Below are 115,343 nucleotides of genomic sequence, written 5' to 3' on the forward strand. Positions count from 1 at the left end.
AACAGCAGCACATGCGCGACATACAACCGGGGGATGATGATCTCGCCGGGGAAATCACCACCGAACATCAACCAATGCATCCATGTACCGATGATCGGGATGCCGATCGTGATGCCGGAGAACGCGGCCCGCAGGCCGGTGCCCGACAGCAGGTCGTCGGGCAGCGAATAGCCGAAGAATCCCTCGAACATCGCCAAGATCAGCAACAGCGAACCGATCACCCAGTTCGCTTCCCGTGGTTTGCGGAAGGCGCCGGTGAAGAAGATCCGCAGCAAGTGCACGATGATCGACGCCGCGAACAGCAACGCCGCCCAGTGATGCACCTGACGCACGAACAGCCCGCCACGCACCTCGAAGGAAATGTTCAACGTCGTCTCGTACGCCCGTGACATCGTCACGCCACGCAACGGTTGGTATGCCCCGTCGTAGACGACCTCACTCATCGACGGATCGAAGAACAACGTCAGATACACACCCGACAACAACAAGATCACAAAGCTGTACAACGCGATCTCGCCCAGCAGGAACGACCAATGCGTCGGAAACACCTTGTTGATCGACCGATTCACGAACGCAGCGGCACGATACCGCTCATCCGCCTCGTCGGCTTGCGCAGCGATTTTCGGGGCCAGGTCCACCATGGTCGATATTCCGCTCTCGTGAGAGTGGTATGCCTTGCAACTACTACAGACTGTAGCAGCGGTGGATTGTGGACGCGATGGGCTGTTCGGCGCGCCTACGCTCGAGAACACGCCTGTCCAATATGTCCGATACACAGCAGGCTCGGTATCGTGCTGATTGTGAGCGTGATGGCAGCGCAGGACGCCACCCTGTATTGGTTGTCCAAACGCATCCGTAACGACGTGTTCGTGTTGTACTGCTTCACCGACCTCGGCCGCCCGACCGAGGAACTGCGTGCCATGGTTGCGCAGCGCAGCGCCGGTATCGCCGACCTAAGGGTCCGGCTTCGTGAGTTGCCCTGGGACCTCGACTATCCGCAATGGCGCCCATGCGAATTCATTGCCGAGCAATTCCTGGAACATCGGTTGGCCGAACCCACGTGGTTGCGGGTGCTGGATGCGCTGGGTGGACTGCTCGGTAGCGGCGTCGACGCCACCGTGCGCCCCTGGCGTGTGCACGTGTTCCGCGGAATCGTCGACGCACCGGGACCAGGAAGTGGGGCCGCCGTCGTTGCGGTGCTCCAACTGTCGCATGCATTGGCCGATGGGCAGCGAGCCTCGCAGATCGGGCGTGCCTTGTTCTCCACCGAATCGACCGACAGTGCGACGACGCCACCGCCGGCGCGGGCCGGAGTGGCATCCAATGGGGTCCTGATCGGCTCGGTGACGGGACTGCTGGGTATGCCGATTCGGCTGGTGTCGACCGTGGCGCGCGGGTATCGAGCTTTTCGGGCGCGCCAGCGGCTGATGTCGCTGACCGAGTCGGGCCGGGTGCCCCCCGCTGGACCCGGTTTTGTGCCCTCTTGTGTCAATAGACAAGTAGAGAAACGCATCTCGCGACGAGAGGTGCGGATGCTGGTATTCGAAGCCGAACAGTTGCGGGTGCCCGACCGTACCGTCACAGTGGTGCTCCTGACCGCAGTGTCATCGGCGCTGTCGCGCTATACGGCCGGCCGGGGTGAGCCGGTCGAGCGCCTCGGCGCCCAAGTGCCCATGGCCTTGCCCGAACCGCCCACCACGCGTGGGACCGGTCCACGCAACAACTATCGAAGCCTGAGTATCGATTTGTTCGTCGCGGAACCAGATCTGCGACGACGAGCCGGGAAGATCGCCGCAGAACTCGCCGCTCGCCGCTCCCGCGCGCGCCACCCCCTACTGTCGATGGAGGATCGCGTCACAGCGGCCATCCCCGCTGTCATCCTGCGCCGTGACGTCGAACGCTATCCGATCGATAGTGTTCCCGACTCGATTGCGGGCCATACCGTCGTCTCCAGTGTCGACCGCGGCCGCGCCGACCTTGCTTTCGGCGGCGGCTCTGTCCGGTTCTCCAGTGGTTTCCCCGCGCTCGGCGCGGTCATGCACCTCACCCACGGCGTACACGGCCTCGGCGATACCATCGTCGTGTCGCTGCATGCCGACCAGGCGGTCGTTCCCGACCTCGATGAATACGCGCAGCACCTGCGCGATGCGATTGCCGACACCATCGAAGCTCTCACCTCGGCAGGCATGTGACGTGGGCGCCGTTCGGCCTATGTGACGGCCGTGGCGTGCGACGGGGCCGGTTGGGCCGTGGAGCGTTGAAGTTCCTGGGTGATCTTGATATCCAATTCGGCTCGGGCCGCGGTGACCACCGTGCGTTCTTCCTCGACGGTGTTCTCGATCGCCCTGGCCCACAGAGCCTGAATATCGGTGATCTCTTCCACCGTTGCCTCACCGTCGAGTTCGATCCCCCGTCGCTGCACCGTGATGTTCAGCGCCGCGGTGAGTGTGCGCATCAGGTCCTCGCACCGGTTGGGAATCTTGCGGTGGGATACGACCCGCAGGCTGCTGATCGAGTCTTGTGATCGTGTGATGGTTCGGCGTATCTCTTCGGCAATGTGGTCCACCTCGTCGGCATGCCATCGCTCACAGTGCAACAACTGCTGTCGGACTGTGCCGGAGATCGCCAACACGGCAGACACCGCGGCGAGCACGGACTCGCGGCGCCACTGCTCGTGCTCGTGGCGCTGTGTCGCCGCTAAGGCCAACTCCGTGGTGTGCCGTGCAGCATCGAGAGTTACGCGATTCCGCTCGTCCGCTGCGTCGACCGCGGCGCGATTCGTTCGGTTGTTGATCAGTATGCCGATCAATGCCACAACGCCAACGACGAAGGAACCGAGGAGTGGAAGCCACTGAGTCACCGGGAGATCATCGCATCGCCGGCGGAGGCGGCACACCCTTCGAGAGGCACTCGACGAATAGTGACTCACAGGCGAATAGCTTCTACTGTCGCAGCTGCGATGGATTCCCCGTTCGGCGGAACGAGCGGGCCACCCGATACGTCCAAACGGGCATGAACATTGCCGACTTCATCGTTGCCCGGCTCGAAGAAGACGAGAACGCCGCGCAGGCGATCGACCCCGACCACCGCGACTGGTCCTACGACCAGAACTCCCGGGCAATCCGCACGGCGGTCCCCGGCCTCGTCGCCGAAGTCGGCGACGACAACACCCACGCCGCGGGCCACCACGTCGCACGACACGACCCGGCCCGCATTCTGCGCGCCGCGTACGCCCGCCGTTACATGCTCGCCCTGGCCGAGGTGTGCGCCCGCGGCAACCCGAACGATCGCATGTTGCGCTGCCTCGCGGCGCCATGGAGTGACCACCCGGACTTCCAGCGGGAATGGGAGATCTAGTGCCTCAGGGCATGGCGCGTTGGGTACAGCGGCGCACACGCCCAGCTGCGGGGATGATCGGTACGTGCACCCTGTCCAGGTATAAGACGAGAAGGGCGCCCCTACCGTGCGGCGCCGGGCATCGGCCCTGTCCATCAGTCGCACGACCCATCGGCCGAACTCACAGCGCACGTCCTGGAATCCACAGCGCTTTGGACGTATAGCCACCTCGGGTGAAGGCACGGCAAGACCCCAACACATGCCAGGGACCTTTCACGCGCGCTGACCGGGCCGCGTATTCGGCGATTGACTTGTCGATCAGAGAACGGTTTCGCCTCCTCTGGTTTCGCTTCGCCAGGCCTCTGCGGCGACTGTGTCGACGACCGATAGCGGGGCCACGTCGATCGGGTCGCCTATCGTGCCGAGTGCGGCCTGCACATGGGCGTCGAGCTCAGCGAGTGTGGGTGTAGATGCCTTTACTGGCCAAGCGGTCCCGAACCCGTCGACCGCCCACCACGAGCCATCGTCGCGTTGCAGCCAGGCCACCACCACCACCCCGTCGTCGTGGCCGTCACCAGTCGTGGTGGTCACGGGAGGTTCTTCGAGTTGCGCGGGTCCGGCACGATGTGACCGGCCTCGACCAACACATCGTGCGCGGCCCGCTTACGGGCACAGATATCGATCGGACACGAGACATGTCGCTGCATGGCGCAATGCGCACCCTCCACGGTTGGCGGCCGGTCGGGACGCTCGTGCGGCCACGCGTACGGCAGTACCGATCGGTCGAGTAGTGCATCGTCGAGGTCGATGCGTGCGCGGTCTTCATCGGTCACAGCAACCCCCGACCTCGACTCTTGCCCGGCGACGTTCAGCAGTGATCCGGGTCTGGATTTCGGAGACACTGAGCTCGTGGCGATGCCTGCGGGTGGTGCCCGGAGACGCAGCTATGACCGCAACCAGCGTGAGAGCGGTAAGAAACAGGGAGAGAACAATTTCCATGTCGCGTTCCTCCTGCTGCATGGATGAGGAGTCCACCCGGAGCTGGGGGTGAGGGCCGCCCAACGCCGGAATACGGATGGTCGTCAGACCTGGCCGTTGATGAGCTCCGGATCTTCGCCGAACCTGTGGCGCAAAGCATCTATGCCGAGCGGATGCGCATTCCACCAGGCGGCATCGAAGTTCGCGCGCGGAATCGGACCGGTCTTCGTTGCCTCGGGTGTAAACGACCTCTCTGGCACCTCGTGCGGCGAATGGGTTTCTGGTGCGGGCATGGGCGACCCCCAGGGTGTATGTGCATGGATGTGGTGGGCACCTGAGGCGGAAACAGCGTCGGATGCAACATCGACGTTAAACCTGGTGGAACACTGGAATGTTCGAATAATGTTCGAAAATTCGATGCTACCGTTCTGGGGTGAAGAAGGACGACTCGGTCGGCGCCCGCATAGCCCGCTACCGCAAGATCAAGGGATTGACTGCCCAGCAGCTCGCCGCGGCAGCCCATGTCGGGCATTCCACCCTCCGACAAGTCGAGTCGGGCCATTCCAGCCCATCGACTTTCTGGGTCGGACGTATCGCCGATGCGCTCGGTATAGACGCTTCCAAACTGTACGCCGAGGACACCGAGGACGTGCAGACCTTGGATGTACTGCCGATAATCCGGCGCACACTCGCCGCAGTCGACCTCATGGACGACGACTTGGAGCCGACGGCCTTGACCGACCTCGCCCCCATGGTCGCCCGGGTCGGTGTATGGCGGCGCGGCGCCCGGTACCGCAAGATCGGCGAAGTGCTTCCCGGTCTGGTAGACCAACTACTCATAGCGGGACAAGAGCACGGCAAGCCCGCCTACGCACTGCTCACCGATGCCTACCGTGCTGCAAACTCGCTGGCGCACAAGTTCGGGTATTCCGATCTCAGCATGACCGCGACCGAAAGGATGCTGTGGGCAGCAGGAAAATCCGGTGATCCGCTTCGTGTGGCATCGGTTCACTATCTGAAAGCCGCGACCCTCGCTCGCATCGGCGCCGGACGGCAGGCGATGAAGCTTATCGACCGGACAGTCGCTGACCTTGCCCCGCTCGCCGACGCGGATCGGACTGCTGCCGCAGTACTGTCGACCCTCCATATGCGCGCCGGTACGATATCCGCCACACTCGGCCGATCCGATGTTTCTCGTGATCACTTGGCCGAAGCCGAACGGCTCGCGGCGAACATCCCGGACATGGTGGTACTCGACACCGTGGTCGGACCGGCAAACGTGAAGCTGCACCGAATCGCCGCCGAAGTCGAACTCGGCGAGGCAGGCACCGCGCTGGAAATCTCTCGAAACACTCGGCTCCCAGCTGATCTCGCAGCCGAGCGTCTCACCTACTTCTGGGTGGATACCGCACGCGCGCACCTTCTCGCTGGAGACCCGGACTCGGCTATCGAGGCGCTTTTGGAATCGCGGGTGGCCGCTCCAGAGCATTTCCGAGCGTCGGGCACCGTCAAGGCAACCGTACGTGCCACAGCCGACCAGCAGCGCCGAGTGTCGCAGTCACTGCGATCCCTGGCCAACTCCGCAGGTGTTACCGACTGATCGCGGCGACCCCGGCGGTGTCGAAGGTCTTTGCGATCGACCCCGACGCCGACATGCTCGGTGCGGTGGTGGTCGTCACGCGGAACTGTGCGACCACGCCGCGGTCGCGCCGTGGAACGACGTGGTTTCGTCCGTCCGAGCCGAGTACCTCGGTCCAGGTCGCCGCGCCGGTTCCGGCACCTACCGCCGATCCTCGGAGTCCCACTACGCGGTGCTGGCCCGGTTGCCGTTCCATGACGTCGATGTCCTTCGTTGGGAATGGACCTTCCAACGTGAGGTCGAGGCGATCGTCGGCCTGCAATTCTCTTTCTCGTATTCCAATCCAGGCCAGTTCGGTTCCGAGGAACGCTGCGTGGCGTTTGCCGCCGACCTGCGCGCACAGCTGGCTGCGCCGGTACCCCTCCGGTGTGGCGACCGAGCCGCTGGGAGTCGAAACGTTGATCGCCAGTCGTCCACGGTGACCCATCGAAGTGGCCTCCGACTGTCGGCACATGGAGTGACCGGCAGGGCACCCTCCTCGAGGAGCGAGGCATCGCGGCAGGTTCCGACGTCATTCCCACAAATCCATGCCTTCCGTTGTGGCAATTAGGGCAATTGGTCGAGTCATCGATAGCTGGTTCCGCCGGTGATGGCGGGGGCACCACAAGCTGAACCCGGTCGATGGTCGTTGAGTTTCGTGTGAGTCGACGTGCTTCTCGTTCATGTCCGGATGCGTTGTGACGCAGACATCGTGGCTCGCGACCGAGAGAGCTCAGGCCAGTGCACGACCGGATAGAAGTGCGCCGCGGCGGGGAGGGTGCCGATCAGTACACGCATGACGAACTCGAGCTCCTAAGGTGTCGTCTCGGGCGGGAACGTTGTCGCGGGTGGTGCCGGCTCGTGGTCGGCGCCGGCACGCTGGGGTGCTCGGTCGTTGTCTCGATGCGCCCCGCGCAGCAGGATGCTGACGGCGATCGCCAGGGCGATCAGCACCGCGCTGCTGATCGCCGATGTCACCGCCATCCCTGTGGTGAACGCCTCATGAGCAGAGGCGAGCAGAGTGTCTCGAACCCCGCCGGGCAGCTCGGCCGCCACGTTGACCGCCCCGCCCAACGTCTCCGTGGCGAGTTCCAACGACTCGGGCGGGGTTGCGACGGGCGCGGTCCCGGCCAGTTCCTGGCGATAGACGACTGCCCCGATGCTGCCCAGTACCGCGATGCCCAGGGCGAGGCCGAGCTCGCTTCCGGTCTCGGAGATGGCCGCCGCCGACCCGGCGCGTTCTTCGGGAGCCGACCCGACGGCCAGGTCTGTGCTCAGGGCCATTGCGCCGGAGATGCCGAGGGATGCGATGACCATGCCGACCACCAGCACGGTGAGCCCTGCGGTCGAGTCGATTCCTGCCAGAGCACCGAACCCCGCGGCGCCGAGCGCCAGGCCGCCCGCCATCACTGCCGACCGTGAGATGCGGCGGACGGCAAGCGGCGCCAGCATCGACCCGGTGATGCCCATGAGCGTCCATGGCAGGGACCAGAGTCCGGCTCGCAGCGGGGACATGCCGAGGACGAGCTGAAGGTACTGGCCCGCGAAGAACTGCACGCCCGCCATCGCAAAGACCGCCAGGGTCTGCATAGCGACGGCCACCCCGAATGTACGGCGGGTGAACAACGCCAGGTCGAGCAGGGGGTCCTGCAAAAACTTTTGCCGGCGAAAGAAGATCCAGCCGAGACCGGCGCCCAGGGCCATGCACGCCCATGGCAGCGGATCGCTGGACCCCTCGGCGAACTGCTTGAACCCGAACACTACGGCCAGAATGGTGACCAGCGAGAGAAGAGCGCTGAGCAGGTCCGGGCGACCGGCGACGGGATCCGCCACCTCCGGGAGCAGCATCGGGCCAATGATCAGCAATAGCACCATCACCGGCACGCCGAGGAGGAACACCGAACCCCACCAGTAGGATTCGAGGAGAACCCCACCGATCAGCGGTCCGATCGCGGTCCCGGTGACAAAGCTGGTCATCCAGACACCGATCGCCATCCCGCGCTGCGCCGGGCTCTGAAACATGCTGCGGATCAACGCCAGCGTCGAGGGCATCAGCGTGGCCCCGGCGACGCCGAGCAGCGCCCGGGTGAGAATAAGCATCTCCGGTGTGGTGGAGAACGACGCCAGCAACGACGCGACGCCGAACCCGAATGCACCGATCAACAACAGCCGACGTCGGCCGATCCGGTCGCCGAGCGACCCCATCGTGATCAGAAAGCCGGCGATGAGGAAGCCGTAGATGTCAGTGATCCAGAGCAGTTCCGAACTGCTCGGCTCGAGCGCTTCACTGAGCGCCGGCACCGCCAGGTGGAGCACCGTGAGGTCCATCGCCACCAACATCGTCGGCAGGGCCAGGGTAGCGAGACCCCACCACTCTCGCCGCCCCGCCCGCTTCGACTCTCGAGCCGCCATAGTGCACCTTCCATCGACGTCAGGGGATTTGTGGTCGATGTACGGCACCGCCGACCACTGCCAGCGAACCTAGAAGTTGAAGTCGTGTTCAAGTCAAGTCGTGGCCTGTCGAGGCAGGGGCGGCCGTGGGCAGCTCAGGAGGTGGACCGCCATGGCATCAGAAGCCCACCGGGCCGTGCTTCGGCCATGGAACATGCCCCGCGTCCTTGGCGCCGAGTTGATGAACATCAGGTGGGACGCCGGGACGCCGGGACGCCGGGACGCCCAGATGCGCGGCGAACTCTTCCTCGAACCCCTGATGCGAGAGCCGTGTCCCAGTTGTTGCTCTCGAAGACATCCGCCACGGCCTGGAGTTCGTCGGACCCGAGACCGGGCTGGAAGAGCTCGGTCGTGACCGCATCAACGTAGCCGGCGCGCGCCCGGACCCTCGCTGCCGAGAGCGTCATCTGGATTCGCCAGCGCACACCGCTCCAGGGATAGGCAACCGCAGCCGATGCAGTCCGTCAGCTCGTCGCGGAGATGCGCCAGCAGCTTCATCCGGGCGTCCAGATCCGCCCGCCAGCAGTCGCTGACCCGACGCCAGTCGTCCTTGGTGGGGGTGCGTCCATCGGGCAGCAGGGCCAGTACGTCCGCAATCATGGACAGCGGGATGCCAACCCGCTGGGAGGCTTTGATGAACGCGATACGGCGCAGGGCGTCGCGGCTGTAACGGCGCTGGTTGCCGGATGTGCGCCGGCTCTGGATGAGACCCTGGCGTTCGTAGAAACGCAGCGCTGAGGCCGGGACGCCGCTGCGCTGGGCCAAGTCGCCGACCGTCAGCCCCCGGATGGTGGTCGTGTCGCTCATGTCACCACGTTACTTGACTTGAACCTATGTATAAGTCGGACAGTATTGGGCACCGAAACCTGTTCGCCATCACGCCAAGGATCGTCGTGTATGAGCCCGGCGGGTGGTGGAGGAACGGAGATCCCCTCATGAACGAAAGGATGCACTATGCCGGCGTACCCACTGAAGATCGCTGTGCTGGTCGGTAGTACCCGTAAGGGCCGGTTCGGACCAGTGGTCGCCGACTGGTTCGTCGGGCAGGCTCGACAGCGCGGCGACATGGAGATCGATGTCATCGACCTGGCCGAGGTCAACCTACCGGACTTCGGCGACGAGGAGGAGCTGGAGGCAGTCCGGACGCTCGCACCGCGCCTCGCCGCCGCCGACGGCTTCGTCCTGGTGACGCCCGAGTACAACCACAGCTACCCGGCCTCCGTGAAGAACGCCATCGACTGGTACCTGAAGGAGTGGCAGGCAAAGCCGTTCGCCTTCGTCTCCTACGGCGGAGTCTCCGGAGGGCTGCGGGCGGTGGAGCACCTGAGGGTGGTCCTGAGTGAAGTGCACGCCATGAGCATCCGCGACACCGTGAGCTTCCACGGTGCATGGGACCGGTTCGACGACAACGGGCTGCCGCGAGAGCCGAAGGGGTGCAATACCGCTGCCAAAACGATGCTCGACCAGCTGGCCTGGTGGGGCGGCGCGCTGTATACGGCGAGGAACGAACGCCCCTACGGCACCTGACCCCGGCCCGCCATGCGACGGCTCAGATGTCCGTTTTGTTGACCACTGTTGTCGACGGCCCAGGCCGGGTGCGGTGAAAACCGCCCCCGACCTCGGCCGGTTCAGCGGAGGATAGGGGATTTGAACCCCTGAGGGCGTTAACCCAACCCGCGTTCCAGGCGAGCGCCATAGGCCACTAGGCGAATCCTCCGTGCAGCAGCATACCGGTAGCCCCCCTTCGGTTGCCAAACAGGGACCGGAGGCGAGGTGAAAGTGTCCGTACAGACCATGACGGACCCGGCGAATGAAGCTGGGGCGGAGCCGCTACACTAGCTGGCGGATCCCGCGCGGCGCGCATCCTGTGAACCCCCCCAGGGCCGGAAGGCAGCAAGGGTCAACGGGCTCTGCCGGGTGCGCGGGGTCCCCTTCAGAGGGCTCGCGTAGATCTGGTTCTTCACCGTCGGAGAGAGCCTCCAATTCGGGGCCGCACACGGGTAACGTGAGTGCCGTCCGCGGATGCGTACGCATCTGCATGGACCGATGTTCGGCCACCGTCGTGCAACGGTCCGGCCACCTCAACGTCCCTTCGCTGCTTGAAAGGCTGCCCAGGATGCCCCGGCAAACGCAGATCGGTTTGATGAGCCACGAGGAGCTCGCGCGCGAGCACGAGACCCAATCCGCGAACTACGCGAAGCTCGGAGCCGAGAAGCTGACGCTGGACCTGACCCGAGGAAAGCCTTCTCCGGAACAACTCGATTTGTCCGCCCCGTTACTCGGACTACCCGGCGAAGGGGACTTCCGCGACAGCGCCGGTACCGACTGTCGTAATTACGGTGGCCTTCGTGGGCTCCCGGAACTACGAGCCATCTTCGGTGAGCTGCTCGACATCCCGGTCGACAACCTGCTCGCAGGCAACAACGCCAGCCTGGAGCTGATGCATGACGTGATCATGTACGCGATGGTGTACGGCGCCAGCGACTCCGAGCGTCGCTGGGTCGCCGAGGACACCCCGAAGTTCCTGTGTCCTACCCCCGGCTACGACCGGCACTTCACGATCACCGAGGCGCTCGGCTTCGAGATGATCTCGATTCCGATGCGCCACAATGGCCCCGATACTCATGCCATCGCAGCACTGCTGGCCGATGACCCCCAGATCAAGGGCCTCTGGGCGGTACCCAACTACTCCAATCCCACGGGCATCGTCTATTCCGAAGACGTTGTCCGCGAATTGGTCTCGATGCCTGCCGCAGCTCCCGACTTCCGATTGTTCTGGGACAACGCCTACGCGGTGCATCCATTGACCGACACCGCTGCCCCGGTACTCGACGTTCTCGGTTGGGCCGCCGCGGCCGGTAATCCGAACCGTCCGTTGGTCTTCGCCTCGACATCGAAGATCACTTTCGCTGGCGCCGGCGTGAGTTTCTTCGGCGCTTCGACCGAAAATCTGGACTGGTACCTGCGCCATGTGGCACGAAAGAGCATCGGACCGGACAAGCTCAACCAGCTGCGTCACCTGCGCTTCTTCGGCAATGCCGAGGGAGTCCGGGCACATATGCAGAAGCATCGCGCCATCCTGGAGCCCAAGTTCGCCTTGGTGCGGAAGGTATTGGAGGACCGTCTCGGTCCGTCCAAAATAGCCTCGTGGACCGAGCCCAAGGGCGGCTACTTCATCAGCTTGGATGTCTTGGAGGGCACCGCTGCCCGGGTGATCGCGCTGGCAAAGGACGCAGGCATCGCACTGACGGCGGCAGGTTCGGCCTTTCCATACCGGAAAGATCCGGAGGACAAGAATATTCGGATCGCGCCGAGCTTTCCCACGCTTTCCGAGCTGGAAAAGGCGATGGACGGCGTAGCGACGTGTGTGTTGCTCGCGGCCACCGAGAAGTTGCTCGGCACCTAGGGTTTGCCGCGGTATGCGTCGCTGTGGGCGATGATCCGCCCACAGGCCGCGGCGTCGTGAAGTGCGCGGCCCGGTCGGCACGATCGCTGGCCGATCACCGAGGTTTGTGTGCGAGGACAGCGAACACAGTGACCGAGAGGTGAATGTCTCCGCTGGTCGCGCCGGCCTCGAGGTCGGCGAGCAGCTGCTCGCGCTGTGCCGGGCTGATCGTTCCGCGCGCTACTGCCATGGCCGAGATTCTGCTGACCAGTGAGCCGGCGCCGACGCTGCGGTCCTGTACCAACGCTTGCGAGCCGACATCGTCGACGACGAGGCCGGCTTCGCTGAGCAGGCCGGGGATGCGCCGTCCGGACAGCGGGTTCGTGGTCGCCGACACCAGCGTATCGATCACTTCGCGCGCCACTCGACGGTCACCGGGGTGCACGATTGCGGTGCCCCAGTCGCTGTCGGTCACCACTGCGCGTCCGCCGGGCCGTAGCACGCGTGCGATTTCGGTAGCAGCGCGGGCGGGCGCGGTCAGGTGCTGGAAGACCCGCTCGCACAGCACCGCGTCGAAGCTGTCCGGGCCGAACGGCATGCCGTATGCGTCGCCGGAGTGAAACGTGGCTGTGGAGCCGGCTTCGACAGCGCGCCGCTGCGCCGTGGCGAGGAGATGCGGGTCGGGCTCGATGCCGACCGCACTGCCGGTTGGACCGACCGCCTCGGCGAGAGCGAGGACTTCGGCGCCGGTACCCGAGCCGACTTCCGCGGCCTGCTCGCCCGAACGTAGCGCGAGCGCCTCACGCGCCCAGCTGCGCAATCGACGGATGCCGGGTAGCGCTGCCTGCAGGTCGCGGACATCGACGAGCTGATCTCGCCCCGATCGGTCGAACCGATCAGGGCGCACGGTGTAGGCGTTCATGGCCCTGTATCCATCCCTGGCCGTTGTCTCATCCCTGGCCGTTGTCGTCGCACTCCCGGGTGTCGCCGTTGGTGGCATGGCCTGGAGCCTACGCGGCAATCTCACTACCCGCGCGTAGCAAATATGATGTAGATCACGAAGCATCCGGCCGGGGACTCGCCTGGTCGGGCCGGCCGATCAGGTCGTCCGTTCGTGTGCGAGCTCGCGAGCCAGATGAGTTTCACCGTGCCGGCGTGGCGCGTGTCCGTGTACCCCCTCGGCGTAGGCCGTTTCCGCATGGAGCGCGAAGTCGATTCCCGCCGCCTCGTCTTCTTTGCTCACGCGGAAGCCGATGATCTTGTCGATACCCTTGCCGAGCGCAAACGAGATCCCGAACGCATACGCGGCGACCACGAGGACGGCGACCACTTGCTTACCGAGTTGAGCGAACCCTCCGCCGAACAACAGCCCTTCGACGCCACCTGTCATCACCTCGGTGGCCAGCAGGCCGATCGAGACGGTGCCGACGACCCCGCCGACGAAATGCACGCCCACCACGTCGAGTGAATCGTCGTAGCCTGCCTTGAACTTCCAGCCGACCGCAAATGCACAGACCACGCCGGCCGCCAACCCGACCAGAAGGGCACCGAGGGTGTCGATCGATCCGCAGGATGGGGTGATGGCGACCAGCCCGGCCACGACACCGGAGGCCGCACCGAACGTCGTGGGCCTGCCATCGCGGATCTGCTCCACTGCTAGCCAGCCGAGCATGCCCAGGCAGCCAGCGACCAATGTGTTCGAGAAGACCGCCGCGGCAATGCCATCCGCGGCCAGAGCCGAACCGGCGTTGAATCCGAACCAGCCGAACCAGAGCAGGCCAGCACCGAGTAGCACGAAGGGCAGATTGTGCGGCCGCATAGCGTCGATCTTGAACCCGATACGTGGCCCCAGAACGATCGCGAGAGCCAATGCCGAGGCGCCGGAGGCGATCTCGACGACCAAGCCGCCGGCGTAGTCCAGTGCGCCGAACGAGGCCAGCCAGCCTTCCGGGCCCCAGACCCAGTGGGCGATCGGCGCATACACCGCCAGGACCCACAGGGGCACGAAGGTCATCCACGCGACGAACTTGGCCCGATCCGCAATGGCGCCGCTGATCAGCGCTGCGGTCAGGATGGCGAAGGTCAACTGAAACGTGGCGAACAACATTTCGGGGACCGAGCCGTGTACCGAGTCGGGGTCGATGCCCCTCATGGCGAAGTGACTCAGGTCGCCGATCAGGCCGCCGCCTGCGTCGTCACCGAATGCGATCGTGTAGCCGACGAGAAGCCAGGCCACTGTGACGAGCGGAATTGTGACGAAACTCATCATCAGCATGTTGAGTACGCCGGTAGTGCGCACCATCCCGCCGTAGAAGATGGCCAGCCCTGGGGTCATCAATAGGACCAGGGCCGTGCTGACGAGCAGCCAGGCAGTGGCCGCAGGGTCGATGGTCGAAGACACGGGTTCACTCCTTTCACGCAACACGCGCTGCGAGAAAGTTACCGAATGGTCACTCCCGGATTGCCAGCTGTGCCGAGTCAGCGGTGGAGTCGGCCGAGCCGGGGGCGGATGGTGTCGCACGCTTGCCAGCCGCGGCTGTCGACCTGGGCGGTCGCAATATTCAGCGGTCGGAGCGCAGCGAATGCCCGAGAGCTGGTGTGGCCGGACTCTCCGACTGCTTCGAACATCGTGCCTCGCTCGAGCTGAGCGAACGCGGGTGTAGCCGTCGGCATCGCCCTACCCCCGAATTCTGGATGTGAAGGGCCGCATAGGCCCTTGCCCTACCGACGCCGAGGGAGGCCGAGAGTGTTCATCTGGGATCCGTTCCGCGCTCGGTGGGAATGCGCTCGCCACAGAATGGCCGGTGGAATGCTCGCCGCGCGACATGACAGCTACTACGGCTTCGACCTCGGCCGCGCTGTTGGCGTCGGCTCAGGTGCGGTGTATCCACCGTTGGCTCAGTGAAAGTTGGAATGGATCGTTGGAGTGCGGTTGGCAGAACATCTCTGACCCGAGAGCAACACCGATACGGCCTCGCCCGCCACGGCATCTGCCACGCCGATGGTCGAACCGGTGGTTGGGTCCGCAGATGTAGGCTGCATGTCCACCCCCCATACAGCCATGCCCCCCGTTGATGCGGTTGCTCCTTTCTTTGCTCACTGATTCCTCCGGCGGTGGTTGGGACACTGCAAACAGAACCGTGTCGAGGTTTGTCCGACCCATCAGCTGTCGGTGCGTTCGTATCCAGGGATTTACGTGGATCAGCCGCGGGACCTTCGGATGGCCTTCGAGCCCCTGCGCCCGGGAATGGGCAGGCCCTCGCGCATGGTCACCCACCCGGCGGTGGTCAGCCAGAGCTGCTGGGCGCGGGCGTCGGCCGTGTTGTGGAAGATTCGTCGACCGCGGTCGTCGCGTAACTCCTGTGCGACGACCGACCAGCGTGGCGGATGGCCGTGCTCGTTCAGATAGTCCGTGAGGTAGGTCGCGATCACCGTGCCGATGGTGTTCACCGGGCGCAGCGACACCCGGTTGCCGTACTGCGCGGCATGGAAGCGTCGTGCGGCGCACAGGGAACGCGGGTTGGCGTTCGAGGCGATCCATCCGGCGCGCTGCGCGCGTTCGATCAACCAGAGATGTTTGACCGCCGCTGGCGGGACGTCGCCTACGCGCGTGCGGATGAGTGTCATGATCTGCTCGGTGCACAGGACGTCGCGTCGAGTGGGACCGAAGCCGTGCGCAGTCCAGTGAGCATCGGCGAGTTTGGCCAGCACCCGGCCGAAGTCGTCGATGCTGCGTTGAGCTCGCCGCCCGAGGCGCTCGATTCGTTCGGCTTGCCGCCGGATTTCGTTCTGCGTGTTCAGGGTGCGGATCGCGGCCATGGTCGGTACCTGGCCCCGCTCGAGGAGTTCCAGGATAGCGGTGGCGGTGGCCGGGTCGGCGGCCGCGGCGACCGGCAGCGAGTCCCGCTTGATCGCGAAGTCCGCCGGACTGATGGCCCGGCTCAACAGAGCAACAGCGGCGCGATCGTCCGCGAAGTCGGTACCGGACAGCCATGCGGCGGCGATGTTGTCACACGACGTCACTGTGGAGGTTCCTCCGACGGATGTGGGAATGGTCGCGCTTGTACCCCTGGACCGAACTCGTTGGTTGTGCCCCGGCCGGGATGAGGGACCGGCCGGGGTCACCAACCTGATGAAGGTTTGGCTACCGAAGTTGCCGCTTGTCACGTTAGCTAGCAGATTGCATCGCTGTCACTCATGGTGACGGTTTCGTTATGTCACCAAAGCCTCCACTATTCGGGTTTCGAGTCGCTTTCTCGAGCTATTAGCGGTGATTCGACATTGTTTTTCCGATTTACCCGAGTCGATGAAAGTGATTGCCCAATTGTTGCTAAAGTGTGCGCGGGGAATTCGACGCAAAGAAGGCGACCTGAATGTTGTGACTTGAATCACAAAACGGTGCGCCGTCGACGCTGGATCGCTGCGCTGGGTGGGGCAATGTTCGTCGGTGGCTCCCGGTAGCCTCGGACCGTGGCTCTGTACCGGAAGTACCGACCGTCGATGTTCGCTGAGGTGGTGGGTCAGGAGCACGTCACGGACCCGCTGAGCATTGCACTCGACACGGGCCGGATCAATCATGCCTATTTGTTCTCCGGCCCGCGTGGATGCGGAAAGACGTCGTCTGCCCGCATTCTCGCCAGATCGCTCAACTGTGTCCAAGGCCCGACATCCACGCCATGCGGCAACTGCCCATCGTGCGTGGCGCTCGGCCCGGGCGGACACGGCAACCTAGATGTCATCGAGCTCGACGCCGCGAGTCACGGCGGTGTCGACGACACCCGGGAACTGCGCGACCGCGCTTTCTACGCCCCGGCCGAGTCCCGATATCGCGTATTCATCATCGATGAGGCGCACATGGTCACCACCGCGGGATTCAACGCGTTGCTGAAAATCGTGGAGGAGCCGCCTGCACATCTGATCTTCATTTTCGCGACCACCGAACCGGACAAAGTATTACCCACTATCCGTTCGCGTACCCATCACTACCCGTTCCGATTGCTGCCGCCCTCGATCATGCGCGATCTCCTCGGCCGAGTATGTGAGCAGGAGGGGATTTCGGTCGACGAAGCGGTGTATCCCTTGGTGATTCGCGCGGGTGGCGGATCACCAAGGGATAGCCTGAGCGTGCTCGACCAGCTATTGGCAGGCGCCGGCCCCGAGGGCGTGACCTACGCCCGCGCGGTTGCACTGCTCGGAGTCACCGATGTGGTGTTGATCGACGATGCGGTCGAAGCGCTGGCCACCGACGATGGGGCAGCACTGTTCGGCACGGTCGACCGGGTGATGCAGGCAGGTCACGACCCACGCCGTTTCGCCGTCGACCTGCTCGACCGCTTTCGTGATCTGATCCTGCTTCGGGCGGTACCCGAAGCCACCGAACGCGGCCTGGTCACCGGTCCGGGTGACGTGCTCGACCGGATGCGCGAGCAAGCCGAGCGATCGGGTTCGGCGACCCTGACGCGGTATGCCGAGCTCCTGCACGAAGCTCTCGGCGAGATGCGCGGCGCCACCGCACCCCGATTGTTGCTCGAGGTGGTCTGTGCCCGCATGTTGCTGCCGTCGGTCACCGATGCCGAATCGGCTACCCTGCAGCGCTTGGAACGACTCGAGCGAGGGCTGGGGGGCAGGTCGTCGGATGCCTTACCCGGGGGTTCGTCACCGCCGGTGACGCCGTCGGAGTCGCCTGCGCCGAGAGCACCGGAATCGGCGCCGTCGCGGCGACGAGGTGCGGAGGCGTTGGCCGCGATGCGTAGAGAAAGCCGCGAGCAGGGTAGTGCCCGTGGCGACGCGACCGCGGGACGGGCGCGGCAGGACGCGGTGGACGTGCCCGACGTCGATGCTGCTGGTCCGTCGCGGACTGCAGGTGCGGGCGCCTCGCCCGGGGGTGCGACTGCCCAGGGCGCGCTGTCCGATCATCCGAGTGGATCCTCACAAGTCGTGTCCGCAGAATCCGTCGCGCACGACGAGAGCACAGGTGCGCTGCGCGGAGATGATCTGTTGCGTGTGGTGGAGGGCTCGTGGGCCGAGATCCGCGCCAAGGTCCGGGAATTCGGTGCGGCCGTGCAAGCGATGTTGGCCGGCGCAGCCGTCGCGCGGGTCGAGGACACGGTCATCGTGTTCGCGCATCAGCACGCGCCGCTGGCGCAGCGATTGTCGGATCCGCGGAACCTGGAGGCGGTGCGGGCGGCGACGCGGGCGGTGCTCGGGCACGACTATGACGTGCGGTGGGAAGTGGCTGCGCCCGCGCCGCGCGGTGTGCCGGCTCGATCCGCCGCTGCGGGGAATCGCACACACGAGTCGGCGGGTAGTCGAGTGGCGGGGCGCGGAGAATCCGGTCATCCGGCTGGACCTGCCGGCGCCGATACCACCACTCCACGTTTTTCCCGTCCGAGCCAGGCGAAGAACAGGGCGCAACCGATCGAGCCCGTCGACGAAGACCGGGTGGGGTCGCCCAACCCCTATGCCGATGACGATATCCCCCCACCGGATTATCCCGACCTGCCCGACGATCCCCGGCCGGTGGACTCTGCGCCCCACTACGCGCCGCCGCCCGACGGCGGGTCCACGACGCGTTCCGGCTGGGGTGAGCCGGGATTTATCCCGGCCTCGACACCGGAGGAAGAGCAGGAAATGCTGGCCGCCGCGGCCGAGCCGGTCGCTTCCAGCGATCGGCGTGACCCGGACGAAGTAGCGCTCGAACTGTTGAAGAGTGAACTCGGTGCTACACCACTGGATGGTTGAGCCCCTGGATGGTTGACAAGCGCTGTCGCGTCGACGTTAAGTTAACCGGAGTTCGCGCAGCGCGGTAACATCGGTGGGTAGTCGTCGACGTCGGTACGACCTCGCTCTATGGTATGCCCGGGTACACCTGGGTGGCCGAGGCGTACGTCCGATGTTGTTCGACCGGTTTGTACAGCGTTAGGAACGGTCGGTCGCAAGGCCGATCGGCGAGGTCAGCCGCAGCTGCGCCGCACCAACGGCGTGGCTGCACACCGAGGACGGACGAGGGTCCGGCCGTCGCACCTCTAGGAAGGAACACTCCGATATGACCACAGAGGCCTACATTTACGAGGCCATCCGCACTCCGCGCGGCCGTGGCAAGAAAACCGGCTCGCTGCACTCGGTCAAGCCGATCGACCTGACCGTTGGTCTGATCCAGGAGATGCGCCGTCGCTTCCCGAACCTCGACGAAGACCAGATCTCGGATGTGATCCTCGGCGTGGTCACCCCGATCGGCGATCAGGGCGCTGATATCGCGCGCACCGCGGCGATCGTGGCCGGCCTGCCCGATACCGTCGGCGGTGTCCAGATCAACCGCTTCTGTGCCTCCGGGCTCGAGGCGGTCAATATGGCCGCTCAGAAGGTCCGCTCCGGTTTCGACGATCTGGTTCTGGCCGGCGGCGTCGAATCCATGTCCCGCGTGCCGATGGGCAGCGACGGAGGCGCTTGGGGAATGGACCCGGCGACCAACTACGACACCTACCTCGTGCCGCAGGGCATCTCCGCGGATCTGATCGCTACCGTCGAAGGCTTCAGCCGCGACGATGTCGATGCCTATGCGGTGCGCTCGCAGGAACGGGCCGCCGCGGCAACCACCGGCGGCTACTTCGCCAAGTCGATCGTTCCGGTCAAGGACCTGAACGGCTTGGTCGTGCTGGACAACGACGAGCACATGCGCCCGGGCACGACCGCGGAGGCGTTGGCCAAGCTGCAGCCGTCGTTCGCCATGATCGGCGAAATGGGCGGCTTCGACGCGGTGGCGCTGCAGAAGTACCACTATGTCGAGAAGATCGATCACGTCCACCATGGCGGCAACAGCTCCGGCATCGTCGATGGCGCCGCGCTGCTGCTCGTCGGCTCCGAAGAGGCTGGAAAAGCCTCCGGTCTGACCCCGCGTGCGCGCGTCGTCGCGACCGCCACCAGCGGCGCCGACTCCACCATCATGCTCACCGGTCCGACCCCCGCAGCGAAGAAGGTGCTGGCCAGGGCTGGCCTGACCCTCGATGACATCGACTTGGTCGAGATCAACGAAGCGTTCGCCTCGGTGGTGCTGAAGTTCCAGAAGGACCTGGACATCCCGGACGAGAAGCTCAATGTCAACGGTGGCGCGATCGCCATGGGCCATCCCTTGGGCGCGACCGGTGCGATGATCACCGGCACCATGGTCGACGAGCTGGAGCGTCGCAACGGCCGCTACGCGCTGATCACGCTGTGCATCGGCGGCGGCATGGGTGTGGCCACCATCATCGAGCGGGTCTGACGCCCAACCGACAGCTGATAATTCAAGGAGACACAGAGCTGTGAGCGAAACCAACATGATCGGTTGGGAGCAGGATGCGGACGGCATCGTCGTGCTGACGATGGATGATCCGAACCAGGGCGCCAACACGATGAACGAGCTGTACCGCACCTCGATGGCCGCCACGGTCGACCGACTCGAGGCCGAGAAGGACAGCATCGCCGGCGTCGTGCTGACCTCGGCGAAGAAGACCTTCTTCGCCGGCGGTGACCTGAAGAACATGATGCAGGTGGGCCCGAACGACGCCCAGGCCCTGATGGACGAGCTGGCAGCGGTCAAGAGTCCGCTGCGTCGCCTCGAGCAGTTGGGTAAGCCGGTCGTCGCCGCCATCAACGGCGCCGCGCTCGGCGGCGGTCTGGAGATCGCGCTGGCCACGCACCACCGCATCGTGGCCGACGTCCCGGGTTGCCAGATCGGACTGCCCGAAGCAACGCTCGGACTGTTGCCCGCCGGCGGCGGCGTTACGCGCACGGTCCGCATGCTGGGCCTACAGACCGCCCTGATGCAGGTGCTGCTGCAGGGTCAGCGCAACAAGCCGGCGAAGGCCAAGCAGATCGGTCTGGTCGACGAGCTGGTGGGTTCCATCGAGGAGCTGGTTCCGGCCGCGAAGGCATGGATCAAGGCCAACCCGGACGCGGGCGTGCAGCCGTGGGACAAGAAGGGCTTCAAGATCCCCGGTGGCACCCCTTCGTCGCCGGCATTCGCGGCGAACCTGCCCGCCTTCCCGGCCAACCTGCGCAAGCAGCTCAAGGGTACGAACATGCCGGCGCCGCGCGCCATCATGTCGGCCGCAGTCGAGGGTGCGCAGGTCGACTTCGACAACGCGTCGCTGATCGAGTCGCGGTACTTCACGCACCTGCTCACCGGCCCGGTCGCGAAGAACATGATCCAGGCGTTCTTCTTCGATTTGCAGCACATCAACGGCGGGGGCTCGCGGCCGAAGGACGTGCCGAAGAAGGAGATCCGCAAGGTCGGCGTGCTCGGCGCGGGCATGATGGGCGCAGGCATCGCCTACGTCTCCGCGAAGGCCGGCTACGAGGTCGTGCTGAAGGATGTCTCGATCGAAGCAGCCGAGCGCGGCAAGGGCTACTCGGTGAAGCTGGAGGAGAAGGCTCTCTCCCGCGGCAAGACCACCGAGGAGAAGTCCAAGGCGCTGCTCGATCGGATCACGCCCTCGGCCGACCCGGCCGATTTCGCGGGTGTGGACTTCGTCATCGAGGCGGTCTTCGAGAACACCGAGCTCAAGCACAAGGTGTTCCACGAGATCGAAGACATCGTCACCGCCGACGCACTCCTGGGCTCCAATACCTCCACTCTGCCGATCACCGGGCTTGCGACCGGGGTGAAGCGCCAGGAAGACTTCATCGGAATCCACTTCTTCTCGCCGGTCGACAAGATGCCGCTGGTCGAGATCATCAAGGGTGAGAAGACCTCGGATGAGGCCTTGGCTCGAGTGTTCGACTACACCCTGGCGATCAAGAAGACTCCGATCGTGGTCAACGACAGCCGCGGCTTCTTCACCTCGCGCGTGATCGGCACCTTCGTCAACGAGGCGATCGCCATGCTCAGCGAGGGCATCGAGCCTGCGACCATCGAACAGGCCGGGCTGCAGGCGGGCTACCCGGCCGCGCCGCTGCAGTTGTCGGACGAGCTGAACCTCAAGCTCATGCAGAAGATCGCCAACGAAACCCGCGAGGCCGCGAGCCAGGGCGACGTCGCGATGGGGAGCAGACGGCACCCTGCGACGGACGTCGTCGACTACATGGTGTCCGAAGGGCGTCCGGGCCGGCTGGAGAAGGCAGGCTTCTACGAGTACGACGAGAACGGCACGCGGACCGGTCTGTGGCCCGGCCTGCGCGAACACTTCAAGACCACGACGGACTCGGTCCCGTTCCAGGATCTGATCGACCGCATGCTGTTCGTGGAGGCGATCGAGACCCAGAAGTGCTTCGACGAAGGTGTGTTGACCTCGACCGCCGATGCCAACATCGGCTCGATCTTCGGCATCGGATTCCCGGCATGGACCGGTGGTGTGCACCAGTTCATCGTCGGCTACCCGGGTGGCCAGGAGGCTTTCGTGGCCCGTGCCGACTATCTCGCCAAGCACTACGGTGAGCGCTTCGAGGTCCCGGCCTCGCTGCGCAAGTAGCCATCGCGTAGAAGGCAGCGGTAAGCCCGCCACCACGCCTGTGGTGGCGGGCTTTGTCGTGTCCCGCCCCATGCTGTCGACCTGCGCAGAGACGGCCCGGTCCCGTCCTCGAAGGAAAGAACTCCCCAGCGCTCTCGCGCCGCGCTAGGTTGGAGTATGTGTAGTCCCGGCCGGCGCCGTGACGTTCGGTTCGGGCTCGCAGCTGGTCTCTGGTTGGGTGCGAGGACGAGGTGATCCCGTGAATCCACAGGCGCATATGGGGCGGGACGAAGCCGAATCGACTGCGGCCGAATCGGTTACGCGCCTGATGGAGTCCGCTGATATCACCGATGAACTCGAGGCGATGGGCCTGTCCGGCGCGGTCGAAATCGGCCACGGTGGGTTCGGGGTGGTCTATCGCTGTATCCAGACCACCTTGGACCGGGTGGTTGCGGTCAAGGTGCTGTCCTCGGAGATCGATCCGGAGAGCAGGGGACGTTTCCTTCGCGAAGAGCAAGCGATGGGGAGGCTGTCGGGCCATCCGAACATCGTCGACATTCTGCAGGTGGCCGTCACCTCCACCGGCCTGCCGCTGATCGTGATGCCGTACTGCATGCGCGGGTCGTTGGAAAAGCTGATTCGGGATCAAGGTCCGTTGACGTGGTCGGACTCGTTGCGGGCGGGGGTGAAACTGGCCGGTGCGATCGAGAGCGCGCATCGTGCGCGCATCCTTCACCGGGACGTGAAGCCGGCCAATGTCCTGCTCACCGGTTATGGCGAGCCCCAGCTGTCCGACTTCGGTATTTCTCGGATTCCCGGCGCGTTCCGTACCTCCAGCAGTCTGATCACCGGGTCGCCGGCGTTCACTGCGCCCGAGGTGCTCAAAGGTGACGAACCGACCGTTCGATCGGATATCTATGGCCTGGGCGCAACATTGTTCGCCCTGCTCACCGGACATGCTGCTTTCGAGCGGCAGGTGGGGGAGCGGGTGGTTGCGCAGTTTCTGCGGATCACGACGCAGCCGGTACCCGACCTTCGGGAACAAGACATTCCCTCCGACGTGGCCGCCGCTATCGAAGAAGCCATGGCCCAGGACGTGGCGGCCCGTCCATCCAGTGCCTACGAGTTCGGTGAAATGCTGCGTGCGGCGCAGCGTGCGCACGGTGAGGTGCCCGACGAGATGGCGCTGCTGGATGCCGTGGCGCCCGAACCGGAACCGAAGCTCACAACGTCGGTGGGCGAATCGACGGTGGCGTGGTCGGGCTCCCAACCCGCGGTCACTGCGCGCCACAGTTGGCCGTTGACCCTGCGGCCGGTCAGGCCGCACCAACCTCCGCCCATGGCTACCTCGACGATGCCGCCGACTGCCGCGACCAAGTTTCGTCCGCCGAAACCCACGCACGAGCCGGTGCCGCGCCCGCAGTTGCTGGACATTCTGCGTGCGGGCGGTCGGCGCAGACTAGCTGTGATCCATGCTCCGGCCGGCTTCGGCAAGAGTACGCTGGCCGCGCAGTGGCGCGCCGAACTCGCCGAGCGGGGGGTCGCGGTCGCCTGGATCGGAATCGACCGCTACGACGACAACGAGATCTGGTTCTTGGCCCATCTGCTCCAAGCGATCCGGCGGGTACGTCCGGACGTCGGCAACGGATTGGACCGCGTCCTCGAGGAACGGCCAGCCGATGCCGCCGCCTTCGTCATCCCCACCCTCATCGACGAGATCCACAGCGCGGGCCAGACCATCGTGGTGATCGTCGACGATTGGCATCGCATTACCGACGCCGGGGCGCATCACGCGATGGAGGCCCTCTTGGACAGCGGTTGTCACCACCTGCGTTTCGTGGTGACCAGTCGAGAGCAGTCCGGCCTTCCGACGAGTCGGATGCGGGTGGAAGACGAGCTCGTCGAAATCGGTTCGGCCGCGCTTCGCTTGACCGAGGAACAGACCAGAGAGATCTTGGTGGAGCGAAATGGTTTTGCGCTCACCCCCGAGCAGGTCACCGAAATCCACACGGCCACAGACGGCTGGCCGGCCGCCATCCAGCTCATGAGCTTGTCGTTGCGCGGTCAGGCCGACCCCGTGGAGCTGATCGCCACCTTGTCCGAGGGCGATCATGGGATCCGCGAGTATCTGGCCGAGAACGTCCTGGACACGCTGGAACCGAGAATGCTCGAGTTCCTGATGTCGATCGCGGTGACCGAGCGGGTGTGTGGTTCGCTCGCCGCTGCGCTATCCGGCGAGAAGGACGCAGAGCAGCTGCTCGAACAGGCAGAGCAGCGCGAGTTGTTTCTCCGGCGCATCGATCACGACCCGGAATGGTTCCGGATGCAGCCGCTGTTCGCCGAGTACCTGCGCAGCCGGCTCGATCGCGTCGACCCGGAGAGATTGAAGTCGTTGCACCGCAAGGCTTCGCATTGGTACTCGCAGAACAAACTATTGCGCAAATCGGTCGATCACGCGCTGGCGGCGCAGGACCCGGAGATGGCCCTGGACCTGCTCGAGGGCGGCGGTATGGATCTGATCGACGGCTCGCAGCTGGCCACCCTGATGAACAGCGTGTCCAAGCTGCCTATGCAACAAGTCGCTTCACGCTCGAAGTTGCTCATGGCAGTGGCCCGAGCCAATATCACCCTGCAGGAGTCCGACGCAGCCCGCAATGCACTGAACCGGTTGTCGAATATCCTGGCCGGTGGCTCATCCAGCGATATCGACATGCGGATGCAGCGTTGCCAAGCGGCGGTGCTCGCCGCCTCGGACCAAGTTGCCCGTGACCATACCGATGGCGTGCTGGACCAGGTCGGCCACTGCTTGGAACATCCGAACGAATTGCCGGCGTGGACGGTTTCGGCGGCGGCGAATCTGGCCACATTCGTGCGGTTGTGCGAGTTCGATTTCGACGGTGCGATACAGACCCAGGTATGGGTCGAGCAATACCACCAGCGGTCGAAAGACCCGCTCGGCATCGTCTTCGGCCGATGCGGCCAGGGGGCCGCCGCGTACGAGCAGCTGGACATCGCCACCGCGGATCGGTGTCTGCGGGAGGCGTGCGAGGCTGCGCGGGAGCGGGCGGGGCCCCATTCGCACACCGTCCACATCGCCGGTGCGCTCCTGGGTGAGCTGAGCTATCGCAGCGGCGACCTGGACGCCGCCGATCGCTTGCTCGACGAGAGCCAGGACTTGGCCACTCGGATGGGATCGGTGGACTTTCTGATCTCGAGTTTTGTCATCGGAGCCCGCGTGAAGGCGATTCGTGGTGACCTGTTCACCGCAGCCGCTCGGTTGGACAAGGGCGCCCGCTTGGCCGCGGACAACCTGTTGTTCCGATTGAGCGCACGCATCGAATCCGAACGGCTGCGGCTGGGCTTGCCGCTGGACGCCACCCAACGCCGAAGCATCGACTTCGGCGAGCCCACGCCGTTGCAGGCGGGTCACCGCCTGACCGGGGCGGCGTTACTCACCGCAGAGGCCGAAGAGCTGGCGGCGATCCGTTTGCTACTCGCCGAGCGTGAGCAAGGCTCGAGAGATCGGGCGGTGCGCCGCGCCCGTGCACTGTACGACCATGTGCTCGAGCGGCGTCGTCCACGCGCGCAACTGGATGCCTCGCTATTGCTCGCGGAATGTCTGGCGGATGCCGGGTGGGTCGGCGAGGCTACCAAGCTGTTGCTACCTGCAGTGGCGACCTGTGCCGGCCTCGGTTGGACGAGGCCACTGTTGGACGCCGGCCCGGGCGTGGTCGGCATTCTGCGTGTCCTGCGCGTCGACCTTCCGGCGTCGACCCAGTTGGGCGACACGCACGTGCCTGCCGCGTTTCTGGACGAACTCCTGGACGACGCCGGAAGTCGGGCCGTGTGAGGCCGTCGAACCGGAACCTAGCGGACTACGGCTGCCACCAGTGCCGCAGCGGAACCGTCCAGCTACCGTCGTCGGGCAATTTGACACCGAGTACCTGGTGCAGTTGCACCACATTGCGCTGGAAGCCGAGTCGACAGCCGGCCATGTACAGGCCCCATACCTTTGCGGTTCCCTCTCCGGCCTCCGCGACGCAGGCATCCCAGTTCGCAACCAGGTTCTTGCACCATTCGTGCAGCGTCAGTGCGTAGTGCTCGCGCAGGTTCTCCTCGTGTAACACCTCGAGGCCGACGTTCTGGATCTCGGAGATGATGCGGCCCGAGCCGACCAATTCGCCGTCGGGGAACACGTAGCGGTCGATGAAATCTCCGGCCTTGGTGGTGCGGGTGTTACCCGGCCGGGTGATGCAGTGATTCAGGAACAAGCCGCCCTCGCGCAGCTTGCTCTTGATATAGGTGAAGTAGAACGGGTAGTTCTGCACGCCGATATGCTCGGTGAGGCCGATCGAGGACACCGCGTCGAAATTGTCCTCCGGGACGTCGCGGTAGTCGCAGTGGCGTACCTCGGCCAGATCGGCCAAACCCTCCTCGGCGATCTTCTTCTGAGCCCAGTCCGCCTGCTCCGTAGACAGGGTTGCGCCGATGACCTCGACACCGCGCTTCGCGGCATAGCGCACCATGCCGCCCCACCCGCAACCGATGTCCAGCAGTCGGTCGCCTTCCTTCAGCCGCAGCTTCTCGAATACCAAGCGGTACTTGTTCTCCTGCGCCTGTTCCAGTGACCACTCTTCATCGCCGTAGACCGCGCAGGTATAGGTCATCGACGGGCCGAGTACATGTTCGTAGAACGTATTCGACACGTCGTAGTGGTGGTGGATCGCTTCGGCATCGCGAGTCTTGGAGTGGCGCAGGCCCTCGAAAGCGATGCGCCGCCAGCGCGGAAGAGCTTCTTGCGGCGGCGGGGCGATCGGCTTGAGTCGCTCCCAGCCCAGCGAGCGCGCGATGGTGAGGAGGGCCAGTGCGGAAAGTCGGCGAAACTTCAGCCCCTCCATTGCCTTCAGGATGGCGTACGGATCGCCGGAGTGTACCCCGCTGGCGACCAGATCCCCGGAAATGTAGGCGCGGGCCATTCCCAGATCGCCTGGGGCCGTCACCAAGTAGTTGATCCCGCGCGGTGACCTGATGTCCAGCCCGAACGCGGAATCCTCCGGTCCGGTCGCACTGCCGTCATAAGCCGTCAATCGGATAGGAACCTCGCCCTCGATGAGGGTTTCGAAGATCTCGGCAATGCTGAGCTTGGTTCCGAGGTCGGCGAGGACATCGGAACGGTCCTTGAATGTCGTCATTTGCGTTGCACCGCCTTCGAATACAAATCCAGCAAACGCTGGTCGGGGTCGTAGCGTTTCTTCAGCTCGGCGAAATGTTTTCCGCCGTAGAGCGCTGCAAACTCATCCTTGTCGTAGAAGGAATCCGAGTACAGCGATTTATGTCCTTCGAAGTCGGTAACCGTGCGTTCGATGGCACGATTGGCGGCTCCTTCCTGTGCTCCGGGGACAATGGGAACCGACGACCAGAAGCCGACATTCACATAGGCCCGGCGCGGTTTCAGGGGATACAGCGGCCAGACCCGGTCGGTTGCCCGATCGTCGGGACCGGAATCACGTAAACGCAGCGGACACAGCCAGATCGGCTCGATGGGAATCTCGCGCAGAAACCATTCGACGAAGTCGGCGGTACGCTGCACCGGGACCTCGATGTCCTGAACCACCCGCTCCCGCGGCGGATTGCCTTTTCGAGCTTCGATCTTGTTTCCGATGTCGTATTTGTGGTCGAGTGCGACGAGCTTCCAGTAGAAGCTGCTGCGCCGGTAGGGTTTCGGCCAGAATCGGCGGATCTTCGGATTCTGTGCGCCGAACGCGCGTGAGCACCAGAACCAGTCGGTGTCCCACCGCCACAAGTAGTCGTGGATGGTCAGTCGATCGCGTTTGGGCGGCTGGGACGGGCCGTCGGCCTCGGCGCCGCGGTGCCGAATCGATTGGTAGTAGACGTCCATCCCGGTGTAGTCGCTGACCGGGCCCGGCTCGTCGGTTCGGCGGCCGAGCGTGAGATAGCTCTCTTCGGCGGAGAACACGACACCGTCGAGGTAGTCGACTGGTTCGCCGGCGTAGGCCTGGTCGGTGACGATGGTGGCGAGGGTCTCCTGCAGTGCGCGCAACGTGTGGAAACGCACATGGCGCAGGGCAACGTACGGTTGCACCGTCTCCAGTTCGATCTTCAGCCGGACGGCGTAGCCCAGGGTCCCGTAGGAGTTGGGGAACCCACGGAACAGATCGGCGTGCTCGTTGTCCCGGGTCGCCGTGACGATCTCACCCGCGCCGGTGAGCACGTCCATCTCGAGCACCGATTCGTGCGGTAGGCCGTTGCGGAAGGACGTGGACTCGATCCCGAGTCCGGTGACGGCGCCGCCGAGCGTGATGGTTTTGAGCTGCGGAACGACGAGCGGGGCCAGTCCATGTGGGAGGGTCGCAGCGACCAACTCTTCGTAGGTCGTCATGCCGGCGACCTCGGCGGTCTTGGTGACCGGGTCCACCGCGATGACCTTGTCCAGCCCGGAGACGTCGAGCCCGGCTGCGGTGTTCTGCGCCCTGGCTCGGAAAAGGTTCGACGTCTTTTTCGCCAACCGGACGGTGGCGCCGTCGGGTATTGCGCGGTAGCTCGCCAGAAGCCGATCCACACCCGCCCGATGCGCGGCAAATCCTGATTCCCGTGTGGCCGGCGCGCGTCCGGCCTTCCCTGACAGTCTCATTGCCACCCCTCGACGCTAGTACGGACCATTCTGCAGGGCCACCGCCAGGGTATGATCCGGGACAAGTGTCACGTATATGTTGCGAACGTCGGATGCGGAATTCTGCGAGAAGTTCGCCACACGCTCTGGCTCTACCCGCTTTTATTCGGTATATACAGGGGAACATGGCGACCCGTCGAGACGCCGCCCCGGACAAGGAGTTCATGGTGGGACTGGTCAGTGCCAGTAGTTCGATCACCGTGTCGGCGCAACCACAGCAGACGCTCGAAGCGATTGCCGACTACAGCAGCATCCGGCCGCGTATTCTCTCGTCGCACTACCGTGACTACGCGGTGATCGAAGGCGGCACAGGCGAAGGCACTGTCGCGCAGTGGACGTTGCAGGCCACTCAGAAGCGTTCCCGCAATGTCCGTGCCGTCGTCACGGTGTCGAATTCGGTTGTCACCGAGCGCGATGCGAATTCGACGTTGGTGACCACATGGACGGTCACCCCGGCCGGCTCCGGCTCGGAGGTCACCCAGCGTACGAGCTGGCAGGGTGCTGGCGGCGTCACCGGGATCTTCGAGGGTATCTTCGCGCCCCTGGGTCTGAAGAAGATCCAGGCCGAGGTACTCGAGAACCTGCGGCGTGAGTTGGCCTGACCACGGCCCGGACACCGACCGAGTTCCGGAGGACAACGTTCGGGATCGATCCGGCCGCGTCGAAACCCGGCGGGGTTAGGCTGGCCGATGACACCTTCTTCAGAGAGGATTTTCCCGTGCAGCCAGGCGGCGAATTCGATATGCAACAGATGCTCGCCCAAGCGCAGCAGATGCAGCAGGCGGTGATGCAGGCTCAAGCGGAGATCGCGGCGACCGAGGTGCAGGGCGTGGCGGGCGGCGGGCTGGTCGAAGTCACGCTCAAAGCCACGGGGGAGGTGGTCTCGCTGACCATCGACCCGAAGGCCGTCGATCCCGAGGATGTCGAGACCCTGCAAGACCTGGTGATCGGCGCGGTCAACGACGCGATGGCCAATGCACAGCGCCTTGCCGCAGAGCGGCTCGGGCCACTGTCGGCCGGGCTCGGCGGCGGTTCGCTGCCCGGTTTGTGAGCTGGGGCGCAGGTGTACGAAGGGCCCGTCCAGGATCTGATCGACGAATTGGGCAAGCTGCCCGGCATCGGTCCGAAGAGCGCGCAGCGCATTGCCTTCCACCTGCTGCATGTCGAGCCGCCGGACATGGATCGGTTGCAGGCAGCTCTGCAGAAAGTGCGTGATGGTGTGCGCTTCTGCGTGTTGTGCGGGACCGTTTCCGATGGCGAGCTGTGCCGTATCTGTGCCGATCCCAGACGGGACCGATCGATGATCTGTGTGGTCGAGGAACCCAAGGATGTGCAGGCGATCGAGCGCACGCGGGAGTTCGTCGGTCGCTACCATGTCCTCGGGGGCGCCCTCGATCCGCTCAGCGGCATCGGCCCCGACCAGTTGCGGATTCGAGAGTTGCTGGCTCGCATCGGAAACCAGGAGGACGGCGTCGACGTCGCCGAGGTGATCATCGCAACCGATCCGAACACCGAAGGTGAAGCCACCGCTACGTACTTGGTTCGGATGTTGCGAGACGTGCCTGGGCTGCGTGTGACCAGGCTGGCTTCTGGTCTGCCGATGGGCGGCGACCTGGAATTCGCGGATGAGCTCACACTCGGTCGGGCACTGGCGGGGCGACGCGCCCTATAGTCGGCCTCGCGCGAGCGTCACGTGCGCGGGGCGACCGTGCAGCTGGGTTCAGATTTCCACGCGGGACCAGGTCAGGCGGGGAAATCGGGTGCGGTTGTCATTGACCCATTCCCAGATGAGGGCTGCGACGATGGCAGGGTCGGGTACTGTCGTCGCGAAGTGCTTACCGGCAGAACCGTCCCGGTACTCGAGCAGATAGGTACCGGAGTCGTCACGGTAGGTCTGAATGTAGAACTGTTCGCTGCGCTCGACGACCAAATATGGATTCGGCGGACTCAATGCCGGAACCCATTGTTCGGCCAGCGTTTTGGTCACATACGGGAATGTGCCGGCACCGCCGTGGGTGACCGTGGCCCGGACGTGCCCGGCAGGATCGATCAGCCAGTCCAGTTGCGGGTCGTAGACGGCGTAGTCCAGTGGTGTGGCGAGCTCGAACAGCAGCTGGCGGACGAAGCCGATCGCGTCGTGGGGGCAGGGCACATACAGCATCGTGCCCGTGGCGGCGCCGCCGACCGGGACGGCGAGAAAGCTGTCTTCAGCCGGAAACTCCGTGTTGCGCCGGTTCAACTCGGCCGCGATCTGCGCGACTGTCACCGATTCGGGGCTGCCATTCTGCGTGCCCAGGTAGGCATCGACCTGTGCGCTCGACGACGCAACGCCGGACGGCAGCAAGATGTGCTCATAGCTCACCTGGGCCAGGGTACGGAATCGCATACGCGCGACGACGGACCGTGCCGCCTTCGGTGCACCGGCAGCCGCCCGCGAGGTCTCGGCAGTCGATGACGAAAGCGTGCCGCGCATGGGCGGAGTCGAAGCACTGCTCGGTGCACTCGGCGATCCGGCCCGCATGCACGATGAGGGTTCCATGGCAGTGGTCTGACGCGGATTCGCAGGATGAGCAACCTGGTGTACGCATGTGACCTCCTGGCGAGATCGGAGTCGTGGTGTGGTGATCCCACTCACGGCGAGGTGCACTGGGATCGAGTTCCGGGGTGTCACCGCTATCTCTGGCCAATTCGCAATCATGCCGCAACCTATCGATTTCGTCAGTATGGCATACCGTGATCTAACGAAACAATGTACTTCTACGTGTGAAAATGGCGGAGAAGCTAGCGGGGCTCAAGCGCTTGTCTCGCGAGGTCAGCTGGGTGCTACTCGGTTCAGCCAACTTATAGCGACTATTTGGCAACATTTGGTCGTGGCGGACAGTGCTCGGTTGGCGCCGGCCCTGGAACAGCATTCGAGAACAGTCCCGGCGGCGATCCCCGGGGCGAGGGCGCACTGCACGGCATCGACCGTGCCCATGCGACAGGCCGCACGATCACCGGTCGGTCGATGTTCGTGCGGCTCGATGTTCGTGCGGCTGGGGTGTGCTCAGGCGCGCAGGCGCTCGCGGCGAAGTCGCTCGACTTCGGGGAGGTCGAGCGGGGTCAACTGCGCAACGCCCAGCGTCCGCATCAGCAGCAGATCGGCGAGTTCGGGATTGCGGGCCAGCGCGGGGCCGTGCATGTAGGTCCCGATCACCGAACCCTGGACCACACCCTCCAATCCGTCGTCCACGCCGTTGCCGACCCCGCGGGTGACCCGGGCGAGACCCGTTGCTTCACCGCCGAGTTTGGTCCCACCACGGTGGTTTTCGAATCCGGTGAGCCTTGCGCTGAGCCCAGTCAGAAGCGGCGTGCTGGTCACTTCGCCGATCGCGCGCTCGGGCTGCGGTGAGGTGGTGACGTCGATCAAACCGACGCCGTCCACTCGTTCGCCCGCCGAGGTTTCATACCACTGGCCGAGGACTTGGATCGCCGCGCAGATCGCCAAGACCGGGGCGCCGTTGGCGGCCGCCCGTTGCAACCCGGGGTGTCGCTGCAGGTGCCGGGTGGCCAGGCGCTGCGCGGAGTCCTCGGCGCCACCGAGAGTGTAGATGTCCAGTGAATCGGGCACCGGCTCCGACAACGTGATGTCGATGATTTCGGCGGCGTAGCCGCGCAGCCGTAGCCGCTGGCGCAAGACGACCGCATTGCCGCCGTCGCCGTAGGTGCCCATGACATCCGGCAGGACCACGCCGATCCGAATGGTCGACTCGCTCATGCTGCCCGCTCCTCCAGCTGCGCGGTGAGATCCCGAAACGCGGTGTAGTTCGCCAGCACCTCGACATGGCCCTGCGGGCACGACGCGATCGCGGCCAGCGGGTCCGGCACCATGGTGTGCTCGACACCCGCGTAGGTGAGTCGCACCGCGAGGTCGGTGGCACGTTCGCCGGCCGCGACCACCTGGAGGCCTTCGAAGTGCTCGAACCGCACGTCCCACAGCCAGGACAGATCCTCCCCGTCGGGCACTTGGCCGTTCACCGCGATCACCAGTCCGGCCGAGGTCGGCTCGATCATCGACAGCGCTTCCTGCCACCCTGCCGGGTTCTTTGCCAACAACAGCCGCGCGTCGTGCTCGTCGAGTCGCACCGTCCGGTACCGGCCCGCGATCTCGCGCACTGTACCGGCCGCCGACGCCGCCTGCTCGGCGTCGGCGCCCAGCGCGACGGCGGCGGCCACCGCCTGCGCGGCATTGCCACGATTGGCACGGCCGGGCAAGGCGAGCCGCAACGGGATGCGCAGGGCTTCTGGACCGACCAACTCGTCTCCGTCGAGCCACCACTGCGGTTCGGGCCGTTGGAAATCCGCACCGGTGCTGCGCCAGTGCGTGCCCTCCCAGACGATCGGTTCGCCGCTGCGTGGGCAACTGGTGGCGTCCATTGCCCAGCCGCTGCCCGCGGACACCCATACCACTGTGGGATGGTCGTAGGCTATCGAGGTGACCAGCACGTCGTCGCAGTTCGCGACGACCACCGTCGTCGGGTGCTTCGCCAAGCCCGCGCGCAGCTTGCGCTCGATCATGTTGATCTCACCGACGCGGTCGAGTTGGTCGCGGCTGAGGTTGAGCAATACCACTGCGGAGGGGTTCAAGGAGTCCGCGACGTGCGGTAAGTGCAGTTCGTCCACTTCGATCGCGGCCAGCGGCGCCCCGCGGTGCGCATCGAGCGCGGCGACGATGCCGGCGTCCATGTTGGCGCCGTCGGCTTGGGTCGCGACCGCACCCAACCTGCCGAGCGCCGCGGCGGTCATTCGGGTGGTGGTGGACTTGCCGTTCGTTCCGGTCACCAATACCGTGCGCCGTCCTCGCCCGAGCTGGTCCATGACCGTCGGATCGATCTTCAACGCGATCAGGCCGCCGATCATCGAACCTCTGCCGCGACCCGCTTTCTGCGAGGCCCACGCCGCCGCGGCCGCCGCTGCCAGCGCGAGCCGTCCGCGCACCGATATGTCTGCCACGTCGCGAGTCTATGTTCGTCCGGCGACCGGGCGCGCGGTGGCGTCGGCGACGCGCACCGGACGCTGCTCAGTCGCGATAGAGCTTGGCCTGATAGTTCGCCGGCGAGTAGTAGCGTTCCAACTCTTCTACCGTCTCGGTGACATTCGTGTTTAGGTCTTTGACCAGCCGGGCATGGCTGGGCAAGGTGTCCTGCGGCCACTTCTCCGGTTCCCACAGATGGCTGCGAATGAACGCTTTGGCGCAGTGCAAGTAGACCTCTTCGACGTCTACTTCGACCGCCAGAATGGGCCGGTGGCCTCGCACCACCATGTCGTCGAAATACGGCGCGTCGCGGATCAGCCGGGCCCGGCCGTTGATGCGTAGCGTCTCACCGCGGCCTGGGATCATGAACAGCAGGCCGATGTGTGGGTTGGTCAGGATGTTGAAATACCCGTCGGCGAGCCGGTTTCCCGGACGTTCCGGGATTGCAAGGGTGGTGTCGTCGAGTACCCGCACGAAACCCACGGGATCGCCCTTCGGGGAGGCGTCACAGGTGCCGTCTTTGCTGCTGGTGCTCATCACCACGAATGGAGTGTTCGCGATCCACTCCCGATCTCTGGCGTGCAGACTGCTGCGCTTCTTCGTGGCCACCCGGGGCGTGACGTCCCCGAGTAGCCGCCGCAGTGCTGCTGGGTCGCTGATCTCGTTCGGGAGGGCGTTGTCAGGCATGCTCACGATTCAAACACCGTTGGGGTTGTGGTCGCGAGAACCTGCCGTCACAGGTGGATATCCATTCCTGGCGGCGGATCAGATCGGGACGTCGAATTGGTTCGATTGTCCGGCCGCGTAGCGGTCGGCGTCGATCCTGCGCAAGGGTTCCAGTTCCGGCGCGCGATACAAGGTGAACGTCCGGCAGCGCTGCGCGTTCGACCCTGCGACGTCCAGCAAAGCGTTCACCGCCATGCGTGCCGACTCGTTGGCCCCCTCCATGGTGGCCAAGTCGACGTTCGTGCGCACATAGTCACCTGCCAGAAACAGGTTCTCGAATTCACCGTGCGGCTGTGGCCGGCACTCCCACGAACCGGCTGTGTTGATCAGCAGCTGGTCGGCGTTGGTATTACGTGCGAGACCCGCCTGCCAGGTGATGGCTGGATCGAGGAACCAGGAGTGCAGGTCGGCATCGCGCAGCAGCTCGCCGTGATCATTCAGGTGCGCGGTGATCTGCGCCCAGACCTCACGCGCGATTTCTTCGTGGGTGCATTCCACGGCTGGTTTGCCGAACACCATGCCAGGAGTGTTCCAGTCGGAGATGTCGACCGACAGACAATCCTGCACGGTACCGTCGCCGAACCCCGTGAACTCGTCTCGCCACAGCTGATTCTGGCTGATCGACGTGAGCGACCACGGGGCGTCGATATAGGCGGTATGGCCGCGTGAGATGTCGATCGGTCTGCGCAGATAGAACTGGATGCCGTTCATCCAGTCGGTGAAGAGCCGGTCCATCGCAGCCAATTCGGGCGCGACGGCCAGGATCTGCGGCGACCACAATGCGCGTGCTCGTTCGGCCGGCAGCGCCACCACGAAGTAGTCGGCTTCGACAATGTGCGTGGTGTCGGTTCGGTCCACGATCCGCGCCGCGGTGATCCTGCGACCGCGCACCCGAAGCCCCCGCACTTGGGCGCCGAGCACGAATTCCGCCCCTAGTTCACGTATTCGTCGTATCCATGGATCGATCCATGTCGCGTTGGTCGGGCCGTTCAACACACGATCCAAGTCGCCGTCGCTGCCGATGCCGAGGGGGTTGAGCAGGAACTGTTCGCCCATGGTGCCGATCGTGCGGACACTCGCCACATCGGCTTTGGCGGCGACCATGATGCTGGTCAGAGTATGTGACAGCAGTGCCCGGAATTCGTGTGAGCGCGCGTGGCCACCGACGAAGTCGAGCCAGGACGTGCGTTCCCATTGACCGAGGCGTCGGGCATCGCAGCTGGTACCGAAGACCAGCATGCGCTCGGCAAAGTAGAGCCCTTCCTCGACAGGCATTTTCAGCGCGGTTGCCACTACTGCCCCGAGTGTTTCGCGTACCCGGTCCGGGGTGACGACCACACCGTCGCGCGCACGGAGCGGGATACGGAAATCGTCGCCATTGCGACGTGCGAATCGCGCCTCTGGCACGGCGACGAGATTGTCCCAGACACCATTCGGATTTCCTGGGAACGGGATGCGACGCATGGTGTCCGGCACGTGCCGATAGAAACCCGGAAAGAAACGGAAACCATGTTCACCGGGCAGATCCGGACGCCCGCCCACGCCAGTACCCGGGACTGCGACACTACGAGACTTCCCGCCCCATGCTCGACTCTCGTAGACGGTGACCTGAAAGCCTCGTTCGGCCAGCTCGTGCGCGGCGGTGAGTCCTGCGACACCACCCCCTAGTACCGCAACGCGATTGCCGGTCGGTCGCGCTGCTGCGGGCGCGGGGCTGTGCCCACTTGGCCCACTTGCGGTGAGTACCCCTGCTGCGAAGGTATTTCGAAGCAGCGTTCTACGCGAGACGGTCCAGTGCTTCACTACCACGCCGATCTACTGTCTTGCTCGGGTCCATCGCTCACGCCGCGAGAGTGCCGAGACTGTCCGCAGTGGAACCACCGGTCCTCGTCCGCCGAGTCGATCACATGCCAGGGGGCCCGGGGGGATTGTAGGGATGCTGGGCCAGTGAACTGATGTAGCCGAAATCGTCGGCCACCATCGCGGCCAACTCCAACAGCGCTTGCCGGGTGGGCTTGCTCACCAGTTCCAGATCGATCTCCGCGCCTTCGGCGAGGTGGTCGTCGAAGGGGACCACCTGGACTGCGCGGGTACGGTCGAGGAACAGTTTGCGCAGTTGGTCGAGGTCGACGGTGGACGCTCCCCGGCGAGAAGCATTGACCACGACGACCGTGCGCTCCACCAGCTTGCTGTAGCCGTGGTGATCGAGCCAATCCAAAGTGGCCGACGCGCTACGCGCACCGTCGATGGCCGGCGAGGTGACCAGCACCAAGGAACTGGCCATGTCCAGCACACCCGCCATCGCAGAGTGCATCAAGCCGGTACCGCAGTCGGTCAGAATGATGTTGTAGAACGACTGCAGGATGCTGAGCGCCTTGCGATAGTCCGCTTCGCTGAATGCCTCCGAGACCGCCGGATCCTGTTCACTGGCGAGCACTTCGAGGCGGCTCGGCGCTTGCGAGGTATGTGCCCGCACATCCGAGTACCTCGTGATGTGATGGTCTTCGAGCAAGTTGCGCACCGTGGAACGAGTCTGGCGTGGTACCCGGTGCGCGAGTGTTCCCAGATCGGGGTTGGCATCGATCGCGATCACCCGATCACCGCGCAGCGACGCGAAGGTGGAGCCGAGCCCGACGGTGGTGGTGGTCTTTCCCACACCGCCTTTGAGAGACAGGATCGCGATCCGGTAATCGCCGCGGACCGGCTGATTCACCCGCTCGACGAGGTCACGGTAGACGACGTCGGCTGCTGATTCACCCGGGTTGATCAGACCGCCGGAGGCCTTGTGCACTGCGCGGCGCCAGCCGCCGCGCGGCGCCCGCCGCACCCGCTTGAGCAAGTTGAGTTCGTTCACCGACTGCCCTGGTGGGCCCGGTTGTTGCCCATGGTGGGGTTGCAACGATTGGGGCTGCATCGGATTCGGTTCGCCCGCCCAGCCCGGTCCCTGCTGCATACCCCCTGCGGGCGGACCCGCCGGCGAGGGCGTCGTGGGTGGTGGCGGGGGTTGATAGCCGAGGGGTTGTTGCGGCGGCGTCGGCGGGGGTGGCGGCGCCCAACTGTAGATCGGTCCACCGGGAGGGTGATCCGGCTGCGGTGCAGTCGGTTCCGGGTGTACGGGCTCTACCGGCACGCGCCGTACCATGCCGTCGCTACCGATTTCTTGGCGGTATTCGGCGTAACCGGCGGGCGCTCCCGGGTTGTCCGGTGACGGTGGTGGATAGGTCCCCGGATTCTGCGGGCCATACGCTCCGTACGGTTCGGTCGGGCTGTACGGAGCGGGATTGTAAGGGGGCTGTGGGAATCCGACGCTCGGTGGGTATACCGTGGTTTGATCAGGCGGACCCTGCAGGTCCGGTTGAGCGGCCCGCGGTTCTGGGTGCGTCGGCTCGATCGCCCCGGGGTCGTTCGCCTCCACAGCGCCGCCTTGCTGCTCGATTGCCGGTTCGGTCATGGCGGAGGGCGCCGACCCCGCCTCGGTGATATCGGCCGTGTCCACTGGATGATTCGGCAGCCAGGGCGGCGAGGCCAGGTTGTGATCGTTCGTTGTCACGGTTCCCCCATCTGCTCGGGAGTTCGAGCAGAGAGCTCGGCGCTTGGAGTGCGAATCAACGCTAGCATGGGGTCCGCAGCGTCGTGTCGTGGTAGGCGCGCCAACCCCAGTGCGACACGCCGATCTGGGGGAGCGGCTGCGAGATCGGCAACCGTGATCCCCACAGGCACCTCCAGCGAGATGCCCGTTCAGTGCGCGCGATTCACCGCGGACACTACAGCCCGCAGCGATGCGGTCGTGATCGAGGTGGCAATTCCCACTCCCCACACCACTGTTCCGCCGACCGCGCATTCGACGTACGCCGCCGCCTGTGCATCGTCACCTGCGGACAGAGCGTGTTCGGAATAGTCCAGCACCTGGACGTCGAAGCCGACGGTGGCGATCGCGTCGATGAATGCCGCGAGCGGTCCGTTGCCCTTGCCGGTGATCTCCTGTTCGACGTCGTCCACTTTCACCACCGCGGTGATCGAGTCGACCCCGCCGTCGGTCTCCGATGCGGTGACCTTCTGGCGGATGCGCTCCAGCGGATGGATCGGACTCAGGTACTCCTGATGGAAGACGTCCCACATCTGCTTGGGCGTCACTTCGCCGCCCTCGCCATCGGTGATCTTCTGAATCGCCTGAGAGAACTCGATCTGCAGCCGCCGAGGCAACGCCATTCGATGGTCGGCCTTCATGATGTAGGCGACGCCGCCCTTGCCGGATTGGGAATTGACTCGAATGACCGCCTCGTAGGTGCGGCCGACGTCCTTGGGGTCGATGGGCAGGTAGGGCACTTCCCACACGATGTCGTCGACGTCGGCTCGGGTGGCGTCGGCGCTGGCCTTCATCGCGTCCAAACCCTTGTTGATGGCGTCCTGATGGCTGCCGGAGAACGCGGTATAGACCAGGTCACCGCCGTACGGATGGCGCTCGTGGACCGGCAATTGGTTGCAGTACTCGACAGTGCGCCGGATCTCGTCGATATTGGCGAAGTTGATCTGTGGGTCGACGCCGCGGGAGAACAGGTTCATTCCCAGCGTGACCAGGCAGACATTGCCGGTGCGCTCGCCATTTCCGAACAAGCAGCCCTCGATGCGGTCGGCGCCGGCCTGGAACCCGAGCTCCGCGGCAGCCACCGCGGTCCCGCGGTCATTGTGTGGATGCAGCGACAGCACGATCGCATCTCGGCGCGCCAGATTGCGGCTCATCCACTCGATCGAGTCGGCATACACGTTCGGAGTAGCCATCTCGACAGTTGCGGGAAGATTGATGATCAGTGGCTTGTCCGGTGTCGGCGCGATGATTTCCGAGACCGCGTCGCAGACCTCCTTGGCGTAGGCCAGCTCCGTGCCGGTGTAGGACTCCGGGCTGTATTCGTAGCGCCAGGTGGTATCCGGGTAGCGCTTCTCGATCTCCAGGCACAGTGCGGCGGCATCGGTGGCGATCTTCTTGACCGCCGCGCGGTCTGCGCGGAACACCACCTTGCGCTGGAGCACCGAGGTGGAGTTGTAGAAGTGCACGATCACGTTCTGCGCGCCGGCGCAGGCGGCGAAGGTGCGCTCGATCAGTTCGGGGCGGCACTGGGTCAGTACCTGGATGGTCACGTCATCGGGGATGGCGCCGTCCTCGATGATTTCACGCACGAAATCGAAGTCGGTCTGGCTCGCCGAGGGAAAGCCGACCTCGATCTCCTTGTAGCCCATCCGCACAAGCAAATCGAACATGCGCCGTTTGCGGGCCGGGCTCATCGGGTCGATGAGCGCCTGGTTGCCGTCGCGCAGATCGACCGCGCACCAACCTGGCGCCTGGTCGATGACCCTTTCCGGCCAGGTGCGATCGGGCAGAGTGATCGGCTCGACCTCCTCGGCGAACGGCCGGTAACGGAACGTCGGCATCGAGGAATTCTTTTGCCTGTTCCAGAGAGGTTGGTCGATGGGGGCAGGTTTGCTCGGCGCCGTGATCGCGCGTGTGCCGGATACGTGGGCGTCTGCAGAAAACATGGGGGCTTTCTCCGAGGGTGTGGTTGTTCCCAATGGTCTGGGTCGACCGGCGTGGCAGATCCCCGCGGCAGGAGCCGGTCCGATCAGACCCCGCCGCGGCGGCCGAGAAGAAGTACCCGCTGCATGATGCTGGCGAGTTTACCGTGCCGCCGCAACACCGGGAAGGGCGGTCCTGTCCAGAGGCGACGCGCGACCCGATACCGTTCGGTCGGTAGCGGACCACGCAGGATGGACCCGGGTTGTCACGGGATCTCGAAGGATGGGATATGACCTGGCTGGAGCAACTGGCTGTCTTCGGCGCGGGCATTGCCGCGGGTGGAATCAACACGATCGTCGGTTCGGGAACGTTGGTCACCTTCCCCGTTCTGCTCGCGATCGGGCTGCCTCCGGTCACCGCGAACGTCTCCAATACCGTCGGTCTGGTCCCCGGTGCACTCAGCGCAGTACACGGGTATCGGCGCGAACTCGCCGGTCGGCGAGACCGGTTGCTGCGACTGGGTGCTGCGTCGCTGTTCGGCGGCGTCACCGGCGGGACGCTGTTGCTGGTGCTCGACCCGAATGCGTTCACCGCCATCGTTCCGGTACTCATCATTGCAGCGTTGGGGCTGGTCCTGGTGCAGCCGCGGCTGGCGAGTCGGATCAAGCGGCGGCGGGAGAACGACGGCGCCGCGGTTCCGGAGCACGGTGGCCCCGTCCTTGCCGCTGCGGTCTACGCAACCGGCGTCTACGGCGGATATTTCGGCGCCGCGCAAGGAGTGCTGTTGATCGGGTTGCTCGGCGTCTTCGTGCCCGAGGACATCCAGCGGCTCAATGGAATGAAGAACGCGCTCACACTGATCGTCAATGGGGTCGCTGCGCTGATCTTCATCGTCGTCGCGGAGGTGAACTGGCAGGCCGCGGCATGGATCGCCCTCGGGTCGATCCTCGGGGGGCAGCTCGGTGCGCGGATGGGCAGGCGGATGTCACCGACCATATTACGGGCTGTGATCGTCGGTGTGGGTCTGCTCGCGGTGATTCGACTGGTGACCGGGTGAAGTGTGATGTGACTCTCAGAAGTCACTTTCGATACTTACGGGTGACGACGCCTACGCACGCACGACAGAGGATGAGTTCCGTGCGTAGCTGCAAGCTCCTCCTCGTTGTCGTACTCGCCGGAATGCTACCCGCGGTGAGCGGGTGTGCTGGAGCGCCGCGCCACCACGAGTCCATGATCGCGGACTTGGTCGCACAGGCCGACGCCGTGCCGGCGCCGCGACTGGATTGGGCGCCATGTGGTCGACCGGAGCTGAGCGGTTTGCAGTGTGCGACCGCGGTCGTGCCGGTGGACTACAGCCGTCCTACCGGGGCGACCCTCGATCTGGCGGTCGTTCGGCAGCAGGCCGCCGATGCGCAACGCAGGATCGGTACGGTATTCGCCGCGGCCGCAGGACCGGGCGGCTCCGGCTTGCGTTGGGCCGCCGGCGGCGGTGAGTTGCTCGGCGGCGAGATCGCGCGCCGCTTCGACGTGGTCACGTTCGACCGGCGCGGTATGGGCCGCAGCGGACCGGTCCGTTGTTTTGCGGACGCCGACCAGCAGCGGCAGTTCTGGACCACTGTGCCACTGCCGCCGGTGAATACGCGACAGGAGCGCGCCGCAGCCGACGCGAGTCGTGCACTGGCGGCTGGGTGTGCGGCACACAGCGGCGCACTACTCGGGCACGTGACCACCGTCGACGCCGCCCGCGACCTCGATCTGCTGCGCCGCGCGTTCGGTGAGTCGCAGCTGACCTTTGTGGGTGACTCCGATGCCAGTTATCTGGGCCAGGTGTACGGCGCGCTGTTCGGCGATCGAGTACGCGCCTTGCATCTGAGGTCGATGACGGACCCCGACGCACACACCACCGATACGCGCCGCGCGATCGAGACCACAGCAAGGGCGACCGAGGAGGCGCTCGACGAATTCCTTCGCCTGTGTGCGCAGGCCGGTCGACCGCGGTGCGCCTTCGCCGCCACAGATGCCCAATACGTCGCCGACCTGCAGACACCTGGCGTCGAGGCCGACCCTGCGGTCGATCTGCGTGTGCGCAACGACGCTGTGCTGCGGCGTCTTCAGCAGGCGCCCATCGCCGTCGGAACGCAGGAGCGAACCCGAACGGTCACCTATTCGGAGGCACTGTCGACACATCTGCGCTTGCTGTCCGACGCGCAGGAGGGCTGGCCCGCGTTGGCCGAACTACTCGCTGAACTGGAGCGTGGTCCGGCCGGTAACCCGGACGTCGTGGACGAGATCTTGGCGGCTACGACACAGTCGCTCGATTTCCTCGACTCTTTCATCGCGATCTCCTGCGCGGACAATACGTTCCCCCGTGACCCCGACCAGTGGCCGTCGTTGGCCGGCGATCTCGCAGCCGTCGGTCCGACCTACGGCCCGCTGTGGCTGTACGTACGGCACGCCTGTGCGTCCTGGCCGTCTCCGGCCGAGGGATATCCGCAGCGCTACTCGGGACCCTGGATTCTGCGTTCGGACACGCCTGCGCTGCTGGTCAACAACCAGTTCGATCCGGTGGCTCCGGTGGTCGCCGCGCGGCGCGCACAGCACGAACTGGTGAACGTCAGGCTTGTCGTCGTGGAGGGTGGCTACGGGCACACCGTGCTCGACGACTGCACGCGCAAGCTGCGTGAGCGCTATCTGATCGACCTGCATTTGCCGGCTCCAGGGGCCACCTGCGACGCCGATGCACAGCCTTTCGAGCGGTGAGCACCCCGAAGTCTGTTCACCGAAGGCGAATTCGGTAGTCTGCGCATGCTGGGCAGGATGTTGGAGGATGGTCGGGTTGCGTAGACGCGCCTTGTTTCAGGCGGCGGGCACGGCCGCGCTGCTCGGGGTCATGGGAGCAGGGACCGTTACGAGTCTCGCCGCGACCGACCCGATCTGGGAGGTGTTGTTCCGCGCCTGGGTGCCGGAGATCTTCGCACCGCTTCCCGATCCACCCGAGCACTCACCCGCGATCGTCATCGGTTCCGGCTTCGGCGCTGCGGTGGCTTCGTTGCGGCTGGCGGAGGCGGGGATCGCCACCACCGTGTTGGAACGCGGCTCGCGGTGGCCGAACGATCCGTGGCGAGAGATCTTCACCGGCGACGACCTCCCCGATGGTCGCGGTTTCTGGCACCGCACCACGTTCACCGGCATCACCAAGGTCCCGATGCGGTTCACCACCTTCGGCGGCGTGCTGGATTGCACCCGATACCCGGGTATCGACGTCTGGAGAGCTGCGGCGGTGGGCGGCGGCTCGGTGATCTTCTCCGGTGTCATGGTTGCACCCGAGCGCCGATTCTTCGACCATGTCTTCGCCGGAACCGTCGACTACGACGAGATGGAGCGGGTGTACTACCCGCGGGTGCGGCAGATGCTGCGGTTGAGCCCGATGCCGGCAGACATCTATCACTCCACCCCCTTCGCGCATTCGCGGGTCTGGGACGAGCAGGTGCGTGCGGCCGGCTACCGACCACGGTCGAACGACTCGATCTTCACCTGGGATGTCCTGCGCGCCGAACTGGACGGGACGATGCGGTCCTCGGCCACGGCGGCCAGGAGTAACCTCGGCAACTCCAATGGCGCAAAGTTCGACCTGCTCCAGAACTACTTGAAGTATGCGGAGAACACCGGCCGGTGCGCGATCCATCCCGGTCACCGGGTGGACGCCATCGCCCAGGAGCCGGGCGGGCGCTATACGGTTACAGTGGCGAAGCTGTCGCCAACCGGTGAGGTGTTGGCAACTCGAACTCTCACCTGTGACCGACTCTTTCTCGGCGCCGGTTCGGTGGGCACCTCCGAATTGCTGGTTCGTGCCCAGGCCACCGGGGCGCTTCCGCGGCTGAACGAGCACATCGGCGACGGATGGGGCACCAACGGTGATGTGGTGCTCGCTCGCGGGGCCAGCGCGTTGGCCGGTTACGGCCAAGGGGTGCCCAGTGCCAGTCGGATCTTCGACGAGTCCGGCGCGCCGTTGACTTTGGAGAACTGGTATATCCCGGGCATTCCGTTCGAGACCGGCGCCATTGCGTCGCTCGGCATGGTTCTCGATCCGACCCGAGCCCGGTTCGCCTACGACCGGGCCACGGACAAGGCTGGACTCAGCTGGTCGGTACAGACTCAGAACCGGGTCGTGGCCGCGGCCCGCGATGTGGATCGACGGATCGCCGAACGCGCCGGCGCGCTCATCGATTACGGCGTCCTCGGCTACGACGCCAACGCGTTCTTCACCGCGCATCCCCTCGGGGGAGCAGTACTGGGACGAGCCACCGACAACTACGGGCGGGTACACGGATACCCCGGGCTCTATGTGGTCGATGGTGCGGCGGTGCCCGGCAGCACCGGAACGGTCAATCCATCGCTCACCATCGCCGCGTTGGCGGAACGCAACGTCGAGGCGATCATCCGCACCGGTCGCTGACCGGGCCGGACGGGCGGCGATTCGCGACCTGCGGCGCGCACCGCGCGCAGGCTACTGTCGGCGACACCGTTCGGCGTCGAAGGGATCCGCAGTGTCTTCTCCCATCTCCGGTTCGGGGCTCGACCATGCTCCGCGAGGACTCCGGTCACAGGACTATCCCCGGAAACCGCCCAGGCTGTGGACCGATTTCTTGATGTTGGCATTGGCCATCGTTTCGGTGGGGCTCGTCGTCTGGATCACGCTGTTCCCGGTCGCCGGGCCCACCCGTCATGCAGTCGTCGTCGTCGACTGGTCGCTGTGCGCGGTTTTCGCGGCCGAGTTCCTGTGGCGCTGGCGGCGAGCAGGGTGGCCGTGGACCTTTCCATTCGTCTATTGGTACGAGGTCATCGGCATGATTCCGGTCACCAGCCCACTGTTTCGCGGCTTCCGATTGTTGCGCATCGTGGTGATCGTGGTGCGGCTGGCTCGAGTGGCCGATCGGGCGTTCGGCGACCGGGTGACCGCTGCGGTGGTGAATCGTTTCGTCACGACCATCGTCGACGCCATTCGTCGGCCGATGACCATCGCAGTGATGGACGAGGTGGCGCAGGTACTGCGCACTGGCCACTACACCCGAAACATTGCGGCTGCACTGGAGGTGAACCGTGCCGAGTTGGACGAGATGATCCTCGAACTGATCAAAAGGGACCCCCGTGCAGGGCGGATACGTTACGTTCCGTTCCACGACGAGATCATCCGGTTGATCGCCGACACCACGTTCCGCATCGTGTTCCAGGTTCTGGACGACCCTCGGACCGATGAGCTCGTTTCGGATATCCTGCGCGAAAATATCGACCAGATGCGGGACGCGGTCCGCGACGGTGTACGGATATCGTCGCCTGCGGAAGGATCCGCCACCGCAGACGGAGCCCAGCGCTATCAGCTCGGTGGAGTATCGCGGGCATGACCTCACGGCGTCGCAAATGGCGCACGATATGCTGCCGCGCCGCCGACAATATCACCGCGAAACCGGCGTGACCTTTGTTTATCTGCTATTGCTATAGTGTTTGGAAAGTTTCCGACTCCGGGAATCGCTCGGCGAAATCGATGAAGTTCTCGACCAATTCCTCGTTCGCCTTGCGGAGTGAGCGTTTGAGCAGAAACCCGGGAATCGGGACGGGCAGATAGAAGTCGTGGTGATACCAGACGTCGGCGCCATGGTCGCTGTCGGAAACATCGAACCAGCCGCCGCCCCGGATCCCTCGAGTGCTGTCGGTGACGGTCCAGGAGGATCGTAGATCTGTCCAATCGTATTCCAGCACTTGCAGATCCAAACCACCGAGTAGTTCGGCCTTGATGAAGATTCGTCGGGGTCTGCGCCGGGCATCGCGCGTTGCGACCCGAACATCGCGATAGGTCGGTGACCATTCCGGGATCAATTCGACGGCAGTCAGGGCATTCATGACGTGTTCCGGATCGGCATCGACGAAGAATCGGATGTCTGTTTTTGTGCGCATGGCATACCTCCGACCCCCGTGTGGACACGTCGGCCGATTGTCTCCGCCATTTGTGTGTCCCGTCAACCGACGGGCTGCCACTCGATTGTTGGCTAACCGTATATCGTGTCGTTATCAGCCCGAAATCGGGGATCGGCAACCGAAACAGCCATTTTCGAATGAAGACTTCTTCCATGCGGTATTCGCGCATCCGACGGCTCGATCACCCGGTGACCGGGTGTGCTCCGGGGTGGTCGAGGGTGGCGCTGGGGCACCGCCACAGCGTGTCCAGCGCGATCCGACAAGGCGCCTCAATCCGATGTGGCGGGTTCGACGATTGCGTCGGGCCCGGGATACACCAGCGACTCGTGACCGTCGGAGAAGCGCACCACATACGGCGGCGTCCCGTCCGGTCCGCGGACCTCGATGATCTCCGCCAGGTGATCCACTTCTCCCACAACGTGTCCGTGCACGCAGAGTCGATCTCCTACATGTGCCATCATCCCGCCATTATCGAACGGAGTGCTGTGCGTCACAACTATCCCGGCCGGGCATATGGTCACGGATTCGGTTCGCCTCGCCGAGGCCACGCGTGCGATCGGGAAATGTGGGCAATCGCACAAGCGGGTAGGTACCGCTGAAGCGGTTGTTTCCGGCCGGTAGTCTGAGTGACTGTTATCGGTTTGTTGTCGATCGTGGAGGACCCTGTCGTGGCTCTCGTGGTTCAGAAGTACGGAGGATCCTCGGTGGCGACCGCCGAGCGGATCCGGCGCGTCGCTGAACGGATCGTGGAGACCAAGAAGCAGGGCCACGACGTCGTGGTGGTCTGCTCCGCCATGGGCGATACCACCGACGAGTTGCTCGACCTCGCCCAGCAGGTGGCGCCGGCGCCACCCGCACGAGAGATGGACATGCTGCTCACCTCCGGTGAGCGGATCTCCAATGCGCTGGTCGCCATGGCGATCCATTCCCTGGGCGCGGAGGCGCGCTCGTTCACCGGCTCACAAGCAGGCGTGATCACCACGGGGGCGCACGGCAAAGCAAAGATCATCGACGTCACCCCCGGTCGGGTTCGGGACGCGCTGGACGAAGGCCTCGTCGTGCTGGTCGCCGGATTTCAAGGGGTGAGCCAGGACAACAAGGACGTCACGACTCTGGGGCGCGGGGGCTCCGACACCACGGCGGTCGCGCTGGCTGCAGCGTTGAACGCGGATGTGTGCGAGATCTACACCGATGTGGATGGCGTCTTCACTGCCGACCCCCGAATCGTGCCCGATGCGCAACGGCTCGAGCAGGTCTCCCACGAGGAGATGCTGGAACTGGCGGCATGCGGCGCCAAGGTGCTGATGCTGCGCTGTGTCGAATACGCTCGCCGCTACAACGTGCCCGTGCATGTGCGCTCGTCCTATACCGACAAACGGGGCACCTACGTTTACGGATCGATGGAGGACATCCCCTTGGAGCAAGCAATCCTCACTGGCGTCGCGCACGACCGCAGCGAGGCCAAGGTGACTGTGGTCGGGCTGCCGGACGAACCCGGGTATGCGGCCAAGATGTTCCGCGCCGTCGCCGACGCGGAGATCAATATCGACATGGTCCTGCAGAACATCTCGAAGGTCGAGACCGGAAAGACCGATATAACCTTCACGTTGCCGAAGACGGACGGCGCTCGCGCGGTCGAGATGTTGACCACCCGCCAAGCCGAGATCGGCTTCTCCGAGGTGCTCTACGACGATCACATCGGGAAGGTCTCGTTGGTCGGTGCGGGGATGAAGAGCCACCCCGGTGTCACTGCCACGTTTTGTGAGGCCCTGGCCAACGCGGGGGTGAACATCGACCTCATCTCCACGTCCGAGATTCGGATCTCGGTGTTGGTCAAGGACTCGGAACTGGACGAGGCGGTCAAGGTACTACACAACGCCTTCGACTTGGGCGGAGACGAGGTCGCGGTGGTCCACGCGGGAACGGGGCGTTAGGTCGTGGGTATGCGTGTAGGAGTAGTCGGGGCGACCGGTCAGGTCGGCGCCGTGATGCGCGAGTTGCTGGAACAGCGCGAGTTCCCCGCCGACGCAGTGCGTTTTTTCGCGTCACCGCGCTCGGCCGGCACGACCCTGCCCTGGCGTGGTATCGACATCGTGGTCGAGGATGCCGCCACCGCTGATCCCTCCGGGCTCGACATCGCACTGTTTTCTGCGGGCGCAACCATGTCGCGCGTGCAGGCTCCGCGTTTCGCCGATGCAGGCGTCACGGTGATCGACAACTCATCGGCATGGCGCAAGGACCCGACGGTGCCGTTGGTGGTCAGCGAGGTCAACCTCGAGCAGGCTCGCAATCCGGCCAAGGGCATCATCGCGAATCCGAACTGCACCACCATGGCCGCTATGCCCGTGCTCAAGCCGTTGCACGACATCGCCGGGCTGCGTCGCCTCATCGTCTCCAGCTACCAAGCAGTCTCCGGTAGTGGTTTGGCCGGTGTCGCAGAGCTGGCAGGTCAGGCGCGCGCGGTGATCGACGATGCCGAAAAGCTCACGCATGACGGCCGCGCTGTCACGTTTCCCTCGCCCAACAAGTACGTTGCGCCGATCGCGTTCAATGTGCTGCCACTGGCAGGCTCCCTGGTCGATGACGACTCCGGTGAGACCGACGAGGATCAGAAGCTGCGCAACGAGAGCCGCAAGATTCTCGGCATTCCGGATCTCGCGGTGAGCGGGACCTGCGTGCGGGTGCCGGTCTTCACCGGCCACTCACTGTCGGTGAACGCCGAATTCGCGCAACCGCTTTCGGTCGAGCAGGCCACCGAGCTGTTGATCGAAGCTCCTGGCGTGCAGGTGGTGGATGTGCCGACTCCGCTGGCGGCAGCGGGCATCGATGATTCGCTTGTCGGTCGCATCCGTCGAGACCCCGGTGTCCCCGACGGCCGCGGTCTCGCACTGTTCATCTCTGGGGACAATCTGCGGAAAGGCGCAGCTCTCAATGCCATTCAGATCGCTGAAGGCCTACTCGGCAGCAACTGATATCGCTCCGACTGGAGCGATATCCCCGTCGGCGAGCTGCTAGCCTACGCCGATGGCGAACCCGCATCCCTACGTGTATTTCGGCGATCAGATCGTGGCAGCCGAGGCAGCTACGCTCGGTGTCGCATCGTCGGCTGTGCTGTACGGGCTGAGCGTCTACACCGTGTTCCCCGTGCACGTGGATGCGGGGGCTGCGTCTCCCGCGCCCACTGCGTTCCGGCTGGACGACCACTACCGGCGGCTCGAGGAATCCTGCAAGATCATTGGGATCGATCAGTTCACGCAGGAGTGGGATTTCGGTCGGTTCCGTACTGCGGTATCGACATTGATCGCCCAGAATGCCCCGCGGACGGATGTCTTCGTGCGCGCCACCGTGCACGTGGTGGAGTCCATTCCCGGCACCCGAGTGCGGGGATGTGCGATCGCGGTGAGCATGTTCGTCTACGACGCGGTGCCGATCGTGCCGCAGGACGGCATGCGTTTGAAGTCGAGCCCGTGGAGAAGGATCCCGGACAATGCGATTCCTTCTCGTGCCAAGGTCAATGGCGCCTACGTGAATTCGGTGCTGGCGAAGCAGGACGCCATCGACAGTGGCTACGACGACTGTGTATTCCTCGACGGCAACGGGCACGTCTGTGAACTGAGCGCCGCCAATATCTTCCTGGTGCGCAACGGTACGCTCATCACTCCCGACGTGTCCTGTGACATTCTCGATGGCATCAACCGCAGGACCGTGCTGACCTTGGCGACCGAGGACGGAATTCCGGTCGTCGAACGCACCGTGGATCTCACCGAGCTGTATATTGCCGACGAAGTGTTCGTCACCGGCACCTCGTCCGGCGCGGCGCCGGTCGTCGAGGTGGACGGCCGTCTGGTCGCCGACGGTATCCCGGGCCCGATCTCACAGTCGCTGCGCAAGCGCCACCACGCCGCGTTGCGCACCGACGACGTGCATGGCTGGGTCACCGAGTTGACCGCATAGCCCCACGACACAGTGCATTCCGGATGGGGTTGTGCACCGCGGCCGTGCGGTGCGCTCCGTGCCCCTCAGCGGATGCCCGGGGTGCGCGGGTCGGATCCCAGGCAGCCGACGACGACGCAACCGGGCGGAATATCCCGAAACGGGGGGGCCAGAGGGTAGTTCAGGCATGCGAACACGGTGCAGTCAGGATAGGCGGCCGGGCCGATGCCGAATGCTGCCGCCAGGATATCCAGGTCGACGTATGCGCGTGCGTCCAGTCGTGCGGGCTGCTCGACGTACGGGCCGGGGTCGGGCATCGGTGGTGTGTCGAACGCGTCGAACACTTTGCGGAAGAACTCGTGGGGCAATTCCCGGGTGTTGGTTGCGACGCCCGCCGGGCCTTGACTGCTGACATTGCCGAAGACGCCCGTCCATATCACCGTGAGGTCCAGACTCGGGATGACGAAGACGTTCTGCAGCCCGAGTCCGGACATGGAGTAGGCGTCGGCGGGCAAGAAGTCGGCGTTCTGGCCGCAACCCGGTCCGATCCAGAACAGGTATCCGTAGCACGGGTTGCTGGTCGAGGGCGTGCGAGCCTGTCGCAGGTAGTTGTCGGAGACGATCTGCCGCGCACCCCACTGCCCCTCGTTGCTCACCAGCAGCCCCAGCTTGGCGAAGTCTTTCGGCGGAATCATGAGATGTGCATAGCCGTAGGTGTTCCCGGCGCGGTCGCGAGCCCAGTAGTAGTCGCTGCGCATAATTCCGAGCGGCGCGAACAGTTCACGGTGCGCGAACTGCTGTAGCGGTTCCGCGACGGCGAGTTCGACGACGTAGGCCAGCAGATCGACCGCCCGCTGGCTGTAGCCGAACACAGTGCCCGGCGGATCGATCAGCGGCATGCCGAGCGCTTGTACCGCACTGTGCGGGTCGATCGGGATGACGCCGGTGATGCCTTCGGTCAAGACGCCGACTTGCAAACCCGAACTCTCGGTGAGCAGGTTCGCCACCGTGATCGAGCGGTGCTCGTTGCTGCCGAGTCCGGCGGGTAGATACCGTCCGATCGGTGCATCGAGATCAAGGTTCCCTTGGTCCCAAGCGATTCCGGCGAGCAGGGAGACGATACTTTTCGTCGCACTCCAGATGTTCCACGCGACATCGTCGGTCCGATCGTTCGTCAAACCCTCGGCGATCAAGCAATTGTGCCGAAAGACTTGCACATTGCGGCGATTGCGTTCGGCTGCGAAGGCCATCGCCTCGTGGAGCAGGTCGGAATCCAGTCCTACCTGTTCCGGTTGTGCCCGCTGCGGTTCTCGGCCCGAGGTGACCGCGCACCGCGGAGATTCGACGGGTCCGGCATCCGCACTGGTGACGAAGAGGTTGCCGAGCACGAGCGAGGCTGCGATCACTCCCACGACGAACCCACCGAATCGCCCCATGTCTGCGAGGTTAGCGCTGCCGGGCGTCGAATTCTCGGGAACGGGCGAGCGCGTTGCGGTTCATCGTGGCCGTACCGTTCCCGTGCTCGGCCGCTACGTCGGTGTCGACGTGTCGGCTGCGAGTACGTCTCGAGCCAATCGGTCGGCCACCCTCGTGGTCTCCGGCAGCCGATAGCGGGGCGCAGCTGCCAGTACTCGCTGGCACGCCGTATCCAGATCGATTCGGTGGCCCACGGATACGAAAACCGGCTTGATCCCGGTCTGCGTACGCAACGCCCGCCCTACGTGCTCACCCTCGAATTGCAGTGGCGCACTGTCGCCTCGATTCCGACCCGGTGGATCGAAGGTGCCGACGAATGCTGTTTTACCGACACCTATGCTGGGCAGTCCGGTCAGCACCCCGATGTGGCACGCGAGCCCGAACCGGCGCGGGTGGGCGATGCCGTATCCATCGCACATCACCAGATCTGGGGTGACCGACAGCTGCTCCAGCGCGTGCACCAGTGTCGGGAGCTCTCGAAATGCGAGCAAACCCGGGATATACGGAAACGCCACCGTCCCGGTGGCCGTGGCCTGGTCGACCACGGTCGACGTCCTCGCATCCAGCACGACCACGGCGGCAGCGACACGGTCGGATTCGGTCGCATAGGCCACATCCATTCCCGCGATCGTCTCGGGTTGTGTTGGGGGACCCGTGTCCTGGTTCACCAGCGGCCGGAGCTGGTTCTGGATCTGCAACGCCTCGTGCTCGTCGGCAGGCCATGAGTGTGGGACCGATATTCGCATAGCCACCGCCTTCAGGCGCCGAATTGTCGCTCGATCGTATGTTCGTCGTTCGTCGCCATCGTATGCGCTCCGCTCGGATTCGGAGGAATCGGTGGATCGGCGAGCGCGAACGCCGCACCGACCCCGGGGTCGGCCCTGCCTCACCGGTCAGTGCGTGGGCAACGGTCCCGGTTCGCCCCGGTGTCGGACGTCGTCGGGGACGGTGATGCCGGCCGCGAGATCGTCGGCGTCGATCGGCGGGTCCCACACCTGGCGTATCGGAAGCACACCAGCCCACACACCCCCTGTTGCGACGTCCATGTCGTCGTCTTTGGGACCCCCGGTTCGAACCTTGACCGACGCTTCGGTGAGCTCGAGGGCCAGCACCTTGGTGGCAGCCAGTTCCTTCGTGGTCGGTGGTCGGACTCGAGACCAGGAGCCGGGCGCTGCGTGTTCGGTGACGATGCGTAGTCCATGCAGTTGCTCGGCGTGGTCGGTTACCTCCACAGCGCGTCCGAGAACAACGGCGCAACGATAGTTCATCGACAGATGTGCCGCAGCCCGCGCGTACACCACGCCATCGACCAGCGTCACTGCCACCGAGATGTCGTGCGCGAGCGCCGCACGCAGGTTTCCGGCTCCGGTCGAGCCGTGCAAGTAGAGCGTGTCGCCGTCGCGTCCGTACACGGTCGGCAGCACCACCGGTGTGTCGCCCAGCAACACGCCCATGTGGCAGACCAGTCCGGCGTCGAGTACCGCGTCCAAGTCGGCGCGGTCGGTTCGTGCCCGTTCCCGTAGCCGGGTCGGCGTACTGCGGGGCGTCGGGGACAGGGGAACTCGTGAGCTGGCCGATGTGGTCATATGCTCAGACTCGGCCCACAATTGGTATTGTCCAAGTGCCACTTCAGTTGTTTATCAGTAGTCCACATGTGAAGAGTGAGTCCACTTGTGAAGAGTGAGTCCACTTGTGAAGGAGTCGAGCTGGACGATCTTCCGTTCGTGCTGGATCGTGATGGGTCGACACTGCTGTCGGTACAGATCGCCGATCAACTTCGCCAGGCCGCCACCGGTGGATTGCTGCGTACTGGGGACCGGTTGCCGTCCACCCGCGGGTTGGCTCGACGGCTCGGCGTGAGTCGCACGGTGGTAGCCGTCGCCTACGACCAGTTGCACGCCGAAGGCTGGATCGAGGGGCACCAGGGATCCGGGACCTACCTCACCACTGCCCCGGCCGCCACACCGGTACACGGTGCAGTATTGCCAGGAGCGGACAGCGCGCCACACCTGTTCGACCTCGCGCCCGGCGCCCCGTGCACCCAGGCCATCGATCCGGCCGCGTGGCGCCGTGCCTGGAGAGCGGCCGCCGACCATTCCCCTTTGGTGCGCAAGCACCGTGCCGGTGAACCGGAGTTCCGCCAGGCCGTGCTGCACCACCTTCTGCGCCATCGGGGTATCGGCACGGACACCGGCGCCGTGCTGCTCGCCACTGCCGGAGCGAGTTCGGCCGTCGGCGAATTGGCGGTGGCGGCGCTGCGTCCCGGAGATGTCGTGGCCATGGAGGACCCTGGATACCAGCGGGCCGCAGGAGCTTTCGAGGCAGCCGGGGTCGAGGTCCTACCTGTTCCGGTGGATGAGAACGGGCTGCGTGTCGACTGCCTTCCGACCGGTATCCACGCGGTGTACTGCACTCCTGCCCATCAGTTTCCGCTCGGCGCCCGGTTGCCGGCAGTGCGGAGGGTCGCGTTGATCGAACATGCTCGCCGTTGTGGGATCTTGGTCATCGAAGACGACTACGATGGCGAATTACGTTACGACACCGCGCCGCTGCCGCTACTGGCCACCATGGCTCCGGATGTCGTGGTGCACCTCGGGACGACGAGCAAGATCCTGTCACCGAGCCTCGGCATCGGCTGGTTGCTTGCCCCGCCGGACATTGCCGAGGCGGTGCTCGCGCTGCGAGAGCGTACCGGTACCGGTCCGAGCCCGGCCGGCCAGCGGGTGTTGGTGGCTCTTGCCGACCATGGCGACCTGGCCAGACACTTGCGCCGATTGCGCCGTCGGCTACCGCCGCGTCGCGCCTTGGTCGTTGCCCAGTTGCGTCGCCATGGACTCGGTGTGGTGGGCGACGATGCCGGCTCGCATGTCGTCGCATTGCTGGACTCCGCCGAGACCGAACAGCGCGTGATCGCGAACGGACAGAAGCGCGGCGTGGCCCTGGATGGTTTGGCCAGGCATCATCGGCACGACGTGCGCGATCACTTCGGAGTAGCGCTGGGATATGCGGCACTGCCATGGTCGGACTTGGTCGCCGCGGTTCCCATCGCCGCCGAGTGCCTCGCCGATTTCTGACACATGTGTGAACCACATCACTACACTCATCTCGTAGGCGGGGTTCGCGGGTCATTCTCTTGACTGATTCCAGTTATTTTTCTTGACTAATTCCAGAAAAGGGGCACAATCGAGGTATGCACACCAACGGTGTCGACCCTCGCGAGTGGTTGCGATCCGCGGGCCTACGGGTTACCGCTCCGCGGATTGCGGTACTGAATGCGGTAGCGACACAGCCGCATTCGGACGCCGACGCGGTGGCCGCCTCGGTTCGCGATGTTCTGGGCTCGGTCTCCACGCAGGCCGTCTACGACGTCCTGCATGCGTGCGTACGCGCCGGGATTCTGCGTCGGATCGAGCCCGCGGGCTCGGCCGCACTGTATGAAACCCGGATCGGAGACAACCACCATCACTTGGTGTGCCGCGGTTGCGGTGCGGTCGTCGACGTCGACTGCGCCGTGGGTGCAGCCCCTTGTTTGGAGCCATCCGATGATCATGGGTTCGTCGTCGACGAAGCCGAGGTCGTCTTCTGGGGCGTGTGCCCGATATGCCGTTCTACAGAGCGGTAGATGCCCTGAACCCGGGTCAGCCCATCCCGGGCCACTGTTGACCAGCCAAGGAGGCTTCGATGACCAAGCCGACAACCACGAACACCGGAACCCCGGTCGAGAGCGACAACGAATCGCTCACCGCGGGCACCCAAGGCCCGATCTTGCTGCACGACCACTATCTCGTCGAAAAGCTGGCGCAGTTCAACCGCGAACGAGTGCCGGAGCGAATCGTGCATGCGAAAGGCGCGGGCGCATACGGTGAGCTGGTTGTCACCAACGACGTCAGCAAATACACCAAGGCGAAGCTGTTCCAGCCAGGTGCGCGCTCGGAGTCGCTGGTTCGGTTCTCCACCGTGGCCGGTGAGCAAGGCAGCCCGGACACCTGGCGCGACCCGCGGGGTTTCGCGGTGAAGTTCTACACCGAGGACGGCAATTACGACCTCGTCGGCAACAACACGCCGATCTTCTTCATCAAGGACCCGATCAAGTTCCCCGACTTCATTCGGTCGCAGAAGCGCCTGCCCGGCAATGGTCTGCGTGACCACAACATGCAGTGGGACTTCTGGACCCTGCGTCCGGAGACTGCGCATCAAGTGACGTGGCTGATGGGCGATCGCGGGATCCCGAAGACCTACCGGCACATGAACGGCTATGGTTCGCACACCTACCAGTGGATCAATGCTGCAGGCGAGCGATTCTGGGTGAAATACCATTTCAAGACCAACCAGGGCAACCAGTTCTTGACCCAGGCCGAGGCCGATCGCCTGGCTGGTTCCGATCCCGACTACCACCGCGCGGACCTGTGGGAGGCGATCGAGCGCGGCGACTACCCGAGTTGGACGCTGTATGTGCAGGTCATGCCGGGCGCCGACGCCGAGGGATACCGGTTCAATCCGTTCGATCTGACCAAAGTGTGGTCGCACAAGGACTACCCGCTGGTCGAGGTGGGCACCTGGACACTGAACCGCAACCCGGGCAACTACTTCGTCGACATCGAGCAGGCCGCATTCGAGCCCTCGAATGTCGTGCCCGGCATCGGATTCTCGCCGGACAAGATGCTGCTGGGCCGAGTCTTCTCCTACGCGGACGCGCACCGGTACCGTATCGGCACCAACTATGCGCAACTTCCGCCGAATCAGGCCAGGGCAGCGGAGGTGAACTCCTACTCCAAGGAGGGCGCCATGCGCTACCACTACAACGACGCGAGTGTCCCGGTGTACGCGCCGAATTCGTTCGGGGGACCGCATGCGGACCCCGAGCGGGCGCCCGATGGTGGCATCTGGGAGTTCGACCCGACCATAGTGCGGGCCGGCTATGTTCAGCACGCCGAGGACGGGGATTTCACCCAAGCCGGCACCATGGTGCGCGAAGTCCTGGACGACGCACAACGTGATCGACTGGTGAGCAATATTGTCGGCCACGTGCTCGGTGGTGTTCGGGAGCCGGTACTCACCCGGGTCTTCGAATACTGGAAGAACGTGGACCCCGAACTCGGCAAGCGGGTCGAGGAGGGTGTTCGCGCAGGACTCAACGGCTCGGCGTCGTCGTAGCGTCACCCGGGATGCCGAGGAAGGCAGGTGCGCAGACCCGGCACACCTGCCTTCTCGTGTCCAGCTACCCCGCATGGTCTGGTCGTTGCGCCGATGGCACAGTGATGGGATGTTTCACCTGACGCGTAGCCAGAAAGTAGCCTTCGTCGCGGCACTCACCCTTCCCCTGGTAGCCGCCTGTGGCACGGAAGCCCCCGCGCACCAGCCGAGTTCCGCGCCGTCGAGCATACCGTCGCGTCCTGCTGCGAGTGCCCAGCTGGCAGATCTGGAGCGTCGCTACGACGCTCGGGTCGGACTGTTCGCGGTGGACACCGGCACCGGTCGGATTCTTACCCACCGCGCCGACGAGCGTTTTCCGCTGTTGTCCACGTTCAAGCCGCTCGCGGCGGCGGCGTTGCTCCAAGCGCATCCGCTCGATACGGGGTACTTCGACGAGGTCGTCCGGTACGCCGAGTCCGATCTGCTCCCGTACTCGCCGGTGACCGAGACCAAGGTTGCCGAGGGGGGAATGACCGTTGCCCAGTTGGCGGAAGCCGCCATCACCCGAAGCGACAACACTGCAGGTAACTTGCTATTGCGTGAACTCGGTGGCCCGGAGGGACTGACCGCGTTCCTGCGCACGATCGGTGACTCCACGAGCAGGCTGGACCGCTGGGAAATCGAGCTCAACACCGCGATTCCTGGCGACGAGCGCGATACCACCACCCCGGCCGCTCTGGCAGCGGACTACCGCGCGGTGGCTCTCGGCGACGCGCTCGGCGCGCCGGAACGCGACCGATTGAACTCCTGGCTGCAGGCGAACACCACCGGCGACACTCGCATCCGTGCCGGGCTGCCCACGGGTTGGATCGTCGGTGACAAAACCGGGACCGGTTCCTACGGCACGGCCAACGACGTCGCGATCATCCGACCCGAGGGTGGCGCAGCGCCGATCGTGATCGCGATCCTCACTCGTCGGTCCGATGCAGATGCCGCAGCGAACAACGACCTTCTGGTCGACGTAACCCGGGTGGTCGTCGACGAGCTGGCATGATCGCGATGGCCCAGGGGCCGCGCTGGCTGCGGGCAGTCCGGCCACCTCGCGGTATGCCGAGTCGGTCCGTTCGCCGACCGGCTTCGGCTTCACCTGGCTACAGCAGTCCCCACCAGTAGAACAAGCTGGCCAGTATCCAGACCACTACGGTTTCCATCGTCGCTCCCACTCGTGCCGCGCTCGTGTCTCCATCATCGCGCGATCCGCGGCCCGGTGGAGCACCTTGCCGCACCATCACAGCGGAGCGCACGTCTACCTCTGATTTCGATCTCGCAACACCGTCACGAGCTGCCTCGTGGCGCACCCCGAGGAGCCTCCGAAGTCCGGTTCTAGACAGTTTTCGCAATTTGTCTTACCGTCGATACATGGAGAGAGTTTCGTATCGGGAGACTCCGGTATTCGAACTTCGCTCCGGCGCTACCTGGGCTTCTCCCTGGCAGATGTACGCCGCGCTGCGCAAGTGGGATCCGGTGCACCACGTTGTCCCGGCCGCACAACACGACAACGACTATTGGGTGCTCACTCGGCACGAGCATGTGTACAACGCGGCGCGCGACAGTGCCACGTTCTCCTCACGTGATGGACTGACCGTGGAATACGGCGAGCTCGACGAACTCGGCTTGGCCGACAATCCACCATTGGTGATGCAAGATCCTCCGCAGCACACCGACTTTCGCAAGCTGGTCGCCCACGGCTTCACGCCGCGTCAGGTCGAGGAGGTAGAGCCGGTGGTGCGCAGGTTCGTCCGAGATCGGTTGGACGCCCTCGCGGCTCAGGGCGGCGGCGACATCGTCGAACAGTTGTTCAAGCCGCTGCCGAGTATGGTGGTAGCCCACTATCTCGGCGTGCCTGCCCAGGATCGAGACAGGTTCGACAGCTGGACCGACGCCGTGGTCGCGGGCAGTATCGACCGGTCGAACACGCGGGCTCACGCCGCATCCGCTGAGATGATGGGGTACTTCGCCGAGTTGATCAAACGTCGCCGCGCCGACCCTGGCACCGACACCGTGTCACTGCTGGTGCAGGCGGGCATGGCCGCAGACGACGCGGATGAGCGCGGAATGATCCAAATCCTTGCCTACACATGGACCATGGTCGCGGGCGGAAACGACACCACCACCGGACTACTGGGTGGCGCTGTGCAATTGCTGCAGCAACACCCGGACCAGCGCGCCGCACTCGTGGCCGACCGGGGGCGAATCCGGGATGCCGTGACGGAGTTCGCTCGACTGACTTCGCCGGTACAGGGGCTGGCACGCACAGTGACTCGTGATGTCGAACTGGCCGGGAAGACGGTGCCCGCTGGCCGTAAGGTGCTGTTGGTATTCGGTTCCGCCAATCGAGACGAGCAAGCGTTCGGCACGGATGCCGCCACCCTCGATATCGGTCGGAATCCGCAGCGCATCCTTACGTTCGGGCACGGCCCGCACCACTGTCTCGGTGCGGCCGCTGCGCGGATGCAGGCACGGGTCGCGCTCGAGGAACTACTCGGTCGTTTTCCCGACTACGTGGTCGATATCGATGCAGTCGAATACGCGACCGGTCCATACGTGCGGCGGCCGATTCGCGTGCCGTTCCGGTGCGCGGCGTGAACAGTGATTGGCTGGCCGGCGGCCGCGCCGAACTGGCCGCAGAGCGCATCCTCGATGCGGTCCGCACAGTGTTCATCGACCACGGTGTCAGTGGCGTCGGAATGACCGAGGTCGCAGAGGCCGCAGGCTGTTCCAGGGCCACACTGTACCGATACTTCGAGAATCGGCAGGCGCTGTACGTGGCTTTCGCCGGGCGTGAGACGCGTGCCCTGATCGAGCGGATATGGCGCGATCGCGAGGTCTCGGTGGACCGCTCCCCGGCGCAACAGTTGCTCGACCAGCTGACCGCGGTCCTCGCCGAAGTGCGCAAGACGCCGCACCTGGCTGTCTGGTTCGAGCCGGCCAATGCGGGAATCGTCGCCCAACTGGCGAATTCGCCGGGTGTGGTCGACGCGCTGGCAGCGAACTTCGTTGCGAGATTCCGTCCCGGTTTGTCCGCTCCCGCGGCGGGACGTGTCGGCCGGTGGGTTGTGCGCGCGGTGGTGTCTCTGCTGACTCTGCCCGGCTCGAACGAAGACGAGGAACGGGCGATGCTGCGCACCTTCGTGCTGCCGTTCGTCCTCGACGAGCACACCGTGATCGATTGACCGACTGTCTCAGCGTCGGCTGCGCAGCCGCAGATAGGTGTTCCAGCTGCGGTAGGCCGTGATGTCCGTGGCGGTGCGTACAGCGTCGTAGGTGCACGTGAAGCCGACGACGGCGCGTCCATCGTCCAGTTCGACACTGGTCATTGCCATGGGAGCCCGGAGGTCGGCAAGGAGGCCGCCCAGCCCGGCCACACCGAGACGGAACAACTCGCCGATGATGGGTGCGCCCTGGCCAGGGCCGTGGCGCACCAAACCGGGTTCGGGCGGTGTGGTGTCCAGTGCAGTGAGGCGGTAGGCATCGGTCGTTCGGATCTCGCCGACGAACCGTCCGCCGAACTGCTCGAGTTGCCAATGCAGCGGTTGTCCGCGCAGGTGGGCACCGAAGACGGCGAGGTCGATGCCGCTGTCGACCAGCAACGGCGCGTGTTCGATGCCGAGCAGGCGTGCGGCCAGGTCGACAGCCACCTGATCGGCGAAAGCCGGCGTGACCAGCATGACTCCGAATGGCGCACCCTCGGCGGTGCGGGCGCCCGGAACTGCGATGGCGGCCATGTCCAGAAGGTTGCAGAAGTTGGTGTAGGTACCCATCCGTCGATTGATCACGACCGGGTCTTCGTGCACCGCGGCAATGCTGGGATGCTCGGTCGTCGTCGGTAGCAGAAGGGCGTCGAATCCCTGCAGTAGACCGGTTGCGGTCGCCTTGGCCCGAGCCACGGCGTCGAGGTCGGCGGCGAACTCTGGACCACTGCGATCACATGCCGCGCGGATGATGGCGGCAACCGTGGGGTCGGCGCCTGCAGGCGCGGTATCGAGGAACGCGCCGACCGACGCGAAACGTTCTGCGACGATCGCGCCGTCATAGAGAAGTAGCGCGGCGTTCAGCAAGACGGAGATATCGATCTCTTCGAGCTTGACTCCGGTATCTGCGGCGTGGGCGACCGTCTGGGCGAACGCTTCGCGATACGTCGCATCGAGCGCGGCCAGATCTTCGACGCGTGGCACGGCGACCCGGGGGGTGTGCGGGGCTGCCAGTCGGACGTTCGTGGGCCACGTTCGGCTGCGCGGGTCCCGTGATTCCGGTCCCGCCATCACTGCAGCGGCTGCCACGGCCACCTCCAGTCGGGCGGCGAGAACCGTCACCGTATCGTAGTCGGCGCATGCGGGCACGGTGCCGTGCACCGGAACGATGCCGAGCGTTGCTTTGATGCCGACGATCCCGTGCAGCGCGGCGGGTACCCGGCCCGACCCCGCTGTGTCGGTGCCGATGCCGATGTCGGCGATCTCGAGCGCTACCGCCACCGCCGAACCGGAACTGGAGCCGCCGGACACCAGCCGCGGGTCGAAGGCGTGGCGTACCACGCCATACGGGCTTCGGGTACCGACCAGACCCGTGGCGAATTGGTCGAGGTTGGTCTTGCCCAGCACGAGCGCACCTGCTGCGATCAGGCGTCCTACTGCGGCCGCCGTCTCGGTCGGGTGGTAAGAGAACTCCGGGCACGCCGCCGTTGTCGGAAGACCGGCGACGTCGATGTTGTCTTTCACCGCCACCAATTGCCCCGCCAGGGGGAGGCGCTCGCCGGCTTCGAGTCGGCGGGCCAGCGCACCAGCCTCGGCGGTGACCTCCGCCTCCGACCGTAGTGCGATCCACACTTCGGGGCGATCCACCTCGGCGATTCGCCGGTACGCGGCCGCAACCCGTTCGATGGGGTCGCTACCGGCCGCGCTGCCAGGGACGCGATGCGCCATTCAGTCGACTCCGATCACTGCCAGGGGCGTACCCGGTTCCACTTTGGCTCCGGAAGCAGTAACCACCTTCAATACAGTGCCCCGCGTGGGGCTCGGTATCGGCAATTCGAGCTTCATCGCCTCCAGGACCGCGACGGGATCGCCGGCGGTGATTCGCTGTCCAACCGTGACTTCCATCCGCCATACGTTGCCCACCATGGGCGCGCGCACCACGGTCGCACCGGTGGGCAGATCGGACAGCGGATCGTCGGTCGGCGTCGCGACCGGTGCGGCAGCGATGTGCTCGAATTCGCCGGCTGCCCGCCAGGCGGCTTTTTCGGTCTCGAAGGCCGCGGCTTGGGTGGACTCGAACTCGGCGATGGAGCCGGCTTCGGCCTGCAACAGCTGCATGTGATCGGCCAGCGCGAAGCGTCCCTCCACTATCGCAGCGTCGAATCGGCCGGCTTCGGCGGCGGCCCGATGGTCGAGCAGTTGCTCCGCGCTGACCGGCTCCCACACGATGCGATCGAAAAATCGGAACAACCACGGTTTCCCGGGTTCGAATGGGGCGGACTGCCGGTAGCTCGACCAGATCGGCACCGTGCGGCCGATCAACTGGTAGCCGCCCGGTGAGGCCATTCCGTAGACGCACAGGTACTTGCCGCCGATGCCGACGGCGTCGGCGGGGGTCCACGTGCGCGCAGGGTTGTATTTGGTGGTGATCAGGCGATGTCGTGGATCCAGCGGAATCGCCAGCGGTGCACCGAGATACACGTCACCGAGGCCCAGCACCAGATATTCTGCATCGAAGACGGTGGAACGTACGTCCTCGATACTGGCGAGCCCGTTGACCCGACGAATGAACTCGATATTCGACGGCAGCCAGGGAGCGGTGTCGCGTACGCCACTGCGGTAGCGATCGATCGCTCTCCCGATCGAAGGGTCGTCGAACGACAGGGGTAGCCGGATGACGCGGCTGGGCACGACCAAGTCGGTGGTGGCGGGCAGTTCGAGTTCCAGGTCGGTCAGCGTACCGAGCAACCGGTCTTGCGGCAGAATCTCGGGATCGAAGTGGATGTGCAGGGATCGGACGCCCGGTGTCACGTCGATCACGCCGGGAAGCATCGCGTCGGCGAGCGCTTCGGCCAAGGTGTGCACTCGCATTCGCAATCCGAGGTCGAGGACCATCTCGCCGTATTCGACCAAGATGTTGTCGTCTCCGCCACGGAGGTAGCGCACCTGTGGCCGGTCGGTCGACGTCGCGATCTCGGCGAGGATGCCGCGATCGCGCAGGGCCGCCTGCCGATCGAGCACCAGATCGGGTGTGTCGTGCCATGTCCTCGCGCGCAGCTTTCGTGCTTGTTCGTCGTCCACTGGCACGAACGTCACGGTGTCACCGGGGCGGATCTGACCGAGACGCCAGCGGTGTGCGGACACCACGGTGAGTGGGCAGGCGAAGCCGCCCAGACTCGGACCGTCCGGACCCAGCAGAATGGGCGTGTCGCCAGAGAGATTCAGGGCGCCGACACTGTAGGGATTGTCGTGCAGGTTGGACGGGTGCAGCCCGGCCTCTCCGCCGTCGCTGCGTGACCAGGTCGGCTTCGGCCCTTCCAGTCGAATGCCGGTGCGGTTGGCGTGGCTGCCGACGCGCCAGTGATGGGTGAAGAACTCGACCATGTCGGCGTCGGTGAAATACGCCGGTGAAGTCTGCGGTCCAACCCCGGCCGCCAGTTGCCAGCGATGCGTGAATTCCGGTCGGTCGCTCGGTGGTATCGCTGTGGGAGGGCCGAGCGTGTCCTCGGTGCCCGAGGTGATGCCCAGTACGTCGCCGGTCGCGACTGCTTTGCCGGTGATACCGCCGAAACCGCCGAGGGTGAAGGTTGCCGCGCTGCCGTGAAACAGCGGTGCGTCGATGCCGCCGCGTATCGCGAGATAGGTGCGCAGCCCGGTGTCGACCGGTGCGCCGATATCCAATACGGCGTCCGCCGGTACGGTGATCGGCTCCCACATGACCACCGCGTCGCCGTCGAGGGTCACCGGCGCCGACGCACCGGTGAGGCAAACGATTGTGTCGTCGGAGAAACGTAGTTGTGGGCCCAACAGGGTGCATTCGAGCGCAGCCAGGCCGGCCGGATTGCCCACCGCGGTGTTGGCGAGAGCGAACGACCGGTCGTCCATCGGACCAGAGGGCGGGATACCGACGCTCCACAGACCGATTCGGCCGGGATGGTCCTGCACCGTGGTCATCGTCCCACCACGCAGAACGTCGATGCGCCCTCCCTCTGGGCGAATTTCGGCGAGTGTGGTGGTCGTATGTTCGGTGCGCAGCACACGGGCCTCGCTCGCCGCCCGACGCAATTGCGGGAGGTTCGTCTGCAGGCCGTAGATCCGGGTGCCGACGAGTGCGGTGTGTAAGGCCGCGAACGCATCTGCGCGACTGGCCCCGGAACAGACCACCTTGGCCAGCAGCGGGTCGTAGTACGAACTCACGTCCGTACCAGTGTCGATCCAGGTGTCGACTCGGGCGCCGGCCGCAAACCGCGCGGTGGTGACCAGACCTGCACTGGGGCGGTAGTCGTGGCCGGGATCCTCCGCATAGACGCGAGCTTCGACAGCGTGGCCGGTGACCGGTGGGCCGTCCTCGGGCTGTCCATCCAGCATCGACCTATCGCCGCCGGCCAGCCGCAGCATCCATTCGACCAAGTCGACGCCAGTGATCGCCTCGGTGACAGGGTGTTCGACCTGCAGGCGAGTGTTCATCTCCAGAAAGGAGGCCTCGCCGGTGTCGAGGTCGTAGAGGAATTCGGCCGTCCCCACGGAACGATAGTCGACCGACCGAGCGAGTCTTCGGGACGCGGTGAGCATGTTCTGCATCAGGTTCGGGGCAAGGCTCGGGGCGGGCGCCTCTTCGATCACTTTCTGGTTCCGGCGTTGCAGCGAGCAGTCTCGGGTGCCGAGGCTGACGACTCGGCCGCAACCATCGCCGAACACCTGCACCTCGATATGCCTCGCGCGCGTGACGAAGCGCTCGACGAACACTCCGGTCGAACCGAAACTCGCAACCGCCATACGCTGCACCCGCTGATAGGCGGTCCGGACTTCGTCCGGCCCGAAGCACGCCTGCATCCCGATGCCGCCGCCACCGCCGACCGCCTTCACCATGACCGGAAAACCGATCTGCTCCGCCTGCGCCACCGCGTGTTCGACCGAGTCGAGCAGGCCGCTTCCCGACATCAGCGGAACGTCGGCAGCCTGCGCTGCTGCCCGTGCAGTGTGTTTGTCTCCGAAGACGCGAAGCTGGTGCGGAGTGGGGCCGACGAAGGCAATCCCTTCGGCCATCGCCGCCTCGGCGAATTCGGGATTTTCGGAGAGAAATCCATAGCCGGGATGAATGGCTCCTGCACCGGTTGCCAACGCCGCCTCCAGCAACCGGTCGATGCGCAGGTACGACTCCATTGCAGGGCTCGGTCCCAGATAGACCGCCGTGTGTGCGTTTTCGACATGCGCCGCACCGACATCGGCATCGGAGTAGACGGCGACCGTCTCGAGGCCGAGGGCTTCGGCTGTGCGTATGATGCGACAGGCGATCTCGCCACGATTGGCGACGAGCACGGTATCGAATTCCATCCCGGCTGCGACTTCCTGCTGGTCCGTGGCCGAGGTCAGTCCGTGGCCAGCGACATGGCGGTGATTGCGCGAGTGACCCGTTCGAGCACGACGTCCAATGATTCGCCGATATGAGTGTGGAGGAGCCGATAGGCCAGGGACAGGTCGTCGGACAATACTGCGTCGAGAATGCCGAGGTGTTCGGCGATCGTGGTCTCGATCCGATTGTTGACCATGAAGTCGTACATCCGCACATGGCGAATACGAGAATTGACCGCACGCAAGGCGCGTACCATTTCGGTGTTGCCCGCCGCGCTGAGCAGCGCGACATGGAACTCTTCGTCGCGCACCACGAAACCGGGTTCTTGTTCGGGGGGATCGGCGCGCAATTCGAGCCATGCGTCGCGTTCGGCCGCCAGCGACTCCAGGTCGTGGGTGACGTCGGGATTGGTCATCACCCGCTGTAAGCCGCCCAATTCCAAAGTGATTCGGACCTCGTACAGGTCACGGATCAGTGGAATGCTCGGCCGCACCGGGCTGAATCCGTAATCCTCGCGCCGCAGCAGACCGTCGGAACACAAGACTGTCAGTGCTTCGCGGATCGGCGTGCGTGAAATGCCGAAGCGCGCTGAGAGCTTCGGCTCGGTCAGCCGCTCGCCGAACTTGATGCTCCCGTTCATGAGTTCGCTGCGCAGGGCTGCATACACCACGTCGCGCAGGGGTTTTCCTGCCGCATCCGCCAGAGTGGACACCCGGGTCGACATGTTTGTATACGCTATTGACCTCGCGTGTCGGTGGTATGTCCGTACGTAATGGCTGTGTAAGCGTCTGCTCACCGACCTGCTCGAGGCGACATGCTTCGACCAGGTCGGCCGGGTATGCGATGGTGTGAAGCAGAATCCGATGGCGGCTCGGCAGAGCCGGCGTTCGGCAGTCCATACAGCTCACCAAGGAGATGATATGAAGCGCAGCACAAAGTTCGCCGGAGCACTCGCCGCCGCGGCCGCGGCGCCGGTCGTCGCGATCGGAACGGCTGAGGCGGCAACGGATACCGTCTTTTTCTCAGTGGGCAGTACACACTGCGCAATCTTCGGGAACGGGGCGGTCGGATGTAACTTCGCCAGTCCGGTGCAGTTGAGTTACTACGTCGGCAACGTCTATGTCCCCATGCCGATGGCAGTGAGCGAAATGGTGATCGATCAACCTTGGTTGCCCGCACATCCCACGTTCGACCCGGTGCGGCGATACACCCTGGCCGGTGGGAATCCCAGCATCTATCACGTGCAGACCGGTTCGAGCCAGTGGGGTCCGATCATCGAGCATGCGGGGGCGTCCTGCCAAATCGGCTACCGAGGTAGTTTCAGCTGCGGGACGATGGGCCAGGGCTTCGCTTCCTACGGTGGCATTATCGTCGCATAGCGGCCGCTCGTGCGGGTCGGAGCGCCGACCCGCACGAAAGGCAACCGCGTGAGTCTGCACGCAGGTCCGGTCTACTCACCGCCGTCCACGCGGATGGTTCGAGCGGTGATCGTTGCGGCGGAGCTCTCGGAAAGATAGGTGAGTATTGCCAGAAGTCCGGCGGATTTCAGCGCTGCCAGGGTCGCATCGTGTTCGATGTTCTCGGTCGGTCCTCTTCCACGGCTGACCGTGTTGACCGTGATTCGCCGGGTGGCGAAATGTGGTGCCAGCACGCGTCCCAGATGTTCGACGGCGCCGCGAGTGGTCTCGTAGAGCACATCGTTGGATGCGGTGGAGTGGCACAGAGTGACGATCCGGCCGTCGTCGGCCAGGTGTCGCCCGGCCAGTTGCATCCCGTGGAAGACGCCCTTGACCGTCGCGCCGAAAGCCAGATCGACCTCGTCCGAGGTGATCTGGGCGAATGGTTCGGTATCGGTGATCGAGACAGTGTTGATCAACAGGTCCCAGCCACCACAGTCGTCGAGCAGCACGCGCACCAGCTCGTCGTATTCGGCGCGGTCGTCGATGTCCGCGGCGAGCCCGACCGCAGTGCCGCCGGCGGCTTCGATGTCCTCGATCACGTCCGCCGCCGGCTCCGGGAAGTGTGGATGGTGAACCACGACCTGCGCCCCTTGCGCGGCCAAAGCCTTCGCGGCCGATTTTCCGATTCCGGTATAGGCCATGGTGACCAGCGCGGTTTTTCCGGACAGTGGTTTGTGGACGTGGTTGTCGGCGTTAGGTTCCCCCATGTGTCGACCTTTCGTCGATTGTGGTCGTGTTCTTCGGTGATGGTATGCCCGTCTACCGGAAGACGCCTGTCGCTGGAATGGTTTGTTGGCACCGACCAGCGAGCGCCGGCGTTTGTCACCACGATCGGGTCGGGAATTGCCGATTGCAGCCTCGGGCGCTTGGCAGACGAAAAGTTCTCGTCGACCGTCGAACTGGGGAAGCTGCTAGTAGGTTGGTTCGCATGGCGCAGCTTCCCCATCAGATCAACGGGATAACCGACGACTCCTGTGTACTCGGCATCGTCGATCCGCACACCTACACGTCGTTCGTGGACGATGCCTGGTCGTGGAAAGCGATTTCCGACCATTTCCGATCCGAGATGGGTCGCCGCACCCTGCTGCTGTGGGGAACCGGTGCCGAACATTCCTGGCGGATAGACCTATCGGCCTCTCCGGTAGATCCTCGGTGGCCCATCACCCGGCAGACATCGGGTCCTATTTCCGTGAGCGGCGGAGAACTGGTCGTGGTCAGCTGGGAAGTGTTGGCCGCGGCTGCCATACACAAGGACGAACCCGTCGACGTCGACAAAGAGACGTGCGGCACCGGCATCGATCTGCCCAATGGAAACTACGTCTGTACCATTACCCAACACAATCGACCCGAACGTGGCGAGCGGCACGGTGGGCCGGACTTTCACCTCCAACTCGTTCCCGGCGAAGCTCGGGCGTGGACCGGCCGAGCCTGGCGCGATGAACAATCCGATGCGCATTGTTTGGAATACGAAATGTAGCAGGGTTTTCGCTGGTGGATCGGCGCGACATCGATCATGAGATCGAAAATGCCTTGGATTCGCCGAATCTCGGGTCCTGCTCGAGAAGTGTGTGCATGTGATGCGGCACGATGTGACTCCAGAATTAGGGGGCGATTCTGTTTAGAACTAGAGGATTCAGTGGTGGCCGAGTCGTGAGCCGGTCGCATCGTGTTCGTGGATCGTCGCGATTGCGGTGAGGTCCCAGTTGTCGTGCCCGGCAGCTGAGGTCTGGTGATATCCGGCCAGTGCAGCGCGGGTCATCGGTGCGTGGCCAGAACAATCTTCGGCGATGGCGGTGAGATAGCCCAGGTCCTTTGTGACGAGGCGGACCGGAAAGTTCGGCGAAAAATCACTCGCAGCGATGAGGTCGATCGCTCGTGCGGCGGCTGGGCTCGTCACCGGAAGTGATGCGAGCACTGCCGTTGTCGAGGCACTGTCGAGCCCAACCCGGCCGGCGAGAGCGAGCAGTTCGGCAATTGTGGCGACCTGACTTGCCATAAGTGCATTGACGATCAATTTGAGGGTTGCCGCGCTGCCGTGCTCGGCGCCGATGTGATGGAGGCGAGTGGCGCTGGCGGTCAAGATCGGGCGTGCGTCGGCGTGGACCTCCGGCGAGCCGGCTGTGAGGTGGATCAGGGCCCGAGCCTCGACTTGCGGACGGGAACCGATCATGGGTGCTTCCAGGAAACGAAGCCCGTGCCGATGGGCTCGCGCGGCGAGGTCTCGGATGCAGGCAGGCGAGAGCGTGCTCGCCTCGATGGACAGCAGATTCCGGCGCGCGCCGGCGAAGATTCCGTTAGCGGGGTGATGCCATACCTCCCGGGCTGCGATGTCGTCGGAGACCGTGACCATGAGTGCATCGGCGTGGGCGGCAGCCTCGGCGGGAGTCTGCGCTGCGCGTGCCCCCTCGGCTGTGAGTCGCTCGACTGGGCCGGGCGAACGGTTGGTCACGATGACCGGATAGCCGGCGGCGAGGAGATTCGCCGCGATGCGGCTGCCCATCGCGCCGACACCGATTACAGCGACCCGCGGGTGGGCCATGGTTGTCGGGGTCGTCGGGGTCACTGAGCTTCTCCAGAGAACGCGAGTTCGAAGGACTTGGGGTCGGTCCGCCACACCATGGACATCTCGCGCGCAGTGGGGTCGGGGAAGATGTCGTCGTGGTCGGCGATGATGCCATCGAGAATTTCTTCGGCCACCATGCGCGGGACGGCTTTCGGTACGTCGTAGCCGGCGAGCATGTCGGTGTCGATCCCGCCTGGGTACACCCCGTGTACCGCGATGCCCCGCCTGCGCAGCTCAGGGCGAATGGCCTGTGTGTAGGAGTGCAGGGCAGCTTTGGACGCGGAGTAGCCCGCCATGGATGGGGAGCTTGCCAGTGCCAGGAGAGACAGCACGTTCACGATTGCGCCGCCGCCGACTGAGTCGATCACTGGAGTGAATGCGCGGATCAGGTCGACTGTTCCGAGGTAGTTCGTCGCGATCTCCTCGGCGAGCGATTCGCGGTCGGCGGCCAGGGGGCCGGCAAACCGGGAGGTACCGGCGTTGTTCACCAAGAGATCTACGTCCGGTGCCTGTACCGGCGCGCCGGCGATGTCGCCGGCCGCGGTCAGATTCAACCGGATCGGAACGACGCGCTCGTCGAGGCCGGTCACCGTGAGGGGGTCTCGGGCCACTGCGTACACCCGCTGTGCGCCACGGTCGAGCAGTGCGTCGAGCAGGGCACGGCCGAGACCGCGGTTGGCGCCGGTGAGCAGGACTACGGAGTTGGTGATGTTCATGCTTCGCAACGCTACGAACCGCAGCTGTTATCCGTCCAATACAAGTTTCGAGTTCTGTGATCGGTCTGGCCGATAAGCCGAGGTAACCTCCAGGATTATCTGGCGGAGCAGGTCGGCGCCGGGGTGGTTGCTTCCGGAGAGTCGAGCCGGGCCGGTCACCAACCGTGGCGCCGGGTTCGACAAGGGGCGGAAAGCGACTCCGGCGCGGGAGAGGTTGTCGGCTACGGAGTGGGCCACGAACGCCACTCCGAGGCCGGCGGCCACCAGCGCGAGAATGGTTTGCAGGCCAGTAGCTTCGTGGACGATCCGCGGGGCGAACCCGGCCGCGACACAGGCATCGGTATATCGGTCGTAGGTCTGCGGCTCGAGTTCGCGGGGGAACAGCACGAAAGCCTCGCCGGCGAGGTCTGCCAACGAGACCGGTCCGGTGGTCTGGGCCAGCGGATGCACGGCCGGTACCGCGATCCCGACCGGGTCGTCGAGCACTGGGATGGTGTCCACTCCCGCGCCCGGATCGACTGGAAGGTGCACCAAGCCGAGGTCCAGTCGACCGAGTTGCAGCAGCCGTACCTGGTCGGTGGTCTTGTGTTCGGCCACGCTGACCTGCAGTTCCGGAAACCGGTGTTTCGTTGCGCGCAGCACGGCAGGAAGCAGACCGTACAAGGCCGAGCCGACGAACCCGACTCGCACCGTGGCAAGTTCACCTCGAGCGACTCGGCCACCATCGTCGACCACCCGGTGTGCCTCGCCGAGTAGTCGCCTGGCTCCCGCCAGGAGAACCTCCCCAGCGGGAGTCAACCGCACGCCGCGCCGATTGCGTGCCAGCACCTGATACCCCAGAGCATCCTCCAGGGCTTTGACTCGGTAGCTCAGGCCGGGCTGGCTCAGATGTAGCCGGGCTGCTGCGCGGCCGAAGTGCAACTCTTCGGCCAGCACTGTGAACAGTCGAAGATCACCGAGGTCCACCGGCGGTACTTCCGGGTCGGTCGTCGACTGCGGCGCCACCGATATCCACCCACTTCCAACCGCAGAATTCTCCCGCGTCACCGTTTGTCGAGTCTACCGAGTTCGCCCCGAGGGTGATCCAGGTCCGCGGTCCATCGGACAATATGCCCCCTGGGGTATAGTCGACCTCGAACGGCTATATACCCCAGGGGGTATATGAGGAGGATCGGTGAAGACGAATACGGCGCTGACCGAACTCGAACCTGTAGGCGACGACACCGTGCACTCGTTTCCGCGATGCGCTCACCCGCGCCGGCGATTCCCGTGCCGCGGTGGCCGAAGCCATGGACACTGCCGGCAAGGCGGTGCTGTTGTCGGGGTTGACCGTGGTGGTCAGCCTGTCGGCAGTGCTGGTCGTGCCGGCGCCCGCAGTCGGAACGATGGCGGTCGGGATCATGCTCGCGGTGGTGTTCGTCCTGGCCGCTACTCTCACCTTGCTACCGGCCACGCTCGGCGCCCTCGGCGGCAGAGTCGACGCCGCCGCGCTGCCTTTCGCGTGTCGTCAGCAGCATCGCTCCCTGTGGTTCGCACGCTGGGGACAGGTACTGCACGCACATCCCTGGCCGTTCGCTGCGGCCTCGCTCGCGGTCCTGGTCGGGCTGGCGGTACCGGTGTTCTTCACCTTCGCACTCGCCGACCCGCTGCCCCCGAGGAAATGGGCATCATCCTCGGCGTCGCGGTCGTGCTGGATGCGGTCCTGGTCCGGCTGGTCCTGCTGCCGGTCATTCTGCGCTCGACCGGACACGCGGCGTGGTGGACGCCGGCGTGGCTTCGCCGAGCGCTCCCCACCATCAGCTTTGCTCACCACTGAGTCCACCCGCACGAACCTTCCACTCGGCATCACCGACTGCCCTACCTGCCCAGCATCGACAACCGACCCGGATTGGAGCACACAATGGACCTGGCTGTCTCGACAACTCTGCACACCACCTTCGACGATGCGATCGAACGCACCCGCACCGCACTGGCAGACCAAGGCTTCGGGATCCTCACCGACATCGACCTGCGCGCCACCCTCCAAGCCAAGCTCGGCCACGAGATGGAGGACTACCGCATCCTGGGCGCCTGCAACCCGTTCCTGGCCCACCGCGCTGTCGACCTCGACCGCCAGATCGGTCTGCTGCTGCCCTGCAATGTCGTGGTCCGCCGTGATCCCGCCGATCCCGAGACCATCGTCGTCGAAGCCATGAACCCACAACTCATGGTCGAAGTCACCGGCCAGCCCGCGTTCGACTCGGTCGCCGACGACGCCACTGCCCGGCTACGCGCCGCACTGGCAAATCTGGAGTCGACCCGAGCCTGAGGCCACCGCGGATACCGTTCTCGAATACAAGACCGGCGAGCGTTGCTGCCTTGTCGTCGCCCACGATGCGCGTGGTCGACCGGCGAATCGAGGTATCCGACGAGAAAAGCCCCTGACCATACCCAATGGTCAGGGGCCTCATCGTGTCTCAACCACACGAGTCGGGGTGGCGGGATTTGAACCCACGACCTCTTCGTCCCGAACGAAGCGCGCTACCAAGCTGCGCCACACCCCGTCAATCGGACCTGCAGTAGCTTACAACAGGGTCGGGCAAGTCGCTAAACCGGCAGTTCAGTGCTGGTCTGCAGCCGTGTGGCGGGATCTCACGGAGCAACGGCCGTCGACTTCGAAGCACCGTGGCCTTCATCGGCTCCGGGACGCTTCGGTGGAGCAGCGACCAGGGTCAACAGGGTTGCTTCCGGTCGGCAACAGAATCGGTATGGCGCCCACGGTGACGTGCCCAGCCCCGCGGAGACGTGCAATCGGGTGTGCTCGCCCCATTTCGATGAACCCTTCACTCGGGACCGATCGATTCCGCAATTGGTGACGAGTGCTCCGTAGCCGGGTAGACATACCTGTCCACCGTGCGTGTGGCCGGCAAGCACCAGGTCGTAGCCGTCGGTCGCAAAGCGGTCCAGTACTCGTGGTTCGGGTGAATGCGTGAGACCGATTCGCAGGTCGGCCGCTGGATTCGGGAGACCTGCGATCGTGTCGTAGCGGTCTCGCCGAAGATGCGCGTCATCGACCCCGGCAGTGGCGATTCGGATGCCGGCTACTTCGAGGTCGCGGCGTACATGGGTCAAGTCGAGCCAACCACGCTCGGTGAACACAGCGCGCAGATCCTTCCACGGTAGTGGTGCGCCGTGGGTGCGGCGGTGGTTGCTCTTGAAGTACTTCATCGGGTTCTTCGCCACCGGCGCGAAGTAGTCGTTGCTACCGAACACGAACAGCCCGGGACGGGAAAGCAACCCGCCCAGGGCTTGCACGACTGCGGGGACCGACTTCTGGTGTGACAGATTGTCGCCGGTATCGATCACCAGGTCCGGCTCGAGGCGATCGAGCTCCCGCAACCACTGTTGTTTGAGCTTTTGGCCGGGCATCATGTGCAGGTCGCTGAGGTGGAGCACCCGCAGCGACGACGATCCCGGGGCCAGCACCGGCATGGTCGTCTCTCGTAGAACGAAGGCGTTGCGTTCGACCAGCGAGGCGTAGCCGATTCCGGCTGCGGCGGCCCCTAGCGCGGCCGTGCGTACGACAGAGGTCGAGATGACTGGCATTTGCCCAGCATAGGTGACCTCGCCTAGGAGTGCCGAGTGTGAATGCGCACACAGCGCGTGGGCCGGGAATCGGGCGGCACCGAAAGAATGTAGTGGGGCCGTCGTACCCGACCGGCTACCGTGGCGCCATGTCGGAACTCAAATCGCAGTTGCGCTCGGACCTGACCGCCGCGATGAAAGCCAAGGACTCGCAGCGCTTGTCCACGTTGCGGATGTTGTTGTCGGCCATCCAGACCGCCGAAGTTGCCGGCTCCCAGGCCCGAGAGCTCACCGATGACGAGGTCGTCGCGGTGTTGCAGAAGGAATCGAAGAAGCGCGCCGAATCGGCCGAAGTTTATGCGCAGGCCGGACGCGGCGAATTAGCGGCGAACGAACGCGCCGAGGCACGGGTCATCGAGGAGTATCTGCCGACCCCATTGACCGATGCCGAGGTCGCCGATCTTGCGGAGACTGCGATCGCTCGTGTTGCCGAGGAAACCGGTGAGCCGCCGAGTATGCGGCAGATGGGTCGGGTCATGAAGATCGCGACCGGGCTGGCGGCAGGCAAGGCCGATGGTTCGCGCATTTCGGCTGCGGTGAAAGCGCGCTTGTAGTGCAAGATCGCGCTGGAGGCGGTCGAACGCGCTCGTTCGGCCGCCCCCAGCGCTGCTCAGCGGGGTAGTGGGATCGGGATCGGGATCGGTGGTAGCCGCGGCAGGGGCGGTGGCGACGGCGACGGCGTGGGCGGTGCAGCCGGGTCGGGAGTGGTGCGCACCGTGCCGTCGCTGACGTAGAGCGTGATCACCGAACCGGGCACTGCCGAGCCGTTCGGTGTGGTGCCCATCACGGTGCCCTTGGGCTGTGAGCCGGGGCCGGTGATCGATGACACGCGAAAGCCTGCAGCGGTCAACGCGGCAGTGGCTTTGGACCGGGTCATTCCCGCGACCTCGGGCACCTGGGCATTGTGTGCGCCACGGACATACTTGTCGTTCGGCGGCGGTAGCGCCGGCGGCGGAAACAGCGAGATCACCGGTTTGATCGCACTGAACCAGGTCCGCGCCGGTTCGTTGCCGCCGAACAGGTTGCCGCTACCACAGTTGCGCAGCGGGAACGAGCAGATCTCACCGGGCGTCCGGGTGTCTCCGTAGACGTAGGACGCCGCGGCCAAGGAATCGGTGAAGCCGAGGAAGGCCGAAGAGCGGTGACTTTCGGTGGTGCCGGTTTTGCCGGACATCGGGAAGTTCCACCCCTGTGATCGGGCGGCTCCCGCCGCCGTGCCCGCGGTGTCGTCCTTGCTCATCGCATTGGCGAGGGTGTTCGCCAAACCGGGCTCGACGACTTGTTCGCACGCCTGCTGAGTCAGCGGGACCGGTTTGCCGTGGCGGTCGATGACCTCGGCGATCGGATTCGGCGGGCACCACTTGCCGTCGGAAGCCAGCGTCGCGGCGACGTTGGACAATTCGAGCGGGTTGATCGCGACGGGACCCAGGGTGAACGAGCCGAGGTTCTGCTCCTTGATCATGTCGGCCAGGCTCTGGTTGCCGTGGCCAGAGGTGCCCGGTTCGGTATACGAGCGCATCCCGAGCCGAACCGCCATGTCCACGGTCGGCGTGACTCCGACGTCTTGGATGAGTTTGACGAACGCTGTGTTCGGTGACGTGGCCAAAGCTTCGGTCACCGACATCGGTGACTTGTAGCTGCCCGCGTTCTCGACGCAGTAGGTCGCCGGCGGACACCCGCGGGCGCCGCCGTTTCCCATTCCTTTGGCTTCGAACCGGCCCGGTACATCGAGTTGGGCACTGATGCCGAGGCCCTTTTCCATGGCCGCCGCGGTGGTGAAGAGCTTGAAGACGGAGCCGGCGCCGTCACCGACGATGGAGTACGGCTGCGGCTGGACGGTCTCGTCGGCGTCTTGGTTCAAGCCGTAGGTGCGACTGCTGGCCATCGCAACCACCGGATGCGAATCCTGTCCCGGCGCGATCACCGACATGACCTCGGCGATGTTGTTCAGGTTGGAGTCGGCCGCCTCGGTCACTGCTCGCTTGACCGAGTCCTGCACCGCGGGATCGAGGGTGGTCTTGATCAAATATCCGCCCTTGTCGATCTGCTCCCGACCGATACCGGCATTGGCGAGATACTGCAGGGCATAGTCGCAGAAGAAGCCACGATCATCGGCCGCGATACACCCGCGCGGCAACCCCTTGGGCTCCGGTAGCACGCCGAGTGGCTCGTTCTTGGCCGCGCGGAACTCGTCGGCGCGGCTGGGGATGTTTTCGATCATGGTGTCCAGGACCGTGTTGCGCCTGGTCAGCACGCCGTCGGGATTGGTGTACGGATTCAGTTTCGACTGGCTCTGCACGATTCCCGCCAGCATGGCCGACTGCGTGACGTCGAGGTCGGCTGCGTCGACACCGAAGTAGGTCTGCGCGGCGTCCTGGATGCCATAGGAGGAGTTACCGTAGGGGACCAAGTTGAGGTAGCGGGTGAGTATCTCGTCTTTGGTCAACTCACGGTCCAGCGTGAGTGCCATCCGAATCTCGCGGATCTTGCGTGCGTTGGTGACCTCTGTGGCAGCACGGCGCTCGGCATCCGTTTTGGCGATCACGAGCAGCTGGTAGTTCTTCACATACTGCTGATTGATCGTCGACGCGCCTTGTTGGACTTCGCCACTCGAGGTATTGGTCAGGAACGCGCGCAGCGTGCCCTGCCAGTCGACACCCACGTGCTCGGCGAAGCGCCGGTCCTCGATGGAGACGATCGCCAGTTTCATGTCGTTGGAGATCTTGTCGCTGGGGACCTCGAAGCGGCGCTGCTCGTATAGCCAAGCGATCGGATTGCCCGCGGCGTCGACCATGGTCGAGACCGCGGGAGTCGTTCCCTCGACAAGTTCCGCGGCGACATTGTCGACGGCGTCCGCGGCACGGTTGGAGACGAACCCGAAACCGCCGGCGAGCGGGAACAGCAGCCCGGCGACGAGCACCGCGGCCAGCGCGCAGCTGCCGGCCAGCCGAGCGAGCGAATGTGTGATCGGCACCGATCAAGACTAAGGGGTGGGATCGGAGTCTCGTCGGCGGCATTTGTCCGAACCTGCAAACGGTCGGTCGCGGCGGCGCGCGTTTCGCGGGATGGCCTGGGGAGATCCCGTTGGCCCAGCGGGTTGCGCAGGGACGGACGTACCAAAAAATTTCCGGACGGTCTTGCGCAAGCGCCATACCTTTACCTAGATTGAGAACCCAGTGTGATAGAGCTAACACTCAAAGTGGAATGTGGTGCACTTCGCAGCGGGGAACAGGTGCTGCGTGGTGGCAACGCGATTCTGGAGCGCCGTCGACTCGGTGTTCGGACTGCAAAGGGGCACACCAAATGCACATGACAACCCCCATCGCTCGATTGGACGTGGAGCAGGCCGAAGCAAGGATCGCCTGGGTAGCCCAGGCTCGATGCAAGGAAGTAGATCCCGATCAGTTGTTCGTTCGTGGCGCCGCGCAGCGCAAGGCGGCGACGATCTGTCGGCACTGCCCGGTCCTCATGCAGTGCGGCGCCGATGCGCTGGACAATCGCGTCGAGTTCGGTGTGTGGGGCGGCATGACGGAACGGCAACGACGCGCACTGTTGAAGCAGCACCCGGAAGTCACCTCGTGGGCCGATTTCTTCCAGGCCCAGCGCCAGCACCAAGTGGCGATGTAGTCCGGTCGACATGAGACAGAGCTCGCACCCGCGGGCTCGGTTTCATGTTGGGCAGGTGGTTCGCCCATTACGGCGGCCGAAGGGCCGTGGTCGACCTCGGGGGCCGCAGCGGAAAGCCCGAGACGGGCCCTTACCTGCCAGGTCAGGCGATCACGTGTGGGGTGGAAGTGAGTTGTTCACCGACGGCTCGCAGCGCCTCCAGATCGGATACTTCGAAAGGAAGCGCGGTGACCGAGATGACCGGGACGCGTGGGTGCGCTCCCGAGAATCGATGCAGCAGATGCTGCTCTCGCTTGTGCGTTGCGACGCGCTGAGCGTGCACCCGCAAGACCGCCGCGGTGAGTGGATCCGATGTCGTGAGATGGTCGGCCGCCGTGAGTGCGTGATCTGCAGACAGCGAGCTGAGCACCGGATGCGTCCGGTTCAGGACGAGCCCCGCCAGCGGCATGCGCTCGGTGGACAGTCGATCGACGAAGAAAGAGGCCTCCCGTAGCGCGTCTGGTTCGGGTACCGCTACGACCAGGAAGTGCGTGCCCGGTCGCGACAGCATCGCGTAGGTGCGATCTGCCCGCTCTTGAAAGCCACCGAACAGCGACTCCAACGACTGCAGGAAGTTCGACGCATCCTTGAGCATTTGCCCGCCGACCACGGTGGACACCCCGCGCAGTGCCAGGCTCATCGCACCGGTCACGAATCGGGTCACGCCCCGGCCCGGCGTCATGATCAATCGGATCATACGGCCATTGAGGAAGTTGCCCAGACGCTTGGGCGCGTCCAAGAAGTCGAGGGCGTTTCGGGAGGGCGGTGTGTCGACCACGATCAGGTCCCACTCGCCTCGCGCAGCGAGTTGGCCCAGCTTCTCCATCGCCATGTATTCCTGTGTACCGCTGAAGGACGAGGCGACAGCTTGATAGAAAGGGTTGGCGAAGATCTGTTCGGCCTTCTGCGCGCTGGTGTGTTCGAGCACCATGTCGTCGAACGTACGACGCATATTGAGCATCATCGCGTACAACTCGCCCTTGGCCTCGACTTCCAGGGCCACCCGTTGCGGGTTGTTGTCGAGATCGGCAACACCGAGGGATTGAGCAAGTCTGCGCGCGGGATCGATGGTGAGCACCACCACCTTGCGCCCGTGTTCGGCTGCGCGCAGCGCGATGGCGGCGGCGGTCGTCGTCTTGCCGACGCCGCCCGAGCCGCAGCAGACCACGACGCGGGCAGAAGGGTCGGCAATGATTCGCGAGACTTCCAGCGAGGTGGCCGGGGGACGACTGCGAGTGCTCATCGGACTCCCTGCACGCTGAGATATTCGGCTAGTTCGTAGAGACCACCCAGGTCCATTCCGTCCGGCAGAGAGGGCAGATACAACCGAGAGACATCGACCTCGGCCAATTCTTCGGCACTGAGTTCTTGTGCCTGCAGTGTGGCCGAGTGTTCGATGGTTTCGGTGAGCAGGCCCTGGAAATCGCTCTCGGACACTACGATGCCTGCGGTGCCCAGGCCAGCGCGAATGGCATCGGTATCCAGGTCACCTCGAGCCGCCCGGGCACGCAGCGCGGGTGGCAGCATGCTTTCGGTCGCCCGGTTCACGATTACCGTGCCGATGCGCAGGTCGGCGGCATCGAGTTCGGCGATCGCGTCGGCCGTCTCCTGCACGGGCAGCGCTTCCAGCAGCGTAACCAGGTGAATCATGGTCTGGTCGGAATGCAACAGCTTCGACACACCCTCGGCCTGGGAGGCGATCGGCCCGCCCTTGGCCACCTCGGCCATGGCCTTGGTGACATCGAGGAAGCTGGTTATCCGTCCGGTCGGCGGGGCATCGACCACGACCTCGTCGTAGACCCGCTTGCCGAACTTGTCCACACGGACTACGCACTCTTTGATCTTGCCGGTCAGGATGACATCGCGCAGACCGGGGGCGATCGTGGTGACGAACTCGATGGCTCCCATCCTGCGCATGGCTCGGCCGGCGAAGCCCAAGTTGTAGAACATATCCAGGTACTCGAGGAAAGCGTGCTCGATATCCAGCGCCAGCGCGACCACCTCGCCGCCACCGTCGGCGGTGGCGATACGGGTCTCGGTCGGCGGCAAGGGAGGTAGGTCGAACAACTGTGCGATCGACTGTCGACTCTCCACTTCGACCAACAGCACTCGCCGCCCACCTGCCGCGAGCGTCAGTGCCAGTGCCGCCGCGACTGTCGACTTGCCCGTGCCCCCCTTGCCGGAGATGTAGTGCAAGCGGGCCTGTTCAGCGCGATTCGGCCATCCGGTGTCCGGCCCCGATGCTGTCGAAAGCGGCACTGCAGTTGGTACTCCCACGATCGCGAGCCTATAGCCTGCTCGATGATCGTGTTCGAGGTCTCTCGGTAGTCGTCTGCCCGATCTCGCTGCCGTCCAGGCCAAATCATCTCCAGCGATTCGACGCGGATCCCAGTGGATCACTGTTGACGCGGATCCCAGTGGATCACTGTTGCAGCACGCGTGCTATTCGCATGGCGCTCCCTCCGCGCGGACACCGGACGTGCGCTACCTCGATCCGGACCGAACACAGCTACGCTCTCGCACATGAGTGATACGACCCTGTGGGAATACGCGACCGTGCCATTGCTGACTCACGCGACGAAGCAGATTCTCGATCAGTGGGGAGCCGATGGTTGGGAGTTGGTGACCGTGCTTCCCGGCCCGACCGGTGAACAACACGTCGCCTACCTCAAGCGACCCAAGTAGTAGCCGATCAGGAGCGATCCACAGCGAAGGAGAGACAGCACAGTGATCCACTGGGAGAAGAATCTCGCCGAGCTCGGGCTCACTCTGCCGCCGGTGGCGGCCCCGGTCGCGGCATATATTCCTGCGGTCCGAACCGGATCCCTCGTCTACACCTCTGGCCAGTTGCCATTTGTGAACGGTCGACTGTCCGCGACGGGCAAGGTCGGCGCCGAGGTTGCGGTCGAGGCGGCCACCGAAGCCGCACGGTGGTGTGCACTGAACGCACTGGCCGCAGTGCACGACCTGGTCGGGCTGGATGCGGTGGCGCGGGTGGTGAAAGTCGTTGGATTCGTTGCTTCCGCGCCAGGGTTCGGTGACCAGCCCATGGTGATCAACGGCGCATCGGAACTGCTGGGCCGGGTTTTCGGTGACGCTGGAGCACACGCACGTTCGGCCGTTGGTGTGAGCGAGCTTCCCAAGAACACTCCGGTAGAGGTTGAATTGATCGTCGAGGTGCGGTAGTTGGCGTTGGGCCGCTTGCGGCACCGACCCGATCGAGACGATCATTCGAGGTTCGAGATGGCATTGACACATCCCGCCTATGGGAGGCTTCGGCAGGTCACCGAGACCGCGGCGGTACTGCTGGCCGACAATCCGGGACAGATGACTCTGGAAGGCACCAATACCTGGGTCCTGCGTGCTCCCGGTCGGTCGGATTGCGTGGTCGTGGACCCGGGGCCTGTGGACGACAGGCACAGCCAGGCGATTGCCGATGCAGTTGGCGGCGAAATCGCCCTGACGCTGGTCACACATCGGCATTTCGACCACACCGGTGGGATCGACCGGCTGGCCGAACTGACCGGAACCGTCGTTCGCGCCAAGGACCCGGCGTTCTTGCGCGGCTCGGACGCACCGTTGGTCGACAGCGAAGTAGTCGAAGCAGCGGGCTTGCGTATCACCGTGATGGACACACCGGGCCACACTGCGGACTCGGTTTGCTTCGCACTCGAGGACGCGGTGTTGACCGGAGACACCATCCTCGGTTCGGGTACCACGGTGCTGGATGCCAGTGACGGCACGCTCGTCGACTACATGTCGTCATTGAACAGGCTGGTCGAGGCAGGGCAGGGCAAAGCACTTCTCCCTGCGCACGGACCGGACCACGCGAATCTGGAACCCGTCGCACGCTACTACATCGCGCACCGCCACGAACGGCTCGACCAAGTGCGTGCGGCCTTGCACGTACTGGGTCCCGACGCCGACTCAATGGACGTGGTGCGTCGGGTGTACGTCGACGTGGACAAGCGATTGTGGCCGGCGGCGCACAGTTCCGTGCAGGCGCAACTGGACTACCTGCGCGTGCACGGCTAGTCGACCACTCGCGACCATGCCGGGTCTCGCGCTTGCCGCGAACCCGGCATGGCAGAATCCGATCGGCGCTAGCGTGCGCGCCGCGCCAAGCGCTCGGAGTCGGAGATCAGTACGCTCTTGCCCTCGAGCCGCAGCCATCCGCGATGTGCGAAATCGGCGAGCGCCTTGTTGACGGTTTCGCGGGAGGCGCCCACCAACTGTGCAATCTCTTCCTGGGTCAGATCGTGGGTGACGCGCAGCGCGCCTGCCTCCTGGGTGCCGAAGCGTTGCGCGAGCTGGAGCAGTGCCTTGGCCACTCGGCCGGGGACGTCGGTGAAGATCAGGTCGGCCAGGTTGTTGTTGGTCCGTCGCAGACGGCGGGCGAGGACCCGGAGCAATTGTTCGGCGATCTCGGGTCGCTGATCGATCCACGCTTTGAGAGCGTCGCGGTCCATCGTCACCGCACGCACTTCGGTCACGGTGGTGGCGGTGGATGTCCGGGGACCGGGATCGAAGATCGACAGCTCACCGAACATGTCGGACGGGCCCATGATGGTCAGCAGGTTCTCTCGACCGTCGGGGGAACGTCGACCGATCTTCACCTTGCCCGATGTGATGATGAACAGCCTATCGCCCGGCTCACCCTCGTTGAAGATGACATGGCCGCGCGGGAAATCCACCGGCTGCAGCTGCTTGGCGAGGGCGGCCACCGCAGTGGGCTCGACGCCCTGGAAGATGCCTGCTCTGGCGAGGGCCTCGTCCACGAATGTGCTCCTTATGGGAAATGGCTCTGTACTGGACCGAAGCGACTCGGCCAACAGCGGAGTCTACGCGGCGGGGTGGCCACGTAGTGACGGACGCCACGTAACGAGTGGATTGCGTGGCGCAGCGGAAAACGGTACCAGTACGCGAACGACGGGATGCGCCGGTCCCCCTTCAGCCCCTGCGAACCGGTGCCTCCCGAACCGATGCCTCCCGGATTGGCGCGTGCCTGTTCAGCTCGCCCGCGCGACATTCAGCTCGTCGCCACGGGAGCGACGCTTGCGCATGCGTGCCACAGCGGCGGGCAGCCCGAGCTTCGTCAACTCCTTCACCTCGGCATTGCTTGCCTTGTCCAGGTACTGCTGAACCTCTTCGTCGGGCTCGAGAAGCTTGCGGAGCCGATTCTCGACCCGCTCCATGCCCAGTGCGAACAGCATCAGCAACACTGGGAAGAGCACCACAGCGAGAACTTGCATGACGAGCAGTAAACACTGTCGAGGTCTCGGATGGAACACGGCAACCGAACTGGACGGGCACCGTTGGTCGGCAGTTCCGTATGGTGGACGCGTGCGCGTCACTTCTTCCATCGCCGCCGACAGCGAACTCTCATCATCGGCCTCCGGGCCGGCGCCGGCGCAGGAAGTCGCCGCTGCGCCGAAACGGAAGAATAGGGCGCGACAGGCGGAAACACGGCTCGGATTGGTCCGTCGCGCGCGGCGGATGAACCGCCGATTGGCGGTTGCCTTTCCAGATGCGCACTGTGAGCTCGACTTCACCACTGCACTCGAATTGGCTGTCGCGACAATACTTTCCGCACAGTGCACCGACGAGCGTGTGAATCTCACCACGCCGGCGTTGTTCGCGCGGTATCGGAGCGCTCGTTCCTACGCCGAAGCGAACCGCTCCGAGCTGGAGGAACACATCCGTCCCACGGGGTTCTATCGCAACAAAGCCGCTTCGCTGATCGGCCTCGGGCAGGAGCTACTCGAACGACACGACGGTGAAATACCCCACACCCTGGCCGAGCTCGTTCGATTGCCCGGCATCGGGCGCAAGACCGCCAATGTCATTCTCGGAAACGCGTTCGATGTGCCCGGCATCACCGTCGACACGCATTTCGGTCGGTTGGTACGACGGTGGGAGTGGACCCGCGAGGAAGACCCGGTGAAGGTCGAGCGCATCGTCGGCGACCTGATCGAGCGCAAGGAGTGGACGATGCTCTCGCACCGGGTGATCTTCCACGGCAGGCGTGTCTGCCACGCGCGCAAGCCTGCGTGCGGAGCGTGCGTGCTGGCCAAAGACTGCCCGTCGTTCGGGATCGGGCCAACCGACCGGCATACCGCGGCCCAACTGGTGAAAGGGCCGGAGCGGGAGCACCTGCTCGAGCTGGTGGCCCGGTGAGCTCGAAGCTCCCAGTCGGACGAGGTTCGAAGAACGCGTGGCGGTGGGCGCTGGTCGGTGTGATCGCAATGGTGGCTCTGGTCGTCGCAGTCGTGCCGCGTACCGACGACGCCGGAGAATCGGGGCGCGAAAACGGCCGCGTCCATTCCACGATTTCCCAGCAATCGCGCGCTGCCGCCGGCTTGGCCGATTGCCCCCCGGAGTCCGCGCCCGGCGCCGGCCCCCTGGCCGGACTGGTCCTGGAATGCTTGGCGGACGGCGAACCGGTCGATGTGGCCGCTGTACTGGCAGGCAAGCCAGCCTTGGTGAACCTATGGGCCCACTGGTGCGCACCGTGCGCGCGCGAGCTGCCGTATTTGCAGCAATACGCCCGCCGGGCCGGGAACGCGATTACGGTGCTGACCGTGCACAGCGACCCTGATGGGGCCAAAGCGTTGTCCCGACTGCGTGGATTGCAGGTGACCTTGCCAGGCCTCCTCGATGCCGAGGCGAGTGTGCGCACCGCGGTCGGAGCGCAGGCGGTGCTCCCGCTGTCGGTGCTCCTGCGGTCCGACGGTTCGGTCGCAGAGGTCGTCGTGCGCGCGTTCGACAGTGTCGAGGACATCGCCGACACGGTTGCCGTCGAACTCGGGGTGACCATATGATTCTGCGGATGAGCGCCGTGATCGCGGCAGCGGCGCGGCCGGTTACCCGACTCGTCCGGTGTCGGGGAGGGTTCCAATGACCATCGAGCTGCCGCCGGGACTTCCCCCGTGGCTGGCCGTGGCGGCCGATCCGCCCGAGGAGACCATAGAGACCTCGGGGAAGGCTCGCGCGCTACGCCGGATCATGGCTCGCACCGCGACGCTACGGCAAGCGGCAGTGCTCGTATTGTTCGGCGGCTCACCCGAAGCGGACCAGCGGGCACCGGGCGGACTGCCCGCCGATGCGGAGGTCTTGCTCACACAGCGCGCCGCCACCATGCGTCAGCATCGAGGCCAGGTCGCGTTTCCCGGTGGCGAGGTGGACGCTGCCGATTCCGGCCCGATCGCCACTGCGCTGCGCGAGGCGAACGAGGAGACCGGCCTGGACCCTTCGAGTGTGGAGCCGTTCGCAGTGCTTCCGACATTGTTCGTGTCACCGTCTCGATTCGATGTCACGCCCGTCGTGGCGTACTGGCGCCATCCCGGCGGCGTCCGAGTGGTGGACGAAAGCGAGACCGAACGCGTCGCCCGGGTTCCACTCGCTCGACTGCTCGACCCGGCGAACCGATTCGTGGTCGAAAGCCCGTTAGGGTATCGCAGTCCGGCTTTCCAGGTGGACGGGATGCTGGTCTGGGGCCTCACCGGCGGAATCCTCTCGGGGATCAGCAAATTCGCAGGCTGGGATCAGGAGTGGGACCAACAGGACATTCGTGACCTGGAAGCCGCGCTCGCCGCGGTCGGGATGACTCTATGACCTCATCGGCGTGGCTGGACATTGCTGTCATATTGCTCGCTTTGCTTGCAGCATCCTCTGGTTGGCGACAGGGCGCAGTGGCCTCCGCACTGGCTTTTCTCGGGGTGGTCCTGGGTGCGGTCGCGGGCATCCTGATCGCGCCGCACCTGCTCGTGCACATCGACGAGGGGCGTGCCAGGGTGCTCACCGGGGTGCTGCTCATCGTCGCGTTGGTGATCGTCGGCGAGGTTGCGGGCATGGTGCTCGGGCGCGCCGCGCGCAGCGGTATGCGCCATCCGTTCACCCGCGGAGTGGACAGTGTGGTCGGCGCCGGGCTGCCGGCGGTTGCTGTGTTGGTCACCGCGTGGCTGTTGGCGCTCCCCTTGGCCACCTCGTCCCAACCGGCTATTGCCACCGCGATCAACGGATCGCGGGTGTTGGCAGAAGTCAACGATGTGGCGCCGAACTGGATACGCCGCCTGCCGAACGAATTCTCCAAGCTCCTCAACACCTCGGGACTGCCCGATGTGATCGGGCCGTTCGGCCGCGCGCCGATCGCGGCCGTCGAGCCGCCCGATCCGGGTGTGCTGGCCAGCCCGGTCGCCGCATCGCTGCAACAGAGCGTGCTACGCATCCGTGGTGCCGCGCCGAGTTGTCAGCGTGCGCTGGAGGGTTCGGGCTTCGTGGTGGCGCCCGAGCGTGTGATGACCAATGCCCATGTCGTTGCCGGAACCACCAGCATCGGGGTCGACACCGCGGCAGGGCCGCTCGAAGCGACCGTGGTGTTGTTCGATCCGGCTACCGACATTGCGGTACTGGCGGTCCCTGGTCTCACGGCTCCGGCGATTCCGTGGACCTCGGCCCCGGCTCGGGCGGGTGAGAGCGCTATCGTCCTGGGGTATCCCGGTGGTGGCCGGTACACCGCGAGTGCGGCCCGCATCCGCGAGACCCTGGATCTGACCGGACCGAATATCTATCGCGACGGCACCGTCGAGCGTGAGGTGTACACGGTGCGAGGACTTGTTCAGGCCGGAAACTCCGGAGGGCCACTTGTGGATACACAGGGACAGGCGCTCGGTGTCGTCTTCGGTGCGGCGGTAACGGACGACGACACCGGCTATGTACTCACTCTCGACGAAGTTCGCTCGCATCTGAACGCCGCTTCGAGTTCCGAGGTGCCAGTGGGTACCGGGGCATGTGTGCTGAGTTGACGTTCGAGCGTGCGACTGCCCTGTCGGCGAGGCGCGGCCGCCGCTGTCGCCCAGGCGAGGGGCAGGTCGGATCGACGGTCAGGCGAGGAACTTCGCGAGTTCGGTGGTGACCACGTCCGGGTTCTCCTGGTGTGCGAAATGAGCCGCACCGGGAACCGTCACCAGTCGGCGATGGGGAGACCACTGCTGTCCACGATGGACTGTGGAACGCAGTACATAGGTGTCCAACTCGCCGTGTAGCGACAACACCGGGATCCGGATGGGCTCTCGTATGGTCGCCATGAATCTACGGCCGTCCGGCCGCCATTGGCTGCGGAATGCCCAGCGCTGGTACTCCAGCGCGCAGTGCGCGGCGCCAGGGATCTGGATCGCCGCACGCATCCGGCTGGCGGTGTCACGGAATTCGATGCCGCCCGCCCAGTCCGTACTCACCCGCTGGTGCAACAGCCTCACCACCTCGCGACCGTCGGAGGCGGTGAGCAGGCGCTCGCCGTAGCGGGGTAGTTGATAGCGTAGGAAGTTCGGCAGCCATGCCGTGCGCTGGCGGCGGTCGCACAGCACCGCACGCTTCAGCGCCGCTGGATGCGGCGAGCCGACCACAGCGATCGACCGGACCAGCCGAGGATGCAACACGGCGGTCGTCCAGCAGATCAGTCCGCCATCGGCGTGCCCGACCAGCGTGGCTTCGGTACAGCCCAATGCTCGAACCAGGCCCGCGATGTCGCCGGCCCCGGTCCAGCCGTCATAGCCGCGAGGTGGTTTGTCGCTGTCGCCGTAGCCACGCAAGTCGACCGCGACGGCACGATAGCCGATTTCCGCGAGGGCAGTCAGCTGATGGCGCCATGACCACCAGAAATCCGAGAACCCGTGCAACAGCAGCACCAACGGAGCATCCGAGCGTGGTGCAGCTTCGACAATGTGGAAACGAATGCCGTTGGCATGCACGTCCCGATGTGTCCAGGGTCCGCTGTAACGAACACTGGACGGATCCGGATGCAGGTTGGCCGACACGCCGATCGAGCCTAGTGGTCGTGGTACCGGTCTCGACGTGCGCCTAGGAAGTCGACTTGTCGAGCGTGGCTCGATTCTCGGACATCGTCACCCCGCCAGCGCGGGGAAACACTGTCGTGGCCTGCTTGAGCGAGTCGATCGTCTTCTCCGGCGCGCGGAGATTCTTCACCCGGAGGAAACCGAGGAATCCCGATACTGCCGCTGCCGCCACCATCATGATGAAGACGATGAAGAAGGCCAGCCAGCGCCACAGCCACACGTCGAGCAACTCAGCGAGGGCGAAGAACAGAAAGAACGTGCTGAACAACAACACGGTCCCGGCCGCGATGAACAGAACGCTGCCCTGTAGGCCCTTCCTGATCTGTCCGGAGACTTCGGTCTTGGCCAGCTCGATCTCCGCACGGACCAGCGTCGACACCTGCTCGGCGGCATCGCTGACCAACGCCCCGAAGCTTGCGGAGGCCAGAGGGTCGGTGTCGGTCAAGGGGATGGAGGTCACCGTGCGACCACGCTCGGCATCGTCCCTGGTACCGCGGTGATTGAAACTCACTTGGTTGAACCCTTCTCCCTGTCCGGCACTGCATCGACCTCACTCTTCACGTTGTAGCGCACCCGCGTCGCGACGTGCTTGATGGACACGCCCGCGCCGCAACAGTAGCGCCGAACCAGCGATCGAGGCTGCCATGGACGTGGCCAACACCGCGGCTTTCGCCAATTCGACGGCGGACCCGTCCCCGACACCTGCAAGCGCGAGTTCTGCGATGAGAAGGCTAACGGTGAACCCGATCGCGCCGAGAACCGACAGGGCGAAGATGTCTCGCCAGCCGAGATCCTTGGGCCGGGTCGCGATACCCAACCGGATTGCCACCCAGCTCATTCCGACGATACCCAGGGTCTTTCCCACCAGCAGGCCGAGTATTACCGAAAGAGCCAGCCGGTCGGTGAACAGTTCGCCGAAAATCTTCAGGTTCAACGGAACTCCGGAGGCGAACAATGCGAACAGTGGAACACACAGTCCGGCGGAGATCGGCTGGAAAAGATGCTCGAGCCGGGTGGCGGGAGCCTCTCGTTCACCGGGATCGGTGTGCACTCTGGTGAGCAGACCGAGTGCGATACCGGCCATTGTGGGGTGAATACCCGCCTCGTGCAGTGTGTACCAGGCTGTCAGGGCAACCGGGATGTACAGAAACGGCGTGTGGATCCGCTTGTGTTGCGCCAGTGCCCAGATGGCGAAGGACCCGCACGCGGCAAGCAACCACAACAGTGACAATGCGGTCGTGAACAGGACTGCGATCAGGATGATCGCGATCAGGTCGTCCACCACTGCGAGGCTGAGCAGGAACACCCGAGCGCCGGGGGGAATCCGTGAGCCGGTCATGGCGAGCACGGCCAGCGCGAAGGCGATGTCGGTCGCCACCGGGATGGCCCAGCCTCGGTCCATGCCCGGGACGCCGAACCCGACGACTGCCGCGATCAGCGCTGGGGTCACCACCCCGCCGATCGCGGCGAAGACCGGCAATGCGGCATGCCTGCGGTCGGCGAGTTCGCCGACCACGAGCTCACGTTTGAGCTCCAGCCCAGCAACGAAGAAGAACACTGCCAGCAGGCCGTCTTTCGTCCAATCGGCCAGAGTCAATTCCAGGTGCAGGGGTGGGATCGAGACCACCGTCCCGGTCATGGTCTCGTAGCCCCCACCCCATGGTGAGTTCACCCACAGCAACGCAATAGCAGCCGCGATCAGAAGCAGTGCGCCACCGACAGTCTCGGTACGGAGGTACCGAGATAGCTCCGAGCGCACTTGTGTGATCACGGGGAACCTTTCGGGCAGCGGTCGAATCGAGCGGGCACGGCTCCACCTGGAGTCGGTTTCAGGGTGTGCGACCGCTCGCCGACCAGACTTCCCGGCACTCCTCGCGCAATTCTAACGGGTGTAGTGGCTGGCTTTGCCGACCGTAGGTGCATACCGCGCTCGATCCTGGTTCGACGGTCAATCCCGCTCGGACCGGATGGCCTTGAAGACGCTCGGGTCCACCAGGGTGGAGGTATCGCCGAGTTCGCGTCCTTCGGCGATATCGCGCAACAGCCGGCGCATGATCTTTCCGCTGCGCGTCTTCGGCAGTTCCGGCACGACATGGATTTCCCGGGGGCGGGCGATGCGACTGATCTCGCGGGCCACCTCTGCCTCGAGTTCGCCGATGAGCGCGGCACCGGTATCGGAGGCTTCGGCGGTGAGTATGACGAAGGCGACGATGCCTTGGCCGGTGGTGGGGTCATCGGCGCCGACGACCGCGGCTTCGGCGACGCTGGGATGCGCGACGAGTGCGGATTCGACTTCGGCGGTGGAGATTCGGTGGCCGGAGACGTTCATCACGTCGTCGACGCGGCCGAGGACCCACAGATCGCCGTCGGTGTCGAGTTTGGCGCCGTCCCCGGCGAAGTACCAGCCTTGCTCGGCGAACCGCTCCCAGTAGGTGGCTGCGTAGCGTTCCATGTCGCCCCAGATGCCGCGCAACATCGACGGCCAGGGCTGGTCGAGCACGAGGAACCCGTTGGCTTCGGTGTCACCGTGGGTCACAGGTGCACCGCTGCTGTCGACCACCTGTGCCGAAATTCCGGGGAGAGGAGTCATGGCGGCGCCGGGTTTGGCGGCGGCGACGCCCGGCAGGGGAGAGATCATGATGGCGCCGGTTTCGGTCTGCCACCACGTGTCCACGATGGGAGCGCGATTGCCGCCGATGACTTCGCGATACCAGCGCCAGGCTTCGGGGTTGATGGGCTCGCCGACCGAGCCGAGCAGTCGAATACTCGACAGATCGTGGGCGCCCGGGATTTCCTTACCCCATTTCATGAAGGTACGTACCAGGGTAGGGGCGGTGTAGTAGATGGTGACACCGTATTTTTCGACGATCTGCCAGTGGCGGTGTTCGTCGGGGAAATTGGGCGTGCCCTCGTAGACCACTTGGGTGGCGCGGTTGGCCAGGGGGCCGTAGACGATGTAGCTGTGCCCGGTGACCCAGCCGATGTCGGCAGTGCACCAGTAGACGTCGCGGCCGGGCTTGTGGTCGAAGACATTGTGATGGGTGTATGCGGTTTGTGTCAGATACCCGCCGGTCGTGTGCAGGATGCCCTTGGGTTTTCCGGTCGTGCCGGAGGTATAGAGGATGAAAAGGGGGTGTTCGGCATCCAGGGGCTGAGCTCGATGCTCGGGCGAGGCCGCAGCGACCGTGTCGTGCCACCAGAAATCGCGGCCCTCGGTCCAGGGAACCTCGATGCCCGTCCGCCGCACCACGAGTACGTGTTCCACGCTCGACGGCGTTCCGCCGTGGGCGTAGAGGGCTTCGTCCACAGCGTCCTTCAATGGCGCCACCTTGCCGCGACGCCACTGTCCATCGGTGGTGATCACCAGCCGAGCCCGGGCATCGTCCACGCGCTGGCGCAGAGCGGCAGGGGAGAAACCGGCGAACACCACCGAGTGGGGCAGGCCGAGGCGAGCGCAGGCGAGCATGGACACGATCGCCTCGGGGACCATGGGCATGTAGATGGCCACTCGGTCGCCTGCAACGAGACCGAGTTCGGTGAGATAGTTCGCCGCGCGACAGACCTCGGCCAGCAGTTCGCGGTAGGTGATGGCACGGGAGTCGCCGGGCTCGCCTTCCCAGTGAACAGCGACTTGGTCTCCGTGCCCGGCGAGCACATGCCGGTCCACGCAGTTGTATGCGACATTGAGCTCGCCGCCGACGAACCACTGCGCCACCGGGGCCGAACTCCAGTCCAGCACCTGCTCGAACGGTCGATGCCAGTGCAGCCGTCCAGCCTGCTCGGCCCAGAACGCCTCCCGATCGGCCGCCGCTTGGTCGTACAGCGCCGGGCCCGCGTTCGCTGCCGCGGCGAAGGCCGCCGTAGGCGGGTACGCGTCCCTGTGTTCAGCGGTTTCAGTCATCTCGTCTCTTCTTTCCCGTAGCCTGAGCGCGCGGTTCGACGCGGCCGAGATCCGACAGTAGCCAACTGTGACCTACGTCGCCTGCAGTGTGTCAACAGGGGCTCGTCGATGGTGACTGGGCTGATGCACACAGTGTGTGCGGTGGGGAGGCGGCTGGGTCGGCAGTTCTCGGAGTCGAGCGAGGCAACGTCTGCGCCCGGACCATCGCTCCGCACATTCGCGAAGGTCTGGTCATGTTCCGACTGCTAGAGCGTAACCACGGAAAATTTGTTCTGTTTCGGCAATATTTCCGCATTGACAATTAAAGTGGCGAATCAGGGATTCCTGTGACATTGCGCGTTGCGGTGGCTAGTCTGCCAACCACACAGGTGGCTGGTTCTGCAGGGGCTCGTAGATCATGAGTGAGCGTTGTCCAGCCCCTCACTTCTTGTATCGGGAGTACGCGTTGAAATTCCATAGAGCGATGGCGCTGATGGCAGCAGCATTGATCACGAGTCTGGGACTGGCTGCCTGTTCCTCGAGCGATGGCGCCGATGCCGACATCGTCACCGTCAACGGTGGCGAGCCGCAGAATCCGTTGGTGCCCACCAACACCAACGAGGTCATGGGCGGCCGGGTGGTCGATCGGCTGTTCGCAGGCTTGAAATACTACGACGCCGACGGCGAAGCCCACAACGAGATGGCGGAGTCGATCGACACCACGGATCGCAAGAACTATCGGGTGACCATCGAGCCGAACTGGACGTTTAGCGACGGTACCCCGGTCACGGCCGAGTCGTTCGTCGACGCGTGGAACTACGGGGCGCTCAGCACCAATGCGCAATTGCAGAGCTACGTATTCGGCCCCATAGTCGGTTTCGATGAGGTGTCCGCGGAAAACCCGACCGCACAGACGATGTCGGGACTGCAGGTGATCGATGAGAGAACCTTCACCATCGAGTTGAAAGCGCCCTCGATCGACTTCGAGACCGCGCTCGGGTACACGCCGTTCTACCCCCTACCGGAGGCCGCGTTCAAGGATATGCAGGCCTTCGGCGAAAGCCCGATCGGCAATGGCCCCTACATGCTCGCGCATGCCGGAGCATGGGAGCACAACCATCAGATCGACTTGGTACCCAATCCGGACTATCCAGGTGCTCGCCCGGCGAAGAACAAAGGGCTGCGGTTCAAGATGTACCAGCAGCTCGATACCGCCTACGCGGATCTGCAGGCCGGCAACCTCGACGCGCTCGACACCGTGCCCGACAGTGCGCTCGCCTCCTACCAGGAGGACCTCGGCGACCGCGCGATCACCAAGCCGACTGCGGCGAACCAACTGATCGGCATCCAGCCGAACGTCGCGCACTTCTCTGGTGAGGAAGGAGTGTTGCGGCGCAAGGCGATTTCGATGGCGATCAACCGGGAACAGATCGGCGAGAACATCTTCCGTGGTACCCGGATCCCGGCGCGTGACTTCACAGCGAGCACCTTGCCGGGATTCGAACCGAACCTTCCGGGTTCGGAGGTACTCGAGTACAACCCGGACGAAGCCAAAAAGCTGTGGGCACAGGCCAATGCGATATCACCGTGGTCGGGCAGCTATGAGATCGCCTACAACGCCGACGGTATTCACCAGGGATGGATAGAGGCCGTCGCGAACAGTGTGAAGAACACTCTCGGAATCGACGCCATCGCCACCCCGTACACGACGTTCAAAAATCTTCGCGACGAGGTGACCGCGGGTACCATCGGCAAGGCGTTCCGCCACGGCTGGCGGGGTGACTACCCAACAATGCTGCAGTTCCTCACCTCGCAGTACTACAGCTACTCCGATGTCAACGACGTCGGCTACCACAACCCCGAGTTGGACCGCCTCTTCGACGCCGCACTGGCCGCACCGACTCAGACGGAGTCCTATGAGATCATCGCCCAGGCCCAGGCCCTGATGATCAGGGACATGGTCGACATCCCGATATTCAACACCGTGGCCGTGGCGGGATACTCCGACCGGGTGCGTCACATCGAATTGGCCTGGAACGGCCACTTCGACTACGAGAACATCGAGAAGTAGGTAGCCGCTCGCCGTCCCGCATCACTCCGGTGGTGTGGCGCGGGACGGCGCTGAGCCAGGAGGCAGCATGGCCTGGTATATCGTGCGGCGTCTGCTTCAGATGATCCCGGTTTTCCTCGGGGCGACGCTGCTCATCTATGCCTTGGTATTCCTGATACCAGGGGACCCGATCCAAGCGTTGGCCGGTGACAAGGCCATGACGCCCGCGGTGGAGGCGCAACTGCGGGCGCGCTACCACCTCGACCAGCCCTTCCTCGTGCAATACCTGCACTACCTGCAGGGCATAGTCACGTTGGACTTCGGAACGGCGTTTTCCGGCAGGCCGGTGCGAGAAGAACTGGCCCGCGCCTTTCCGATCACCCTCCAGCTCGCGGTGCTCGCGGTGCTCGTCGAAACCGTCTTCGGTATCGCGTTCGGCCTGGTCGCCGGGTTGCGCAAGGGAAAGCTATTCGATTCGACCCTGTTGGTGATCAGCCTGATCGTCATTGCCGTTCCGGTCTTCGTGGTCGGCTTTCTCGCGCAGTTCTTGCTCGGAGTGACATGGGGTATCGCGCCGGTGACGGTCTCTGGGCAGGCGACGATCGGCGAATTGCTGGTTCCGGCGTTCGTGCTCGGGTCGCTTTCGTTCGCCTATGTCCTACGGTTGACGCGGAACTCTGTGGCGGAGAGCATGTCTACCGACTATGTGCGCACCGCGACCGCGAAGGGCCTCGGCCGACGTCGCGTGGTGACCGTGCACATTCTGCGCAACTCGATGATTCCGGTGGTCACCTTCCTCGGTGCCGACCTCGGCTCCCTGATGGGCGGCGCGATCGTCACCGAGGGCATCTTCAATATCCCCGGCGTGGGTGGCACTCTGTATCAGGCGATCACCCGGGGTGAGCCGCCGACCGTGGTCTCGTTCGTCACCGTGCTGATCGTCGTCTTCTTGGTCAGCAGCCTGGTCGTCGATCTGCTCTACGCCGCACTCGACCCGAGGATTCGCTATGCCTGACCTGACCACGGGCCCGGAGCGCCGCGGCCAAGAGCACTTCGTCTCGCCCTCCGACGAGGTCGAGGTGCTCGACACCGATATCGTGCGAGATTCCGGTGCCCCGACCAGTGTGTGGCGCGATGCATGGCGGCAGCTGCGACGCAATCCGATCTTCGTTGTCGCGGCGGTGCTGATCGTGTTCGTGCTGATCGTTGTGATCTGGCCGGAATTGTTCACCAGCCAGGACCCACGCTACTGCAACGGCGATTTCAGTATGGACCCGCGTAGCCCCGGTCACCCGTTCGGTTTCGACAAGCAGGGATGCGACATCTACGCCCGAACCGTGTACGGCGCGCGTGCTTCGGTGCTGACCGGAATCGGTGCGACGGCAGTGTTCGTGTTGATCGGCGGAACGCTCGGGGCACTCTCGGGTTTCTATGGCGGGCTCCTGGACTCGGTCGTCTCTCGAGTCGCCGAGATCTTCTTCGCTATCCCACTGATGTTGGCGGCCATCGTGATCATGCAGTTGCTCAGCACTCGCACGATCTGGACCGTGATCCTCATCCTCGCTTCCTTCACCTGGCCCCAGGCGGCCCGGATCGCCCGTGGTGCGGTGATCCAAGCGAAGAACAGCGACTACGTCATGGCGGCAAAGGCATTGGGCGTCTCTCGAATGCGGACATTGCTGCGGCACGTGCTGCCGAACGCGGCGGGACCATTGATCGTGATAACCACGCTGTGGCTGGGCGTCTTCATCGTCACCGAGGCAACACTGTCCTACCTCGGTGTCGGGCTGCCACGTACCGAGGTGTCCTGGGGTTCGGACATCGCCACCGGACAGAAGGAGATCCGCACTTCGGCAATCCTGTTCTATCCCGCAACTGCTTTGGCGCTGACCGTTTTGAGCTTTATGATGCTGGGCGATGCGGTGCGCGACGCCCTCGATCCGAAGGCGAGGAGACGATGAAGGCCCACGCGCAGAACACAGCCGCGCAGGACCCCTCACCGCTGCTCGAAATCATCGACCTCACCGTCAGTTTCGCCGCCGACGGCGATCAGGCCCCCGCGGTTCAGGAGGCTAGCCTGACGGTGTATCCGGGCCAGACCGTCGCCATCGTGGGCGAATCGGGCTCGGGCAAGTCGACGACTGCACATGCCATCATCGACCTGCTGCCCGGAACGGGACGTGTCACCTCCGGCGCTGTCATGTTCGAGGGCAAGGACCTGACCGCGGTTTCGAAGCAGGACATCGTCGCGGTCCGGGGCAGCGGCATCGGTCTGGTGCCGCAAGACCCGATGTCGAATCTGAACCCGGTGTGGAAGATCGGGTTCCAGATCCGCGAGACCCTGATGGCCAATGGCATCGCGAAAGGTAAGGCAGCAAGACAGCGCGCGGTGGAACTGCTCGAGGAAGCAGGTATGCCCGATGCGCGCCGCCGAGCCGACCAGTATCCGCACGAATTCTCCGGCGGTATGCGCCAGCGGGCTTTGATCGCGATCGGCCTTGCCTGCCGCCCCAAACTACTGATCGCCGATGAGCCGACCTCGGCGCTGGACGTGACGGTGCAGCGGCAGATTCTCGACCATCTCGGTAGGCTCACTGCCGAACTCGGTACGGCGGTTCTGCTGATCACTCATGATCTCGGCCTCGCTGCGGAGCGCGCTGATCATTTGGTGGTGATGTATCGCGGACGTGTCGTGGAATCGGGTCCTGCTCTGCAGATTCTGCGCGATCCCCAGCATCTGTATACCAGGAGGTTGGTGAGTTCGGCGCCATCGTTGGCTGCGCGACGGTCGCCGTCGGTGCGACTTCGTGCCGAGGTCCGCACGCCGGGCGACCAGGTGTCGGGGACAGACGAGCGGCCCGCGGTGGTCGGGGACGTGGTGGTCGAGGCGGATCGCCTGACCAGGAAGTTTCGCATGCGCGGTCGTGTGCCGTGGAAGTCGACCGAGTTCGTCGCGGTCGACGATGTTTCCTTTCGGCTGCGGCGCGGTTGCACCATGGCGATCGTCGGCGAGTCCGGATCGGGCAAAACGACTGTGGCGCAGATGGTTCTCGGGTTGCTCATACCCACCTCGGGGTCGGTCACCTTCGATGGAAACGATGTGGCGACGCTCGATCGCAAGGGCGCTTTCGCGTTTCGGCGCCGGGTACAACCGATCTTCCAGGACCCCTATGGCTCCCTCGACCCGATGTACACGATCTACCGCACCATCGAGGAGCCATTGCGTACCCACCGCATCGGCACTGCTGCACAGCGGGAGGCGACCGTTCGAGAATTGCTCGACAAGGTTGCTCTGCCGTCCGGTGTGCTGCGACGCTATCCCAACGAGTTGTCCGGTGGCCAGCGCCAGCGCGTGGCGATTGCGCGCGCCCTCGCACTCCAGCCGGAGGTGGTGGTGTGCGACGAGGCGGTGTCCGCACTCGATGTCCTGGTGCAAGCTCAGATCCTGGGGCTGCTCAACGAGCTACAGGTCGAGTTGGGGCTGACCTACCTGTTCATCACCCACGATTTGGCCGTAGTCCGGCAGATCGCGGACGATGTGCTGGTCATGCAGCGCGGCAAGGTTGTCGAGGCGGCGACTACGGACGCGGTGTTCGACAACCCCCAGCAGGAGTACACGCGCGCGCTGCTCGACGCGATCCCTGGGCGTGGTCTGCTGGGGGGATAGCGTATGCCGGGTGTGTGGATCGGTCGGAGCAGGCGCACGTAGCCTCGTATACCGTGACCGATCCGCTGCAGCCCCTCATCGACCTGCCCGGTGTCCGGGAAGCGGCCGACCGTGCTCGCGCCGCGCTCGCCGAGGTACATCGGCACAAGGCGAACCGTCGCGGCTGGCCGACCACGGCGGCCGAGGCCGCGGTGCGTGCGGCCAGGTCCTCTGCCGCCATTGCGGGTGGCAGCACGGAAATTCCCAGCGATGGGCGCGTGGCCGATCCGGTTCTCGCCGGTGCGTTGCGGGTCGGACAGGCGTTGGATGGCGACGCGCTGGGGAATCTGGTGACCACCTGGCAGCGTGCGCCGCTGCAGGCACTGGCGCGACTGCACGTACTTGCTGGCGCGGACCTGGTGTCGGAAAGCGAGTCGCTCGGCAGGCCGCGCGCCGAGGCGGGTGTGGCGCAGCGGTTGGATCTGCTTGCACAGACCGTGCTCTGCTCGCGAGCGCCCGCTCCCGTGATCGCCGCCGTAGTCCATGGTGAATTGCTGACGCTGCGACCGTTCGGAACAGCCGACGGGGTGGTCGCTCGGGCTACGTCGCGCCTGGTCGCGGTGTCGAGTGGGCTGGATCCACACTGTCTGGGTGTACCGGAGGTGTTCTGGCTACGCAGACGCCCGATGTATCTGGACGCAGCCACCGAGTTCGGGACCGGAAAGCCGGGCGCGGTGGGCAGTTGGTTGATCTTCTGCTGTGGCGCCTTCGAGGACGGTGCGCGTGAAGCCACCTCGATTGCCGACGCCGCGACCGGAGCCGGATAGGTAGGGTGCTCGCACCTGGAGACGTCGAAGCGGGCGGCGCTGCCTGTCGACCTCACCGCCCGCTAGCACGGATCACCCGGTTACCAAGCGTGCTCAGTGGGTTGTGTTCCGCGGCCTCGGCGACAAACGGACATCGTCGGATCATCCCCGCAACCTGTGCGAGGCCCTCACCGTCGAATACCCGTGCGTCGCAGGCCCACAACGCTTCTGCCCTTGTCGCGGCGCGCTCCGCGTGGGTGCCTGGCGTCCGTGCTGGGAAAGATGGCTGGGAGGCAGGCCCTTCTCCTCCGGGCTTGCCTTGGCCTTCCGCCCTTCCGTAGTTACCTTTCTACACTGTGGTAGCGCTCACATCAAGGGTGTCGAGAACATCGAATTATCGGTGTTCTATCGGCGTTTCGCGGTCGAACACGCCGTGAGATCGGCGTGCATTCCCTATTGGTCGTCGCTGTGTTCGGACACGATCTCAGCGGTCCAGGGTTTAGCGGCCCAGGGTCTCAGCGGCCCACAGCCTCAGCGGCCACGGCGACGGCGAAGAACCGAAAAGCTGATCACACCCGTCAGCGCGGCGCTCAATCCGACCACAGCTGTGGCCGCCACCATGGTGAACGGAGGTGGCTGGACACGCGCCCATAGCGGCCCAGGGTTGGAGAATGTCACGATCGGCCAGCCGCGCCCCTGTGCCTCCCGGCGCAGACTTCTGTCCGGATTGACCGCAGTCGGATGCCCGACCGCTGTGAGTAGCGGCACGTCGGTATTCGAATCGGAGTACGCGTAGCAGTCCGCCAGGTCGTAGCCTTCGCGGGCGGCGATCTCCTCGATCGCGGTGACTTTACCCTTACCGTAGCAGTAGAATTCGACCGCTCCGGTGTACTTCCCGTCGGCGACAACCATCCGGGTGGCGGCCGTATGCGCTGCGCCGAGTGCACGGGCGATGGGGGCGACGATCTCTTCGCCGGATGCCGACACGATCACCACGTCGTGGCCTCGGATCTTGTGGTCGGCGATGAGATCGATGGCTTCTGCATAGATCAGCGGGTCGACCAGTTCGTGAAGTTTCTCGGCAACAATGGATTTCACCTGCTCGACATTCCAGCCGGCGCACACGCTGGTCAGCTGGGCGCGCATTCGCTCCATTCGGTCGTGGTCGGCGCCAGAGAGCAGGAAAAGGAAGTGGACGTAGTTGCTTTTCAGAACGGCGCGCCGTTTCAACAACCCTTGCGTGTAGAAGGGCCTGCTGAATACGAACATGCTGGACGTGGCGATGACCGTCTTGTCCAGATCGAAGAAAGCAGCGACACGTCTGCCCGCCGTGCTCGGTTCGTCCACGGGACCAGGATAGGGAGTAGGCGGATCGGTTGCGATGCGGCTGGAGACATACCGGCCGCAAGGCGGCTGGAGCCATAGCGGCAGGGATGGCTCCAGCGCACCAGATTTTGCCCGATGGACGTCGGAGTTTCGCGCTGCGTGAAGTCCCCCCGTGAAGTCCCCCGCAGTCGGGCTTGCGTTTTCGCTGGGACTTAGGTGTATCATTGCTTACACCTGGACTTGGTCCAGGCGCGTTCAGCCCGACCCCCCGGGGCTGAACCCCGACGGCCCCAGCCTCCTCCCCCCCCGGCTGGGGCCGTCCTCTATTCGAAAGGTGCCACGAACTCGGACCCGCGCTGGTAGCCGCGACAAGTTGTCCTCAGTTCGCGAGTTGTCCACATTCGACGCAGCACACTTTCTTCTCATCCAGTCGACGGCGACGCTGAACTGCATGAATCTCGAAGCGTCAGCGTCAAGCGGTCCGCTGCCCGCCCTCGTATCGATCCACGACGACCGGCTGCGCGACGAGGTCCGCCGCGTCGCTGCCGCTGCTGGTCGAGAGCTCGACGAACAACCACACCCTGTCGGCAGGCATGCCTGGACGAGTGCTCCGCTGGTGATCGTGGACCTGGTCGCCGCGCAAGGTGCGGCCGACGGCCGCTACCCTCGCCGGCCGGGTGTCGTTCTGGTCAGCGACGGTGAGCCGGACCTGCCAGCGTGGCGAGCCGCGGCATCGGTCGGTGCCGAGCAGGTTGTCACCTTGCCCGGCGCCGCCGTTGGGCTCATCGAGATGTTCGCCGAGTACGACGAGCAGCGTGCGGGTGACGGTGTGGTCGTGGCCGTGGTCGGAGCCGGTGGTGGAGCGGGCGCATCCACCTTGGCCGTGGCGCTTGCGCTGCGTGGTGCTGCAGCGGAGTTCCGCCCGGGGACCTTGTTGGTCGACGGCGCCCCCTTCGGCGGTGGCCTCGACCTGATGCTCGGAATCGAGCAGACTGCAGGTCTACGTTGGCCCGACTTGGTCGTCGAGGAAGGGCGGGTATCCGCGGCGGCCTTGCACAGCGCGCTGCCGGGCGCGGCCCCTGGACTCGCGGTCTTGGCGTGTAGCCGATGTGCCGCCGGGCAATTGCCGTGCGAACTCGGCCCGGTCGGCGTCCGTGCGGTGATCGAAGCCGGGCGCGTCGCAGGCGATTTCGTCGTCTGTGATGTTTCGGGCGAGCGAGGTCCCCATGCCGACCAGATGCTCGACTCGGCCGATCTCGTTGTGCTGGTCGTCCCGGCGGTACTGCGCGCAGTCGCTGCGGCCGCCGCGGTGTCGTCACACATTGCGCGCCGAAATCCGAATCAAGGCTTGATCGTTCGCGGACCAGCTCCCGGAGGGCTCCGTGGGGACGAAGTCGCAGAGGTGCTCGATCTTCCTTTGCTCGCCGCTGTGCGCGCTCAATCGGGGTTGACTCACCGCGTGGAACGTCGGGGGGTCCCCGTGCCCCGCCGCGGACCGTTGCGCGATGCCGCTGACGCGGTACTCGACGTGCTCGCAGCTCCGGCCGAGCATCGGTGGTGACGTGGCGATGAGCGCACTGCTGACGCGTGAACTATTGGATCGAGTGCGAGACCGGCTGGCTGCGAAGACGGGTGACCCTGATCCGGCGCAAGTTGCCGCCGCAATTCGGGCAGAGGCCGGCGGAGTGCTGGGCGATACCGACTTGCTGCGCGCGCTGCGACTGTTGCAGACAGAAATGACCGGTGCGGGCGTGCTGGAACCATTGCTGCACGATCCACACGTCGCGGACGTTCTGGTCACCGGGCCGGACTCTGTGTGGATCGATCGTGGCCGGGGACTCGAGAAGACCTCCGTCACCTTTCCCGACGAGACCGCGGTCCGTCGGCTGGCACAGCGTTTGGCGCTGTCGGCGGGGCGGCGACTCGACGACGCGCAACCGTGGGTGGATGGTCGACTGTCCGGAACGGGCGCGGCGTTGGGTGAATCGTTCGGAGTCCGCGTCCATGCGATATTGGCGCCGATCGCTCACGACGGCACGTGCCTATCGCTTCGAGTACTTCGGCCGGCCACTCAGGGGTTGGACGCGTTGGCCGAGGCGGGAGCGGTGCCCGCAGACGCGAAGCTTCTGCTGGAACGGATTGTCCGCGCGCGGTTGGCCTTTCTCGTGGTCGGCGGTACAGGAGCAGGAAAAACGACACTGTTGTCCGGCCTGTTGGCCACCGCGGATCCCGCGGAGCGGATCGTTTGCGTGGAGGATGCAGCCGAGTTGGCGCCGCCGCACCCGCATGTGGTCCGATTGGTCGCCAGGACCGCCAATGTAGAAGGTGTCGGTGCAGTCACCGTACGCGACCTGGTTCGTCAGGCGCTTCGTATGCGGCCGGACCGCATTGTGATCGGTGAGGTCAGAGGTGCCGAGGTAGTCGACCTGCTGACCGCATTGAACACCGGCCACGACGGCGGCGCGGGCACGGTACACGCGAACTCTCCGACGGAGGTGCCAGCACGCCTGGAGGCGCTTGCCGCGTTGGGCGGTATGGACCGAGCGGCGTTGCACAGCCAACTTGCCGCCGCGGTTCACGTTGTTCTCCACGTACATCGCCGATCCGATGGCAGCCGCAGACTCTGCGAGGTCGGCTTGGTAGACCGTACGGTGGATGGTCGTGTGCGGATAGCGCCTGCGTGGCATACGACCGACAAGGCCCCCGCAGCCGCGGACCTGTCCAGCCTCCTCGCCGAGCGGCTCGACCGATGAGCGCGGCAGCACTGGTATGCGTTTCGTTGGCGCTGGTGATGGTCCCGGCTCCCACGGCGCGACGTCGGCTGTCGCGAGTGTTGTTTCGGACCGACAGCCCGCGAACAATCGCCGCACCGAGACTGGCACTACGAATCGGCTCGATTGTTGCCGCTTCGGCGGTGCTCGTCACCTTGGGGCCTGGGCCGTTCCTCACAGCGGTGATGGTTGCCGCGACCACCGGGCTCCGCGTACGTTCCGGCATACGAGCACGGCGCAGGACTGTCGAGCGGAGTCACCTGCTCGAAGCGTTGGAAGCGGTGATAGCTGAGTTGCGGGTGGGATCCCATCCTGGTGTGGCTGCCGCAATCGTGGCGACAGACACGCACGGTGACCCAGCACGCGCTTTCGCTGTTGGCGCAGCGCGTAGCAGACTCGGCGGTTCCGTGGCAGAGGGGTTGCTCCGTCCGGATTCCTCGGTTGCGACAGAGCTCGCGCGTGTTGCTGGGGCCTGGAAAGTCGCCGAGCGACATGGCTTGGCGCTCGCCGAGCTGTTGGCGGCAGCTCGCATCGATCTCGCCGGACGCATTCGATTACACAATCGCGCCACTGCTGCGCTTGCCGGCGCCCGCGCCACAGGTACGGTCCTGGCTTGCCTGCCATGCGTCGGTATAGCACTCGGCCACCTGATGGGTGCTGCCCCTCTCTACGTGCTGTTCGGTTCAGCGGTGGGAACAGTGCTGTTGCCGCTCGGTGCGGGGTTGGCATGCGCCGGTCTGCTGTGGACCGATGCCATCACCCGAAAGGCGTCGATATGAGGGCACTGCTTTGGATCACCCCGCCATACACCGTGACTCTTCACCGGCGTTGTGGACCGATGGTGCAGGTCGACGGACACTCCGTGCACCGGCCACGCTCGACCTCGAATGGTTGGTCGAAATGATCCCATCCACGGCAATGGTTGTGCCGATGCTGCTACTGGCGACTGGTGTGCTGGTGTTGCCGGACCGGGTCGCGGTGACTCGGCGATTGCACACCCTGCGCTTCAGGTCCGACGACGGGCAGGTCGAATCATCGAGCAGAGGCAAGCAGGGCGCCGATCCATTGGCCTCCGCATCGATTTTCGACCTGTTGGCCGCGTGTGTGCGGGCCGGGCTCCCTTTGGCGGGTGCAGCCCGAGCTGTAGCGCCGGAGGCGCCGGAACCGCTCGGCGAGGCGTTGCGGCGGGCGGCCGATCTCCTCGCTCTGGGTGCCGACCCGGCCGTGGCGTGGGATCACGCGGCCCAGGAAGGCGCGGGAGGTTCGGGACCCGCCGAGATCACGTCACTCACCCGGATTGCCCGGCGTTCGGCACGGTCCGGAGCCTCTCTGGCGGTCGCAATCGGAGAGCTGGCCGAACAACAGAGAGCCGCTGTCGAGGATCTGGCCGCGGCGCGGTCCGAACGCGCGACTGTGATGATCGGCGGGCCGTTGGGTCTGTGTTTTCTGCCCGCATTCGTGTGCTTGGGCATTGTGCCCGTTGTGATCGGACTGGCTGGTCGGGTGCTCAGTGGAGACCTGCTGTGACGCATCCATGCGCCGCGTGCACAACTGGGCATTCGCCAGACTCGGCCAGTCTGTTCGGTATTTCTCGGCGATGCGTAGCCGCGGCGCTGCGTCCGCCGACAGCGTTCGCGTGCGGAGAAGCCGCACGGGTTGTAATGAGAGGGGAATCCGGTGGGAATAGAGCAAGCGAGCAGGGCTGCCGGTCGGAGGCTGGAGGTGGCGTATGCACACCTACGCGGTCGACTGGCCGAGGTAGTGGTCGCAGACGATGGCATGAGCACGGCAGAATATGCGATCGGCACCGTGGCGGCGGCGGCGTTCGGTGCCGTGCTCTATGCGGTGGTAACCGGCGACAGTATCGTCGACGCGCTGACGAAGATCATCGATCGCGCGCTGAGCACTGCCGTGTAGCCGTCGATGCGATCGGGGGCGATCGCATCGACACGGTGCGGTTGCGTGATGATCGTGGTGCGGTAACAGTCGAAGCCGCCCTCGCGCTCAGCGCAGTCGTCGTTGCCGTCGTGTTGTGCCTCGGTGCTTTGTTGGCGGCGTCGACCCAGGTGCGCTGTGTCGACGCCGCCAGGGAGGCGGCACGCCTGGCCGCGCGTGGAGACTATTCTAATGCCGTTCCCGCTGCCGAACGAGTTGCTCCGCCGTCGGCCGACATCGCTGTCCGAGCTGAAGGAGCACACATCGTCGCAGTGGTATCGGCTCCGGCTCCGCTGTTACCGCTGCTCGTACTTCGTGCTGAAGTCGTGGCCACAGTTGAGCCGGGAGCCACTCCGTGAGCGCGGACTCTGTTCGCTGCCGACCATCGGTATTCGGATTGCGATCGGGTAGGCACGACGACATCGGGCTGGACCCACCGGCTTCGCACGAGGGTCTAGAAAGCAGCGCAGGTTCAGCAGGTATTGCCACCGTTTTCGCCTGTTCGTCCCTGGTCGCGCTGATCGCTGTGACATTGTTGATATCTCACGTGGGTGTCACAGTTGTGGCACGCCATCACGCGCAGGCTGCCGCGGATTTGGCGGCATTGGCTGCTGCAGCCGTTGTGGTGGATGGAACGGAGGCCGCATGTGCGGAGGCGGAAGATTTGGCTGAGCGGATGCAGGTGCGGATCCAGAGCTGCACTGTCACAGGGTGGGATGTCACGATCAGCACCGAGAGAAACCTACCAATAAGTCTGTATGGGGATCGGGTGGTTCGCGCGGTCGCCCGAGCCGGTCCCGCCGACGAGTGTGTGAATCCCTGCGCGCCGATCTCTTCGTCCGATGTTGGCGGGGACCGGTAATTCAGCGGCTGTCCACCGCTGTAGTGTGCATTTCCTGATACGGGCGTTATATGAAATCAATGAATACGTTATTGCTCGATTTGTATTGAAGCAATAGGGTAGTTAACTTACATCCATTATTCGCCATTGTCGGCGGGTAATGGTTCATAGGCACATGACGGGACCATTGTGGGCTTCCAGATGAACTCTCTGGCAAAGCGGAAGAACTGTGAGGCGGCATGCGCATCGCGGTTTACCGGTCGCGCGCTTGGTCGACGGTCTCCACTGAAAGTTCGGCAAGCACAGCCGTGAGCAGGCGCGCCGCACCCGGTTTGTCCAGCGGGTGGTTCCCATTGCCGCACGTCGGTGACTGGACACAGGATGGGCAGCCGGTCGCACATGCACACGATTCGACGACTGCCAAGGTGGCCGAAAGCCACTGCCGCAGTCGAGTGAACCCGCGTTCGGCGAAACCGGCCCCACCGGCCTGGCCGTCGTAGACGAATACCGTGGGGAGACCGGTGTCTGGGTGCTCGGCACTGGAGACTCCGCCGATATCCCAGCGATCGCACGTCGCGACCAGCGGCAACAGACCGATCGCTGCGTGCTCGGCGGCGTGTAGAACTCCGAGGACGTCGCGGGATTCGACTCCCGCCGATGCCAGTATCCGCGGAGTCACGGCGCACATCACGGCTGTGGTGTCCAGCGTCTGTGGGGGTAGGTCGAGTTCGACCAGGTCGAGCACTTCGCCGGTAGGCAGGGTTCGCAAGTAGCCGACCACTTGGTTGGTAACGCGTACGTGTGCCAGCCCGACCGTCACGTGATCGTGATCGTGATCGCTGCGCGCCACCACTTCATCGATGGTGATCGTTGTGACTTGTCGCGCGCTCGTGGTCCATCCGGGTTCGGTGGGGTGCACCACAGCGACACCGGCGCCGAGGTCCAGTTCGTCGACGACGTAGGTTTCGCCCTGGTGTAGATGCACGGCCCCCGGGTGCAGGGTTGCCAGCGCGCGCCCGGCGTCTGCAGTACCTAGTAACCTGCCTGTTTCGCCGTCCACGATGGCTACGGGTGCATCGATTCCTCCCCGGACGTCGACCATGTCGTGTGGCAGTGTTCGTGTGGTCACATGCCATCGCGCGCGATCCTGCAATCCGCGTCGTCTGAGCAATCCTCGTGCTGCCAGATCGCGCACGATCTCTCGCGCACCGAACTCGTCCACTTCGAAATCGGTGAGTGGCGACTCGACCGCGGCGCACAGAAGTTGCGGTCCGAGCACATACGGATTGCGCGGATCGGTGACGGTGGCCTCGACCGGCATGTCCAGCAGCGCTTCGGGATGTCGGACCAGGTATGTGTCGAGCGGATCATCTCGCGCCACCAGCACCACCAGAGATCCTTGGAGGCGCCGTCCGGCCCGTCCGGCCTGCTGCCAGAACGACGCGACCGTTCCGGGAAAGCCCGAGACGATCACCGCATCCAAGCCTGCGATATCGACGCCGAGTTCCAGGGCATTGGTGGTCGCCACACCCAACAGCGACCCGTCGGACAGTTTCGATTCCAGATCGCGCCGGTCTTCGGCCAGGTATCCCGCTCGATAGGACGCTACCCGTGCCGCCAGGTCCGGATCGACCTCGGCCAGCAGACTCCTGGCAGCAATCGCCGTCGATTCGGCGCCCCGACGTGAGCGGACGAATGTCAAGGTTCGAGCGCCTTCGCTCACCAGGTCGGCCATGATTCGCGCGGCTTCGATCGTGGCTGCTCGCCGGACCGGTGCGCCGTTTTCACCGGTCAGGGTGCCGAGCAGGGGCGGCTCCCACAATGCGACCATCCGTGGGCCTCTGGGAGAGCCGTCGGCGGTGACTGCGACACAGGGGGCGCCGATCAGCCGGGATGCCGCTACCTCCGGCTCGGCCGTGGTCGCCGAGCACAGCACGAACACCGGATCTGCCCCGTATCTCTGCGCGACCCGGCGTAGCCTTCGCAGCACCAGCGCGACGTGCGAACCGAAGATTCCCCGATAGGCATGGCACTCGTCGACGACCACGTAGCGCAATCCGCGCAGTACGCGCGCCCAGCGTTGGTGCGACCTCAGGATTCCGGCGTGCAGCATGTCGGGGTTGGTGAACATCCAACGTGCATTGGTGCGCACCCATTGCCGAATCTCGGCGGAGGTATCGCCATCGTAGGCGGCTGGATGGATATGGCGCAGCGGGCTTTCGTGGGTCAGTGCGCCGACCGTGCGCAGTTGGTCGGCAGCGAGGGCTTTGGTCGGTGCGAGATACAACGCGGTGCCCTGTCCATCCGCCTGCAGCGTCGTGAGCACCGGAAGCTGATAGCCGAGCGATTTCCCTGACGCGGTTCCGGTGCTCACGATCACATGTTCGCCACCGAACGCCGAATTTGCTGTCTCGACCTGGTGACGCCATGGAGTCTGCACACCGGTCTCCTGTAATGCCGCTCGCACTTCTGGCGATGACCATGTGGGCCACGGGGAATGTTCCGCTGGACGCGCTGGCAGTTCGATTGCGTGCGTCAGGCGGGTGTCGCTGGTGCCTGTCAAAACACGATTCAGCAACGCTGCCCCATAGCTGAGATCTCTTCGAGGCCGCGCGCGGCTCGGTGACTCCGCCGGATTCACTGGACGCCCTCCCGGACACGCTCGGATAGTGCGAAACATGTGTAGCTGGTAAGTCGCACCCACCAATTCGATACCAAATAGCGACCCGGGTCACAGCTTCTTTGCTGAACGTCTACTCGGTTATCAGGAAGCAAACGTACCTCGAGTCCAGATTCTGACATTGTGATCCTCACCTACGCATTCGCAAGATCGACTTTTTTGCAAATTGTCGGTAACTCGACTGTTGAATTGCTCGAAGACATGGTTCACTAGTTCGTGGTCGCAAGCTTCTGTGTTCGAGGGACGGATCCAAAGTCCAAACCGTCAGCAGGATCGACGTTGCGAACGATGTGCTCGATGCTTTCCCATAGGGGAGCCAACAGTACAACGGTCGGAACGGACCCGGTGGACGAACCCAGTTGTCCGCCGTTCCGGTAAGAAAAGAGAAGGAACAGAATGGCACAGGGAACTGTGAAGTGGTTCAATGCGGAGAAGGGGTTCGGCTTCATTGCGCCGGAGGACGGCTCCGCTGACGTCTTCGTCCACTACTCCGAGATCCAGGGGACGGGTTTCCGCACCCTCGAGGAGAACCAGAAGGTCGAGTTCGAGGTCGGCCAGGGTACCAAGGGCCCTCAGGCCACCGGAGTACGCGCGCTCAGCTGAGCGCGCCACACTACCGCTCGTCCCTCACCGCCGGTTACCGGAGGTGAGGGACGAGCTGTATTCGGGGTAGACACGACCCGAGGGAACGGCACGATACCCGCCGGCGACGGGACAAGGCATACTGAGTCGAGTTGGCGCCCGTGCGTGGTGTGGTTCGAGTCGGAGCGCTCGACCGGATGCGGCGTCACGGTATAAACGTGTCTGGTGGCGATGCTCAGCCGTCGCAGCCGTTACCCCAGCCGCGCGCACCCGAACAACGCAGCGCGGGTCGATCAGGAAAGGTGTATTCCCCGGTGGCAACACGAGACCGCGGTACAGCCGACCAGGGTGAACCCCTGCGTCGTCTCGTGATCGTCGAGTCCCCGACCAAGGCCCGCAAGATCGCGCCCTATCTCGGCCGCAACTACACGGTGGAGGCGTCGGTCGGCCACATTCGAGATCTGCCCAGGGGTGCAGCGGACGTCCCGGCCAAGTACAAGGGGCAGTCGTGGGCTCGACTCGGCGTGGACGTGGACAACGACTTCGAACCCATCTACGTGGTGAGCGCCAACAAGAAGGCCAAGGTCACCGAGCTCAAGGGCTTGCTGAAGGACGCCGACGAGCTCTACCTGGCCACCGACCCGGACCGCGAGGGCGAGGCAATCGCCTGGCACCTGCTCGAGACGCTCAAGCCGAAGGTGCCCGTTCGGCGGATGGTCTTTCACGAGATCACCGAGCCGGCCATCCGAGCGGCCGCGGCGGACACTCGCGACCTCGACAGCGATTTGGTCGACGCGCAAGAGACTCGTCGTATCCTGGATCGGCTCTATGGGTACGAGGTCAGCCCGGTGTTGTGGAAGAAGGTCATGCCGCGCTTGTCGGCAGGCCGTGTCCAGTCCGTGGCGACTCGGGTGATCGTGCAGCGTGAGCGGGACCGGATGTCGTTCCGTTCGGCAGAATATTGGGACATTGTCGCCCGGCTGAATGCGGGTGGTGGCAAGCAAGACGACGCTTCCGATCCGCAGATTTTCAGCGCCCGCTTGGTCGCCGTGGCAGGCGCGAGGGTCGCCTCTGGACGAGACTTCGGGTCGGACGGCCGTCTCAAGGCCACAACCAACTCGGCGCAGACCACTGGCACCGTAGTGCTGAACGAAGCAGACGCGCGACGTCTGTCGGCGGGGCTGGCCGGTGCCGACCTGGTGGTGTCCTCGGCAGAGGCCAAGCCCTACAGTCGCAAACCCTATCCGCCCTTCATGACCTCGACGCTGCAGCAGGAGGCGGGACGCAAGCTGCGTTTCACTTCCGAGCGGACGATGCGGGTAGCGCAGCGGCTGTACGAAAACGGCTACATCACCTATATGCGCACCGACTCGACAGCCCTGTCGGAGCCCGCGATCGCCGCGGCCCGGGCGCAGGCGACTCAGCTCTACGGCGCGCAGTATCTACACTCGACTGCGCGGCAGTACACCCGCAAGGTGAAGAACGCACAAGAGGCCCACGAAGCGATCCGTCCGGCGGGCGACACGTTCGCGACACCTGGTCAGCTACACACCCGATTGGACAACGACGAGTTCCGGCTGTACGAACTCATCTGGCAGCGCACGATCGCCTCACAGATGGCCAATGCCGCGGGCACCACGTTGACCTTGCGCATCACTGGTGTTGCCAGCAGCGGCGAAGAGTGTGTGTTCTCCGCGTCGGGCCGTACCCTCACATTCCCCGGGTTCTTGAAAGCCTATGTCGAGAGTGTCGATGAAGAGGCCGGCGGACAGTCCGACGACGCCGAATCCCGGTTGCCCGCATTGGAGAAAGGTCACGCGGTCACTGCGGTCGAGTTGAATCCCGATGGGCACAGCACGAATCCGCCAGCACGCTTCACCGAGGCGTCGTTGATCAAGACCCTCGAGGAACTCGGCATCGGGCGTCCGTCGACGTATTCGTCGATCATCAATACGATCCTCGACCGAGGGTATGTCTACAAGCGCGGCAGCGCGCTCGTTCCGTCCTGGGTGGCTTTTGCTGTCATCGGTCTGTTGGAAGAGCATTTCGGCCGATTGGTCGACTTCGATTTCACCGCCGCGATGGAGGACGATCTGGATGCGATCGCGGGCGGACGCCAGCAGCGCGGTAACTGGTTGTCCAGCTTCTATTTCGGCGGTGAGCACGGCGTAGAGGGTTCGGTGGCGAGGTCGGGCGGACTGAAGAAGATGGTCGGGGATCGACTCGACGATATCGATGCGCGGGAGATCAACTCCATCAAGCTGTTCAGCGATTCCGACGGGCGTGACATCGTGGTCCGGGTCGGCAGGTATGGGCCATATCTGGAACGGATGGTCGCTGATCCCGAACATCCGGAAGGTGATTCGGTATCCCAGCGCGCCAATCTGCCCGACGATCTTCCACCGGACGAACTGACTCCTGAGGTCGCCGAGAAGTTGTTCGCGACGCCTCAGGAGGGACGTTCTCTCGGAGTCGACCCGGAGTCCGGCCACGAAATTGTTGCCAAGGAGGGGCGTTTCGGCCCCTATGTCACCGAGGTGCTACCGAGCCCGCAGCCGGCGCAAGGGCAGGAGTCTGCCAAGAAGACCACCAAGAAGGCTGTGGCGCCCAAGCCTCGGACCGGATCACTGTTCAGATCCATGGACCTTGCGACGATCACGCTGGAGGATGCGCTCGAGCTGCTGTCGCTACCGCGGGTGGTCGGTACGGATCCGGCTACGGGCGAGGAGATCACCGCGCAGAACGGGCGCTACGGGCCGTATTTGAAGAAGGGAACCGATTCCCGATCGCTCGATACCGAGGGCCAGATTTTCGCTGTGACGCTGGAGGAGGCGCTGAAGATCTATTCGGAGCCGAAGCGTCGCGGCCGGCGGGCTTCGACCGCGGCTCCGCTGCGTGAGCTTGGCGCTGACTCGGCAACTGGTAAACCAATGGTGATCAAGGATGGTCGCTTCGGACCGTATGTGACCGATGGGGAGACCAACGCGACATTGCGCAAGGGCGACGAGGTCGAGTCGATGACACCGGAGCGGGGCATGGAGTTGCTCGCTGACCGGCGAGCACGCGGACCAGTGAAGCGAGCGACGAAGAAGACCGCCGCCAAGAAGACCGCCGCCAAGAAGACCGCTGCCAAGAAGGCTGCCCCGAAGAAGAGCGCGGCCAAGAAGACCGCCGCGAAGAAAACCGCCGCGAAGAAAACCGCCGCGAAAAAAACCGGGGCTACAACGGCGGCCACGAAGACTGGGGCGGCCACGAAGACCACGGCCTCAGCGGCAGCGAGGAACACCGCCGCCAAGGCCTGACCGACCAGGGTGACCCTGCGGTCGGGTCAGCTCATTTCCCGATTCCGCCCGGTCGCCGGAGTACCGGGGTCGATGATCGTGAAAATATCGGCCCACTGTTCGGCGGAGAGATCACGCGGTAGCGATGTGCTCCGCAAGCGCTGCGCGGCGACCCAGTTCCGCGTCGCCGCTTTCGCTCGGGCTGTGGCCACCCGTGGCAATATCTGGGGCAAGCCTCGGCCTTTGGCAGTGAAGACGGCGTGGACGAACGCGGTGTATCGGCCACGTTGCGTCGGGTCCAGGAGTGGGATGGTTCGTCGTGTCATCGTCATCAGCCCGCCGTCGACGCCCGGACGAGGATCGAACACCGAAGCGGGTGCTCGGCTGACCAGGGAGAAGTCATACCAGGGCCACGACTGGGCAGTCATCATGGTTGCTCCACCCACCGCCGCTCTCCGGCGTGCCACTTCCCATTGCACCATCAACACGGCTGTCGTCCAGTGTTCGGTATGCAGCATTCGCCGAAGCATGGCCGTCGTTTGATGAAACGGCAGATTTCCCACGATCGTGTGTGGCGTTCGAGGCAGGCGATAGTGCAGAAAGTCGTCGTGCACGATCGACGTGAGCGGGCCGACACGTTTGCGAAGCGATCGCACATGTCGCCCGTCGATTTCGATTGCGGTGATCGGCCGACAAAGGTCTTGCAACGGTAGCGTCAGCGCGCCGTCGCCGGGGCCGATCTCGATGATCGGCCCGTCCGTTCGAGACACGAGGCCAACGATGGTATCGATCGTCTTTCGGTCGGTGAGGAAGTTCTGGCCGAGTTCGTGGCGGCCGGCACGATAGGTAGGCATGGGTTTCGACTCCGGGCGTTTCGGGATGGCCCGGGCGGCATCGCATTGCCGCCCAGCAACTGACGTGCTGAAAGCGGCGGAGCGTATTGGAAAAGGTCGCTATCCGCCGCTAGAAGCGGCGGATCCGGATTGCCCAAGTCGAGATGAACACGGCGCCCATGCTACAACAGACAACCTCGGACCCACCGGCGGCTGCGGCAGAAAGCGTCGGCGTGCACAGCTAGGGTGGTTGGCGTGGTGGGTGTCTTCGATCGGTTGATCGGCCAAGAGGTGATCGAGTCCGACTTGACGGCTGCCGCCATTGCGGCTCGAGCGGGCACGGTGGGGGGAGCGATGACGCATTCGTGGTTGTTCACCGGTCCGCCGGGCTCCGGGAGGTCTGTTGCGGCGATGTGCTTCGCGGCCGCGTTGCAGTGCACGGCCCCGACCACCCCGGGGTGCGGCACGTGTCATGCGTGCGCGACGACACTGGCCGGTACGCACGGCGATGTTCGCCGGGTGATACCCGAAGGGTTGAGCATCGGCACCCGGGAGATGCGCGACATCGTGCAGGTCGCTTCGCGCCGGCCGAGTACCGGGCGGTGGCAGGTGGTGGTCGTCGAGGACGCCGACCGGTTGACCGAAGCGGCAGGAAATGTGCTGCTCAAGGTGGTGGAAGAGCCGCCGGCCCGGACTGTTTTCCTGTTGTGCGCTCCCTCGGTGGCCCCCGAGGACATTTCGGTTACCTTGCGTTCCCGCTGTAGGCAGGTGCACTTGGCGCCGCCGTCGGTGTCCGATATCGCAGGCGTACTGCGCAGCCGTGACGATCTGGACGAGAAGACCGCGATGTGGGCAGCTTCGGTGTGCGGCGGGCACGTCGGGCGCGCCCGCAGGCTTGCTACCGATGAACAGGCACGTGCACGTCGCCGGAGTGCCTTGGCGCTGGTCGCTGCGGTCGGTGAGCCGGCAGCCGCCTACGCCGCCGCCGACGATCTGGTGCGCGCTGCCGACGACGACGCCAAACAGATGAGCGCCGCCCGCGACGAACTCGAACGCGAGGAACTTGCGACGGCGCTGGGAGCTGGCGGAGTCGGCAAAGGCACTGCGGGCGCCACTCGCGGTTCCGCGGGCGCATTGAAGGACTTGGAACGACGACAGAAATCTCGAGCCACCCGTACCGGCCGCGATGCCCTCGATCTGGCCCTCATCGATGTGGCAGGCGTCTATCGTGACGCATTGGCTGTCCGGTTCGGCGCTGCCGGCCGAGGTTCCGGGGTTGCCCTCACGCACCCGGATCTTTCCGACCAGATCCACGATTTGGCCGCTCGAATACGACCGGAGGGCTTGCTTTCGTCCGTCGAGGCAGTTCTCGCCTGCCGCGAAGCTCTCGACCAGAACGTCAAACCCCGCTTCGCACTCGCAGCGATGGCAGCGGCGCTGCTCGCAGCCCGCGCGCAATGGTCGTGACCACCGGTTTTCGCGATAGGTCCGCAAGACGCTAGACTCGCTTAGCCGAAAGGTACGCCGCCTTAGCTCAGTCGGTAGAGCGCTTCACTCGTAATGAAAAGGTCAGGAGTTCGATTCTCCTAGGCGGCTCCACGTTTTCCTGGGATCCCGGGGCCGATGACGACAGTTTTTGACGACAGTCACCCTCGGTCCCGGAACAGCCCGTCCATTCCCGCCACCGCCTCGCGCTGCACCCGTTCGATCACATCCATGTAGATGCTCGTGGTCGTCGAGATCGAGCTATGACGCAAGATCCGCTGCACAGTCGCGGCCTCCACGCCCTGAGCGAACAGCAGCGTCGCGCACGAGTGGCGAAGGTCATGCAGGCGGATCGGTCGTACACCAGCCTTCTTCACCAGCTCGGTAAACGCCCGATTGACGTTGCGCGGTTCCAGCGGCGTGCCCTTGGTCGTCGTGAACACCAGGCCCAACCGGTTCGCCGCCGATACCACCACGTCCTGAAGCTGGTCCCGCTGATGTTGCCGAAGGAGCTCGAGCAGCCTGGGCGGAAGCGGCACCGTCGCCTCCGAACCTTCGGTCTTGACGTCGAACAGATCCAGCCGGCCACCGACTCGATACAACGCCTGCGAAATATCGATCGTCCCACCGGTCAGGTCCACATCAGTCCACCGCAGGCCGAGTGCCTCACCGCGGCGTAGCCCAATCGCCAGAGCCACCGACCACAGCGCGTACAGCGGGTGATCCTTCGCCGTATCCAGAAAGCGCAACGCCTCATCCTCGGACCAGGGCTTCTCCTTGCGCACGCGGCCGGCGGGCATCTTGACCTGCTTCGTCACATTGCGGGCCAGTAGATCGTCCTCCACCGCATCTTGCACCGCAGCACGCAGAACCCGGAGGATCGTCCGGAGCGTCCCGGTGCTGGGAAATTGTTCACAGCACGCCGCCGGAGTCCGAGCGCAGCAGCGAGCCTTGCCCTTCTCGGCCCGTTTGGCATCCTTCTTCTGGGCGCAGCACTGGCATTGCCGAGAGACCTTGGTCAGCCAGTCACGAACGTGCTTGGCCTGCAACGACCGAAGCTTGTACCGACCGAGCCCCGGAACCATGTACAGCCGAACCAGTGCTTCCCAGGTGACATAGGTGGTTGGCCGGACAGTCGGCTCAACCATGTTCTCCAACCAGTACTGGAGGTACTGCCGAACGGTCATAGTCGTCACGTCAACGGGAATCGCCCGACGCTGCAACTCCTTGAGCCGGGTTCGCTCGGCATCGGCCTCTTCCCACGTGGCTGTGTAAACGCTGATCCGTTTCCGGGTCCCGTCCGGTGCGTCCGCAAACAATTTCAGCTCGTACCGGCCGTCTTTCCGAACGCTGATATTGCCTGAGCCGTTCGGGTTCCTCTTTCGAGCGGGTTTCTTCGCTGTCATTATGCAACCTGGTCGATCAGGTCGGACACGTACAAATCAAACGATTGCCGGATGATCCGGCGGGACCGGCCGATGGTGACCGACTGAACCTGTCCCGACCAGATCAGCTGATAGATGCTGTATCTGGAGACCAGCAACACGTCTGCCGCCTGCTGCACGGTCATAAACTTCTCACTCATACCTTGCCTGTTTCTCTTATGCCGCCACCGGGATTGCCGAACACTCTTCGGGTGCTGGCGGTCCTTGCGCGGTGGCGAGGCGGGCGTTGGTGCATTGGGCGCGTTGGGTGATCCGGGCCGCGACGAGCGCCATCACCAGATGCGAGCGTGGAGGCACGTCCCGGTCACCAGGACCGACCGGGGTGATCCGCAGGTGGGAGGTATCGGGTGGGATGATGCCGATCGCGGCGAGTTCGTTGCGAACGAATTCCAGGCGTTCGGCCTTGTGATCAGGGATGGTCTTACCGCTCCACTTCGTGGACGACACGCACCGTTTACCGGGGACACCGAGCAGGTCCCGGCGATGGTTACGGCCCCGGCAGCGACCCGGCTGGGTCTTGTCGCTGGCACCTTTGGGCACGATGCCGTAGCGCAGCCACACCGCACACGTCGGTGAACACGGGGTGCGCTGAAGCTCGGCGTGCAAACGCTCGTAGTGGCGGTTGACGCGGGGACTGTCGGAGTC

At 64.7% G+C, this 115,343-nt stretch carries 100 protein-coding genes, 3 tRNA genes, 1 other RNA gene and 1 pseudogene (1 of these 105 running past the window's edge); 55 read left to right on the forward strand and 50 right to left on the reverse strand.

Annotation, left to right across the window (positions count from 1 at the left end; genetic code table 11):
• A partial coding sequence (locus K940_RS0114035; RefSeq protein WP_028478068.1) for a cytochrome b N-terminal domain-containing protein occupies window positions 1-641 on the reverse strand: 641 nt, incomplete at its 3' end.
• 168 nt (window positions 642-809) lie between these two features.
• Here K940_RS0114035 and K940_RS0114040 point away from each other — a divergent pair.
• Complete coding sequence (locus K940_RS0114040; protein ID WP_036528636.1) at window positions 810-2,192, forward strand: wax ester/triacylglycerol synthase domain-containing protein; 1,383 nt, start codon at window positions 810-812, stop codon at window positions 2,190-2,192.
• Between the two features lie 17 nt (window positions 2,193-2,209).
• On the opposite strand, the gene K940_RS0114045 is transcribed toward K940_RS0114040, so the two are convergent.
• Window positions 2,210-2,860 (reverse strand): hypothetical protein, encoded by a 651-nt coding sequence (locus K940_RS0114045; protein WP_155980870.1) that lies wholly within the window; start codon window positions 2,858-2,860, stop codon window positions 2,210-2,212.
• 152 nt (window positions 2,861-3,012) lie between these two features.
• Between K940_RS0114045 and K940_RS0114050 the strand changes: the two genes are divergently transcribed.
• Window positions 3,013-3,357: a DUF6221 family protein gene (locus tag K940_RS0114050; RefSeq protein WP_028478071.1), complete on the forward strand. Its 345-nt coding sequence runs from the start codon at window positions 3,013-3,015 to the stop codon at window positions 3,355-3,357.
• 297 nt (window positions 3,358-3,654) lie between these two features.
• Here the strand turns inward: K940_RS0114050 and K940_RS0114055 are convergent, their stop codons facing one another.
• The 3 genes from K940_RS0114055 to K940_RS0114065 all read right to left on the reverse strand — a co-directional run bounded on the left by K940_RS0114055 (window position 3,655) and on the right by K940_RS0114065 (window position 4,607).
• A complete protein-coding gene (locus K940_RS0114055; RefSeq protein WP_028478072.1) occupies window positions 3,655-3,927 on the reverse strand; it encodes a hypothetical protein in 273 nt (90 codons plus the stop codon).
• Window positions 3,924-4,169: a hypothetical protein gene (locus tag K940_RS28315; protein ID WP_036528619.1), complete on the reverse strand. Its 246-nt coding sequence runs from the start codon at window positions 4,167-4,169 to the stop codon at window positions 3,924-3,926. Before K940_RS28315 ends, K940_RS0114055 begins: the two co-directional genes overlap by 4 nt.
• Window positions 4,170-4,418: 249 nt before the next feature.
• Entirely contained in the window at window positions 4,419-4,607 is a 189-nt protein-coding gene (locus K940_RS0114065; protein WP_028478073.1) for a hypothetical protein, read from the reverse strand.
• 140 nt (window positions 4,608-4,747) lie between these two features.
• Here K940_RS0114065 and K940_RS0114070 point away from each other — a divergent pair, with 140 nt between their 5' ends.
• Window positions 4,748-5,914 (forward strand): helix-turn-helix domain-containing protein, encoded by a 1,167-nt coding sequence (locus K940_RS0114070; protein WP_028478074.1) that lies wholly within the window; start codon window positions 4,748-4,750, stop codon window positions 5,912-5,914.
• Here K940_RS0114070 and K940_RS0114075 read toward each other — a convergent pair.
• The 3 genes from K940_RS0114075 to soxR all read right to left on the reverse strand — a co-directional run bounded on the left by K940_RS0114075 (window position 5,904) and on the right by soxR (window position 9,190).
• Window positions 5,904-6,380 (reverse strand): hypothetical protein, encoded by a 477-nt coding sequence (locus K940_RS0114075; protein WP_028478075.1) that lies wholly within the window; start codon window positions 6,378-6,380, stop codon window positions 5,904-5,906. The two genes, K940_RS0114070 and K940_RS0114075, sit on opposite strands and share 11 nt — an antisense overlap.
• A gap of 365 nt (window positions 6,381-6,745) precedes the next feature.
• Window positions 6,746-8,344, reverse strand: a complete 1,599-nt coding sequence (locus K940_RS0114080) for an MFS transporter (RefSeq protein ID WP_028478076.1) — start codon at window positions 8,342-8,344, stop codon at window positions 6,746-6,748.
• A gap of 399 nt (window positions 8,345-8,743) precedes the next feature.
• Entirely contained in the window at window positions 8,744-9,190 is a 447-nt protein-coding gene (soxR, locus tag K940_RS0114085; RefSeq protein WP_028478077.1) for a redox-sensitive transcriptional activator SoxR, read from the reverse strand.
• A 147-nt stretch (window positions 9,191-9,337) separates the two neighbouring features.
• Between soxR and K940_RS0114090 the strand changes: the two genes are divergently transcribed.
• Complete coding sequence (locus K940_RS0114090) at window positions 9,338-9,910, forward strand: NADPH-dependent FMN reductase (RefSeq protein WP_028478078.1); 573 nt, start codon at window positions 9,338-9,340, stop codon at window positions 9,908-9,910.
• A 105-nt stretch (window positions 9,911-10,015) separates the two neighbouring features.
• Here K940_RS0114090 and K940_RS0114095 read toward each other — a convergent pair.
• A tRNA-Ser gene (locus K940_RS0114095) sits at window positions 10,016-10,100 on the reverse strand.
• Between the two features lie 124 nt (window positions 10,101-10,224).
• Between K940_RS0114095 and ffs the strand changes: the two genes are divergently transcribed.
• Together ffs and K940_RS0114100 are read left to right on the forward strand one after the other, a co-directional pair.
• Window positions 10,225-10,319, forward strand: an RNA gene (gene ffs, locus K940_RS31635) — signal recognition particle sRNA small type.
• 180 nt (window positions 10,320-10,499) lie between these two features.
• A complete protein-coding gene (locus K940_RS0114100) occupies window positions 10,500-11,789 on the forward strand; it encodes an aminotransferase class I/II-fold pyridoxal phosphate-dependent enzyme (RefSeq protein ID WP_028478079.1) in 1,290 nt (429 codons plus the stop codon).
• A gap of 94 nt (window positions 11,790-11,883) precedes the next feature.
• Here K940_RS0114100 and K940_RS0114105 read toward each other — a convergent pair whose 3' ends face one another.
• The 3 genes from K940_RS0114105 to K940_RS0114125 all read right to left on the reverse strand — a co-directional run bounded on the left by K940_RS0114105 (window position 11,884) and on the right by K940_RS0114125 (window position 15,791).
• Window positions 11,884-12,690 (reverse strand): methyltransferase domain-containing protein, encoded by an 807-nt coding sequence (locus K940_RS0114105; RefSeq protein WP_028478080.1) that lies wholly within the window; start codon window positions 12,688-12,690, stop codon window positions 11,884-11,886.
• Between the two features lie 177 nt (window positions 12,691-12,867).
• Window positions 12,868-14,169, reverse strand: a complete 1,302-nt coding sequence (locus tag K940_RS28320; RefSeq protein ID WP_051407198.1) for an ammonium transporter — start codon at window positions 14,167-14,169, stop codon at window positions 12,868-12,870.
• 800 nt (window positions 14,170-14,969) lie between these two features.
• Window positions 14,970-15,791: a hypothetical protein gene (locus tag K940_RS0114125; protein ID WP_028478082.1), complete on the reverse strand. Its 822-nt coding sequence runs from the start codon at window positions 15,789-15,791 to the stop codon at window positions 14,970-14,972.
• A 447-nt stretch (window positions 15,792-16,238) separates the two neighbouring features.
• On the opposite strand from K940_RS0114125, the gene K940_RS0114130 reads away from it, so the two are divergent.
• The 4 genes from K940_RS0114130 to K940_RS28325 all read left to right on the forward strand — a co-directional run bounded on the left by K940_RS0114130 (window position 16,239) and on the right by K940_RS28325 (window position 26,045).
• Window positions 16,239-18,509, forward strand: a complete 2,271-nt coding sequence (locus K940_RS0114130) for a DNA polymerase III subunit gamma and tau (protein ID WP_028478083.1) — start codon at window positions 16,239-16,241, stop codon at window positions 18,507-18,509.
• 304 nt (window positions 18,510-18,813) lie between these two features.
• Window positions 18,814-20,028, forward strand: coding sequence for an acetyl-CoA C-acetyltransferase (locus K940_RS0114135; protein WP_028478084.1), 1,215 nt, complete (start codon window positions 18,814-18,816; stop codon window positions 20,026-20,028).
• Window positions 20,029-20,068: 40 nt separating this feature from the next.
• The gene (locus K940_RS0114140) at window positions 20,069-22,216 is read left to right on the forward strand and encodes a 3-hydroxyacyl-CoA dehydrogenase NAD-binding domain-containing protein (RefSeq protein WP_028478085.1); all 2,148 of its coding nucleotides are present in this window, start codon (window positions 20,069-20,071) and stop codon (window positions 22,214-22,216) included.
• A 307-nt stretch (window positions 22,217-22,523) separates the two neighbouring features.
• On the forward strand, window positions 22,524-26,045 hold the full coding sequence (locus tag K940_RS28325) for a protein kinase (protein ID WP_369797510.1): 3,522 nt from the start codon (window positions 22,524-22,526) through the stop codon (window positions 26,043-26,045).
• 25 nt (window positions 26,046-26,070) lie between these two features.
• Here K940_RS28325 and K940_RS0114150 read toward each other — a convergent pair whose 3' ends face one another.
• On the reverse strand, window positions 26,071-27,387 hold the full coding sequence (locus K940_RS0114150; protein WP_028478086.1) for a class I SAM-dependent methyltransferase: 1,317 nt from the start codon (window positions 27,385-27,387) through the stop codon (window positions 26,071-26,073).
• Entirely contained in the window at window positions 27,384-28,847 is a 1,464-nt protein-coding gene (locus K940_RS0114155; protein ID WP_028478087.1) for an FAD-binding oxidoreductase, read from the reverse strand. The genes K940_RS0114150 and K940_RS0114155 overlap by 4 nt, the downstream gene beginning before the upstream one ends.
• A 206-nt stretch (window positions 28,848-29,053) precedes the next feature.
• On the opposite strand from K940_RS0114155, the gene K940_RS0114160 reads away from it, so the two are divergent.
• From K940_RS0114160 to recR, 3 genes are all read left to right on the forward strand, one after another.
• Window positions 29,054-29,488: an SRPBCC family protein gene (locus tag K940_RS0114160; RefSeq protein WP_028478088.1), complete on the forward strand. Its 435-nt coding sequence runs from the start codon at window positions 29,054-29,056 to the stop codon at window positions 29,486-29,488.
• Between the two features lie 116 nt (window positions 29,489-29,604).
• The gene (locus K940_RS0114165; protein ID WP_028478089.1) at window positions 29,605-29,937 is read left to right on the forward strand and encodes a YbaB/EbfC family nucleoid-associated protein; all 333 of its coding nucleotides are present in this window, start codon (window positions 29,605-29,607) and stop codon (window positions 29,935-29,937) included.
• Window positions 29,938-29,949: 12 nt separating this feature from the next.
• Window positions 29,950-30,558 carry a recombination mediator RecR gene (recR, locus tag K940_RS0114170; protein WP_028478090.1) on the forward strand — a complete coding sequence of 203 codons (609 nt, stop codon included), beginning with the start codon at window positions 29,950-29,952 and terminating at the stop codon, window positions 30,556-30,558.
• Window positions 30,559-30,606: 48 nt separating this feature from the next.
• Here recR and K940_RS0114175 read toward each other — a convergent pair whose 3' ends face one another.
• From K940_RS0114175 to leuA, 7 genes are all read right to left on the reverse strand, one after another.
• Window positions 30,607-31,359 carry a hypothetical protein gene (locus tag K940_RS0114175; protein WP_369797507.1) on the reverse strand — a complete coding sequence of 251 codons (753 nt, stop codon included), beginning with the start codon at window positions 31,357-31,359 and terminating at the stop codon, window positions 30,607-30,609.
• Between the two features lie 573 nt (window positions 31,360-31,932).
• A complete protein-coding gene (locus tag K940_RS0114185; RefSeq protein ID WP_028478092.1) occupies window positions 31,933-32,643 on the reverse strand; it encodes a type 1 glutamine amidotransferase in 711 nt (236 codons plus the stop codon).
• Entirely contained in the window at window positions 32,640-33,878 is a 1,239-nt protein-coding gene (locus K940_RS0114190) for a MurT ligase domain-containing protein (protein WP_028478093.1), read from the reverse strand. The genes K940_RS0114185 and K940_RS0114190 overlap by 4 nt, the downstream gene beginning before the upstream one ends.
• Window positions 33,879-33,945: 67 nt before the next feature.
• Complete coding sequence (locus tag K940_RS0114195) at window positions 33,946-34,587, reverse strand: pyridoxamine 5'-phosphate oxidase family protein (RefSeq protein ID WP_028478094.1); 642 nt, start codon at window positions 34,585-34,587, stop codon at window positions 33,946-33,948.
• 78 nt (window positions 34,588-34,665) lie between these two features.
• Complete coding sequence (locus tag K940_RS0114200) at window positions 34,666-36,435, reverse strand: FAD-dependent oxidoreductase (RefSeq protein WP_231390375.1); 1,770 nt, start codon at window positions 36,433-36,435, stop codon at window positions 34,666-34,668.
• A 94-nt stretch (window positions 36,436-36,529) separates the two neighbouring features.
• Window positions 36,530-38,077, reverse strand: coding sequence for a MinD/ParA family protein (locus K940_RS0114205; protein WP_231390377.1), 1,548 nt, complete (start codon window positions 38,075-38,077; stop codon window positions 36,530-36,532).
• Window positions 38,078-38,364: 287 nt separating this feature from the next.
• Window positions 38,365-40,158 carry a 2-isopropylmalate synthase gene (gene leuA, locus K940_RS0114210; RefSeq protein ID WP_028478097.1) on the reverse strand — a complete coding sequence of 598 codons (1,794 nt, stop codon included), beginning with the start codon at window positions 40,156-40,158 and terminating at the stop codon, window positions 38,365-38,367.
• A 266-nt stretch (window positions 40,159-40,424) separates the two neighbouring features.
• Here leuA and K940_RS0114215 point away from each other — a divergent pair, with 266 nt between their 5' ends.
• The 4 genes from K940_RS0114215 to K940_RS28330 all read left to right on the forward strand — a co-directional run bounded on the left by K940_RS0114215 (window position 40,425) and on the right by K940_RS28330 (window position 45,537).
• A complete protein-coding gene (locus tag K940_RS0114215) occupies window positions 40,425-41,192 on the forward strand; it encodes a sulfite exporter TauE/SafE family protein (RefSeq protein WP_028478098.1) in 768 nt (255 codons plus the stop codon).
• 71 nt (window positions 41,193-41,263) lie between these two features.
• Window positions 41,264-42,895, forward strand: coding sequence for an alpha/beta fold hydrolase (locus K940_RS0114220; RefSeq protein WP_081706362.1), 1,632 nt, complete (start codon window positions 41,264-41,266; stop codon window positions 42,893-42,895).
• A 67-nt stretch (window positions 42,896-42,962) separates the two neighbouring features.
• Window positions 42,963-44,591 (forward strand): GMC family oxidoreductase, encoded by a 1,629-nt coding sequence (locus K940_RS0114225; protein WP_081706363.1) that lies wholly within the window; start codon window positions 42,963-42,965, stop codon window positions 44,589-44,591.
• 91 nt (window positions 44,592-44,682) lie between these two features.
• Window positions 44,683-45,537 (forward strand): hypothetical protein, encoded by an 855-nt coding sequence (locus tag K940_RS28330; RefSeq protein ID WP_051407189.1) that lies wholly within the window; start codon window positions 44,683-44,685, stop codon window positions 45,535-45,537.
• A gap of 91 nt (window positions 45,538-45,628) precedes the next feature.
• Here K940_RS28330 and K940_RS0114235 read toward each other — a convergent pair whose 3' ends face one another.
• Together K940_RS0114235 and K940_RS0114240 are read right to left on the reverse strand one after the other, a co-directional pair.
• Window positions 45,629-46,087, reverse strand: a complete 459-nt coding sequence (locus K940_RS0114235; RefSeq protein ID WP_028478101.1) for an SRPBCC family protein — start codon at window positions 46,085-46,087, stop codon at window positions 45,629-45,631.
• A gap of 290 nt (window positions 46,088-46,377) precedes the next feature.
• Window positions 46,378-46,569 carry a DUF1918 domain-containing protein gene (locus tag K940_RS0114240; protein WP_028478102.1) on the reverse strand — a complete coding sequence of 64 codons (192 nt, stop codon included), beginning with the start codon at window positions 46,567-46,569 and terminating at the stop codon, window positions 46,378-46,380.
• A gap of 207 nt (window positions 46,570-46,776) precedes the next feature.
• Between K940_RS0114240 and K940_RS0114245 the strand changes: the two genes are divergently transcribed.
• From K940_RS0114245 to K940_RS0114255, 3 genes are read left to right on the forward strand one after another with little or no spacing between them, the layout of a single operon-like run.
• Window positions 46,777-48,042: an aspartate kinase gene (locus K940_RS0114245; protein ID WP_028478103.1), complete on the forward strand. Its 1,266-nt coding sequence runs from the start codon at window positions 46,777-46,779 to the stop codon at window positions 48,040-48,042.
• A gap of 3 nt (window positions 48,043-48,045) precedes the next feature.
• Window positions 48,046-49,080, forward strand: a complete 1,035-nt coding sequence (locus tag K940_RS0114250) for an aspartate-semialdehyde dehydrogenase (RefSeq protein ID WP_028478104.1) — start codon at window positions 48,046-48,048, stop codon at window positions 49,078-49,080.
• 52 nt (window positions 49,081-49,132) lie between these two features.
• On the forward strand, window positions 49,133-50,062 hold the full coding sequence (locus tag K940_RS0114255; RefSeq protein ID WP_028478105.1) for an aminotransferase class IV: 930 nt from the start codon (window positions 49,133-49,135) through the stop codon (window positions 50,060-50,062).
• A 65-nt stretch (window positions 50,063-50,127) separates the two neighbouring features.
• On the opposite strand, the gene K940_RS0114260 is transcribed toward K940_RS0114255, so the two are convergent.
• From K940_RS0114260 to K940_RS28340, 3 genes are all read right to left on the reverse strand, one after another.
• Window positions 50,128-51,477 carry a serine hydrolase gene (locus K940_RS0114260; protein ID WP_028478106.1) on the reverse strand — a complete coding sequence of 450 codons (1,350 nt, stop codon included), beginning with the start codon at window positions 51,475-51,477 and terminating at the stop codon, window positions 50,128-50,130.
• A 93-nt stretch (window positions 51,478-51,570) separates the two neighbouring features.
• On the reverse strand, window positions 51,571-52,263 hold the full coding sequence (gene nfi, locus K940_RS28335) for a deoxyribonuclease V (RefSeq protein ID WP_036528627.1): 693 nt from the start codon (window positions 52,261-52,263) through the stop codon (window positions 51,571-51,573).
• A gap of 147 nt (window positions 52,264-52,410) precedes the next feature.
• Window positions 52,411-53,103 (reverse strand): pyridoxamine 5'-phosphate oxidase family protein, encoded by a 693-nt coding sequence (locus K940_RS28340; RefSeq protein WP_028478107.1) that lies wholly within the window; start codon window positions 53,101-53,103, stop codon window positions 52,411-52,413.
• A gap of 87 nt (window positions 53,104-53,190) precedes the next feature.
• Here K940_RS28340 and K940_RS0114275 point away from each other — a divergent pair, with 87 nt between their 5' ends.
• The 6 genes from K940_RS0114275 to K940_RS0114305 all read left to right on the forward strand — a co-directional run bounded on the left by K940_RS0114275 (window position 53,191) and on the right by K940_RS0114305 (window position 59,883).
• Window positions 53,191-54,591, forward strand: a complete 1,401-nt coding sequence (locus K940_RS0114275) for a PLP-dependent aminotransferase family protein (protein ID WP_051407190.1) — start codon at window positions 53,191-53,193, stop codon at window positions 54,589-54,591.
• A gap of 116 nt (window positions 54,592-54,707) precedes the next feature.
• Entirely contained in the window at window positions 54,708-55,139 is a 432-nt protein-coding gene (locus K940_RS0114280; RefSeq protein ID WP_028478109.1) for a Fur family transcriptional regulator, read from the forward strand.
• 59 nt (window positions 55,140-55,198) lie between these two features.
• The gene (locus tag K940_RS0114285; RefSeq protein ID WP_028478110.1) at window positions 55,199-56,671 is read left to right on the forward strand and encodes a catalase; all 1,473 of its coding nucleotides are present in this window, start codon (window positions 55,199-55,201) and stop codon (window positions 56,669-56,671) included.
• A gap of 109 nt (window positions 56,672-56,780) precedes the next feature.
• Window positions 56,781-57,704, forward strand: a complete 924-nt coding sequence (bla, locus tag K940_RS0114290) for a class A beta-lactamase (protein ID WP_028478111.1) — start codon at window positions 56,781-56,783, stop codon at window positions 57,702-57,704.
• 365 nt (window positions 57,705-58,069) lie between these two features.
• Window positions 58,070-59,296 (forward strand): cytochrome P450, encoded by a 1,227-nt coding sequence (locus K940_RS0114300; RefSeq protein WP_028478112.1) that lies wholly within the window; start codon window positions 58,070-58,072, stop codon window positions 59,294-59,296.
• Window positions 59,293-59,883: a TetR/AcrR family transcriptional regulator gene (locus K940_RS0114305; protein WP_028478113.1), complete on the forward strand. Its 591-nt coding sequence runs from the start codon at window positions 59,293-59,295 to the stop codon at window positions 59,881-59,883. The genes K940_RS0114300 and K940_RS0114305 overlap by 4 nt, the downstream gene beginning before the upstream one ends.
• Window positions 59,884-59,892: 9 nt before the next feature.
• On the opposite strand, the gene atzF is transcribed toward K940_RS0114305, so the two are convergent.
• Genes atzF through K940_RS0114320 form a run of 3 tightly spaced genes read right to left on the reverse strand, consistent with a single transcriptional unit; the run spans window position 59,893 to window position 65,978 of the window.
• The gene (gene atzF, locus K940_RS0114310; protein WP_028478114.1) at window positions 59,893-61,629 is read right to left on the reverse strand and encodes an allophanate hydrolase; all 1,737 of its coding nucleotides are present in this window, start codon (window positions 61,627-61,629) and stop codon (window positions 59,893-59,895) included.
• Window positions 61,630-65,235, reverse strand: coding sequence for an urea carboxylase (uca, locus tag K940_RS0114315; RefSeq protein ID WP_028478115.1), 3,606 nt, complete (start codon window positions 65,233-65,235; stop codon window positions 61,630-61,632).
• A 35-nt stretch (window positions 65,236-65,270) separates the two neighbouring features.
• A complete protein-coding gene (locus K940_RS0114320; protein WP_051407191.1) occupies window positions 65,271-65,978 on the reverse strand; it encodes a GntR family transcriptional regulator in 708 nt (235 codons plus the stop codon).
• Between the two features lie 196 nt (window positions 65,979-66,174).
• On the opposite strand from K940_RS0114320, the gene K940_RS0114325 reads away from it, so the two are divergent.
• Window positions 66,175-66,633, forward strand: coding sequence for a hypothetical protein (locus tag K940_RS0114325; protein WP_028478117.1), 459 nt, complete (start codon window positions 66,175-66,177; stop codon window positions 66,631-66,633).
• A 71-nt stretch (window positions 66,634-66,704) separates the two neighbouring features.
• Here the strand turns inward: K940_RS0114325 and K940_RS28345 are convergent, their stop codons facing one another.
• Window positions 66,705-67,421 carry an SDR family NAD(P)-dependent oxidoreductase gene (locus K940_RS28345; protein WP_051407192.1) on the reverse strand — a complete coding sequence of 239 codons (717 nt, stop codon included), beginning with the start codon at window positions 67,419-67,421 and terminating at the stop codon, window positions 66,705-66,707.
• A gap of 221 nt (window positions 67,422-67,642) precedes the next feature.
• Between K940_RS28345 and K940_RS0114335 the strand changes: the two genes are divergently transcribed.
• The gene (locus tag K940_RS0114335; protein WP_028478118.1) at window positions 67,643-68,191 is read left to right on the forward strand and encodes a hypothetical protein; all 549 of its coding nucleotides are present in this window, start codon (window positions 67,643-67,645) and stop codon (window positions 68,189-68,191) included.
• Between the two features lie 156 nt (window positions 68,192-68,347).
• Here the strand turns inward: K940_RS0114335 and K940_RS28350 are convergent, their stop codons facing one another.
• The 3 genes from K940_RS28350 to K940_RS28355 are packed head-to-tail and all read right to left on the reverse strand — an operon-like array spanning window position 68,348 to window position 70,998.
• Window positions 68,348-69,277, reverse strand: coding sequence for an NAD(P)-dependent oxidoreductase (locus K940_RS28350; protein ID WP_051407193.1), 930 nt, complete (start codon window positions 69,275-69,277; stop codon window positions 68,348-68,350).
• The gene (locus tag K940_RS0114345; RefSeq protein WP_028478119.1) at window positions 69,274-69,993 is read right to left on the reverse strand and encodes an SDR family oxidoreductase; all 720 of its coding nucleotides are present in this window, start codon (window positions 69,991-69,993) and stop codon (window positions 69,274-69,276) included. Before K940_RS0114345 ends, K940_RS28350 begins: the two co-directional genes overlap by 4 nt.
• A 27-nt stretch (window positions 69,994-70,020) precedes the next feature.
• The gene (locus K940_RS28355) at window positions 70,021-70,998 is read right to left on the reverse strand and encodes a LysR family transcriptional regulator (protein ID WP_196812201.1); all 978 of its coding nucleotides are present in this window, start codon (window positions 70,996-70,998) and stop codon (window positions 70,021-70,023) included.
• 227 nt (window positions 70,999-71,225) lie between these two features.
• Between K940_RS28355 and K940_RS31645 the strand changes: the two are divergent.
• Both K940_RS31645 and K940_RS0114370 read left to right on the forward strand, forming a co-directional pair.
• Window positions 71,226-71,809 (forward strand): annotated as a pseudogene (locus tag K940_RS31645) (MMPL family transporter); the annotation flags it as partial.
• An 84-nt stretch (window positions 71,810-71,893) separates the two neighbouring features.
• Complete coding sequence (locus K940_RS0114370) at window positions 71,894-72,301, forward strand: DUF302 domain-containing protein (RefSeq protein ID WP_028478121.1); 408 nt, start codon at window positions 71,894-71,896, stop codon at window positions 72,299-72,301.
• A 161-nt stretch (window positions 72,302-72,462) separates the two neighbouring features.
• Here the strand turns inward: K940_RS0114370 and K940_RS0114375 are convergent.
• Together K940_RS0114375 and K940_RS0114380 are read right to left on the reverse strand one after the other, a co-directional pair.
• Window positions 72,463-72,536, reverse strand: a tRNA-Pro gene (locus K940_RS0114375).
• 88 nt (window positions 72,537-72,624) lie between these two features.
• The gene (locus K940_RS0114380) at window positions 72,625-73,578 is read right to left on the reverse strand and encodes a metallophosphoesterase (RefSeq protein ID WP_028478122.1); all 954 of its coding nucleotides are present in this window, start codon (window positions 73,576-73,578) and stop codon (window positions 72,625-72,627) included.
• A gap of 128 nt (window positions 73,579-73,706) precedes the next feature.
• Between K940_RS0114380 and K940_RS0114385 the strand changes: the two genes are divergently transcribed.
• On the forward strand, window positions 73,707-74,171 hold the full coding sequence (locus tag K940_RS0114385; RefSeq protein ID WP_028478123.1) for a GatB/YqeY domain-containing protein: 465 nt from the start codon (window positions 73,707-73,709) through the stop codon (window positions 74,169-74,171).
• A gap of 56 nt (window positions 74,172-74,227) precedes the next feature.
• On the opposite strand, the gene K940_RS0114390 is transcribed toward K940_RS0114385, so the two are convergent.
• On the reverse strand, window positions 74,228-76,591 hold the full coding sequence (locus tag K940_RS0114390; RefSeq protein ID WP_028478124.1) for a penicillin-binding protein: 2,364 nt from the start codon (window positions 76,589-76,591) through the stop codon (window positions 74,228-74,230).
• A 329-nt stretch (window positions 76,592-76,920) separates the two neighbouring features.
• Here K940_RS0114390 and K940_RS0114395 point away from each other — a divergent pair, with 329 nt between their 5' ends.
• Window positions 76,921-77,244, forward strand: a complete 324-nt coding sequence (locus tag K940_RS0114395; protein WP_014981178.1) for a WhiB family transcriptional regulator — start codon at window positions 76,921-76,923, stop codon at window positions 77,242-77,244.
• 142 nt (window positions 77,245-77,386) lie between these two features.
• Here K940_RS0114395 and K940_RS0114400 read toward each other — a convergent pair whose 3' ends face one another.
• Window positions 77,387-78,526, reverse strand: coding sequence for an ArsA family ATPase (locus K940_RS0114400; protein WP_028478125.1), 1,140 nt, complete (start codon window positions 78,524-78,526; stop codon window positions 77,387-77,389).
• Window positions 78,523-79,560, reverse strand: coding sequence for an ArsA family ATPase (locus K940_RS0114405; protein WP_369797508.1), 1,038 nt, complete (start codon window positions 79,558-79,560; stop codon window positions 78,523-78,525). The genes K940_RS0114400 and K940_RS0114405 overlap by 4 nt, the downstream gene beginning before the upstream one ends.
• Before the next feature lie 246 nt (window positions 79,561-79,806).
• Between K940_RS0114405 and K940_RS32320 the strand changes: the two genes are divergently transcribed.
• Genes K940_RS32320 through K940_RS0114420 form a run of 3 tightly spaced genes read left to right on the forward strand, consistent with a single transcriptional unit; the run spans window position 79,807 to window position 81,318 of the window.
• On the forward strand, window positions 79,807-79,968 hold the full coding sequence (locus K940_RS32320; RefSeq protein ID WP_085994820.1) for a DUF4177 domain-containing protein: 162 nt from the start codon (window positions 79,807-79,809) through the stop codon (window positions 79,966-79,968).
• Window positions 79,969-80,010: 42 nt separating this feature from the next.
• A complete protein-coding gene (locus K940_RS0114415; protein WP_028478127.1) occupies window positions 80,011-80,469 on the forward strand; it encodes an Atu1372/SO_1960 family protein in 459 nt (152 codons plus the stop codon).
• A 57-nt stretch (window positions 80,470-80,526) separates the two neighbouring features.
• Window positions 80,527-81,318 carry an MBL fold metallo-hydrolase gene (locus tag K940_RS0114420; RefSeq protein ID WP_028478128.1) on the forward strand — a complete coding sequence of 264 codons (792 nt, stop codon included), beginning with the start codon at window positions 80,527-80,529 and terminating at the stop codon, window positions 81,316-81,318.
• A 68-nt stretch (window positions 81,319-81,386) separates the two neighbouring features.
• Here the strand turns inward: K940_RS0114420 and K940_RS0114425 are convergent, their stop codons facing one another.
• The gene (locus K940_RS0114425) at window positions 81,387-82,061 is read right to left on the reverse strand and encodes a Crp/Fnr family transcriptional regulator (RefSeq protein WP_028478129.1); all 675 of its coding nucleotides are present in this window, start codon (window positions 82,059-82,061) and stop codon (window positions 81,387-81,389) included.
• Window positions 82,062-82,292: 231 nt separating this feature from the next.
• Complete coding sequence (locus tag K940_RS0114430) at window positions 82,293-82,535, reverse strand: hypothetical protein (RefSeq protein WP_028478130.1); 243 nt, start codon at window positions 82,533-82,535, stop codon at window positions 82,293-82,295.
• Between the two features lie 244 nt (window positions 82,536-82,779).
• Between K940_RS0114430 and nth the strand changes: the two genes are divergently transcribed.
• From nth to K940_RS0114450, 4 genes are all read left to right on the forward strand, one after another.
• Window positions 82,780-83,460, forward strand: a complete 681-nt coding sequence (gene nth / locus K940_RS0114435) for an endonuclease III (RefSeq protein WP_081706369.1) — start codon at window positions 82,780-82,782, stop codon at window positions 83,458-83,460.
• A gap of 68 nt (window positions 83,461-83,528) precedes the next feature.
• Window positions 83,529-84,104 carry a TlpA disulfide reductase family protein gene (locus tag K940_RS0114440; RefSeq protein ID WP_051407200.1) on the forward strand — a complete coding sequence of 192 codons (576 nt, stop codon included), beginning with the start codon at window positions 83,529-83,531 and terminating at the stop codon, window positions 84,102-84,104.
• Window positions 84,105-84,180: 76 nt separating this feature from the next.
• Window positions 84,181-84,897: a CoA pyrophosphatase gene (locus tag K940_RS0114445; RefSeq protein ID WP_028478133.1), complete on the forward strand. Its 717-nt coding sequence runs from the start codon at window positions 84,181-84,183 to the stop codon at window positions 84,895-84,897.
• The gene (locus K940_RS0114450) at window positions 84,894-86,087 is read left to right on the forward strand and encodes a MarP family serine protease (protein ID WP_028478134.1); all 1,194 of its coding nucleotides are present in this window, start codon (window positions 84,894-84,896) and stop codon (window positions 86,085-86,087) included. The genes K940_RS0114445 and K940_RS0114450 overlap by 4 nt, the downstream gene beginning before the upstream one ends.
• 78 nt (window positions 86,088-86,165) lie before the next feature.
• Here K940_RS0114450 and K940_RS0114455 read toward each other — a convergent pair whose 3' ends face one another.
• The 4 genes from K940_RS0114455 to acs all read right to left on the reverse strand — a co-directional run bounded on the left by K940_RS0114455 (window position 86,166) and on the right by acs (window position 91,038).
• Window positions 86,166-87,098: an alpha/beta fold hydrolase gene (locus K940_RS0114455; protein ID WP_028478135.1), complete on the reverse strand. Its 933-nt coding sequence runs from the start codon at window positions 87,096-87,098 to the stop codon at window positions 86,166-86,168.
• A gap of 43 nt (window positions 87,099-87,141) precedes the next feature.
• Window positions 87,142-87,648 (reverse strand): phage holin family protein, encoded by a 507-nt coding sequence (locus K940_RS0114460; protein WP_028478136.1) that lies wholly within the window; start codon window positions 87,646-87,648, stop codon window positions 87,142-87,144.
• A 39-nt stretch (window positions 87,649-87,687) separates the two neighbouring features.
• The gene (gene nhaA, locus K940_RS0114465; protein ID WP_028478137.1) at window positions 87,688-88,905 is read right to left on the reverse strand and encodes a Na+/H+ antiporter NhaA; all 1,218 of its coding nucleotides are present in this window, start codon (window positions 88,903-88,905) and stop codon (window positions 87,688-87,690) included.
• Window positions 88,906-89,085: 180 nt separating this feature from the next.
• The gene (gene acs, locus K940_RS0114470) at window positions 89,086-91,038 is read right to left on the reverse strand and encodes an acetate--CoA ligase (RefSeq protein ID WP_028478138.1); all 1,953 of its coding nucleotides are present in this window, start codon (window positions 91,036-91,038) and stop codon (window positions 89,086-89,088) included.
• Window positions 91,039-91,501: 463 nt separating this feature from the next.
• Between acs and K940_RS0114475 the strand changes: the two genes are divergently transcribed.
• From K940_RS0114475 to K940_RS0114495, 5 genes are all read left to right on the forward strand, one after another.
• Entirely contained in the window at window positions 91,502-93,088 is a 1,587-nt protein-coding gene (locus K940_RS0114475; protein WP_028478139.1) for an ABC transporter substrate-binding protein, read from the forward strand.
• A 67-nt stretch (window positions 93,089-93,155) separates the two neighbouring features.
• The gene (locus tag K940_RS0114480; RefSeq protein WP_028478140.1) at window positions 93,156-94,082 is read left to right on the forward strand and encodes an ABC transporter permease; all 927 of its coding nucleotides are present in this window, start codon (window positions 93,156-93,158) and stop codon (window positions 94,080-94,082) included.
• Window positions 94,075-95,028, forward strand: a complete 954-nt coding sequence (locus tag K940_RS0114485; protein WP_028478141.1) for an ABC transporter permease — start codon at window positions 94,075-94,077, stop codon at window positions 95,026-95,028. Before K940_RS0114480 ends, K940_RS0114485 begins: the two co-directional genes overlap by 8 nt.
• A complete protein-coding gene (locus K940_RS0114490; RefSeq protein ID WP_028478142.1) occupies window positions 95,025-96,734 on the forward strand; it encodes an ABC transporter ATP-binding protein in 1,710 nt (569 codons plus the stop codon). Before K940_RS0114485 ends, K940_RS0114490 begins: the two co-directional genes overlap by 4 nt.
• A gap of 53 nt (window positions 96,735-96,787) precedes the next feature.
• The gene (locus tag K940_RS0114495) at window positions 96,788-97,540 is read left to right on the forward strand and encodes a hypothetical protein (RefSeq protein WP_028478143.1); all 753 of its coding nucleotides are present in this window, start codon (window positions 96,788-96,790) and stop codon (window positions 97,538-97,540) included.
• Window positions 97,541-98,050: 510 nt separating this feature from the next.
• On the opposite strand, the gene K940_RS0114500 is transcribed toward K940_RS0114495, so the two are convergent.
• The gene (locus K940_RS0114500) at window positions 98,051-98,866 is read right to left on the reverse strand and encodes an HAD family phosphatase (protein ID WP_028478144.1); all 816 of its coding nucleotides are present in this window, start codon (window positions 98,864-98,866) and stop codon (window positions 98,051-98,053) included.
• Window positions 98,867-99,296: 430 nt separating this feature from the next.
• Between K940_RS0114500 and ssd the strand changes: the two genes are divergently transcribed.
• From ssd to K940_RS28360, 7 genes are all read left to right on the forward strand, one after another.
• Window positions 99,297-100,406, forward strand: coding sequence for a septum site-determining protein Ssd (gene ssd / locus K940_RS0114505; RefSeq protein ID WP_051407202.1), 1,110 nt, complete (start codon window positions 99,297-99,299; stop codon window positions 100,404-100,406).
• Window positions 100,407-100,413: 7 nt separating this feature from the next.
• Window positions 100,414-101,598 carry a TadA family conjugal transfer-associated ATPase gene (locus tag K940_RS0114510; protein WP_028478146.1) on the forward strand — a complete coding sequence of 395 codons (1,185 nt, stop codon included), beginning with the start codon at window positions 100,414-100,416 and terminating at the stop codon, window positions 101,596-101,598.
• Complete coding sequence (locus tag K940_RS0114515; protein ID WP_028478147.1) at window positions 101,595-102,395, forward strand: type II secretion system F family protein; 801 nt, start codon at window positions 101,595-101,597, stop codon at window positions 102,393-102,395. The genes K940_RS0114510 and K940_RS0114515 overlap by 4 nt, the downstream gene beginning before the upstream one ends.
• A gap of 121 nt (window positions 102,396-102,516) precedes the next feature.
• Window positions 102,517-103,143, forward strand: a complete 627-nt coding sequence (locus tag K940_RS0114520; protein ID WP_231390376.1) for a type II secretion system F family protein — start codon at window positions 102,517-102,519, stop codon at window positions 103,141-103,143.
• Window positions 103,144-103,332: 189 nt separating this feature from the next.
• The gene (locus tag K940_RS0114525; protein ID WP_028478149.1) at window positions 103,333-103,533 is read left to right on the forward strand and encodes a DUF4244 domain-containing protein; all 201 of its coding nucleotides are present in this window, start codon (window positions 103,333-103,335) and stop codon (window positions 103,531-103,533) included.
• A 35-nt stretch (window positions 103,534-103,568) separates the two neighbouring features.
• Window positions 103,569-103,910 (forward strand): TadE family type IV pilus minor pilin, encoded by a 342-nt coding sequence (locus K940_RS0114530; RefSeq protein ID WP_028478150.1) that lies wholly within the window; start codon window positions 103,569-103,571, stop codon window positions 103,908-103,910.
• The gene (locus K940_RS28360; RefSeq protein ID WP_369797509.1) at window positions 103,907-104,413 is read left to right on the forward strand and encodes an Rv3654c family TadE-like protein; all 507 of its coding nucleotides are present in this window, start codon (window positions 103,907-103,909) and stop codon (window positions 104,411-104,413) included. Before K940_RS0114530 ends, K940_RS28360 begins: the two co-directional genes overlap by 4 nt.
• A gap of 232 nt (window positions 104,414-104,645) precedes the next feature.
• On the opposite strand, the gene K940_RS0114540 is transcribed toward K940_RS28360, so the two are convergent.
• Window positions 104,646-107,072, reverse strand: a complete 2,427-nt coding sequence (locus tag K940_RS0114540; RefSeq protein WP_051407195.1) for a DEAD/DEAH box helicase — start codon at window positions 107,070-107,072, stop codon at window positions 104,646-104,648.
• 396 nt (window positions 107,073-107,468) lie between these two features.
• Between K940_RS0114540 and K940_RS0114545 the strand changes: the two genes are divergently transcribed.
• Both K940_RS0114545 and topA read left to right on the forward strand, forming a co-directional pair.
• Window positions 107,469-107,675: a cold-shock protein gene (locus K940_RS0114545; RefSeq protein ID WP_019044597.1), complete on the forward strand. Its 207-nt coding sequence runs from the start codon at window positions 107,469-107,471 to the stop codon at window positions 107,673-107,675.
• Window positions 107,676-107,968: 293 nt separating this feature from the next.
• Window positions 107,969-110,956 (forward strand): type I DNA topoisomerase, encoded by a 2,988-nt coding sequence (gene topA / locus K940_RS28365; protein WP_036528634.1) that lies wholly within the window; start codon window positions 107,969-107,971, stop codon window positions 110,954-110,956.
• A 26-nt stretch (window positions 110,957-110,982) separates the two neighbouring features.
• Here topA and erm read toward each other — a convergent pair whose 3' ends face one another.
• The gene (erm, locus tag K940_RS0114555) at window positions 110,983-111,789 is read right to left on the reverse strand and encodes a 23S ribosomal RNA methyltransferase Erm (protein WP_028478152.1); all 807 of its coding nucleotides are present in this window, start codon (window positions 111,787-111,789) and stop codon (window positions 110,983-110,985) included.
• A gap of 237 nt (window positions 111,790-112,026) precedes the next feature.
• On the opposite strand from erm, the gene K940_RS0114560 reads away from it, so the two are divergent.
• Complete coding sequence (locus K940_RS0114560; RefSeq protein ID WP_369797511.1) at window positions 112,027-113,235, forward strand: DNA polymerase III subunit delta'; 1,209 nt, start codon at window positions 112,027-112,029, stop codon at window positions 113,233-113,235.
• Between the two features lie 56 nt (window positions 113,236-113,291).
• Window positions 113,292-113,367 (forward strand) — tRNA-Thr (locus K940_RS0114565).
• A gap of 47 nt (window positions 113,368-113,414) precedes the next feature.
• On the opposite strand, the gene K940_RS0114570 is transcribed toward K940_RS0114565, so the two are convergent.
• The 3 genes from K940_RS0114570 to K940_RS33010 form a co-directional block, all read right to left on the reverse strand.
• Complete coding sequence (locus tag K940_RS0114570; RefSeq protein ID WP_028478154.1) at window positions 113,415-114,659, reverse strand: site-specific integrase; 1,245 nt, start codon at window positions 114,657-114,659, stop codon at window positions 113,415-113,417.
• Window positions 114,659-114,838, reverse strand: coding sequence for a helix-turn-helix domain-containing protein (locus tag K940_RS31650; protein WP_028478155.1), 180 nt, complete (start codon window positions 114,836-114,838; stop codon window positions 114,659-114,661). Before K940_RS31650 ends, K940_RS0114570 begins: the two co-directional genes overlap by 1 nt.
• 16 nt (window positions 114,839-114,854) lie before the next feature.
• Window positions 114,855-115,343 carry part of the coding region annotated (locus tag K940_RS33010) for a replication initiator (RefSeq protein WP_036528672.1) on the reverse strand (this coding region is incomplete at its 5' end). Its footprint extends 960 nt past the window's final position, so 489 of the 1,449 annotated nt are shown.

The sequence above is a fragment of the Nocardia sp. CNY236 genome, assembly GCF_000482385.1.
Lineage (GTDB): Bacteria > Actinomycetota > Actinomycetes > Mycobacteriales > Mycobacteriaceae > Nocardia.

Coding starts and splice junctions, on each gene's coding strand:
- K940_RS0114370 (WP_028478121.1), top strand. CDS start 71,894: ATGGACCTGGCTGTCTCGACAACTCTGCACACCACCTTCGACGATGCG.
- nfi (WP_036528627.1), bottom strand. CDS start 52,263: ATGCGAATATCGGTCCCACACTCATGGCCTGCCGACGAGCACGAGGCG.
- K940_RS0114040 (WP_036528636.1), top strand. CDS start 810: ATGGCAGCGCAGGACGCCACCCTGTATTGGTTGTCCAAACGCATCCGT.
- K940_RS0114100 (WP_028478079.1), top strand. CDS start 10,500: ATGCCCCGGCAAACGCAGATCGGTTTGATGAGCCACGAGGAGCTCGCG.
- K940_RS28345 (WP_051407192.1), bottom strand. CDS start 67,421: ATGGGGGAACCTAACGCCGACAACCACGTCCACAAACCACTGTCCGGA.
- K940_RS0114075 (WP_028478075.1), bottom strand. CDS start 6,380: ATGGGTCACCGTGGACGACTGGCGATCAACGTTTCGACTCCCAGCGGC.
- K940_RS0114440 (WP_051407200.1), top strand. CDS start 83,529: ATGGTGGCTCTGGTCGTCGCAGTCGTGCCGCGTACCGACGACGCCGGA.
- uca (WP_028478115.1), bottom strand. CDS start 65,235: ATGGAATTCGATACCGTGCTCGTCGCCAATCGTGGCGAGATCGCCTGT.
- K940_RS0114050 (WP_028478071.1), top strand. CDS start 3,013: ATGAACATTGCCGACTTCATCGTTGCCCGGCTCGAAGAAGACGAGAAC.
- K940_RS0114185 (WP_028478092.1), bottom strand. CDS start 32,643: ATGAGCGAGTCGACCATTCGGATCGGCGTGGTCCTGCCGGATGTCATG.
- K940_RS0114150 (WP_028478086.1), bottom strand. CDS start 27,387: ATGACGACATTCAAGGACCGTTCCGATGTCCTCGCCGACCTCGGAACC.
- K940_RS0114335 (WP_028478118.1), top strand. CDS start 67,643: ATGGCGCAGCTTCCCCATCAGATCAACGGGATAACCGACGACTCCTGT.
- K940_RS0114520 (WP_231390376.1), top strand. CDS start 102,517: ATGATCCCATCCACGGCAATGGTTGTGCCGATGCTGCTACTGGCGACT.
- K940_RS0114400 (WP_028478125.1), bottom strand. CDS start 78,526: ATGAGCACTCGCAGTCGTCCCCCGGCCACCTCGCTGGAAGTCTCGCGA.
- K940_RS0114545 (WP_019044597.1), top strand. CDS start 107,469: ATGGCACAGGGAACTGTGAAGTGGTTCAATGCGGAGAAGGGGTTCGGC.
- K940_RS0114420 (WP_028478128.1), top strand. CDS start 80,527: ATGGCATTGACACATCCCGCCTATGGGAGGCTTCGGCAGGTCACCGAG.
- K940_RS0114510 (WP_028478146.1), top strand. CDS start 100,414: ATGAGCGCACTGCTGACGCGTGAACTATTGGATCGAGTGCGAGACCGG.
- K940_RS0114475 (WP_028478139.1), top strand. CDS start 91,502: ATGGCGCTGATGGCAGCAGCATTGATCACGAGTCTGGGACTGGCTGCC.
- K940_RS0114105 (WP_028478080.1), bottom strand. CDS start 12,690: ATGAACGCCTACACCGTGCGCCCTGATCGGTTCGACCGATCGGGGCGA.
- K940_RS0114325 (WP_028478117.1), top strand. CDS start 66,175: ATGAAGCGCAGCACAAAGTTCGCCGGAGCACTCGCCGCCGCGGCCGCG.
- nth (WP_081706369.1), top strand. CDS start 82,780: ATGAACCGCCGATTGGCGGTTGCCTTTCCAGATGCGCACTGTGAGCTC.
- K940_RS0114225 (WP_081706363.1), top strand. CDS start 42,963: ATGGTCGGGTTGCGTAGACGCGCCTTGTTTCAGGCGGCGGGCACGGCC.
- K940_RS0114320 (WP_051407191.1), bottom strand. CDS start 65,978: ATGTCGACCCGGGTGTCCACTCTGGCGGATGCGGCAGGAAAACCCCTG.
- K940_RS0114280 (WP_028478109.1), top strand. CDS start 54,708: ATGCACACCAACGGTGTCGACCCTCGCGAGTGGTTGCGATCCGCGGGC.
- erm (WP_028478152.1), bottom strand. CDS start 111,789: ATGCCTACCTATCGTGCCGGCCGCCACGAACTCGGCCAGAACTTCCTC.
- K940_RS0114395 (WP_014981178.1), top strand. CDS start 76,921: ATGCACATGACAACCCCCATCGCTCGATTGGACGTGGAGCAGGCCGAA.
- K940_RS0114570 (WP_028478154.1), bottom strand. CDS start 114,659: ATGACAGCGAAGAAACCCGCTCGAAAGAGGAACCCGAACGGCTCAGGC.
- K940_RS0114445 (WP_028478133.1), top strand. CDS start 84,181: ATGACCATCGAGCTGCCGCCGGGACTTCCCCCGTGGCTGGCCGTGGCG.
- ssd (WP_051407202.1), top strand. CDS start 99,297: ATGAATCTCGAAGCGTCAGCGTCAAGCGGTCCGCTGCCCGCCCTCGTA.
- K940_RS28325 (WP_369797510.1), top strand. CDS start 22,524: ATGGAGTCCGCTGATATCACCGATGAACTCGAGGCGATGGGCCTGTCC.
- K940_RS0114215 (WP_028478098.1), top strand. CDS start 40,425: ATGACCTGGCTGGAGCAACTGGCTGTCTTCGGCGCGGGCATTGCCGCG.
- soxR (WP_028478077.1), bottom strand. CDS start 9,190: ATGAGCGACACGACCACCATCCGGGGGCTGACGGTCGGCGACTTGGCC.
- K940_RS0114195 (WP_028478094.1), bottom strand. CDS start 34,587: ATGCCTGACAACGCCCTCCCGAACGAGATCAGCGACCCAGCAGCACTG.
- acs (WP_028478138.1), bottom strand. CDS start 91,038: ATGACTGAAACCGCTGAACACAGGGACGCGTACCCGCCTACGGCGGCC.
- K940_RS0114065 (WP_028478073.1), bottom strand. CDS start 4,607: ATGCCCGCACCAGAAACCCATTCGCCGCACGAGGTGCCAGAGAGGTCG.
- K940_RS0114285 (WP_028478110.1), top strand. CDS start 55,199: ATGACCAAGCCGACAACCACGAACACCGGAACCCCGGTCGAGAGCGAC.
- K940_RS0114175 (WP_369797507.1), bottom strand. CDS start 31,359: ATGCGCGGCACGCTTTCGTCATCGACTGCCGAGACCTCGCGGGCGGCT.
- K940_RS0114255 (WP_028478105.1), top strand. CDS start 49,133: ATGGCGAACCCGCATCCCTACGTGTATTTCGGCGATCAGATCGTGGCA.
- atzF (WP_028478114.1), bottom strand. CDS start 61,629: ATGGCGCATCGCGTCCCTGGCAGCGCGGCCGGTAGCGACCCCATCGAA.
- K940_RS0114235 (WP_028478101.1), bottom strand. CDS start 46,087: ATGCGCACAAAAACAGACATCCGATTCTTCGTCGATGCCGATCCGGAA.
- K940_RS0114430 (WP_028478130.1), bottom strand. CDS start 82,535: ATGCAAGTTCTCGCTGTGGTGCTCTTCCCAGTGTTGCTGATGCTGTTC.
- K940_RS31650 (WP_028478155.1), bottom strand. CDS start 114,838: ATGAGTGAGAAGTTTATGACCGTGCAGCAGGCGGCAGACGTGTTGCTG.
- K940_RS0114480 (WP_028478140.1), top strand. CDS start 93,156: ATGGCCTGGTATATCGTGCGGCGTCTGCTTCAGATGATCCCGGTTTTC.
- K940_RS0114135 (WP_028478084.1), top strand. CDS start 18,814: ATGACCACAGAGGCCTACATTTACGAGGCCATCCGCACTCCGCGCGGC.
- K940_RS0114155 (WP_028478087.1), bottom strand. CDS start 28,847: ATGAGACTGTCAGGGAAGGCCGGACGCGCGCCGGCCACACGGGAATCA.
- bla (WP_028478111.1), top strand. CDS start 56,781: ATGTTTCACCTGACGCGTAGCCAGAAAGTAGCCTTCGTCGCGGCACTC.
- K940_RS0114205 (WP_231390377.1), bottom strand. CDS start 38,077: ATGACCGAACCGGCAATCGAGCAGCAAGGCGGCGCTGTGGAGGCGAAC.
- K940_RS0114485 (WP_028478141.1), top strand. CDS start 94,075: ATGCCTGACCTGACCACGGGCCCGGAGCGCCGCGGCCAAGAGCACTTC.
- leuA (WP_028478097.1), bottom strand. CDS start 40,158: ATGTTTTCTGCAGACGCCCACGTATCCGGCACACGCGCGATCACGGCG.
- K940_RS0114260 (WP_028478106.1), bottom strand. CDS start 51,477: ATGGGGCGATTCGGTGGGTTCGTCGTGGGAGTGATCGCAGCCTCGCTC.
- K940_RS0114090 (WP_028478078.1), top strand. CDS start 9,338: ATGCCGGCGTACCCACTGAAGATCGCTGTGCTGGTCGGTAGTACCCGT.
- K940_RS0114220 (WP_081706362.1), top strand. CDS start 41,264: ATGAGTTCCGTGCGTAGCTGCAAGCTCCTCCTCGTTGTCGTACTCGCC.
- K940_RS0114385 (WP_028478123.1), top strand. CDS start 73,707: ATGTCGGAACTCAAATCGCAGTTGCGCTCGGACCTGACCGCCGCGATG.
- K940_RS0114515 (WP_028478147.1), top strand. CDS start 101,595: ATGAGCGCGGCAGCACTGGTATGCGTTTCGTTGGCGCTGGTGATGGTC.
- K940_RS0114240 (WP_028478102.1), bottom strand. CDS start 46,569: ATGATGGCACATGTAGGAGATCGACTCTGCGTGCACGGACACGTTGTG.
- K940_RS0114490 (WP_028478142.1), top strand. CDS start 95,025: ATGAAGGCCCACGCGCAGAACACAGCCGCGCAGGACCCCTCACCGCTG.
- K940_RS32320 (WP_085994820.1), top strand. CDS start 79,807: ATGAGTGATACGACCCTGTGGGAATACGCGACCGTGCCATTGCTGACT.
- K940_RS0114080 (WP_028478076.1), bottom strand. CDS start 8,344: ATGGCGGCTCGAGAGTCGAAGCGGGCGGGGCGGCGAGAGTGGTGGGGT.
- K940_RS0114300 (WP_028478112.1), top strand. CDS start 58,070: ATGGAGAGAGTTTCGTATCGGGAGACTCCGGTATTCGAACTTCGCTCC.
- K940_RS0114540 (WP_051407195.1), bottom strand. CDS start 107,072: ATGTTTCGCACTATCCGAGCGTGTCCGGGAGGGCGTCCAGTGAATCCG.
- K940_RS0114450 (WP_028478134.1), top strand. CDS start 84,894: ATGACCTCATCGGCGTGGCTGGACATTGCTGTCATATTGCTCGCTTTG.
- K940_RS0114380 (WP_028478122.1), bottom strand. CDS start 73,578: ATGCCAGTCATCTCGACCTCTGTCGTACGCACGGCCGCGCTAGGGGCC.
- K940_RS0114345 (WP_028478119.1), bottom strand. CDS start 69,993: ATGAACATCACCAACTCCGTAGTCCTGCTCACCGGCGCCAACCGCGGT.
- K940_RS28340 (WP_028478107.1), bottom strand. CDS start 53,103: ATGACCACATCGGCCAGCTCACGAGTTCCCCTGTCCCCGACGCCCCGC.